The sequence below is a fragment of the Aureimonas sp. N4 genome (assembly GCF_001463925.1).
GTDB classification, from domain to species: Bacteria; Pseudomonadota; Alphaproteobacteria; order Rhizobiales; family Rhizobiaceae; genus Aureimonas; species Aureimonas ureilytica_A.
The window spans coordinates 1-98,702 of record NZ_BBWS01000021.1 but is presented as its reverse complement, the minus strand read 5'-3'; the positions used below and the strand labels follow the sequence as shown (position 1 = coordinate 98,702).

Below are 98,702 nucleotides of genomic sequence, written 5' to 3'. Positions count from 1 at the left end.
GGGCAGCATCGTGCTGGTCCACACGACCGCCGAAGCCACATGGTCGAACCTGCCGATCTCGGGCGCCTTCGTGAATATGCTTCGGCGCATCGTCCTTCTTTCGCGCGGGACGAGCGCGGCGGGCGGCGAAGGCGCGGCGCAGGTTCTGCCGCCCTATCGCATTCTGAATGGCGAAGGTCGGCTGGTGCAGCCGGGGCCGGACGTGCGCCCGCTGACGGTTCGCCCCGGCGAGGAGCCCACGCCCTCCATCGACCATCCGCCCGGTCTCTACGGCACATCGGAGGGCTATCGCGCCTTGAACCTGTTCGCCCCCGGCGCCGAGCTTCGCCCGCTTCCCGAACTCGACCTTGGCACGCCTCTCGTGTCACGCGCCTATGGCACGGAAGATGCCACCGACCTGACGCCGTGGCTCTTTGCCGGCGCGTTGGCTTTGTTCACGCTCGATGCCCTAGCGCTTCTGTGGCTGAACGGCGGCTTCGCGCGGCTTGGCCGCCGCATGGCGGGCCTCAAGCGGCCCTCCTCCGCGCTGCCGCTGCTTTTGGTCAGTGCGCTTCTCCTGGCCAACCCTCCGCACCCGGCACAGGCGCAGGCCCGCGCCACGGATGAGGCGACGCGCGGACTCGACGGCGTCGACGCGCAGAAGGCCATCGCCGCGACCGAGACGACGCATCTCGCCTATGTCGAGACCGGCGATGCCGCGACCGACCAGCTGTCGCGGCAGGGCTTGTCCGGCTTGTCTCAATTCATCGCCTCGAAGACCGCGCTGGAGCCCGGCGAACCCATGGCGGTGGATCTCGAGAAGGACGAGTTGTCCTTCTATCCGATCCTTTACTGGCCTGTGCACGCCGATGCGGCCATGCCCAGCCCGGCCGCGATCAGCCGGGTGGACGCCTATATGAAGCAGGGCGGCACCGTGCTCTTCGATGTCGAAGGCGATGCGGCGGGCGATCTCTCCGGCACCAATGTTTCGCCGGGCCAGCGCCGGCTGCGCGACATCCTGGCCGATCTCGACGTGCCGCCGCTGGAGCCAGTCCCGCGCGACCATGTTTTGACCAAAGCTTTCTATATTCTCGACAATTTTCCGGGCAGGCACACCGGCTCCGATCTCTGGGTCGAGTCGCTGAACCGCAGCGGGGACGCGCAGGCCCGCCCTGCCAGCCCGGGAGACGGCGTATCTTCGATCATGATCACGTCCAATGATTTCGCCAGCGCATGGGCGATCGACGACAACGGTCTCTTCGTGCGCCCGACCGATTCCGCCGACCCGGCCCAGCGCGAATATGCCTACCGGGCGGGGGTGAATATCGTGATGTATGTGCTGACCGGCAACTACAAGGCCGATCAGGTTCACGTGCCCGCGCTTCTCGAACGGCTGGGGCAGTGAGATGAACTGGTCGATCGATTTCGCGCCGTTTTTCTCTTGGACGGTGCTCGCCCTTCTCTGCATCCCCGCGCTGTTTCTGGCGGCGGCTTTGGTCTTTTCCGGCCTGCGCGGCTCGGTCCTGCGCGTTTGCGCTATTGGCGCCTTGCTTCTGGCGCTGCTGAACCCCGTCGTTCTGCGCGAACAGCGCGATCCCTTGAAAAGCGTCGTCGCGCTCGTGGTCGATCGCTCGCAGAGCCAGACGATCGGCGAACGCACGGCGCAGACGGACGAGGCTGTTGCCGAGTTGCGCCAGCGCCTGTCCGCCTTTCCACAATTCGAGGTGCGGGAGGTCGATGCACGTTCGGAAGGCACGAATGATGTCTCGACCGCGCTGTTCGGCGCGCTGCGCTCGGCCTTGAGCGACGTGTCGCCGGGCCGTGTCGGCGGCGCCATCATGGTGACGGACGGTCAGGTCCACGACATTCCGCCCAATGCCGGCGCGCTCGGCTTCGACGCGCCGCTCCATGCGCTCATCACCGGGCGGCCGAACGAGTTCGACCGCCGGCTCGATATCGTCACCGCGCCGCGCTTCGGGCTTGTGTCGCAGCCGCAGACCCTCACCTACCGCGTCGTGGAGGAAGGCCCGCGCGCCTCGCGCAATCCCGTCGAGGTGCAGGTCTTCCTGAACGGCGATCTCGTGCAGCGCCAGAGCGCGGTGCCGGGTGAGCTGACCTCGGTAGAGATCACCCTGCCGCGCGCCGGCAAGAACATCGTGGAACTCTCGGCCGCGCGCGATCCGCAGGAGATCACCCCGGTCAACAATCGCGCTATCGCAATCATCGATGGCATTCGCGAGAACCTGCGCGTGCTGCTCGTGTCGGGCGAGCCGCACGCGGGCGAGCGCACCTGGCGCAATCTTCTGAAATCCGACGCGGCCGTTGATCTCGTTCATTTCACAATTCTGCGCCCGCCGGAAAAGCAGGACGGAACGCCGATCAACGAATTGTCGCTGATCGCCTTCCCGACGCGCGAACTCTTCGTCGAGAAGATCGAGGATTTCGACCTCATCATCTTCGACCGCTACCAGCGGCGCGGCGTGCTGCCGACGCTCTATTACGACTATATCGCGCAATATGTGGAAAAGGGCGGCGCCATGCTGATCGCCTCCGGGCCGGAATATGCCGGGCCGGATTCGGTCGCCAATTCGCCGCTGGCCTCCATCCTGCCGGCCCTCCCGACGGGCGAAGTCGATCTGCGCGCCTTCCGGCCCACGCTTTCCGATCTGGGTCGCAAGCATCCCGTGACGCGGGGCTTGCCGGGCTCGGAGGCCTCGCCTCCCAACTGGAGCCCCTGGTTCCGCACCGTCGATGTCGGCGAGACCAAGGGCGAGGTCGTCATGACCGGCCCGGACAACAAGCCGCTTCTCGTGCTCAACCGGGCCGGCGAAGGTCGCGTCGCATTGCTCCTGTCGGATCAAGGCTGGCTCTGGTCGCGCGGCTACGAGGGCGGCGGGCCCCATGTCGCCCTGTTTCGCCGCCTCGCGCATTGGTTGATGAAGGAGCCGGAGCTGGAGGAAGAGGCGCTGGACGCCGAGGGCACCGGCTCCGACCTCGTAATCACGCGCCACACGATCGGCGGCGACCCCGGCCCGGCGACCGTCGTCACGCCGACCGGCCAAGCCTTGCAGGTGACGCTCGCGGACGGCGGCAACGGAGAGTGGCAGGGTCGCCTTCAGGCCAGCGAACTCGGCCTGTATCAAGTGGCCAGTGGCGACCTGCGCGCGCTCGCCAATATCGGACCGGTGAACCCGCGCGAATATCGCGAGGCGATCTCGACCACGGCCAAGCTGCAACCGATCGCGGCCGAGACGCGCGGCGATGTCAGGCGGCTGGCGGGAGAAACGGGCGGCATCAGCGTACCGCGCATCGTGCCCATGGCCGGGCGGGCCGAAGCCTCGGGACGCGACTGGATCGGCCTTCGCACCACGGACGAGACGGTGCTGCGCGGGGTCGATCGCACGCCGCTGTTTGCCGGCTTCCTGGGACTGGCGGTTCTGCTCCTGGCGCTCTCCGCCACCTGGTATCGTGAGGGACGCTAGAGCCTTTCTCGATTTCGCAATTGCGAAGAGCGCTCGCCGAGATCACATAGGGTGGATCGAAGCGGAGGCTTGCCCCATGACGTCAGTCTGTCTCGCCCTTCAAGGTGGTGGCGCCCATGGTGCCTTCACCTGGGGCGTCCTCGATCGCCTGTTGGAAGACGGTCGATTTCCGACGGCGGCGATCAGCGGCACTAGCGCCGGCGCATTGAACGCCGCCGCGCTCGCCACAGGGCTCGCCGAAGGGCCGGAGGGCGCGCGGCGCAGGCTGGAGGCGCTGTGGCTGGAAGTCTCGCGCCGCTCGCCCTTGGGCGCGGCCGAAAACCGCCTCCCCTTCTTTCCGTTCAGCCGGTCCATGGTGCATGAGACGATCGAACGGATGAAGCTGTTCGGGCAGCTCGTATCGCCCTATTCGCTCGGCCTGCCCTCCGACAATGCGTTGCGCTCGGTGGTGGACGCAGTCATCGACTTCCCGCTTCTGCAAAGCGAGCGTGTCGTGCCGACCTTCGTGTCGGCCACCGATGTCGAAACGGGGAACGTGCGCGTCTTTTCGGGGCGGGAACTGACGGCCGACGCGCTTCTCGCCTCTGCCTGCTTGCCAGATATTTTCCGTGCGGTCGAGATCGACGGCCGGCCCTACTGGGACGGCGGCTATGTCGGTAACCCGATGTTGACGCCCTTCTTCGCGGACGATCACGGCTCGACCGATATTCTGATCGTGCAGGTCACGCCCTTTCACCGCTCGGGGACGCCCGAAACACCGGGCGACATCATGGACCGGGTGCAGGAAATTACGTTCAACACCTCGCTGATCCGGGATCTCCGGATGCTGACCGAGATGCAGAGGCTGGTGAAGGGCGAGGATCTGGAGAATCCCGTTCTGCGCCGTATCGCGGGTCTGCGCCTGCATATGATCGCCGCGGACGACGAGATGTCACGGCGCAGCGGCGCAGGCAAACTGGACACGCGCTGGTCGGAACTCACGACGCTGCGTGACCTCGGCCGAGAGGCAGCCGGGCGGTGGCTCGCCGAGAATGCAGAGCATGTCGGCCAGCGCTCCACGCTCGCTGGCGGGTTCAGCATTCTCTCGTGATCCTCGCTGCCTGCTTCAGCGGCGTGGCAGCACGGCCCCCGATACGCCGTGAAGAGCGCCGGGAATGAGTTCCAGACCGAGGATCCGCGCCTGATCCACCGGACCCGGCATGATCACCGAACCGATCGGAAGCGGTACATAGCCAAGTGGCGTGTAGTAGGCGCGATCGCCCACGAGGAAAATCGCTGTCTCACCCGCCTCGCGCGCCGCGTCGGCGCTGAGCGACAGAAGCATCCGGCCGATGCCCCGCTTCTTGAAGGCGGGACGGACGGCCAAGGGTCCGAGCATCAGGACGGGAGCGTCTCCGATCCGCACCGGCGTCAGACGCACGGAGCCGACCACCTCGCCCCGGATCATGGCGACCCGCGACAGAGTGCGATCGTGCGCGCTCGCCTCGCGCACCCGCTCCGCCGCGCGCGTGAACCGGCCGGGGCCGAAGGCTTCGGCATTGATGGCTTCGATCGTGTCCGCATGCGCGAACTGTTCCGCCTCGAAAACGAGGTCGAGATCTTGAAGAATGGACAGCATGGAAAGGTCCTGATCGGCGTGGGAAACCAAGCCGCCCGAAACCGGACCTTCGAAGGGGTCAGGTGGCGGCGTCGATCATCGCGGCTTTGGCCGCTTCATCTCGTCGTCGTCGCAGCAAGGCATGGACCTTTCGGGTGTTCCCGGTCGCCAGACCGGCCGCGCCTCATAGCACCTTGGTTCGGCAAAATCCATGCTTGCCGCAAGGCTGCGATTAAATGCCGGGAGTGACGGAGTGTTCCCAAGCTTTCGCGGAACAGGCGTCGTCCGCTTCGCGTATCATCGCGAGGATGAGAATGGCGGAGGAGACGCGCGATGGGACTTCTGGTCGATGGCCAATGGCAAGACAAATGGTACGATACGAAGTCGACCGGCGGTCGCTTTCAACGCACGGTCACGAGCTTTCGCCGTTGGGTGACGCCGGACGGCGCGCCGGGTCCGGACGGGCAGGACGCCGTCCCCGCGGAGGCGGGGCGCTATCACCTCTACGTTTCCCTCGCCTGCCCGTGGGCCCATCGCACGCTGATCCTGCGCAAGCTGAAGAAGCTGGAGGACGTCATCTCCCTCTCCGTCGTGGACTGGCACATGGCCGAGGAAGGTTGGGTCTTTTCCGAGCGGCAGGGCGCCATCCCCGATAGCGTCAACGGCGCGAAGCGGCTCTACGAGGTCTATCTGAAGGCCGACCCGACCTATACGGGTCGTGTCACCGTGCCGGTCCTCTGGGACAAGAAGGAGGGTACGATCGTCAACAACGAATCGGCCGAAATCCTCCGCATGTTCAATTCGAGTTTCGACGCGTTCGGTGACGCCAGTGTCGATGTCTGTCCGGTCGATCTGAAGGCGGAGATCGATGCGGTGAACGGCTTCGTCTATGACAAGGTGAACAACGGCGTCTACAAATGCGGTTTCGCCACCACGCAGGACGCCTATGAAGACGCATTTCATGAGCTCTTCGGCGCATTGGACGAGCTGGAAGAGAGGCTCGGCCGGCAGCGCTACCTGACCGGCGCTCGTATCACCGAGGCGGACTGGCGCTTGTTTACGACGCTGATCCGCTTCGACCCGGTCTATGTCGGGCATTTCAAATGCAACCGGAAACGGATCGCGGATTATCCGAACCTGTTCCATTACATGCTGGAACTCTACCAGTGGCCGGGCGTCGCCGAGACGGTGGATTTCCACCACATCAAGCATCACTATTACGAGAGCCACGGCACCATCAATCCGACAGGCATCGTGCCGCTCGGCCCCAAGCAAGACCTCACTCAGCCACATGACCGGGAGCGCTTGCCGGCAGGCTGAGGGCTACCAGTCTTCGGGGCGCGGCATGCCCGTGCGATCTTCATCGATGCGCCGGTGCGTGGCCGGCGTCGTACCCTCCGGCAAGGCGTCCGGCGCGAAGAAGCCGGTTTCGGCGATCTCGCGATCCGGCCGACGCGGCCTCGCCTGCCGGACGCGATCGCAGCGATACAGGAGGACATGGTCCCGCCCCTCCCGCCTGTTGTAGAACACGGCGACGAGGCGGGGCTCGGTCTCGCAGAGGAGATGACCCTCCTCCTCGGCTTCACGGCGCGCGGCGGCAACCGCCGTTTCGCCGGGGTCCACCGCACCGCCGGGCAGATACCAGCCATCGCGATAGGCGTGTCGCACCAGAAAGACGCGCCCCATTTCGTCATAGGCGAGAAGCCGCACGCCCAGCGTCATGGGGCGTGACAGGAGCGCCCAGCGACGCAGCGCCCATCCGAGCCAGCGTTGCGCGCGTTGCCTCACGGGCCGCCCCTTCCCATTCCGGTGCGATCGGCTACTTGCTGCCCCATGTTCCGACTCGCCCATCTCTCCGACATTCACCTCGGCCCGCTGCCGGAGCTTTCCTATCGGGAACTCGCCTCGAAGCGGATCACAGGCTACATCAACTGGCAGCGCAATCGAAAGCGGGCGATGTTCGGCGACACGCTGCTGCGCCTCGTCAACGACATGAAGGCGCAGCATCCCGACCACGTGGCCGTCACCGGCGATCTGGTGAATCTTGCTTCCAAGCAGGAGATCATCGGCGCGCGCCTCTGGCTGGAAGACATGGGAAAGCCGGACTGGGTGTCCGTCATCCCCGGCAATCATGACGCCTATGTACCGGGCGCGTTGAAGCGCGCCTACCGGGAATGGCATCCCTATATGATGGGCGATCATCGTCCAGGGGCCGAGGCCAAGCACTTCCCTTATCTGCGCGTTCGCGGCCCGGTCGCGATCATCGGTACGTCCAGCGCGGAGGCGACCGCCCCCTTTTTCGCAACCGGTTCCTTCAAGCGCGGGCAGGCGCTGCGCACGGCCAAGCTCTTGGCGGAAGCGAAGGAGCGCGGCCTGTTCCGCGTCGTGATGATCCACCATCCGCCGATCTCCGGCGCGGCGGCCTGGTCGAAGCGCCTCATCGGCAAGCAGTTCTTCTCCAAGGTCATTCACGATGTGGGCGCGGAACTCGTCCTGCACGGGCACACCCATCTCGACACGATCTATTGGCTGACGGGTCCAAGCGGCGAGAAAGTGCCTGTGGTCGGCGTACCCTCCGCCAGCCAGAATGCGGGAAGCTCCAAACCGCCCTCGCGCTACAATCTGTTCGAGATCGAAGGCGGGCCGGGCCAGTGGTCGTTGACGCAGCGCGAGCGGGGCTTGCGGATCGACGGCTCGGGCATCGACTGGATTCGCGAGCGACAACTCCTGTCCGACGGCACGGCGGTCGATCCGCGCCCGCGCGCGGACGCGAGAGCGCCGGTGCCGGTGCCGGAAATGAATTCGGAAACAGCTCTTTAGGCACTTGTTGCTGAGGTCGTCGGGAAGCAGAAGCTGGTTCGACTTACCCTGGACATCACTTGAGTGTCGAAGCCGAAGGGGACCAGCCTTCGGTTGAATTCCGCTTGCGGCGGCTTTCGGATCGGTCGTAAGGCGACAGGCCCTCCGCGACGATCCGCCGAAAGCTTCGCCATGCGCCTTCCGCCCCTGCCCGCCATCTCGGCAGGCCTCCTCGCCGCCTTTGTCGGCTTTGCCAGTTCGTTTTCGGTGGTGCTGCAGGGCCTTGTCGGCGTGGGAGCCACGCAGGAACAGGCCGCGTCCGGCATCCTGGCGTTATCGGTGGCGATGGGGGTGTGCGGCATCCTCGTCACCCTGCGCACGAAAATGCCGATTTCCATTGCCTGGTCCACGCCGGGCGCGGCGCTTCTGGCCGGAGCGGGCGTGCCGCATGGCGGTTTTGCGGCGGCAATCGGCGCCTTCATCCTGGCCGCAGCGCTCGTCACCCTGTCCGGTCTGGTGAAGCCGATCGGACGAGCGATGTCCGCGATCCCCGTCTCGCTTGCCAATGCCATGCTGGCCGGGATTCTGCTTCCCTTGTGTCTGGCGCCTGTCAAAGCCGTCGCGGCCATGCCGCTGGCAGGTCTTGCCATCGTGGCGGTCTGGTTTCTGGTGGGGCGTTGGAGCCGGATTCTGGCGGTGCCCGCTGCAGCCGTCGCGACCGTTCTCTTGATCCTCGCAACGCATCCCGCGCCGATGGACCAAGCCTCGGCCATGCCCGCACCGGTCTTTGTCGCGCCGGACTGGTCTCTGGCGACGATGATGGGCATCGGCCTGCCGCTCTTCCTGATCACTATGGCCTCGCAGAACATCCCGGGCCTTGCGGTCCTGAAGGTGAATGGTTTCTCGCCCGATCCCGGCCCCTTGTTCACCGTCACGGGTCTTTTCAGTTTGGCTTGCGCGCCCTTCGGGGGCCATGCGGTCAATCTGGCGGCCATCACGGCCGCCATCTGCGCTGGCGACGAAGCGGGTCCGGATCGCGCGCGCCGCTGGTGGGCGGGTGTGGTATCGGGGCTCGCCTATATCGCCTTCGGTTTGGCAGCGGGCTGGGTGACGGTTTTCGCAGGTCAGGCGCCGGTTCTGGTGCAGGCCATGGCCGGGCTAGCTTTGATCGGCGCCTTTACCAACGCCCTCAGCGGCACGATCGCGCAGGCACAGGACCGAGAAGCGGCGATCCTGTGTTTCGTGACAACCGCATCCGGCACGGCATTCTTGGGCATCAGCGCGCCCTTCTGGGGCTTGGCGGTCGGCGGCATCGCCCTTTTTGCAGCCCGCATCCGGAAATGAAAACGGCCCCAAGCGGATGGGGGCGGCTCTCGAAGCATGACATGGGAAGAGAAAGCAGGCCGCACGAAGCGGCCGCTTGGGGCGGGCGGTGCTTCAGAACAAATGGGTTCCGCGCGCCGCGATGATCGCCAGGAGAACGCCGATGCCGACCACGATGCCGATCATCATCCACGACAGGGCGATCACGAAATCGGTGGAGCGGGGGCGCTGCGGTAAGCGCAATGGAGCATCGTGGGCGGGGGTGATCGGCGCGGTCAGCGTCTGCACCGGGCGCTCCGGCGCGGACAATCGCGACCCCAGCCCGTCGAACACGGCCAAGGCCTTGTCCCGCTCCACGATTCGCTCGGCGATATAGTCGGTCACGCGGTCCACCACGAAGCGAAGCTCGGGCGATTCGACCAGTGTCACACGGCCCAGGCGGGTTTCGCGAACGAAGCGATAGGTCCGACGATCCCGGCCCATCACCACATGAGCCGTCGCGTCGATCCAGAAGCGCGGATGGGTGCCGTTGGACAAGGTGAAATCGAAGAGATCGTCATCCAGCGGAACCGCATCCATGATCGGCTGCAGTTCATCGGCAAACATTTCCAGTCGAGCGCGGTCGGCCTCGCGAATGTCCACCACGATGTCGGTGCGCTGAGCGGCGGCGATCTTGGCGGCACGCACAGCGTCCGCCAATCTCTTCGTCCCGTTCGTCGCCGCCACAGCGGACTTGGCCTCGGCCATCTTGCCCCCTCGACTGGTCGCGTGGGCGGATCGTCATGATTCGCCACCGCCCACCTCATGTGCTTAATCGAGCAGGCTTTCGCGAAGCCTGACCGCGAGCGGAAGCCGAATGCCGATGCGCGTTCGCGCCCTCAGCCTTCCAAAGCTCGGTTGGCCGCCGAGACGATCGCCTTCAGCGATGCGGTCGTCGCATTCTGATCGATGCCCGCGCCGAACACGCGCCCGTTTCCGTGCTCGACCTCCATATAGGCGATCGCGCTGGCATTCGAGCCTCGCTGGAGCGAATGTTCGGAATAATCGGCGACGCTCAGCGACAAGCCCAAATGCCGGTTCAGTGCGTTGATGAACCCGTCGATGGCGCCCGTGCCACGCCCCGTGATCGTCGTCTCCTGCCCGTTGTCGATGATCGTCGCCTCCACGAGACGGCTGTTGCGATCGCCTTCCACCTTGGTGAAATGCTCGACATAGCGCAGGCGCGCGCCCGGCTGCTCGACATAGCGCTCGATGAAGCGGTCATAGATGCGCTTGACCGGCAGTTCCTTGCCTTCTTCGTCGGTGATCCGCTGAATATCCTCGCGGAACTCGATCTGAAGATTGCGCGGCAGGTTCAAGCCGTAATCGGCCTGCAGGACATAGGCGATGCCGCCCTTGCCGGATTGCGAGTTGATGCGGATGATCGCCTCATAGGAGCGGCCCACATCCTGCGGGTCGATCGGCAGATACGGCACTTCCCAAACCGGCGTGTTGGCGACCTTATGCGCCTTCATGCCCTTGTTGATCGCGTCCTGATGCGAGCCCGAGAAGGCGGTATAGACCAGCTCGCCCACATAGGGATGGCGCTCGGGGATCGCGAGCTGGTTGCAATATTCGTAGACGTCCTTGATCCGGTTGATGTCGGACACATCCAGCTCGGGATCGACGCCTTGCGTGAACATGTTCAACGCCAAGGTCACCAGATCCACATTGCCCGTGCGCTCGCCATTGCCGAACAGGGTTCCCTCGACGCGGTCCGCCCCTGCCAGGAGGCCGAGTTCGGTCGCGGCGATCGCCGTGCCCCGGTCGTTATGAGGATGCAGCGACAGGAGGATGCAGTCGCGATTGTCCAGATTGCGGCTCATCCATTCGATCTGGTCGGCATGGATGTTGGGCGTGGACATTTCGACCGTCGCCGGCAGGTTCAGGATCAGCCGGTTCTCGGGTGTCGGCTGCACCACTTCGGCGACGGCGTTGCAGATTTCCAGCGCGAAATCGAGTTCGGTGCCGGTGAAGCTTTCCGGCGAATATTCGAAGCGGAAGCCTCCGCCGGCGTTGGCCGCCATGTCGGTGATCATCTTCGCCGCGTCCACCGCGATCTGGCGAATGCCGGCGCGGTCCTTGCCGAACACGACGCGGCGCTGCAATTCACTGGTGGAATTATAGAAATGGACGATCGGCTGGCGCGCGCCCTCCAGACTTTCGAAGGTGCGGGTGATCAACTCGGGCCGGCACTGGACGAGAACCTGCAAGGACACGTCGTCGGCAACGCCCCCCTCTTCCACGCACCAGCGCACGAAGTCGAAATCGGTCTGCGAGGCCGAAGGGAAACCGATCTCGATTTCCTTGAAGTTCATCGCCTTCAACAGCGCGAACATGCGGGACTTGCGGTCGTGACCCATCGGGTCGACCAGGGCCTGATTGCCGTCGCGCAAATCCACCGAGCACCAGATCGGCGCCTTCTCGATGCGACGCGAAGGCCATTGGCGATCGGTCAGATCGACGGCCGGATAGGGCTGGTACTTGGTGAAGGCCTTGGCCATGACGGGAGAGGATGCGGACATCGAAGAACCTTGCTCGTTCGGCGAAGACGGTCGGCCAAGGGGCGCGTAAAGCCGTCTTTCAAAGTTTCGGGTGGATGTAAAGCCGAAGAGACTGGAGGCGCAAAGCGCCGGCTCGATCGCCGGGCGCCTCTTCTTAACGGGCCCGACGATCGCCAGTAAGCGCGAGAAGGGCCGAAAGAAGTCGAGCGAATCCCGTGGCGGCTTTTGCCGCGACGACGCCATGAGAGGCGAAAGGGGATTCGATCCGGTTCATGGCGCCCAGTCTCGCGCGGCTCGCCTCGAAACACAAGGCCCCTGCCCGTTCGCGATCGAGCTTTCCGAGAAAACAAAAAAGCCCGGCTCGAAAGCCGGGCTGGGCATCAGCGATCAACGCCGGACCGAATTAGAAGTCGGTGTCGGAGCCCGGAACCAGAAGCTGCGAGACGCTCGCGGCCGGGGTCACACCGTGGTTGTAGACACCCTTGGCAACAGCGTTGATGTCGCGAGCCTCGGCGGCATGGGTCTCGCCGCGAGAGCCGGGGACAATGCCCTCATTGGCGCTGACGCCAGCCGGATAGCCGAACGAACGGGTTTCGAAGGTTGCGATCGGCGCACCCTTGGCCGCGGCCGAACCCACGATCACCGTGTTGGCTGCATGATCAGCTTGGACCTCTTCGTAGAAATCGGATCCGGGGACCAGTCCTGCGGCAGACGAAACACTGGTGAGCGCAACAAGAGAGAGCACGGCAGCGGACGCAAACGTGAAAGTCTTCATAATTTTATTCCTCATCAAAGTCGTAGCGACTGGCGGGGATCGATCGGCTAACGCCCCGATCTGAAATTTTACTGTCCCGCGTCGTTCGATGAGTGAGAGATAGGCGATCCCGTGCGCGCCTACGAGTAGCAAATAGCGAACAGTCCGTTCGTGACGTAAGTCACACTTCCTATTGATCGCCCTCTTGCATTGCAGCAAGGAATGCCCAATGCCTTCGCAGTCGCAAAATAAAAGGGCAGCGAAATTCGCCGCCCTCTCAACCGCTTAGCCTGAGAATGCGCAAACCTGCCTAGAGGACAGGCACGCCGACCTGTTTGGCCTCGGCCTCCGGCTCGACATGAATGAGCACGCGGGCGTTCAGGAATTCGCCCTGCACGGCGTCCTCGATCCGGTCGCAGATGACATGCGCGTCGCCGACGCTCATGGCGCTCGGCACCACCATGTGGAACTCGATGAAGATGGCACGCCCCGCGATACGCGTGCGCACGTCGTGAACTTCCAGCGCGCCCTCGGCCATGGTGGAAATGATCTCGCGTACGCGCGTATCATCCGGGCCGTCCAAAGCCTGATCCATCAGGCCGGAGAGCGAGGCGGCGACGACCTTCCAGCCTTCGCGCAGGATGTTGAGCGCGACGAGTGCGGCCAGCAGCGGATCGAGGATCACCCAACCCGTCGCCTCAGCCACACCGAGACCAGCCAGGACACCGACCGAGGTCACCACATCGGCCATGATATGGCGTCCGTCCGCATCGAGCGCCGGCGAGCGGTGCTCGCGCCCCTTGCGGATCAGAACCGAAGCCCAGAACGCGTTGATGGCGGTGGCGACGCCATTGATGGCCATGCCGAGAAGCGGCGCGTCCATGGCACGCGGCTCGAGATAGGCGTACCACGCTTCCCGCAGAATGAGCAGCGACGCCAGAACGATGAGGACGCCTTCCACGACGGCGGAGAAATACTCCGCCTTCGTATGCCCGAACGGGTGATCGGCATCGGCGGGCTTGTAGGAGACCGTCACCGCCCAAAGGGCGATGAGGCCGGCCACGACGTTGACGATCGATTCGAGCGCGTCCGAAAAGAGCGCGACGGAGCCCGTGACGAGATAGGCGAGATATTTGATCCCCAAGACCAGGCAGGCGATCGCGACGGTATAGACTGCGGTTCGCTTGACGAGACGGCCGCCCTCGTCGTCGCTCATAGTGATCGTTGCTGCATTCATCGCTCAGTCCACCTTCGTCCGTGTTCGCCGGGGCAGCTTGGCCACGACGTTCTCGATCATTCTCATGCCGGCGTCGCCGCCCAGACTCATGATGCTTTCCGGGTGGAACTGCACCGCCGCGACCGGCTCGTGCTTGTGCTCGAAGGCCATGACAACGCCGTCCTCCGTCTCGGCCGTCACCTCGAACTCGCGCGGCAGGCGCACGGGATCGGCGAAAATCGAGTGATAGCGCCCGACCGTCACTTCCGACGGCAGGCCGGCGAAGATCGTTCCGGGTGTGGAGACGCGAATGCGCGAGGGCTTGCCATGAACCGGCACGTGCAGCGTGCGCAGCGTGCCGCCATAGCTCTCGGCCAGTGCCTGAAGCCCGAGGCAGACGCCGAAGATCGGCGCCTGACGCTGACGCGCCATGGCGATCGTGTTGCGGCAGTCGAAATCATCCGGCTTGCCGGGTCCGGGCGACAGCACCACGAGATCGGGCGACACGCGGTCGAAGATCTCCTCCGGAACGGGCGTGCGCACGGTGGTGACGTCGGCGCCGGTCTGGCGGAAATAGTTGGCGAGCGTGTGGACGAAACTGTCCTCGTGATCGACCAGAAGGATGCGCACGCCCTCCCCGACCTTGGGGCGCTCTCCCGTCTGCGTGGCGGCCTGCGGTGCGCGGGCCTCGCGGATCGCCGCCAGAAGCGCGGAGGCTTTCAGCTCGGTCTCGGCCTCTTCCTCTTCCGGGTTGGAATCGTAAAGAAGCGTCGCGCCGGCGCGCACTTCGGCGATCCCGCCATTCAGCCGGATGGTGCGCAGCGTCAGGCCGGTGTTCATGTCGCCGTTGAAATGCATCATGCCGACCGCGCCGCCATACCAGGCGCGCGCGCTCTTTTCGTTCTCTTCAATGAAGCGCATGGCCCAGAGCTTGGGCGCACCCGTCACCGTAACGGCCCAGGCGTGGCTCATGAAGGCGTCCATCGCGTCCATGCCTTCGCGCAGACGGCCCTCGATATGGTCCACCGTATGGATGAGGCGCGAATACATCTCGATCTGACGACGGCCGATGACGCGCACCGAGCCAGGCTCGCAGACACGGCTCTTGTCGTTGCGATCGACGTCGGAACACATGGTCAGTTCCGACTCGTCCTTCTTGGAGTTCAGGAGCTTCAGGATCTGTTCCGAATCCGAGATCGCATCTTCGCCGCGCCGGATCGTGCCAGAGATCGGGCAGGTTTCGACGCGGCGGCCCGAAACGCGCACGAACATTTCAGGGCTCGCCCCGATCAGGAATTCGTTGGCACCGAGATTGATGAAGAAGGAATAGGGCGAGGGATTGATCGCCTTGAGGCGGCGCGAGATGGCCGAAGGCCGACTCTCGACGCGCTCGTAGAAGGTCTGCCCCGGCACGACCTCGAACAGATCGCCGCGCATGAACTTGTCCTTGGCGCGCCGCACCAGCGAGGCGTATTCGCCCGGCTTGTGGTCGCCGCGCTCCGGGTTCTGGTTGGACGGCACGAAGGGCGCATCCTCGCCCCCGCCTTCCAGCCCTTCGGTGGAATGGCCGTTCTTCTCGAACTCGTAGGACTCGACATAGGCGCGGGCGGAATAGTGATCCACCATTAGAATCTCGTCCGGCAGATAAAGGACGAGATCGCGTCTGGTGTCGCTGCGCGCCAGCGTTTCCTTCACCGGATCGAACTGGAAGGCCAGATCGTAGCCGAAGGCGCCGTAGAGGCCGAGATCGCTGTCGGCATCCGACTTGAACAGAGCGACGATGGCGCGCAGCACGGAAAAGACCGTGGGCATACGTGAGCGCTCTTCCTCGGTGAAGGCGCGCGAAGGCATGGCGACCGTCAGGTCGAGCCGCGCTTCACTCGCCTGTCGCTCGGCGATATCCTCATGCCCCTCCAGCGCCGCCGCCACGAAGCCGAGCAGCACGCGGCCGCGCGGGTTCAGCGCCTCGATGCGCACCTGCCGGCCCGACGAGGTGACGGCCAGCGGCGGATCGACGATCGCCGTGTCCCAGCGGGTGTAGCGGCCGGGATATTCGTAGTTGGAGGAAAAAACCGCGCCTCGTCTCGTATCGAGGCGGTCCACATAGGGCTCGATGGCGCCGGCATAGTCCACATCGCGCCGACGGCGCGTCACGGTGACGCCGCCTTCGGTCTCGTATCTGAACGCGCCGTCGCTGGCGGTTTCGAGGGTCATCGCATCCAATCCTTCCAGAAGCACCGGCCCTCGCGGCCCTTGAACAAGCAAAAAGGCCGCCGGGGTTCCGGGGCGGCCTTTGTTGTTCGAACAGACGCACGTGTTCGCAGCCGCCTATGTGCGGGTCTGCCACCACTGCTTGTTGTCGTGCGCGTTCGTCATGACCGAGACCTAGCCCAGAGACCGATCCGCCGCAACGAAAATTCGCCCCAAACCCTTATTTGCCAGTGCTTCGCAAGTGCGCGGCCGGGACGAGGACGGAGTGCTCTCACCCCTTGGTGGACGCCAGAAGCGCGTCATCGATCTCAGTGGCACGGTGAAGCGCGGGGCGTGCCTTGACGCGCTCGACATACGCCTCGAAAGCTTCGCGCCGCTCGATCGATCCGAACTGGAGTCCCCAGGAGAGATGGCTGCCGACATAGACGTCGGCGGCGGTAAATCGGTCACCCGCTATGAAGCTCGATGCTGAGACGGCGCCTTCCAGCGCGTCCAGCACGGACTGATAGGACCCGTAGCCGACGAAGCCGCGCTTCTCGTCGGGCACCACGACACCGAGCACGCGGTTCGTCACGGCCGCCTCCAGAGGACCGGCGGCGAAGAACATCCAGCGGTAATAAGACGCGCGCTCTTTGGCCGAGCGCGCCTCAAGGCCCGCATCGGGAAAGGTCTCGGCCAGATAGGCGCAGATCGCAGCGACTTCCGTGACCACTGCGCCGCCATGGACAATGGCGGGCACCTTGCCCATCGGATTGACGGTGAGAAACTCCGCCGACTTCATGTCGGCACCGTAGGAAAGAATTCTCGTCTCGTAAGGCGCGCCCACTTCCTCCAGCATCCACCGGACCATACGGCCGCGCGACATCGGGTTGGTGTAGAAGATCAGATCATCGGCCATGAAGCCTCCTTGAGATGCGCGAAAGCCGACCTGTGAGGCCGGCTTTCGAAACATAACCCGATCCTACGGCGGTATCCCGGCCCTCTGGGCCACCAGCATCAGAAATTCGGCAGGCCGTGCGTATGCGGGTTGTTGGTCGCGGGGTCGTAAAACACGCCGTCGGACGCCCCGAAAACCTGAAGCAGCGTCGGATGGTCGATGGGCTTTTCTGTCATCACCTGGGGCTGGGTCGCGACCTTCTGCACGACAGGGCCATCAGCCTTCTGCCTGATGTGATGTGCATCGGTGGCGGCCATAGCGCCCGAAGCGGCGCCGATGGCACCGACGAAGGCAAGCGTGGCGAACAAAGACTTCTGCATGGGACTTCGCTCCTTGATCTCGATCGGCGCTCACGAGATGTCCAAGCGGCACGAAGGTCGGGTCTGATCAAATTGGCCCGGCGGTCGGAGGCTGGCTGGGTGGCGTGCGCCTGCTCAGAAGATTGCGCCTGCGTCATTCTGTCCGCCAGTTACAAAAGCGTCATGAACTCGAATTCATTCGGCGGTGGAAACGGACTCAAAAGAGCCCTTCCACCCGCCCTTCCGCGTCCAAGAAGATGCGCTCGGCCGCCGGCTGTCGCGGCAGGCCCGGCATGGTGAGAATGTCGCCGCAGATGGCGACGACGAAGCCGGCGCCCGCTGCCAGACGCACCTCGCGCACATGCACGATATGGTCGCTCGGCGCGCCGAGCAGCGCGGGATCGGTCGAGAAGGAATATTGCGTCTTGGCCATGCAGACCGGGACATGGCCGTAGCCATCGGCTTCGAAGCTTTCGAGCGCCTTGAGCACGGCCGGCTCGGCCGTCACCGCCGCGCCGTGATAGATGTCCTTCACCACGGTCTCGATCTTGCCGAGAAGGCTCATCGCGTCGGAATAGATCGGCTTGAAGCGCGCGCGGCCGGAATCGGCGAGCGCCGCCACCTTCTCGGCCAGCTCCGCCGTGCCGGCGGACCCTTGGGCCCAATGCTTGCAAAGAACCGCCTCGACGCCCGCTTCCGCCGCCGCCTCACGCACCGCCTCGATCTCTGCGTCGGTGTCCGTACCGAAATGGTTGATTGCGACGATCGCCGGGACGCCGAAGGAAATGCAGTTGCCGACATGGCGCTTGAGATTGGCAGAGCCGCGCCGGACGGCCTCGACATTCTCCGTGCCGAGGTCCGATTTCGCCACGCCACCATTCATCTTCAGCGCACGCACGGTCGCGACGATCACCGTGACGTCCGGCTTCAATCCCGCCTGCCGGCACTTGATGTCGAAGAACTTCTCGGCCCCGAGATCGGCCCCGAAGCCCGCTTCCGTCACCACGTAATCGGCCAGTTTCAGCGCCGCGCGCGTCGCCACCACGGAATTGCAGCCATGGGCGATATTGGCGAAGGGGCCGCCATGGACGAAGGCCGGATTGTTCTCGATCGTCTGCACGAGGTTCGGCAGCATCGCATCCTTCAGAAGCGTCGCCATCGCTCCGTCAGCTTTTAGATCGCGCGCGGTGACGCGCGACTTGTCGGGGCGATAGCCGACGACGATGCGCCCGAGCCGCACCTGCAGATCATCGAGATCGGCCGCCAGGCAGACGATGGCCATGATTTCGGAGGCAACGGTGATGTCGAAGCCCGACTCGCGCGGCAGGCCGTTGGCTGGTCCGCCCAGCGACTGGACCATATCGCGCAGGGCGCGGTCGTTCATGTCCATCACGCGGCGCCAGACGATGCGGCGCGGATCGAGCCCCAGCGCATTGCCCCAGTGGAGGTGATTGTCCACCATGGCCGCCAGAAGATTATGCGCGGTGGTGATGGCGTGGAAGTCGCCGGTGAAATGGAGGTTGATGTCCTCCATCGGAACGACCTGCGCATAGCCTCCGCCGGCCGCCCCGCCCTTCTGGCCGAAGCACGGACCCAGCGAGGGCTCGCGCAGGCAGATCGCCGCGCGCTTGCCGATGCGGTTAAGCCCGTCGCCCAGCCCCACCGTTGTCGTCGTCTTGCCTTCGCCGGCCGGCGTCGGGTTGATGGCGGTGACGAGGATCAGCTTGCCGTCAGGCCTGTCTCCCAGACCCTTCAGGAAGTCCGCATCGAGCTTGGCCTTGTCGCGGCCGTAGGGGATCAGTGCCTCATCGGGGATATCCAGCCGCGCGGCGATCTCGGCGATCGGCTTCTTGCGGGCGGCGCGGGCGATGGCGATGTCGGACAGGGGCTCGGCCACGGATCAGGGCTCCAATCGGGAACAGAAGGCCCCATCGGGCCCGGCGCCACCATACGAAGGGCGGCGTCGGGCGCAAGCGTTAGAGCGCTTAATCCCCGCCCGATGCGATCAGGCTGGCATTGCCGCCGGCTGCCGCCGTGTTGGTGGAGATCACCTGCTCGCGCACGAAACGGGCGAGATAGTTCGGTCCGCCGGCCTTCGGCCCGGTGCCCGACAGACCCGAGCCGCCGAAGGGCTGCGAGCCGACGATGGCGCCGATCATGTTGCGGTTCACATAGACATTGCCGACCGTCAGCCGTTCCTTGACGAAGCGGATCGTCTCGTCGATGCGCGAGTGAACGCCGAGCGTCAGACCGAAGCCCGTCGCGTCCACCGCGTCGCAGACCTTCTCCAGCTCGCCCGCCTTCCAGCGGACGACATGAAGCACCGGCCCGAAGATCTCGCGCGTCAGCGCCTCGGCGCGGTCAAGCTCGATGATGGTCGGCGCTATGTAGTGGCCGGCCGCCGGCAGGCTGGCGGGAAGCTGGCCTTCGAAGCGGACATTCTGCTTGGAACGCATCTCGGCGACATGCCCGGTCAGCATCTCGGCCTGCGCCGCGTCGATGACCGGGCCAACATCGGTTTCGAGATGGGCGGGGTCGCCGACATGAAGCTCGGCCGCCGCGCCCTCGATTATGGCGAGCATCCGATCCGCGACATCGGCTTGCACGAAAAGAAGCCGCAGCGCCGAGCAGCGCTGGCCGGCCGAGCGGAAGGCCGAGCGCACGACATCGTCCGCCACCTGTTCCGGCAGGGCGGTCGCATCCACGATCATGGCGTTCAGGCCGCCCGTTTCAGCGATCAGCGGCGCGATCGGAGCGTTGCGCGCGGCAAGCGAACGATTGATCGCAAAGGCCGTGTCGGTGGAGCCGGTGAAGGCGACGAGCGCCGTGGCGGGATGGGCGACGAGCGCCGCCCCGGCTTCGCCATCGCCCGGCGCGAGGTGGACGACATCCGCACCGAACCCGGCCTCGTGCAAGAGATCGACCGCGCGCTTGGCGATGAGCGGTGTCTGCTCGGCCGGCTTGGCGATCACGACATTGCCGCCGGCCAGCGCCGCCGCGACCTGGCCCAGGAAGATCGCGAGCGGGAAGTTCCAGGGTGAGATGCAGACGGCGACGCCGCGCGAGCGGTAGATCAGCCGGTTCTCCTCGCCCGTCGGCCCCGGCAGGGCGACGGGTTGCACCAGCATCCGCTCGGCTTCCGCCGCATAGAAGCGGCAAAAATCGACCGCTTCGCGGATTTCGGCAATCCCGTCATCCAGCGTCTTGCCGGCCTCGCGGGTCAGAAGCTGCAGGAACTCCCCTTCCCGCTCTTCCAGAAGATCGGCCATGCGGCGAAGCTGCGCCGCGCGCTGGGTCGCCGGTACGGCTTCCGCCGCGCTCACGCTCGCCTTGGCGCGCTCCATCAGCGCGCTCGCGCCTTCCTTGGTGAGGAAGCGGCTGGTGCCGACCACCCGCCCATCCACAGGCGAGCGGATGTCGAGCGGCTCGCGCGTCGCCAACCCCTTGGCCGGATCGGCGGCAAGGCCGGCAATCTTCGCGCCGTCGCGCGCCTTCACCAGCGCGGCCAGCGCCCACCGGTCGCCGAACTCCGTGCCCTTGGAGTTCTTGCGCTGGCCGAAGAGTTCGGTCGGATTGACGACCCCGCCATGCGTCGTCCGACCGGCCTGAAGCATGTCGCGCGGATGGGTCAGGAGTTCGTCCACCGGCACCTTGGTATCGCCGACCTTGGCGACGAAGGACGAGTTGGCGCCGTTTTCCAGAAGACGGCGCACGAGATAGGCGAGAAGGTCGCTATAGCCGCCGACCGGCGCGTAGATGCGGCAGGAGACCTTGCCCTTGGTGTCGTCGCGTAGCGCCTCGTGGAGCGACTCGCCCATGCCATGCAGGCGCTGGAACTCGAAGCCATCCAGGTCCGGCCCGGCCATCTCCAGAATATTGGCGACGGTCAGCGCGTTGTGGGTGGCGAACTGCGGGTAGAGGCGCGCGCGGCGTTGGAGCAACTCGCTCGCCGCCTGAAGGTAGGACAGGTCCGTCGCGGGCTTCACCGTATAGACCGGGAAGCCGGCCAAGCCCTTTTCCTGCGCCTGCTTGATCTCGGTGTCCCAATAGGCACCCTTCACGAGGCGCACCATCATGCGGATGCCAGCCTTCTCGGCCAGGGCGTCGAGATGGCGGATCAGCGGCACCACGCGCTTGCCATAGGCCTGGATCGCCAGACCAAAGCCGATCCAGCCGTCGAACTTCACCTGCGCGATCACGGCCTCGATCACATCGACCGAAAGCTCCAGACGCTCCGCTTCCTCGGCGTCGATCGTGAAGTTCAGATCATAGGAACGCGCGCGGTTGGCGAGATCCACCACCAGCGGAACCAGTTCCCGCAGCACCGTCTCGCGATGGGTCGGATGGTAGCGCGGATGCAGCGCCGAAAGCTTGACGGAGATGCCCGGTCGCTCCGGCAGCGCCTTGTTGCCGGCCTTGCGACCGATCGCCTCGATCGCATCCGCGTAGGATCTGAAATAGCGCTCGGCGTCGCGCTTCGTGCGCGCGCCCTCGCCCAGCATGTCGTAGGAGTAGCGATAGCCCTTCTTCTCGAGGCCGCGCGCGCGCTCCAGCGCGTCTTCGATCGTCTCGCCAAGCACGAACTGCCGGCCGAGAAAGCGCATGGCCTGACGGGTGGCGGTGCGCACGGCCGGCGCGCCGACGCGCTTCACCAAAGACTGCACGATGCCCGAGGGCGTTTCGTGCGGGCGGATGATACGGGCCGACAGGCCGAGCGCCCAGGCGGAGGCCGCCATCATCTTCTGATCGACGATGGGCTCGCGATTGGCCCAGTCGCCAGCGCCGATCTTGTCCTCGATCAGCCGGTCCTGCGTTTCCGTATCGGGCACGCGCAAGAGCGCTTCGGCCAGAACCATCAGTGCCAGACCCTCGCGCGTGGACAGGCCGAACTCGCGCATGAAGTCTTCCACCGCACCGATGCCGCCGGAGCGCGAGCGGATGCTTTCGATGAAGCTGCGCGCGCGCGCCTTGACCTTCTCGTCATCGGCGCCGAGCGCCTCGGCGGCTTTCAACAGCGCGGCGACCGCCTCGCGATCGCTCGGGGCATAGGGGGCGGAAAAGGGGGCGAGGCTCATCGAAAGCGCGGGCTCCAGGGGCGGGACAGGATCGAGCGGGAACATACCAGAATCGCAACTTTCGTTCCCGGCGTTTATATGCTTTCGAACGATGGAAACGGATGCGCGAGAGGTTCAGGGCATTGGAAAACGCGGAGCTGGACGAAAAGGACCGGAAGATTCTTCGTGAGCTGCAGGCCGATGCGCGGCTTTCCACGGTGGACCTGGCCACACGGGTTCATCTGTCGCCGACCGCCGCCGCCGCGCGCGTCAAGCGGCTGACGGAAGATGGGTTCATCCTCGGCCATCACGCCCGTCTCTCGCCCGAGAAGCTCGATCGGGGGTTGATCGTCTTCGTGGAAGTGAAGCTCGATCGAACGAGCGAGGACGTGTTCACCGAGTTCGGCCGCGCCGCGAAGGCCAATTCGGACATCATGGAATGCCACATGGTGGCCGGCGGCTTCGACTATCTCCTGAAGGCGCGCGTCAAGGACATGGCGGCCTATCGCGCCTTTCTGGCGCAGGCGCTGCTGGAGCTTCCCGGCATCCGCGAGACGCACACCTATGCGGTGATGGAAGAGATCAAGAGCACGACGGCCCTGCCCGTCTGAAAGCCGCCGCCCAAGGGCGGCGGCCTATGCTCACGCGGCCGAGGCGTTGCGTGCGGCCATGCGGGCGCGAATGCTTTCGACATCGGCGCGCGGCGTCGAGGCGAAGAGCTTGCGCGTGTAATCGTGGCTCGGCGCGGCGAAGACCTCGTCACGCGAGCCGTATTCCACCACCTCGCCGTAATACATCACCATCACCTTGTCGGCGATGTAGCGCACGACCGAGAGATCGTGGCTGATGAAGACGTAGGTAAGACCCAGCTCGTCCTGCAGATCGGCCAGAAGGTTCAGGATCTGCGCCTGCACCGACAGGTCGAGCGCCGAGACCGGCTCGTCCAGAACGAGAAGGCTCGGGTTCAGCATCAGCGCCCGCGCGATGGCAACGCGCTGGCGCTGGCCGCCGGAGAACATGTGCGGATAGCGATTGAAGTGCTCGGGGCCGAGGCCGACCTTGACCAGCATCGCCATGGCTTTCTCGCGCCGCTCGGCCGCCGAAAGCGGGGTGTTGAGAGCCAGGGGCTCGGTCAGCACGTCGCCGATCTTCTGGCGCGGATTGAGCGAGCCATAGGGATTCTGGAAGACGATCTGCACCTTGCGGCGCATGTCGGCCGTCACGCCCTTCGTCACGTCCATCTTCTGGCCGTCGATGAAGAGCTCGCCCGCCGTCGGCGCGTCGATCAGCGTGAGGATGCGCGCCAACGTGGACTTGCCGCAGCCCGATTCGCCAACGATCGCCAGCGTCTTGCCGCGCTCCACCTGAAAGCTGACGCCCTTGACGGCCTGTACCGTCTTGGCCGGGGCGAAAAGGCCGCGCGCGACGTGATAGTCGCGCTTGAGGCCGCGCGCTTCAAGAACCGCGCTCATCGCATTCCCTCCAGCGCCATGGCATCGGCGACGGTCGGCAGACGATCGCCCGTCGCATTCTCCGGCAGGGCCGAAAGAAGCGCGCGCGTATAGGGGTGCTTGGGCGCCTCGAACAGCGATAAGACGTCCGCCTCTTCCATCTTGCGGCCCTTGTACTGCACCACGACGCGGTGCGCTGTTTCGGCAACGACGCCCATGTCGTGGGTGATCATGATGAGTCCCATCGCGTGCTCTCGCTGAAGACCGACCAGAAGGTCCAGGATCTGCTTCTGAATGGTCACGTCGAGCGCGGTGGTCGGCTCGTCCGCGATCAGGAGCTTCGGATTGCAGGCAATCGCCATGGCGATCATCACGCGTTGGCACTGCCCGCCCGACATCTGATGCGGGAATACCGAAAGGCGCGAGGCGGGGTCGGGAATGCCGACCGCCTCCAGAAGCTCGATCGCCCGCCGCTTGCGCTCCGCCCGGCCGAGGCCGAGGTGGAAGCGCAGGGTCTCGGTGAGCTGGAAGCCGACCGTGAAGCACGGGTTCAGGCTCGCCATCGGCTCCTGAAAGATCATCGAGATGTCGCGCCCGATGAGCTGGCGACGTTCGCGGCCCGAGATGGCGCGCATGTCGCGCCCATCGAAGAGCATTCGATCGGCCGTGACGGTCGCGGTCTTGGGCAGAAGGCCCATGGTCGCCAACATGCCGACCGACTTGCCCGAGCCCGACTCGCCGACAATGGCGAGCACCTCGCCCTTGTCGACATGAAGGTCGATCCCGTCCACGGCCTTGAAGGGGCCGGAGGCGGTGTCGAAGCTGACGGTGAGATTGCGGATTTCGAGAAGCGACATGGAATCAGCTCCGGCGCATCTTCGGGTCGAGCGCATCGCGCAGACCATCGCCCACGAGATTGATCGCCAGAACCGTGATCAGGATGGCAAGCCCCGGCAGGGTCACGACCCACCAGGCGCGCAGCACGAACTCGCGCGCTTCGGCCAGCATCGTGCCCCATTCAGGCGTTGGAGGCTGCGCGCCGAGACCGAGAAAGCCGAGCGCCGCCGCGTCCAGAATGGCACTGGAGAAGGAGAGCGTCGCCTGCACAATGAGAGGGCCGAGGCAGTTCGGCAGGATCGTCTTGAACATGAGGCGCATCGGCCCTGCGCCCACGACCCGCGCCGCCACCACATATTCCCGCTCCTTCTCGGCCATGACCGAAGCTCGTGTCAGACGCACGAAATGCGGCTGCAGCACCAGCGCGATGGCGATCATCGCATTGGTGAGGCCGGGGCCGAGAATGGCGACCAGCACGAGGGCGAGAAGCAGCGAGGGAAAGGCCAGGATCACGTCCATCACGCGCATGATGACCGTGTCCACCCAGCCGCGGAAGTAGCCGGCGACGAGGCCGACCACGACGCCCGTCGAGACGGCGAGAACCACGACCACGACGCCGATGAAGAGCGAATATTGCGCGCCGAACAGAAGACGGGACAGGACGTCACGGCCGACCGCGTCGGTGCCCAGCAGGTAGGCCGCCTGCCCGCCCTGCTGCCAGACGGGCGGCACGAGCAGCGCCGCGCGGTTCTGCGCTGTCGGGTCATGCGGCGCGAGAACCGGCGCGAGGATGGCAAGGAGCACGATCACGGTGAAGACGACGAGGCCTGCCACCGCGCCGCGATTGACCGAGAAATAGTACCAGAATTCGCGCAGCATCTGCCCCCGGCCGCTGGCCGGCGGAATGCGATCTGGCATGTTGGAGCCGATGCCGGCTTCCGCTTCCTGAGCTTCGATATGGGACATCAGAGCCTCTCCTTATCGCGCGCGGACGCGGGGGTTGATGAGGCCGTAGAGAAGATCGACCACGAGATTGACGACCATCACCACGAGCGCGATCAGGAGGAGGCCTCCCTGCACCACCGGATAGTCGCGACGGAACACGCTATCGACCATCCATTTTCCGATGCCGGGCCAGGAGAAGATCGATTCGGTCAGGATCGCGCCTGCCATCATGACGCCGATCTGCAGGCCGATCGTCGTGATCACCGGAATCAGCGCATTGCGCAGGGCATGAATGCCGATGACGCGATTGGGCTTCAGACCCTTGGCGCGAGCGGTGCGCACATAATCTTCGCTGAGAACTTCCAGCATGGCCGACCGCGTCTGACGCGCAATCACGGCGAGCGGAATGGTGGCGAGCACGATGCTCGGCAGGATGAGATGGCTGAGCGCTGAACTGAAAGCACCCTTCTGGCCGGACAGGAGACTGTCCACCAGCATGAAGCCCGTCACCTGCGGGAAGAAATACATCAGCGAGATGCGGCCCGAAACGGGCGTCCAGCCGAGCGTGCCGGAAAAGAAGATGATGAGGAGAAGGCCCCACCAGAAGATCGGCATGGAATAGCCGACCAGCGCCGTGCCCATGATCGTCTGATCGAGCCAGGAGCCGCGTTTGACGGCGGCAAACACACCAGCCGGAACGCCGATCAGCACCGCCAGGAAGATCGCGACGAGCGACAATTCCACCGTGGCCGGAAAGAGCGTCAGAAACTCGGTCAAAACCGGTCGGCGCGTCACGATGGATGTGCCGAAATCGCCATGAAACAGCTGCGTGATATAGTGCATGAACTGGATCGGCAGAGGCTGATCGTAGCCGAGTGCAGCCGTCAGCTGCGCGTGGCGTTCCGGGCTGACGCCCCGCTCACCCGCCATCAATGTGACAGGGTCGCCGGGCAGAAGCCGGATAAAGGAAAAGGCGACGAGAGCGACGCCCAGAAAGGTCGGCACGAGAATGCCGAGACGAGCCAGAAGAAAGCGAAACATGGGGCGCTCTACACGGTTCAGCGGGCGCGCGTCACCGCATCGGTTTGAATTGGCTGCATAAAGCAGATTTTTGACCAAAAGGAAAAGGGGCGGCTGCGCGCCGCCCCCATGGGTTCCGCACGTCGGGTCGTGCTTAGTCCTTCAGATCGACGCCGTCGAACGTGTAGTCGCCGAGCGGGCTCTGAACGAAGCCGACCACGTTCGAGCGCATCGGCACATAGACCACCGAGTTGGCGATTGTGGCCCAAGGCGCCTGCTCCTTGAAGACGACCTGCGCCTGCTCGTAAAGCTTGGCACGGTCTTCCTGCTTGGAGACGGTCTTGGCTTCCTGGATCAGCTTCTCGAAGTCCTGATTGCAGAACTGCGCGCGATTGGCGCCGCCCACGGCGTCACAGCCCAGCAGCACCGCCAGGAAGTTGTCCGGGTCGCCATTGTCGCCCGTCCACCCGAGAAGCACGGCGCCATCACGATCCTTGGCCTTGGAGCGCTCGAGATACTCGCCCCACTCGTAGGTGACGATCTCGGCCTTGACGCCAACCTTGGCAAAATCCGACTGGATCAGCTCGGCCATGCGGGAAGCGTTCGGGTTGTAAGGGCGAGACACCGGCATGGCCCAGATCTTCATCGAGAGATCTTTGACGCCTGCGGCTTCCAGCGCCTTCTTTGCCGCCTCCGGATCGTAGACGTCGTCCTTCAGGGCGTTATTGTAGCTCCACATCGTCGGCGGGATCGGAGCCTTGGCCTTCTGACCAGCGCCCTGATAAACGGCCTGAATGATGGCGTCCTTGTCGATCGCCATGTTCAGGGCACGACGCACTTCCGGCTTGTCGAAAGGAGCCTGCTGCGTGTTGTAGGCCAGAAAGCCGATATTCAGGCCTTCCTGCTCCGACACTTTTAGATCGGGATTCGACTGGAGCGTGGGCACGTCGGCCGGATTCGGATAGGCCATCAGTTGGCATTCGTTCGCCAAGAGGCGCTGCTGCCGGACCGAGGCATCCTTGGTGATGGCGAAGACGAGATCGTCGATGGGCTGCTTGCCGCCCCAATAGTCGGCAAAGGCCTGGAAACGAACGACGGCGTCCGGCTGGTAGGCAACGAAACGGAACGGACCCGTCCCGATCGGCTGCTGGTTGAACTGAGCCTGATTGCCGGCGGCGGCCAGCTTGTCGGCATATTCCTTCGACACGATCGAAGCGAACGGCATGGCGACATTCGCGATGAACGGCGCATAGGGCTTGTTCAGCGTGAAGCGGACCGTGAGATCATCGACCTTCTCGATCGACTTCACGATGTCGGGCATCGACATCGAAGCGTAGTATTCCCAAGCGGCGCCGGGGACATACTGGTGCCAGGGATTCTTCGGATTGCCCTGCCGATCGAACGAGAAAACGACATCGTCCGCATTCATGTCACGTGTCGGCGTAAACGTGTCGCTCGAATGGAATTTCACGCCCGGGCGCAACTTGAACGTATACTGGAGTCCATCCTCGGAGACGGTCCAGCTTTCCGCAAGGCCCGGCTCGGTCTCGGTCGTACCCTTCTTAAACTCGGCCAAACGGTTGTAGACCGGATGGGCAGAAGCGTCGAACGTCTGGCCGCCGGTATAGAGGCCGGGGTCGAATCCTTCCGGCGAGCCTTCCGAACAGAAGACGAAGGTCTTGGCCGAGGCGGCCGATCCGAGAGCCAGAACGATCGCCGTTGCGGCCAACAGCTTCTTCGCCAATGTCATCAATGCGTTCTCCATGAACGTCGAGGCGGCGCCATTGCCACCGGGAGCCCGCATGGAGACCACAAATCCAGCTTCGCGCAAGTCTATAGTCTGACCATTCACTCAAAAACGATCGTGGGTGCCTTCAAAGTGGTGCCCGAAACGCCCTCGATCGAGGCCAGAACCCGCGCCGCGATGTCGCGATAGACCTGTGCATGGGGGCCGGTCGGGTCGCCGGCGACCACGGGACGACCGGCATCCGAGCTTTCGCGAATCACCATTTCCAAAGGCACTTCACCCAAAAACGGCACGCCCAACCGCTCGGCTTCGGCTCTCGCACCGCCATGGCCGAAAATATCGTATCGCTTCCCCGTATCCGGCGCGACGAAATAACTCATATTCTCAACGATTCCGAGAACGGGTACCTCGACTTTCCGAAACATCGCGAGACCCTTCCGCGCGTCTATCAGCGCCAGATCCTGCGGCGTGGACACGATCACCGCGCCGGCCAGCGGCACGGACTGCGCCATGGTGAGCTGGGCGTCGCCCGTGCCGGGCGGCATGTCCACCACCAGCATATCGAGATCGCCCCACTCGACTTCGCGCAGCATCTGCGTCAGCGCCGACATGACCATCGGCCCGCGCCAGATCATCGGCGTTTCCTCTTCCACGAGAAAACCCATCGACATGGCCTTCAGCCCGTAGGCCTCCAGAGGCACCATGGTGCGGCCGTTGCGTGTTTCGGGCTTGCCGGACAAATGCAGGAGACGGGGCACGGACGGCCCGTAGATATCGGCGTCCAGCAGACCGACCTTCATGCCGAGCGCCAAGAAGGCCAGCGCCAGATTGACAGCTGTCGTGGACTTACCGACACCGCCCTTGCCGCTCGCGACCGCCACGATGCGGCGAATGCCTGGAATATCGGGGCGCACAGGGCGAGGAGCGGCAGGGGGCGCCGGCATGGCTGCCCCACCCTGGCGAGGGCGGGGATGATGATGGGGATGCGACGCGGCAGGCTGAGGCGGGCGCGCCGGAGCCGGGCGCGCGGCCATACCACCGCCCTTTCGCTCGGCGGTCAGCGCGACCATCGCGGTGTCGATACCCTCGACCTCCGCAACGCGCCGCTCGGCCTCCTGGCGAAAGCCTTCGAACCGTTCCGCATCGCTCGCCGCGACGCTCAGCGAAAAGAACGCCTTTCGATCCGCGACGAAGATATCCGACACCATGTCCCGCGACACGACATCCGCCCCCCCGTCCGGAGCGGGAAGGGAACGCAGGACATCGAGGATTCGGGTTTTGAGGGCGTCGGACATACAGGCTCCGTCATCAGCAGGCGCAGCGGCCGGAACGGACGGTCGCGCTTCCCATGTTGGTGAGATAGTTCATCTGGCGAGAAATGGGGAGGCCGGCTCCCGCACGGAGGCGAAAATGAGCGAAGACCCGGAGCCGACATTGTCCGAACGCGCGCCCTATCTGAAACCGGATGACGCGGCCCGGGCGTTGGCGCGTCGTCTTCTGGGCGAGAGCCGCCATGCCGCGCTGGCCACAGTGACTATGCCCGACGGACAGCCGCTCGCCACGCGCGTCGCTCTCTCGACGTTACCCTCGGGAGATGTGGTGCTTCTTCTTTCGGACCTGTCGGAACACAGCCGCGCGCTCGCCAGCCATCCGCGAGCCTCCCTTCTCGTCGGCCACACCGCACCCGGCGATGGGCTGCGGCAGCCACGCTTGACGCTGCGAGGCCATGTCGTCCGGCTGGTTCCGGGCGCCGACGAAGCAAGGGCACGCGCACGCTATCTGGCGCGGCTGCCTGAAGCGGCGCTCTATGCCGATTTCGCGGATTTCGCCTTCTACAGTCTGACGATCGTAGACGGGCTGTTGAATGCCGGCTTCGCTCGCGCCCATCAGCTGGACCGCGCGGATCTCTGTCGCGATCCGTCGCCCGAGATGGAAGCTCGGGAGGGCGCTGTCATCCGCCATATGAACGAGGATCACGCCGACAGCCTGTCGCGGATCATCGCATCTCAGCGAACGACGGATCAAACGAACTGGCGGATCGCGACACTCGATCCGCTCGGATTCGAAGCGCTCTCGGACACAGGCGATCTGGTGCGGATCGACTTTGCGCAGGGGGTCGTCAAACCGGAAGGGTATCGCCATGCCTTCGTTCGATTGGCGCAGGAGGCACAGACAAAGCAAGGAAAAGCATAACCTTGACTGTCAGGGCTTGTATCCCGGCGGGCAGTCCGCGCGAAACCGATTTCCGACATCGTTTTGATAGATACAGCGCCCGGTCTCGCTCGCCGATTGTCCGATCAGCTTGTCGCCTGCATGCGCCGTGATGGTCGGCAGCGTACCCGGTGCATAGGCCGATATTCCGCCCTCCCCTAATCCGAACACAGCGGGCAGGATATCGGATCTGCATCCCGCCACGGTCATGGCCGCCCCCAACCCAAGGGCTAACAAGGAAACGCGACGTAAAGCCTCGATTTGACGGTTTCGGGTCGGCATTCGCATTCGTCACCCCCAACGAAATAAGGCCGCCGTAAGAAACGGCGGCCTCGTCTTCAGATCAGTCGGGCTTTCAGTAGCCGGCCGGGCAGTCGGCGTAGTAACGCTGGCCGCGACCGTCGCGGTACACGCACTGGCCGGGGCGGTTGGTGGCGGCGCCGACAAGAGCGCCGCCCGCGCCGCCGACGGCCGCACCGATCAGCGCGCCGCGCGCATTGCCGGTGATACCCGCACCGATCGCCGCACCACCGAGGGCACCGATACCCGCCGGGATCGCCACATTGCGATCGACCGACTGGCAACCGCTCAAGGCAAGGGTGCTTGCCGCAACGGCGGCGAGAATCATGGACTTCATCGGAAAGCCTTCTCCATTCAGGTGTCCCTATTTGCGTTATAGCACCCAGCCAACATTCGACTAGGGCGGGGTTCAGCGAGCCGCGACGAGATTTTTGGGCTCACCCAGTTCCACCGCCAGATCACCGCCGCGCGTCAGAGCCCATGCGATTGAGACAGAACGCGGGTTCTGGCCAGACGAGACGGGCACGCAGGTGGAGAAAACCTTGGGCTCGCCCGTTCCCGCCATTCGCATGGCCAGCGGGCGGGCCATTTCGCATTCGGACAGACTAGCCTGAATCGGCTCCGGCAGCGGAACCTCCCTGCAGCTCGACATCTCGGCGTTGCAGCCCACGATGAGCAGGATGGCAGCGATCTGTTCCATGGCGAAATCCTTTCGCCATTTTAACGATTCGGGCAGGTCCGGGGTTCCTGCGTTTTCAGGCGGACCTTCATCACCCTCGCGTCTCCAGCGACCGACGAAACCGGAACATACCTAAGAGGTCAGGAGCCGGCGATGATCTCGAACTGGTTGGAGGGTATACGCAATCTGTATTGCAAACCATCCGGCCGATAGTCGAGCTCCGCATCGCCGCCAACGGAGTTGGGTACGATCCTCTCCAAGGTCGAGGTCCCGAAGCGCGGATCGTGATCGACCCTAACCCGAGGACCTTTCGATTCCTCCCATTCCAGCAAAAGCTGCGTCAACCCATTTCTGATGTCGAGGCGGGAACGGATCGCAACTCGGCCACCGGGGACCGAAAGGCTTCCGTAGGAGGCCGCATTGACGGCAAGTTCATGCAGCGCGAGACCCACATGCAGGGCGGCCGTGGGGGACAGATACACATCGACCCCGTCGAACTGGATCTGGTCCATCCCATCGGGCGCGTAGCGCTCTACCTGAAGCGTGATCAAGCCGAACAGGTCCGCCCCTCGCCAATCCGTATCGGTCACGATGTCCTGAGAGGAGGACAGCGACTGGATGCGGCCGCGAAAACGAATCAGAAATTCCGGCACCGTCAGCGAATGACGCGCCGTCTGGCTGGCGAGGCTCTGAATGATCGCCAATAAATTCTTGGAGCGATGAGAGACTTCACGCAGCAAGGTTTTCAGCGTGTCTTCCCGGCGCTTCTGCTCGGTGATTTCCAGGGACGTTCCGATGATACCGATGATTTCGCCCGAATCGTCCCGGTCCACATCGACACGAATGTCGAACCAGCGCATCGACTCGCCGCTCAGGATCGGCAGTTCGAACCGCGCGGGCTTCTGGGTGCGCAGAATGTCCTGCTTGATCGAGACGGACTTCTCGGCCGCGGCGCCCGGCATGAAATCGTAATCGGTGTCGCCATTATGGGCTGACGAGAGCCAGGAGCCTTCCGCGTTGAAAAGCCAGAGATAGCGAAGTTCTCGATCCTGAGCGAACAGGGTCATATCCGTGTTCGCCAAAGCTCTCAGCGCCTTGTAGGCTACCATGTCGCGTTGCTCTTGTCCGAGGGCAAGGGCGTCCACGCCCGCGCTGAGTCTAGGATATGTTCTTTGCCGGAGTCCTCATGTGCCCGGCGCCCTCTGCTTCCGCCGCGCAGACCACATTCCCTGGATCGCTCTACCTTGCCAAACCATTGGCGGAAGAACCTGTCCGCCGTCTGTTCGGTTCCCTGCTCGGATGGAAAGGTTGAGCAAGCATCATCAGAAAGCTCGCCCACCGTTCGCATCGGCTGCGCTCGCATGTCACAAGAGCCCATGATTCACACTACGAGTTGAATGCTCTTCGGGTTCTCAGCGCGCAATGGCGGCTAGGCCACGCCGTTGAGGCAGCGCGACCGGCCAACCATTCGAATCGCTCAAAGCGGATTAAGCTGCCTCGCGTTCCGTTTCGAAGAACAGGGCCTGACTGATCAGGGCCTTGACCATATCGGGGTTGAACGGCTTGGTGACGAGGAAGGTCGGCTCAGGCCGCTCGCCCGTCAGCAGCCGCTCGGGGAAGGCTGTGATGAAGATCACCGGCACCGAGACCTTCGACAGGATTTCGTTGACCGCATCGATGCCCGAGGAGCCGTCGGCCAGCTGGATGTCGGCCAAAACCATTCCCGGCTTCTGCTGTTCGAACAGAGCGATGGCTTCCTTGTGCGTGCGGGCGATGCCGGTCACGCCATGGCCGAGGCTCTCGACCATCTGCTCGATATCCATCGCTATCAGAGGCTCGTCCTCGATGATCATGATGTTGGTCGAGACCTGACGCCCGATATCGGAACTTGCCTGATCGATCAGCTCTGAGAAATCGCCATCGCCGACGCCGAGAATCGTGGCGGCCTCTTCCGTTGTGAAGCCTTCGACAGCCACCAGAAGGAAAGCCTGACGCGGCAAGGGCGAGATGCCACGGAGATTGCGGGAGGCCTTCTCTTCCCAGGCCGAAACGGGCGCATCCTCCCGAACGTTCACTTCCAGCGACTGCCAGAGCGAGGAGAAGAGCTTGTAGAGAGAAATGCGGGGGCTTTCCTGCGTGTCGAACAGGCTGGGTTCGGCGATCAACGCCTCCAGAACGGCGGCCACATAGGCATCGCCAGACGTCTGCGAACCGCTGAGCGCGCGAGCGTACCGCCGAAGATAAGGAATGTGCGGCGCTATGCGCGAGGACATCGACATGGAATTCCCCTCGTGACTCACTAAAGGCCGGCGAAAGGCCGGAGTGGAACAGGTTCAATCTCGCGCAAGCGAGGACTTGAGCGCCGCATTGGAAGCCGAGTCCTGACGAACCGCTTCGATGCAAGCCTACCGCTAGTTAGTTCATGGTTCACGAAACGCCAGTGCGCCTCGGGAATATTTGAGACCGGGCCATAAGGTTCGGGCTTGAGAAGTTGGAACGCTCCCACATGTAGCTTCCATGACGATGCGGCTAGCGACGACGCCGACCAGCATGACAAGGGCACGAAGACGAATGGAAGATCGCGACAACAGAGAGGATGCCGAGCTTCGATCGGACGACGCGCCCGCGCCCGGCGGTTCGGCCGATCTGGGTTCGAGTTCGGCCATCGCGAAGCGGCTGAAGGCTTATTACGACGATGTTGCCAGCGAGCCTGTTCCCGATCGCTTTCTCTCCCTTCTGGATGCGCTCGACGCCGCGGAATCCGCATCCAAGACACCCAAGCAGGGTTGATCCGATATGGGCCAGGAACCGGACTTTCGCCGTGAACTGATTGCTATCATCCCCAACTTGCGCGCGTTCGCCGCGTCTCTGGCCGGTTCGTTCGACCGTGCCGACGATCTCGTCCAGGAAACGCTCGTCAAGGCGTGGGACAAGCAGCATACGTTTCAGCCGGGCACGAACCTCAAGGCGTGGCTGTTCACGATCCTGCGCAACGAGTTCTACACGCAGATGCGCAAGAAGGGCCGCGAAGTGCAGGATGTGGATGGTATCCACGCGATGCAATTGGCAGGCCACCCTGAGCAGCAAGGCCATCTCGACCTTCAGGATTTCCGTAAGGCGCTGGACCAGCTTCCGGACGATCAGCGTGAAGCCCTGATCCTGATCGGCGCGTCCGGATTTTCCTACGAGGAAGCGGCCGAAATCTGCAAATGCGCGGTGGGAACGATCAAAAGCCGCGTGTCTCGCGCTCGCACTCGCATGGCCGATCTTCTCGGCATCGAGGGCGATGGCGAGTTCGGGCCGGACTCCATCTCGTCGCAGATCATCGGCATCGCGCCGGCGGCCTGAACGACTGAATTTTCGGGCCGCCGCGATCCGTTTTTCGTACCCGGCCAAGGAACCGTTTGGGCGCGAAGTGGATTTCCAGCACGGCCCAAGCGCTGCAACGGCTCAGCGAGTTTTGTTGGTTTTTCGTCCACAAGAGGAATGCATCATGTCCGATAGTACGCCTTCCGATTTTTCTCAGTCCGGCAACGCGGAAGCGCGCAAGGCGGAGGGCGATCTGGAGTCGCAGGTAGCCCAGCTTCGCGAAGACGTCGCGCAGGTTGTCGAGACGCTGAAGACCATCGCCAACGGCCGCGCCGACGATGCGCGCTCGCAGGCCTTCGCCATTCGCGACGAGGTTCGCGATCGCGGCGAGCGTTATCTGCGCCAAGCGCAGGAAACGGCTGGCGAGTTCGAAGAACAGATCACCGAGCGCGTGCGTGCCGAGCCGATCAAGAGCGTTCTGATCGCGGCTGCCGTGGGCTACGTCTACGCTCGCCTCTTTAGATGATCGGGCCGCTTATCGCCAAACTCTTCACCGGCGAGGCGTCGATCTACCTGGCGCGCCTTCGAACGGCGATGACCATCTATATCGTGATGGCCATTCTGGCGCTCGGGGCGATCGGTTTTTTGCTGAACGCCTTGTTTACTTGGCTCGCGTTCCGCTTCGGTCATGTTCAGACATCCATCGGCTTCGGTGTCGTCTGCTTGATCGGCATCGCGATCATGTATGTCGTGCTTCTGATGGCCCGACGCGTCCCGCAGCAGCGGGCGCGCGATCGTGTCCAGCGGGACGTGGCTTCGATCGCCAGCGTGGCGGCCATCTCGAACTTGCCGACGATCTTCGGCTTGGTGCGCCGTCGCAAATCGGTGCTTCTCGTGCCGATCGGCTTGGCTTCCATCTGGGGGCTTTTCATGGCCCTTCGGGGCTATCGCGATCGGTATTGATCGGTTTGAGGGCGGGGCGCGAAAGCGCTTCGCTCTTTTTCATCAGAGATGACGGATCGTTCTTCCCATCCGCGAATTCCTTCATCAGGAATCAAATCCATGGGAGAAGAACATGGCCGAACTGAATACCAACAAGGCGCGGCAGGGGCGAACCGGACGCCCGGTTCTTTATGTGCTGCTCGGCGGTCTAGCGCTGGCTCTGGTCGTTTTCGCGGGCCTCGGCATCTATGGCAGCGTACTGCCGGATCAGAACATCAACGGCGTTCAGAATTCGGACGTGAGCGCGGCGCCCGCGACATCGACCGAGACGACCAGTTCCACGGTTTCGCCTTCGCAGGCCAATAACAGCGTGGCAACGCCGAGCGGCTCCAGCCAGTAGTAAGCTGACCGGCCACCGCTGCACAGGCAGAGATACACGACATCGAGCCCGGCACCGTGCCGGGCTTTTTTCATTTCCAACTCAAGCTCGCGTGCCGCCGCAGGCAACTCTCCCTGCCTTTCAGACGTTCTCCGAGGACAACGGGAGTATGACCATGAGTGACATCAGGCGTTTCGACCGCAGCGTTACGGGTTTCAACACAGAGGTCGGGGCCGACGATGATCGGCCGGGCATCTCCCAACCCGTGACGCAGGACGACATCGACGATATCTTGAACAATCCTGCCATGACATTGGAGGAAAAGCAGGCTCATCTCGCGGCCCTAGCTGGGGAAATCGACACGCGGTCAGACATCGATCGCGGCAGTGAATTCGAGCCGCTGGAAATGCAGATCCGTGACGCCATTGCCATGTTGGCCGATGGCGGTCACGCCTATGGCGAACCGGAATCCGTCGGCATGGACCCCGAGAGCCGCAGCGATGCGCGCGCGCCGGATGATTTTTCGACCGAGCTTCGCTGAGAGAGGCATCAAGCGGCAGGGCAGTGAGGCCCTGCCGCTTCAAGTTATGGCAGCTTGCTATCCTCAGGCACGAGGACTTTTAGCCCCCGGCGGTGCATCGTCACGTCGGACACGCGCGCCAAATCTTTCAACTCGCCATCCATCACGGCGCGCTTCACGGTTTTGCGGCCGCCATAGACGATGCGGATGGAATCCGCTTCCGTCACGGTCAAATCCTTGTTGGCCTTCCAGGCTCCCCGCATCATGTCCATCGTCATCTTCAGCATGGCCACCCGATCGGTGGAGCGCATGAGATAGACGCCGAGCTTGCCGGCCCGTGGGTCGTCCGCGAAGGGCAGATGCCCTTCCCCGTAGATGTTGTTCGAGATGGCGACGGCCGGCGTTCGGATCGACTCCCGCTTGCCGTCTATGACGATTTCCAGGTCCACCAGTGGCAGGCTCTGCGTAGCGGAGACGATTGCCTTGACGCTCGCCCACATCTTTCCGACCTTCGAGCCGTAGTCGAGCTTGTCGCGCGTGCGCACCATGCGGGCATGGAGACCGACGGCGAACTGGTGGATGAAGTGTTCGCCATTCACGGCCGCAATGTCGACCTCGACGATCCGCCCGTTCGCGAGCGCGCGAACGGCCTGTTCGAGTTCCATGGGAATATCCAGCGACCGGGCGAACAGGTTCATCGTGCCGGCCGGCAGAACGCCGAGTGACACGGGCGTTCCCGCGACGGCTGCGGCAGCGGCCGATACCGTGCCGTCTCCGCCGCCCACCATGAGAACGTCAAGGTCGTTGCGCCGGGCGTTGGCGCGGATACGATCGATCAGTTCGTCTCCGGTCAGAATATCGATGTCGATCTCATGCCCGTGCAGCTTGAACTCATCGACGATCAACGCGGACAGGACGTCGAGGTCCATTGTTCGCAGCGTCCCTCCCCCGCGATTCAGGATGGCGTGAACCTTCATAGGGTCGACAAGCTCCGGTTTTGAATGATGATCCCGGCAGCATATGGAGCGCGGTCAAAAAAGCGCGAGAGCACGCCATCCAAGATCGAGGCGAGCCGGAACTCGCTGTTGCGCGAACCGTTCTGCGACACACGGCCGCGATCGGCGCAGCCCATCTCAGTGAAGGCGTTCCGCATGCTTGAATGGATTGTCATTCTTCTCGTCGTCGCTGCAATTGCCAGCCTTCTCGGGTTTCGCGGCGTGGCTGGCGCGTCCGCCGGCATCGCCAAGATCCTGATTCTGATCGTGCTCGTGGGCTTTTTGCTTCTGCTTTTCTTCGGTGTGATCGCCTTCGCTTGAGGTTCACGATCACGAAGGCGTTTTCGAATTCGGTCGGAACCGAGTTTTGCTCCGGCGGTTAAACAATTCGAAAGGTGGCGCAAGAGGCGCCACTCGAGCTTCCCAATCGGGAATTCCAGGGAGAACACGAATGGTTCGCAAGCTCCTCGCGACAACCGCTATCGCCAGCGTTCTTGCCACGGGCGCCTTCGCCCAGTCGGCCGCTCCGACCACGACCACCGAACCGGCCATGAGCAACCAGGGGATGACCTCGGGTGCCATGCAGGGCCAGAACTCTACGGCCGCCGCTCCCGCTGCTGGTGAGACCGCAGCCGTGGCCGACATCGCCTATATCCAGAGCCTTGGCGAGAACCAGTATCTCTCCGACGATCTGATGGACATGGACGTCTATGCTTCCGCCGACGCCAATGCTCAGGAAGCCGGCGAGATCGAAAACCTGATCGTGGCCGCTGACGGCACGGTGAAGGCCGTCGTCATCGACACCGGCTCCTATCTGGGCGACCAGTCCAAGACGATCGCCGTGCCCTTCAACCAGATCAACTGGACGATGGGTCAGAACAACGAGCCCCGCGCCGTGCTGACCGCCTCGCGCGACCAGCTGATGGGCGCGCCGACCTTCACCACGCCGAGCGAGACCGCTGCGGCGATGGGTACGGGCACCGGCACCGCGGGCACGACTGCCATGGCACCGGGCGCGACGGCATCGGGCAATATGGCGGCGGGCGGCATGGCGCCGCAGAGCGACATGGCCGCAAGCACCACGCAGCCTGCCACGACCACCGCAGCGGCCACGTCGGCTGAGGGCGGCTATCTCGCCAGCGTCGGATCGGAAGAGTTCCTGGCATCCAACCTCGTGGGCGACAGCGTCTATAGCGGCGCCAACACCAGCTCCGATCGCATCGGCGACATCAACAATCTCATCGTTTCGTCCAATGGTCGGGTCGAGGGCATCGTGATCGGCGTCGGCGGCTTCCTCGGCATCGGCGAGAAGGATGTCGGCGTTCCATTCGACAACGTTTCGATGACACGTGGCGAGAACGGCCAGCCTCATGCGATGCTCGCGGCGAGCCGCGATCAGCTGAAGAACGCCCCGTCTTTCGAGGATGACAAGGCGGACCAGATGGCCGCGAACACCAACACGACCGCCACCGGCACGACCGGCATGGCCGCCGGAACGGCCGCAGGTACGGCTGGCATGGCGGCCGGAACGGCCTCGACCGGCATGGCGACCGACACGACGGACGCAACCTCGACCGCTTCCACCGGCGGCACGCGGGCGATGAACACCGGTACGCCGGTGACGGGAGCAGAGCTGTCGGCTGACAACCTGATGGGCACGAGTGTCTACGGCCCGGACAATCAGACGATCGGCTCGATCGGTGACATCGCTCTGACGCCGCAGGGTCAGGTCGATGCGGTGATCGTGGACGTCGGCGGCTTCCTCGGCATCGGCGCCAAGCCGGTCGCCGTCGCTATGGACAATCTGAACTTCATGCGCGACTCCGGCGGCAAGATTACGCTGACCACGCAGTTTACGCAGGACCAGCTGCGCAACGCCCCGGAATATAACCGGGACACCTATGCGCAGAATCGCGACAACATGCGCGTGAGCAACCCGAGCGACATTCCGGCCACCACGCAGGCTCAGTAACCAAACCGTGTTCGTCTCGTGAGAGGCTAGCACAAAGACCGAAAGGCCCGCGTGTATGCGGGCCTTTCTCCGTTTGATCGCCGTGTTCAGGTCTCGTTAAGCCAGACTTACCATAATTTAAAGAGTGGTCCTTCGCGCCATCGCCTAGTTTGCATCGCAAAAGCGGATGCAACCGCCGATCCCACCCATAAGGCACCCATGGCTTTTCTCCGGCAGATCGTCGTTACCCTTGTTGTCCTCGTCGCCGCGCTCGGTGTGTGGATGATGTTGTCGCCGATTCCCGGCCGTTTGATCCTGTCCAGCGGCATGCCGCTGCCAGAGCAGGCGAAAGCGCTGATCGCCCGTATCTCCCCTGAGGAAACCGAGAAGGCCGGCGCGACGCGCGCACCGCAAGGCGGTTCGGCGGCCCAACTCGTCGTGGTCGATCCCGCCAGTCCGGCGGTGGCGCGGGATCGCGTGCGTGCGCTCGGAACAGGCGAGGCTATCCGTTCCGTCGCTATTCGCCCGGATGCCGGCGGCATCGTCGCCGGCATTGGCTTTGGCTCGGGCGACGAAGTCCGCGAGGGAACGACTCTGGCGGTGCTTCAGAACGACGCCGAGCGGGTCGCCGTAGACCGCGCCAAGCTCGCCCTGGCCGCTGCCGAAGAACAGCTCAAACGCTACCAGTCGTTGGCGGCGGGCTCCGCCGTCACCTCCGTTCAGCTGGATGACGTCGCCCGAGCGCGCGATGCCGCCGCTTTAGACCTTCAGACTGCCGAGATCGCGCTGCGCAAGCGGGACGTGGTCGCTCCCATCTCTGGCCGCGTCGGGCTCCTCGATCTCGACATCGGCGATCTCGTGGATAGCACGACCCAGATTGCCGTGGTGGACGACCGCACCAAGCTGAAAATCCTCTTCAACGTGCCGGAAGCCTATGCTTCGCAACTCGCCTTGGGTCAGCCGGTGGCGGTCGAACCGACGACGCGCACGGGCCGCAGTTTCGAAGGCCGTCTTTCGGCGCTCGACAGCCGCATCAATGAGGCGAGCCGCACGCTGCGCGCCGAGGCCGTCGTGGACAATGGCGAGGACCTTCTGCGACCCGGCATGTCCTTCAGCGTGTCGATGGAATTTCCCGGCCAGAACTACGTCTCCGTCGATCCGCTCTCCATCCAGTGGGAGCGCGCTGGCCCTTATGTCTGGACAGTTGCGAGCGACAAGGCGTTGAAGAAGCCCGTGCGCATTATCGAGCGCAATGTGGACCGGGTTCTGGTCGCCTCCGACATGTTGAAGGTTGGTGACTCCGTGGTGCGCGAAGGCTTGCAACAGCTCCGCGACGGGTTGCCCGTGCGGGTACGCGAGCCGGTTCAAGCACCCGTACCCGCCGATGCGACAGACGCGCCGGCCCCCATTCCCTCGGCCGCCGCCGACCCGGCCAACGGCCGCCGCGCGGAACTGACCCGATGAGCGGCGGAGCCGAGCCTGGCGCGCCGCCCCCCGGCGAGGGGCGCATGGACGGGCTGACCGCCCTTACCTCGCTCTTCATTCGCCGCCCTGTGTTCACGATCGTCATCAATCTCCTTTTGATCGTGGCGGGGCTGGCGGCTTTCAACGCGGTGGAAATCCGCGAGTTGCCCAATGTCGATCGGCCGGTCATCACGGTGACGACCCGTTTCGAGGGCGCGTCTCCCGAAGTGGTGGATCGTCAGCTGACGGACGAGATCGAAAGCGCAGTCGCCCGTGTGCCCGGCATCGCCTCGATCTCCTCCTCGTCCCGTTTCGGGCAAAGCCGGGTGACGATCGAATTCACCGATACGACCGATCTCAACGTCGCGGCGAGCGACGTGCGGGACGCCGTGGCCGGCATCGCCAACTCGCTGCCCGAGGATGCGGACGAAGCGCGCATCGTCAAGGCGGATGCCGACGCCGACGCCATCATGCGCTTGGCGATCCTTTCCTCGACAATGAAGATCGAGGATTTGACGACCCTGGTGAACGACCGGATCGCCGATCGTGTGGCAGCGGTGGAAGGGGTCGCCAATGTCGAACTCTCGGGTGACCGCGAAAAGCTCGTCTATATCGACATCCGCCCGGATGAACTGGCGACGCGCGGCCTGACTCTGGCCGATGTTTCGACGGCGCTGACCAACGCGTCTTTCGACCAGCCGGCGGGCTCGCTGGAATCGCCGACGCAGAACCTCGTCGTGCGCGCGAGCGCCAGCCTCGTGACGCCCGAGGATTTCGGCGCGGTCCTCCTCAACGACAACACGCGGCTTCGCGACGTCGCGAATATTCGCTTCGGCCCGGACGAGGCAGCCTCGCTTCTGCGCGTCAACGGCCAGACCGGCATTGGCCTCGATGTCGTTAGGCAGGCGGGCTCCTCTACCATCGCCATTTCGGAGGGCGTGCGCGCCGCCGTGGCGGAGCTGAACGCGAGCTTGGCCGAGGGCACACGCATCGTCGTCACCTCCGACGAGGCGACCTTCATCAACGGTTCGCTGCACGAGGTGGAGCTGACGCTGATCCTCGCCATCGTGATCGTCGTCGCCGTCATCTACGCCTTCCTGATGAACGCGCGCGCGACGCTGATCCCGACGCTGACCATCCCGATCGCGCTGATCGGCGTCGTCGCGGGCATCTATCTCGTCGGCTTTTCCGTCAACATCATCACGCTTTTGGCGCTGGTTCTGGCGACCGGCATGGTGGTGGACGATGCGATCATCGTTCTGGAAAACATCATCCGCCAGCGCGACCGGGGCATGAGCGTGAAGGCCGCTGCCGTGATCGGCACGCGCGAGGTCTTTTTCGCGGTGGTCTCCACCACGGCGACGCTCGCCGCCGTCTTCATCCCCATTTCCTTTCTGCCGGGCGTGGCGGGCGGTTTGTTTCGTGAGTTCGGCTTCGTTCTCGCCATTTCGGTGACGCTGTCGGCTTTCATTGCGCTGACCCTCTGCCCCATGCTGGCGGCCGCGATGCTGCCCGACCAAGAGCGGAAGGCGGGGCCGCTCAAGCGCGGTCTCAGCGGGGTGGGCAACCGCTTCGCGGCCATTTACGCCGCGCTCTTGCGCCTCTGCCTGCGCTATCCCCTCCCCGTTCTCGCCGCGTCCATCGTCTTTGCCGTTGGCGCGCTGGGTGTCTTCGCGGGCCTGCCGCAGCAGCTCACGCCGGCGGAGGATCGGGGCACTGTGCTCATGAGCATTTCCGCGCCTCAGAGCGCCAGCCTCGACTATACGAACGAGCAGATGCGACAGGTGGAAGAGATCGTCCTGCCCTATGTCGAAAGCGGCGAGGCGACCAGCGTCTATGCCCGCATTGGCACGGGCACCGGCAATGGCGCCTTCATGGTGATGACGCTGACGGACTGGGGGGCGCGCGTGCGCACGCAGCAGGAGATCGCCACAGAACTCAACCGCGCCTTCCGCGACATTCCGGGCGTGCAGGCCCGCGCCATCCAGCCGAACTCGCTCGGCATTCGCGGCGGCGGGCGCGGACTTCAGTTCGCGCTGGCCGGCCCGAGCTATCAGGCGCTGTCGGATACGGCCGAGGCGCTGGAAGCGGCGATGAACGAAGACGGGCGCTGGGGCCGCGTGCAGCTCGCCTTCGACACGACGCAGCCGCAGCTTTCGGTTTCGATCGACCGGCAGAAGGCTTCCGATCTCGGCATCGACATCAACGGCCTGTCGGCCGCCATACAGTCGCTTCTCGATGGCCGCGAGATCGGCACGACCTATGTCGAGGATCGCTCGGTGCCGATCCACATCGTCTCGACCTCGCACCCGATCAACGACCCGAGCGACCTCTCCAATATCTTCGTGAAGACGACGGACGGGCGTTTCATCTCCATGTCATCCATCGCAAGCGTGACGGAGGAGGCCATCGCACCCTCACTGGCGCGCGAGAACCAGTCGCGTTCCGTCGCGCTGTCGGCCGACCTTCGGCCGGGCTATTCGATCGGCGAAGGTTGGGCGGATCTCCAGAGCTTCGCGGCCGGCAAGATCGGCGACTCCATGCGCCTCGTGCCACTGGCGGAAGCGGCGACGCTTCAGGAAACCTCGAGCGGCCTCGCGCTCGTCTTCGGCTTCGCCATCATCGTGGTGTTTCTGGTGCTGGCGGCGCAGTTCGAAAGCTTCGTCTCGGCCCTCATCATCATCGCCACCGTGCCCTTCGGCGTCGCCTGCGCGATCTATTCCATGGGCTTTTTCGGCGAAAGCCTGAACCTCTACTCGCAGATCGGCTTGGTGCTGCTGGTCGGCATCATGGCGAAGAACGGCATTCTGATCGTGGAATTCGCCAATCAGCTGCGCGAGGACGGTTTGTCCGTGCGCGAGGCCGTGGAGCAAGCGTCCATCATCCGCCTGCGCCCGGTGCTGATGACGATGATCGCGACGATCGTCGGCGGCGTGCCGCTGATCTTCTCGACCGGGGCCGGGGCCGAAGCGCGCGTGACGCTCGGCTATGTCATCGTCGGCGGGCTCGGCCTTGCGACGCTGGCGACCCTATTCCTGACGCCCGTCGCCTATCTCCTGCTCGCGCGCTTTTCCAAGCCCGCCGGCGAGCGCGCTGCCGACATCCGCCGCGATGTTCTGGCGGCCGAGCGGCTGGGCTCGGCCCGTGAGGGCGCGCATGGCTGAGCTATCGACGCAGGCCCAGGGCTCGGCTTCCATCACCGCGTCGAAATGGCAGGCTTGGTCTGGGTAGGCCCAAGCCCTTTCCCTCCTGGCAAAGCTCTGGTCGCGTATGTCCCACGCGATCCCCGACAGCCCCGCGCTCCACCGAGCGCTTTTGGGGTCTGTCGGCTTGTGCTGTGGCGCGTGGCATTGACGGACCCGATCCGAAGGAGTCCGTCGTGACACTGCCCGCCTCCCCCGCCCCGTTCTCATCACCCTCGCCAATGGCGTTCAGGGATCCGCCACCGTCCGCGCCGCGCTCCGCCACGGCTTTCCGGTTCGCGCCCTCGTGCGTCCTCCCGCTATGGCTGAGCCCCTGCGGCGGTTGAAGGCCGAGTTTCCACCAATCCAACCCGCATTGAGGATTGGGCGCGGCGGCACCGCGCCCGGTTCGAGCCGAGCGCTATTTCAGCGTCTTCATCTTGTCCGTGACGGCGCTGGTCCAGGCACCCTCTGGCTTCTTCGTGATGACAGGATCGGAGCCGCCGCCCATCAGGACGGCGACCGTGTTCTCGGCGGCCTTCACGTCGAGCGTGCCGTCCGATCCGCCGACGAGCTTGTTGACCTCGGAGACCATGCGCTTTTGATGGCTTTCGGTCTGGGCTCCGGTCGAGTCGTTGTCGAGCACGATCTCGGCCGCCTCGTCCGGATGCTCGGCCGCATAGGCCCAGCCCTTCATCGAGGCCTTCACGAAACGGGCAAGCTTGTCGACCATGGCGGGGTCGGCGAGCTTGGCCTCCGTCGTGTAGAGACCGTCCTCCAGCGTCGCGACGCCCTGGTCCTCGTATTTGAAGACGGTGAGCTGGTCGGCGGGAATGCCGGCGTCGATGACCTGCCAATATTCGTTATAGGTCATGGTCGAGATGCAGTCGGCCTGCTTCTGGATCAGCGGATCGACGTTGAAGCCCTGCTTGACCACGGTGACACCATCCGGCCCGCCCTGCGTCGAGAGCTTGAGCTTCGACATCCAGGACAGGAACGGATATTCGTTGCCCGAGAACCAGACGCCGAGCGTCTTGCCCTTGAAGTCGGCCGGCGCGGCGATGCCTGTGTCCTTGCGGCAAGTCAGTTCCATGCCCGACGCCTTGAAGGGCTGCGCGATGTTGACGAGCGGCAGGCCCTTTTCGCGCGCGGCCAGCGCGGCTGGCATCCAGTCCACGATCACATCCGCGCCGCCGCCGGCGATCACCTGCTCGGGCGCAACATCCGGGCCGCCCGGCTTGATCGTCACATCGAGGCCGGCTTCGTCATAAAAGCCCTTTTCCTTGGCGACATAATAGCCGGCGAACTGGCCTTGCGTGACCCATTTGAGCTGAAGCGTCAGCGGATCGGCCGCATGGGCGGCGCTGCTGGCGAGAAGGGCGAAAAGGCCGGCAGACATCAAACGTCGCATTCGCTTCACTCCTTGAAGGGTGGGGTTCAACGGCTCCGCATGGACGGATGCCAGAAGGTGACGAGCCGCTCGGCAACGGCGACGAGCGCATAGAAGCCGGAGCCGGCGAGAGCCGCCACGGCGATTTCGGCCCAGACCATGTCGGTGTTCAGCCGGCCGATTTCGGCGGAGATGCGAAAGCCCATTCCGACGATGGGCGTGCCGAAGAATTCGGCCACGATCGCGCCGATCAGTGCCAGCGTTGAATTGATTTTCAGCGCGTTGAAGATGAAAGGCATGGCGGCAGGAAGCCGAAGTCTCATAAGCGACTGCCCCGGTGAGGCCGCATAGGTGCGCATCAGGTCGCGCTCCATGGCGCCCGCCGCCGAGAGGCCCGCCACCGTGTTCACCAGCATGGGAAAGAAGGTCATAATGACGACCACGGCCGCCTTGGACGGCCAGTCGAAGCCGAACCACATGACCATGATCGGAGCGACGCCGATGATTGGCAGGGCCGACATGAGATTGCCGATCGGCAGAAGGCCACGCCGCAGACAGGGCGAGCGATCCACTAGCAGAGCAGTGAGAAAGCCGAGCCCGCAGCCAAGGATGTAGCCCGCCAGAACCGCCTTCAGGAAGGTCTGTCGGAAATCCGCCCAGAGGAGCGGCAGGGAATTGCCGAGGCGCGCACCGATGGCCGAAGGCGCGGGCAGAAGGACCACCGGCACGACGAGCCCGCGCACCACGAGTTCCCAGAGGCACAGAAGTGTCAGGCCGAAGACGACCGGCACCAGCGCACCGCCCGCGCGCAGGCCCAGGAAGCGGCCATGCGCCAAAGCCGCCGCAACGCGCCAGGACGCCAGCCAAAAGACAAGCGTCGAGAGCCAGAAGAGAGAGCCGACCGCTCCCAGCGCAAGCAGCTGAAAGGCCAGAACCAGTGCAGCAAGGCCAAGAGCGAGAGCCGCCCAATCGGCCGTATCTGCTTGCGGCGGGCGATGGGACAGGGCAAGGCTCATCGGCGCGCTCCCCCGCTCGCGCGCAAGGTCAGACGTTCGACCAGGCCGATCAGCGCCACCAGAAGCCCGGCCAGAACCGAGGCCGCGACCAGCGCCGACCAGATCTGGATCGTCTGCCCGTAATAGGAGCCGGCCAGAAGCCGCGCGCCGAGCCCGGCCACCGCGCCGGTCGGCAGTTCTCCGACGATAGCGCCGACCAGAGCGGCCGCAACCGCGATCTTCATCGAGGCGAAGAGAAACGGCAGCGAGGCGGGAAGGCGCAGTTTCCAAAGCGTCTGGCCGCGCGAGGCCGCATAGGAGCGCATGAGATCGAGCTGCATCGCATCGGGCGACCGCAGGCCCTTCACCATGCCAACGGTAACCGGGAAGAAGGACAGATAGGTCGAAATGATCGCCTTCGGCAGCAGGCCGGAAATGCCCACAGAATTCAGCACGACGATGATCATGGGCGCGATGGCGAGGATGGGGATCGTCTGCGAAGCGATGATCCAGGGCATCAGGCTGCGGTCGAGCGTGCGCGAATGCAGGATGCCAATGGCCAAGGCGATGCCGAGCACCGAGCCCATGACGAAGCCGATCAGCGTGGAGGACAGCGTGACGCCGGCGTGGAACAGAAGCGAGCGCGGCGAGGACACGCGCGTTTCCACCACGGTCTTCCAGAGATCCATGGCGATCTGGTGAGGCGCGGGCAGGATCGGCCGCTCCGCCGACCATGTGGCGAGGACATGGTTGAGAAAATCCGGGGCGGCCCCGGCCCGGGCGAGCTTATCGCCTTCCGTCTGCCAGTTCATCGGCACGGCCGCTGCGTACCAGATCAGAAGCAACACGGCGACGATCGCGAGAATGGGACCGAATCGCCCTGCCCCGCTCGGCCAGCGACGGCGCGGGTGGGTACTCAGCCCGATGGCAGCGCCGGGTTCGGCAAGGGGTGGTGCGGCGCTCAAGATCGGCGCTCAATCATAGGAGTGCCCCGCCTTCAGCCCCTCGCGGACGCGATGCGCGATTTCCAGAAAGCGCGGCGTTTCGCGGATTTCGAGCGGGCGATCGGGGCCGAGATCGCAATCCACGATGTCGATGATCCGGCCGGGGCGCGGGCTCATCACGACGATGCGCGTCGACAGGAACACCGCTTCGGGAATGGAATGCGTCACGAAGATCACGGTCTTGCGGGTCTTCGCCCAGAGCTTCAGAAGCTCCTCGTTCAGCCGATCGCGCACGATCTCGTCCAGCGCGCCGAAGGGCTCATCCATCAAAAGAAGGTCGGGGTCGAAGGACAGAGCGCGGGCGATGGACGCGCGTTGCTGCATACCGCCGGAAAGCTGCCAGGGATATTTCCGCCCGAAGCCCGAAAGCCCGACGAGATCGAGATTGCGGCTGACGCGGTCGGAGCGCTCCGCCTTCGGCAGGCCCATGATCTCCAGCGGGAGCGCGACGTTGCGTTCGATATTGCGCCAGGGATACAGCGCCGCCGCCTGAAACACGTAGCCATAGGCGCGCGCAAGGCGAGCCTTTTCCGGCGACAGGCCGTTGACACGGATTGCACCTGATGTCGGCTGTTCGAGATCGGCGATCACGCGCAGCAGCGTGGTTTTGCCGCAGCCGGACGGGCCGATGAAGGAAACGAACTCGCCCCGGTTCACGCTGAGGCCGACATCCTTCAACGCATGGACGGGACCGTCCGCCGTCTCGAAAGTGAGCGTCAGGCCCTCGGCCTCGATCACCTTCGAGCCGTTCGCGGCCGATGCGCCCGGTGCTGCCCGCAAGGATGCCTTGCTCGGATCGAGCCCCATCCGCATGGTTCAGACGCCCGCCGGAATGCCGGAGCGCTCGACCTTGCGCGGCGCGGTCAGTTCCTTCCAGGTCGAGAGCGCCTTACCCACCGGCGCATTGGCCGGGCGCTCGACGAAGCGCCCTTCGCCCGTGCCGGCCCGAACCTCGCCCTTGGCATAGGCGATCTTGCCGCGAGACAGGGTGACTGCGGGCAGACCCTTCAATTCGAACCCTTCGAAGACATTGTAGTCGATGGCCGATTTCTGCGTCGCGGCGGAAACGGTCTTGGTGGCCGCCGGGTCCCAGACCACGAGATCGGCATCCGCGCCCGGCAGGATCGCGCCTTTGCGCGGATAGATGTTCAGGATTTTGGCGATGTTGGTGGAAGTCGCGGCGACGAATTCGTTCATCGTCAGTCGGCCGGTGTTGACGCCCCTGGTCCAGAGCACGGCCAGCCGATCTTCCAAGCCGCCCGTGCCGTTCGGAATCTTCGTGAAATCTCCCACGCCGAAGCGCTTCTGCTCGCTGGTGAAGGCGCAGTGATCGGTCGCCACGACCTGAAGCGAGCCGGATTGAAGGCCGGCCCAGAGCGAATCCTGATGCTTTCGATTGCGAAAGGGAGGGCTCATGACGCGGCGGGCGGCGTAGTCCCAGTCGGGGTTCTGATATTCGCTCTCGTCCAACGTCAGGTGCTGGATCAAGGGCTCGCCGAAGACGCGCATCCCTTTGGCCCGCGCCCGGCGGATGGCCTCGTGTGCTTCCTCGCAGGAGACGTGGACGACATAAAGCGGTACCCCCGCCTGATCGGCGATCATGATGGCGCGGTTGGTGGCTTCCCCTTCCACCTCGGGCGGGCGGGAATAGCCATGCGCTTCCGGGCCATTGTTGCCCTCGCCCAGAAGCTTCTGCTGGAGAAAGGCCACGACATCGCCGTTCTCGGCGTGAACGAGCGGCATGGCTCCGATCTCGGCGCAGCGCGAGAAGGAGGCGAACATCTCGTCATCGTTCACCATCAAGGCCCCTTTATAGGCCATGAAATGCTTGAACGTGTTGATGCCCTCGGAAACGACCTTCGGCATCTCGGCAAAGACGCGCTCGCCCCACCAGGTGATCGCCATATGAAAGGAATAGTCGGACCGCGCCTTGCCGGCTTTCTGATGCCATTCCTGCAAGGCGTCGATCAGTCCCTGCTCCGGCGCGGGCAGGCAGAAATCCACCACCATGGTCGTGCCGCCGGCCAGCCCCGCCGCCGTGCCCGTATCGAAATCGTCTGAGGAGTGCGTGCCCATGAAGGGCATTTCGAGATGGGTGTGCGGGTCGATGCCGCCCGGCATGACGTAAGCACCCGACGCGTCGATCACCTCGTCGCCGGAGAGATCCGGACCGATCGCGGCGATCTGGCCGCCTTCCACCAGAATATCGGCCCGATAGGTCAGATCCGCGGTGACGATCGTGCCGCCCTTGATCGCAATGCTCATGCTGAACTCCCCGTCCTGTCCCGCACCGTCAGCCGTCAGGCGGCGATGCCAGCCGTTTCCACCACCGCGCCCAGCAGCACGTCCGCGCCGCGCTTGGCCCATTCCGGCGTGATGGCTTCGGCTTCGTTGTGACTGAGCCCCCCCTCGCAGGGGCAGAAGATCATGGAGGTCGGCGCCACGCGGTTGATCCAGCAGGCGTCATGACCCGCACCCGACACGATGTCGCGATGGCTGTATCCCAGCCGCTCGGCCGCCGCGCGCACGGCGGCGACGCAGGCGGGATCGAAGGTGACGGGATCGAAATGCCCGACCTCTTCGACGGACGCCTCCAGCGAGAGGTCGGAGGCGATCTCAGTGATGCCGGCTTCAATCTCGGCGCGCATGGCATCCAGGACGGCCTTGTCGGGCGAGCGAATGTCGATCGTGAGGGTGACACGGCCGGCAATGATGTTACGCGAGTTCGGGTAGACATCGATATGGCCGATCGCGCCGACCGCGCCCGGTTGGCGCGCCATGGCCACGCGGTGAACCAGTTCCGTCACGCGGGCGAGCCCGAGGCCGGCGTTCCGGCGCTTGGGCATGGGCGTCGAGCCCGTATGGCTTTCGCGCCCGGTGAGCGTCACCTCCAGCCAGTAAAGCCCCTGCCCGTGCGTGACGACACCGATCTCGATGCCTTCGTCCTCCAGGATCGGCCCTTGCTCGATATGGAGTTCGAACAGCGCATGGATCGGGCGCTGGCCGACCGGCTCCGCGCCCTCCCAGCCGATCCGCTTCAGCTCGTCGCCGAACCGCAGGCCCTTGGCATCCACGCGGCTCTTCGCCCAGGTCTCGTCATGCAAGCCCGCAAAGACACCGGAGGAGAGCATGGCGGGGGCGAAGCGCGTCCCTTCCTCGTTGGTCCAGTTGACGATGACGATGGGCCGTCGCGTGCGGATGCCGAGATCGTCCAGGCTGCGCACGACTTCGAGCGCGCCGAGCACACCCAGAACGCCGTCATATTTCCCGCCAGTCGGCTGCGTGTCGAGATGAGAGCCCATATAGACCGGATCGAGGTCGGGCTCCGCGCCCTCGCGCCGAAAGAACATATTGCCCATCGTATCGACGGCCATGCTGAGGCCTGCGGCCTCCGCCCAGCGACGAAAGAGATGGCGGCCCTCGCTGTCGGCATCCGTCAGGGTTTGGCGGTTGTTGCCGCCCGCGATCCCCGGCCCGATCCTCGCCATGTCCTCCAACGCCTCCCAGAGACGGTCGCCATTGGTTTGGAGATTGGAAAGAAGGCTCATTCGGATCACGTCCATGCAGGCTGAAGACTAGTATCCAGAGGCCAGGGCGCTGCGCGCGCCACACCTCGTTCGCCGCCCGACCAAGAGGCGACGGTCGACCCCGACAAGCGGGTGAAGAAGGGATCGGGTGCGGTGCGCTCGTGGTTTCGGCCCCCGTTCGGTGAACGGTTTTACCGCTTGCGCCCCCTCGCCCTGTTCATTGACTCTATGGTCAAAACAGAGGCTAGAAGCTCCGCAGAAGACGGTCAAGGTCGATTTGCATGAATCCGATGCAGGTGATTGCAGCGCAAAAACTTGAGGCAGCTGCAGCATGAAAACCGAAGCGGCATCCAGTGGCGAGACCGGAGCGCGAGCGCAGACGCGCATCCAGGCGGCCAACCGCGAAACCATACTTCAGGCAGCGCTGCCGATCTTTGCGGCCTATGGCTTTCGCGGCTCCACGATCGATCAGATCGCGCAGCGTGCGGGCATGTCGAAGCCGAACCTTCTCTATTACTTCCGACGGAAGGAGGATATCTACGAGGCCGTGCTTCAGCGCACGCTGACGCAGTGGCTTTCTCCGTTGCGCACGCTGGAGCGCGACGGTGACCCGGAAACGGAGCTTCGAGCCTATATCGAGGACAAGCTGCGCATGTCGTTCGAGCAGCCGGAAGCCTCGCGTCTCTTCGCCAATGAAATCCTCAACGGCGCGCCGGTTCTTCGCGCCTTTCTCCAGACCGAGCTACGGGTGTTGGTGGAGGCAAAGGCGGCCGTGATTCGCCATTGGATCGATACCGGTCGGCTTGCGCCTGTCGATCCCGTCCATCTCATTTTCGTCATATGGGCGACGACGCAGCACTATGCGGATTTCGCGGTGCAGATCGACGCGGTGCTGGGCGATCGGTCGAAATCGCCGGACTTTCTCGCTGAGACGACACAGGCGGTCCTCGGCATCATCCTGGGCGGCGTCAGACATTCTGCGGACGCTGCGAGCGAGCGAGCCATCGCCGACGCACCGGAGGGCTGATCAGACGCTGCGAAGCATGGGTATGACGTTCACTTCTCTGCCGAAACGGCCCTGCTGGAAGCCTTCCTTGATGTCGACCAGCATCTTGGGCAGATCGCCCGCGGGTCGGGGGCGCGAGAAGAGATAGCCCTGCATCTCGTCGCAGCCCTCCTCCTGCAGCACCCGCATCTGCTCCGCCGTTTCCACGCCTTCGGCGATGACGGCGAGCTTCATCGAGGCTCCAAGGCCCAGCACCGCGCGCACGATGGCCATGTTTTCCTTGCGGTCGAGATCGCGCACGAAGGACTGGTCGATCTTGATCTTGTCGAAGGGGAACCGGCTGAGATAGCCGAGCGAGGAATAGCCAGTCCCGAAATCGTCCATCGACATGGCAACGCCCAGCCCACGCAGGGCGTTCAGCACCGTGAGAACCCGGTCGCCGTCCGAGAGGAACAGCGATTCGGTGACTTCGAGCTGAAGGCGCTTGGGGTCGAGCCGGGTCTCGGCCAGCGCTTGGCGCACGTCGGCCACGATGTCCCCGCCCTCGAACTGACGCGGCGACAGGTTGATGGACAGGGTCAACCCTTCCGGCCAGTGAGCCGCCTGCCGGCAGGCATCGCGCAGGACGAAAAGTCCGAGCGGCACGATCAGGCCGGTTTCTTCCATGATCGGAATGAACACGCCGGGCGACACGCGGCCGCGTGTCGGGGAGTTCCAGCGCACCAGCGCCTCGAAGCCCGAGACGCAACCGCGCTTCACGTCGACAAAGGGCTGGAAGTGCAGTTCGAACTCGCCGCGCGCCAGCGCTTCGCGCAGATCGCGTTCGATGTCCTGGCGGTTCTGATGCTCTTTCTGAATTTCGGGCGCGTAGACGCAGAAGGGGTCAGACGCGCTCTTCTTGGCGGTCGCAAGGGCGATTTCGCAGTCGCGCATGACGGTCTGGACATCGAGCCCGCTGCCGGGCTGGAGGTCCGGCACCACGCCGACTGCGATCCGCACCGCCAGAGGACGGCCGACGATCGTGACAGGGCGACGCGCGAAGTCCTGCACGATGACCCGGCCGAACCGTTCGGGCGCCCGCACGGCATTCTCGCCTCGCACGATCAGACCGAATTCGTCGCCAGCCAAGCGCGCCACGCGCCCGCCCGGGCCTGCTATCGCGCTCAGCCGCTCGCCGACCGCGCGTAGAAGCTCGTCGCCCGCCGTCAGACCCAGCGTCGTGTTGACGGTCTTGAACGCCACCACGTCCACCACCACGACGAAGAACGGGGTCTCGCCTACTCTCAAGGCGTTTTCCAGATCATGATGAAAAGCGTCCCGGTTCAACAGGCCCGTCAGGGAATCCTGCGACGAGATGCGCTCCAACTCGCGCTGCGCGGTGTCCTGGTTCGTGAGTTCGTTGAAGACTGCGATGACGCCGTTGTCGATCGGGTTGGGATGGCACCGCACACGGCATGTCCACCCGTCCGGGAACGTCACCACCTCATCCTGCGTCCGCGCCGCAAGAAGCTGAGTCAGTTGGGTATGGTCGGTCCAGGACGAGATGTGACTGCCGACCGTAAGGCCCGGAAACATCTGAAGGAAGGCCGCGTTCGCGTCGGTCATGCAACCGCCCTCGTCCACGAGGCAGAGCGGTTTCTGCAAGGCGTCGAGCGCCAGTCTCAGACGGTTCTGCTGACGTTCCACCGCGGCCTGTATGTGAGCCGCCGAGGTGGACTTCAGAAGCTTCGACGAGCGGTCCTTGGTCTCGATCACGGTTTCCACGAAGCGGATCGCCGCTTCGAGATCGGCCATCATATCGTTCGTCTGGTGATGGCTGCCGGCGTTGGGCGCTCCCGCGACCTGACGAAGGATCGTCGCGGCGCTGCGGATCGGGCGCGAGATGCTGCGCGAAAGGTAGAGGATGAGCAGGAGGCCGATCATCAGGCCACCCGCGCCACCGGCCATGACGGCGAGATCGATGGTGCGGCGCTCGGACTGCGTGCGCTCATGCATACGAATGAGATCGTCGCGGATCAGATCGATCGCGGCGTCCACCTCGTTCAGAATATTGGCCAGTTCGCGGCGGACCAGCCGATGCGTCACGTCGCCTTCGGAGGTGCGCAGACGGTTGATCGAATAGAAGAGCTGATCGAGCTTGTGGCCTTGACCGCCGTTGGGAAGTGCGACCATGGCACCGCGCACCTTGCGCACGATCTCGGTCAGGCTCGTCAGGAGCTCGGCGGCTTCCTCGGTCCTCAACATCGGCAATTCGCTCAGCGAATCGGGCACGGCATTGAACCGCCGCTCCAGATCACCCAGCGATCGAGCGGCCCCCTCCAGTTGATCGAGGGGATCGATGCCCTGGTGGATCATCGCCGTCGCGATCTCGGCGGCGGATCGATTGCTTTGAATGACCACAAGCCCGGCGAAGCCGGACAGAAGCGCCAGTAGCAAACCGCTGATCAGAAGTTTGGCGTTTATGGACTTCACGAGGCCAACTCATGCTCTTGCGAGCGCTAGCCCCTTTCGAGGTTCGCGCTCTGACATCACACTCGACACTCGCATCCGCATCTTATTCTTCCGTTACGAACCGGCGGCGAAGAAACATACTTTCAATGCTATCTTCGCCGCAGGTTCGGGCGGGTCGTTGGGAACAGCCCAGCCCAAACACTCGAGCCCGCTCCCCAAGGTTGCAAAGATTTCGGTCAATCATTCAGCAGCATTGGGCAGAACCACGGGCTCCGGCGCGAACTGCAACGTCTCCTTGCGCATCGGGTTGTTGGGATGCACGGTCCAGTTGGAATAGGATTCGGGTATGGATTTGCCCGTGCGCGGGTCGATGCCCTGGATCGGCTCCATCGTGATACAGGACTCGACAGGGCAGACATTGACGCACAGGTTGCAACCCACGCATTCCTCGTCGATCACCTCGAACCGGCGACGACCATTCACCATGTTGGTGATCGCCTGATGCGATGTGTCCTCGCAGGCGATATGGCAGCGCCCGCAACTGATGCAGAGGTCCTGATTGATTCGGGCCTTGGTGACGTAATTGAGGTTGAGATACTGCCAGTCGGTGACGTTGGGCGCGGCGCGGCCGCGGAAGTCCTCGATCGTGCGGTAGCCTTTTTCGTCCATCCAATCCGAGAGACCCGACGTCATCTCCTTCACGACCTTGAATCCGTAGGTCATGGCCGCCGTGCAGACCTGCACCGTGCCGCAGCCGAGCGCGATGAATTCGGCCGCGTCCCGCCAGGTTGTGATGCCGCCGATCCCCGACATGGGCAGGCCGCGCGTCTCGCCATCGCGGGCGATCTCGGCCACCATGTTGAGCGCGATCGGTTTCACCGCCGGCCCGCAATAGCCGCCATGGCTGCCCTTGCCGTCGATGGTCGGCGTCGGCGCGAAATTGTCGAGGTCGATCGAGACGATGGAGGAGATCGTGTTGATCAGCGACACCGCGTCGGCACCGCCGCGCCGGGCGGCGCGCGCGGGATAGCGGATGTCGGTGATATTGGGCGTCAGCTTGACGATCACCGGCAGGCGCGAATGCGTCTTGCACCATGCCGCCACCATTTCGATATATTCGGGCACCTGACCGACGGCCGAGCCCATGCCGCGCTCCGACATCCCGTGCGGGCAGCCGAAGTTCAACTCCACACCGTCGCAGCCCGTTTCCTCCACCCGTGCCAGAATGGACTGCCAGCTCTTCTCCTCGCATGGCACCATGAGCGAAACGATCATGGCCCGATCCGGCCAGTTGCGCTTGACCCGCGCGATCTCCTCCAGATTGAGATCCAGCGAGCGGTCGGTGATCAGCTCGATATTGTTGAGGCCGAGAAGCCGCCGATCCGGCCCGTGGATCGCGCCATAACGAGGGCCGTTGACATTGACGACCGGATCGCCCTCTCCCAGCGTCTTCCAGACGACGCCGCCCCAGCCCGCCTCGAACGCGCGCTGGACATTGTATTCCTTATCGGTCGGCGGGGCCGAGGCCAGCCAAAACGGATTGGGCGAGGAAATCCCGATGAAGCTCGTCGACAGGTCTGCCATGATCGTGTCTCCAAATCGTCCGGTCTTCGGGATCAGCGCGCGGCGAGCGCCAAGTCGGCTGTAGTATCGTCGCGAACCGACGCGGCAGCCGACAGCATCCTATGAATCGACAACGCAGCCTGTTTGCCGTCCTCCACCGCCACGACCGTCAGATCGCTCCCGTCGGACACGCAGTCACCGCCAGCCCAGACGCCGGGCAGGCTTGTGCGTCGCTCGGCATCGACCCGGATGCGGCCTCGCTCCATCGACAAGCCGGCGCCCTCACCCGTCCCGCTGGGCAGAAACTGCTGTCCGATCGCCTTGAACACCTGATCGGCTTCGATCGTCACGATCTCGCCGGTCAGCTCCAGTTGGCCCTCCACGCTGCGCGTGCGCTCCAACTCGATGCCGCGCACATGACCGTTCTCGGCCAGAATCCGCCGGGGCGTCAGATGACAGCGAATATGGACGCCGCGCGTCTGCGCGATCTCCTGCTCGTAGCGCGACGCGTTCATCTCCTCGCGTCCGCGTCGATAAGCCAGCGTCACCTCTTCCGCGCCCAGCGCCTTGGCCTGCACGGCCGCGTCGATCGCCGTCATGCCGCCGCCGATCACCACCACCCGCCGCCCGACCGGGAGCTCGGACAGATTCGTGGTCTGACGTAGCTCCGCGATCCAAGCCACCGCGTCATGAGAGCCGGAACTCGATTCCCCTTCCGCGCCCAGCGCGTTGACGCCGGCAAGGCCGAGACCCAGAAACACCGCATCGAACTGCGCGCGCAGATCGGCCAGATGCAGGTCGCGCCCGAGCGCCTGATCGTTGACGAGCGTGATGCCGCCGATCTCCAAGATGAACTCCACCTCGGCCTGCGCGAAACCATTCGTCGCCTTGTAGGCCGCGATGCCATATTCATTGAGGCCGCCGGGCTTGGGCCGCGCGTCATAGAGCGTGACGCTGTGGCCGAGCATCGCGAGTCGATGGGCACAGGACAGGCCCGCCGGTCCGGCCCCGACCACGGCGACGCTGTGGCCCGTCGGTGCCGCGCGCTGGAAGGGATGGCGACTGGCCTCGATCAGATGGTCCGTGGCGAAGCGCTGAAGCAGGCCGATCTTGACCGGCTTGCCCTCGGCCGCCTCGCGCACGCAGGCTTCCTCGCAAAGCGTCTCGGTCGGGCAGACGCGGGCGCACATGCCGCCCAGAATATTGGCTTCGAAGATCGTCTTGGCCGCGCCGACCGGGTTGCCCGCCTGAATTTCGCGAATGAAGAGCGGCACGTCGATCGAGGTCGGGCAGGCTCGCATACAGGGCGCGTCATAGCAGAAGTAGCAGCGGTCGGCCTCGACAATCGCCTCATGCGCCTCCAGCGGCGGATGGATGTCGGAAAAGCCTCGGGCGAGATTCTCAGTCGCCAGTCGGCCGGCGGCGATGTCGGGTGGGCTCATGCGGATTTCGGACATGGGAAACCCTTCGGGCAAGGGCTTCGGCGCGTCGCGACCATGGCCTGCGAGGCGCGCCTCAGCGGTTTGCTGGCATCACGGCCGAGCCCCGCGAAAGTTTGGGAACACCGAGTTTCGAACCGTTCCAAATCAGAATGCTTCGAAGATTCGTGCCCGTCAAAAGTTTTTATCGTTTGGTCAAAAGAAAGATGAATTTGCCTTTTGCAGCGGCAAACCAGCGCCAATTCATGGGCAGGGGATAGGAGTTTGTCCTCATTTTTGCGCAATCTCGTCCCATGGGCTTGCTCCCATCGTGAGGCGGGGTAAATCCCCTTCGCTCCGGCGCTGCCGGAGATGCGAGACCATCGGGATTCGACTGATGACCATCGAGGCCAAGGCCGACCGCATTTCCTCTCGCGCATGGCGCAAATATGTGCCCGCCCTTCTGGGCCTCGCCATCACGATCGCCGCCTTCGCGGCTCTCGGCAGCATGGTCCACACGCTGACGCTGGGCGAAGTCCGGCGCGCCATCCAGGCCGTCTCGGGCTTCGATCTGGTTCTCGCCCTCCTGTTCACGGTCGTCTCCTTTGCCGCCGTGTCGCTCTATGACGTGGTGGCGGTGGAGACGATCGCGCCCGGCAAGGTCTCCAAGCCGGTGGCCGCGACGGTGGGCGCGGCGGGCTATGCCATTTCGAACGCGCTCGGCTTTCCGCTGCTGACGGGCGGCGCGCTGCGCTACCACGTCTACAAGTCCGGCGGCATCGAGCTGGCCGATATCGGCCGGATCGTCGGCACGTCCTGGTTCGCCCTCTGGTTCGCGCTCGCCATCATGCTGGGCGTGGCCTTGATCGTGGACCCGTCCGGCGTCCCCGTGTTCCGAGAAGCCGGCCCGGTGGTGGACATGGCGATCGGGGTCGTGCTCGTCGCGCTGGTCGCCGGCTTCGTGGTCTGGCTGGCGGGCGGGGAGCGCACGGCGCGCTTGGGCAAGTTCTCCCTCCCTCTGCCCTCGCACAAGGGCGCGATCGTCCAGCTCATCGCCGGCATCGTGGATGTAGGCGCGGCAGCGGCCGTTCTCTATGTGCTGATGCCGCCGGGCACGGTGGACTCCTTCATTCTCTTCGCGCTCGTGTTTTCCGTCGCGGTCGTGGTCGGCGTCGCATCCAGCGCGCCAGGCGGCCTCGGCGCCTTCGAGGCGACGATCATCGTCAGCCTCGGCCTGTCGCAGCGCGCCGATGTGGTGGCCGCGCTCCTTGTCTATCGCCTCATCTACACTGTTCTGCCGCTTCTCGTCACGGTGGTGGGTCTGCTCGTGGTCGAGGGTGTGCGCCGCCGTCGCAAGCTGCATGGCCCGATGAAGGAGCTGGCTCGCGCACTGGAGCCGATGGTTCCGCCGGCGACGGCCGTTCTGGCCTTCAGCGGTGGTCTGGTCCTGCTTCTCTCCGGGGCGACGCCCGGCAAGGCCTATCGCCTCGATCTTCTCAACGACTACCTGCCCTTGTCCTTCATCGAGATGTCGCATCTGGCAGCGAGCTTCGTCGGCGTCGCGCTTTTGATCGTCTCGCGCGGACTCGCCAAGCGGCTCTGGCGGGCTTGGGTCGTCGCTTTCGCGCTTCTGATCGCCGGTGCTCTCTTCTCGATCTCGAAGGGCTTGGACTGGGAAGAGGCCATCGTCCTCTCGCTGCTTGCCGGGCTTCTGATCGGCTTCCGCCACGCCTTCTATCGGCGTTCGATGCGCGGGCTTTTCGCCATCACCTGGAGCTGGCTGGCAGCTGTTTCGGCCACCGTCATCGCCTCGGTCTGGCTCGGCTTCTTCGCCTATCGCCATGTCGAATACGCCAACACGATGTGGTGGGACTTCGCCTTGTCGGCCAATGCGCCGCGCTTCCTGCGCGCGACGGTCGTCGCCTTCGCGGTGATCGCCTTTGTCGGGCTCGATGTCGCCATCCATCGCCGGACCGACCGGGTCCAGCGACGCAGCCGCATTCCCGACGAGGTGTTTCCCATCGTCGAGGCCTCGCCCGAGACCAATGCGGCGCTGGCGCTTCTGGGTGACAAGCGGTTCCTGTTCTCGCCCGATAAGCGCGGCTTCGTCATGTATGCGCGCTCGGGCGGAAGCCTCGTCGCCTTGGGCGAACCGGTCGGTCCGCCCGATGTCGTGCATGATCTCGCCTGGGCCTTCCGCGACTTTGCGGATTCCCACGCCGAGCGCACGGTCTTTTACGAAGTGCCGCCGCAAAGCCTGCCCATGTATCTCGACATGGGGCTGGTGGCGCTCAAGCTCGGCGAGGTCGCGCGCGTGGATCTCGGCACCTTCACCATCGAAGGCCCCAAGAAACAGGATCTTCGCACCGCCATCCGGCGCGCCGAGCGCGAGGGCCTCGTCTTCTCCGTGATTTCGCGCGATGAGGTCGTGGCCAATATGGACGAGCTCCGAGCGGTGTCGGACGCTTGGCTCGCGATGAAGTCGGGAACCGAGAAAGGCTTCTCCCTCGGCTATTTCGACCGTGCCTATCTTGCGCATTTCGACATGGCGGTTCTGAAGAAGGACGGGGCGATCGTCGCTTTCGCCAATATCTGGCGTGGGGCGAACAAGGAGGAAATCTCGATCGACCTCATGCGATTCCTGCCGAATGTCTCCAAGGTCATCATGGACGCGCTGTTCGGGCGGCTGATGCTTCATGCCAGGGACGAAGGCTACAAGTGGTTCAATCTCGGAGCCGCGCCCTTGTCCGGCCTGGTGGACCGGCGTGGCGCCTCGCGCTGGAACCGCTTCGGCTCTTTCCTGTACCGGCGGGGCGGATCGTTCTATCGATTTGACGGGCTGAAATCCTTCAAGCAGAAATTCGGTCCCGTCTGGACCCCCCACTATCTCGTCTGCCCCGGCGGCTTCGACACAGCGAAGGTGCTGGTGGACGTGACAACCCTGATCTCCGGCCGACCCAAGCAGGACCCATGAAGCGAGCCCCCCTTCTTCTTGCCGCTTTCCTCGCGCCCGTCCTCATCGGCGGCGTGGCGGCATCGATCCTCATTCCCCGTGTGAAGAGCACCAACGCGGCGGCCCTTCCCGCCGCGATCGTCTCCTACGGGAATATGGACAATGTCGATGTCTTCCAGCCCGAAGGCGAGCCTGTGGGCCTTTCCATCCTCCTGTCGGACGAAGGCGGGCTGACGCGCGAGGACCGGGACCTCACCGCGCGGCTGGTGAACAAAGGCGAGATCGTGCTGCCTGTCGACATCACGCGCTGGCGCGCGGGGCTCGAAGCGCAGATCGACAAAGGCGATGACTGCATCTATCTCGGCTCGGACATCGAGGGCATCGCGAAGGAAGCCCTGCGCGCGCTCGATCTCCAGACCTACTTCCACCCTGTCGTGATCGGACGCGGCGTCGGCGGCACGCTCGCCTATGCGGCCGTCGCCGACACACCGCCGGCGACCATGGCAGGCGGCGTCGCGCTGGACGCAGCCCCCTCCGCGCGCTCCAAACTGCCGATCTGCAAGGGCGCGATCCCCACTTCGGTCGGCAAGGGCGGCTACGCCTATGATCGTGACGCCGATCTCATCCAACCCTTCGTGTTCATTTCGCCGGACGGCCACTCCTCGGACCTTTCACCCAGTGCCCCTTACCGGGCGGCGAACATCGTCGCCAAGGACCCGGCCTTGGCCATGGACGCCGTGGCGCAGGCCGCGGTGAACATTTCCCAAGCCGACAATTCCGCCCTCCCCATCATCATCTCCAAGCCGGAGGGCGAGCCCAAAGCCATCGCGCTCTTCGTGTCGGGCGATGGCGGCTGGCGTGACCTCGACAAGACGATCGGCGATTGGCTGACCGAGCACGGCGTCGAAGTGATCGGCGTCGATGCGCTGCGCTATTTCTGGTCGGAGAAGACACCGGAGCAGATGGCGACCGATATCGAGACCATTCTCGGCAAGGCCAATCCTAAGGCCGGCGTGCCGGTCGCGCTTCTGGGCTATTCCTTCGGGGCGGACACCCTTCCCTTCGCCTATCCGAAATTGCCGCAGATCTGGGCCGACCGGATCGACCTTCTCGGCTTGCTCGCCCCGTCGCAGCACACCGGCTTCCAGATTTCGGTCGGCGGCTGGCTCGGCATGGCGACGGGTGACCAGGACGTGGTGAAGGCTCTGGAAGCGGTTCCGATCTCCAAGATCCTCTGCATCTACGGCACCGAGGACGAAGCCGATACGGCCTGCCTCGCGCCGCCCCTAGCGGGTGCCGCCAAGGTGGCGATCGAGGGTGGCCATCATTTCGACGGGGATTACGAGATGATGGCGGAGCGCCTGCTCCAGGCGATCCAGCATGGGCCGCAGGCGGCAATCCCGACGCCGCAGCCGGAGCCCGAAACGGACGCGGCGCCCAAGCCCTGATCTCTCAAGACCCCGCCCGCAGCGGGGTCTTTTCACATGGCGGGCCTGTTCGTCAGGTCGGAGAGCGCGTTCCACGCAGCGACAGCACGCTGACCAGCAGCCAAGAAAGGATCAAGATCGAACCTCCCGTCGGGGCCGCGTTGAAAAACAGGCGGTCTCCGGTCGCAACACGCATGGCGAGATCGCCCGAAAACAAGACGACGCCGATGATCATACCGAAGATCGGCCAAGCGGCCCCGCGCAGCCTCTCGCCACCGAGGCCGAGCGCGAGCAGCGCCGGCGCATGAACGAACGCGATAGCCGCCGCGATGACGGCAAGACTGGCATCCCCGCCGCCATGCGCGGCATAGGCCGCGCCCCCTGTTCCCGCTGCGCCGAACAGGCCGGCGAAGACAACAGCGATACGAAGGGTCAGACGGGTCATGCTGCGACTTTCAGGAGAGGACATGCGCCGTCAGCCATAGCACGCGCCCGGCCCTCGAAATCTTGGAGCCACTGCGCAAAAATATCGGGCACCCTATGACCGATGGTTTCCGCGTTCGGGCTCGTCGGTCCAGGTCGCGCCTTCCTGATCGCGCGCATGGGCGGTGGGCGGGCTGGCCAAATCCTCTTCCATCTCGTCCAGCACCGACCCGGACCACATGCGATAGCCCGCCGAATAGGCGGCCTTCCCCAGAAGATGCGCCGAGATCGGCGCCGTCAGAAAGAAGAAGACGATAGCCGCGATGGCGCGCAGAACCTCGGCCGTCTGCACGGACACGATGGCGAGCGCCACCAAAGCCAGCACGGAGCCGACCGTTCCCGCCTTCGAGGCGGCATGGATACGGGTGTAGAAGTCGGGCAGGCGCAGAATGCCGATGGACGCGACCAACGCGAACATCGCACCCATGACCACGAAAATCCCGGCCAGAATGTTTCCGATGGACGCCATCATGACACGCTGTCCCCCTCGCCCAGGATTTTGCTGTCGGCTTCGGGCTCCGTGACCGAGGCGACGGGCGAGCGTTCGGTGTCGCCGCGCGCCATGATGAAGCGTGCAAAGGATATGGTCGCGAGGAATCCGACGAGACCGAGCGCGATGGCGATATCGACATAGAGCGTAAAGCCCGTGTCGATGCCGATGACCGCGATGAAGCCGATGGACGAGCTGGTGAGAACGTCGAGCCCCAGCACCCGGTCCGGTAGGGTCGGCCCCTTCCAGATGCGAATCACCGTGCAGAGAAACGAGATGCACAGGAAAACCAGCGAGAGGGTGAGCGCAATGTCCAGAAACCGCTCGGAGAATTGGGCGAAACTCATCGGAACGCCTCCAGAATCCGGCGCTCGAATCCTTCCTCGATCTCGCGCCGGCGCGCATCGGGATCGGAGCAATCCAGCGCATGGACGAAGAGCGTCGTTTCATCCTCCGACAGATCGAAGATCAGCGTGCCGGGTGTCAGGCCCACGAGATTGGCGAGCAGTGCGATCTCGAAATCCGTCTCCACTTTGTGCCGATAGAGGAACACGCCGGGCCGCACGTCGAGCTTGGGCGACAGGACGACATTGGCCACGCGCCACGCCGACACCGCGAGATCGTAGATCAGGAACAGAACCAGCGCGAGGACCTTGCGGCCCCGCCGGAAATAACCCTGTGCCCCGATCTGCTCGCGGATCAGGAAGAGCGACCCCGCCCCCAGCAGGAAGCCGAACAGGAGATTGCCCAAGCTGAAACCGCCGGTGATCACCAGCCAGACCAGTGCCAGGAGAAGATTGGCGACGAAGGGGTTCATCATGGCGTCCCCCCCAGAACGGCGGCGAGATAGGCGCTCGGCCTCAGGATTTCATGCGCGGCCTGAAAGGTCAGCTCGGCCAGCGGCTCCGGCCAGACGCCCACGAAGACCACAAACAGGCAGAGCGCCACGAGAGGGATCAGCGCCATGGGGCGGCCCGGCTGCGGCGCGCGGAACATATCTTCGGCCGGATGGCTCTCGCCCACATCCGCACCCGCCGGCAAGGGACGCCAGAAGGCCAGGAGGAACACACGGATACAAGCGATGGTCAGAAGAAGGCCCGAAACGAGAACGGCCGCCGCCAGCCAAGGCAGCTCCGCCGCGATCGACGCGCGCACTAGGAGCATTTTCGGCCAGAAGCCCGAGAAGGGCGGAAGACCGGAGACACCGAGAAGCAGCATCAGGAACAGCGCCGAAAACAGCGGATGGCGCTTCCACAACCCGCCCATTTCGTAAAGCGAAGACGAGCCATTGCGGAAGGCGGCGACGCCCGCCGCGAGATAAAGCGCCGTCATCACCACGACCGAATGGAGCGCATAGAAGATCGCGCCCGACAGACCCGTCGCGAGCGGCCCATCAATGGAAATGCCATTGTTGAAGCCCGCTCCCTCGGCGGCTTCGCGCAGCACCCCGGCCGCGCCGGTGGTGATCGCAGTGGTGCGCGCTTCCAGAACGGGCGGAATGGCGAGGCCGGCGAGGATCGTCCCGATGCCGACGATCACGGCATAGTTCAGCATCCGCCTGAGATCGGTCTGCGACAGCGCGCCGAGCGCGCCGACCAGCATGGTGAGCGCCGCCATCCAGGCCATGACGAGGCCGAGCCCGCCGCGCTCGGGCGGAAAGAGCATGAGCACGACGCGGATCAGCGCATAAATGCCGACCTTGGTCAGAAGCCCGGCGAAGAGCGCCGACACGACGAAGCGCGGCGTATGATAGGAGGCGGGCAGCCAGAAGTTCAGCGGAAAGGCCGCAGCCTTCATGGAGAAGGCGACGAGGAAGAGCGAGGCGATGGTGAGGAGAACGCCATTGCCTTCCAGCGCGGCGGATTTCACCGCGATGTCGGCCATGTTGAGCGTGCCGAAGACGCCGTAGAGATAGCCGATGGTGAGCAGGAAGAGCGTCGCGCCGATCAGGTTGAGGAAGCAATATTTGGTCGCGCCGTCGAGCTGCTCACGCTCGGAGCCCAAGATGAGCAGGCCGAAGGAGCCGATCAGCATCACCTCGAACCAGACATAGAGATTGAAGATGTCCCCGGTCAGAAACGCACCGGAGACGCCGGCCATCACCATGAAGAGGAAGGGATAGAAGCCGTAGCGCCGCCCTTCGGAGTCGATCGAGGCTCCGGCATAGATGCCGCAGGCGAGCCCGGCGAACCCCGACACCGACAGGAATAGGGCGCTGAGAAGATCGGCCGTGAAGGAGATGCCGAACGGCGGCTTCCATCCGCCCATGGCCATGGACATGGGTCCGCCCTCCGCGATGCGCAGGAGCAGCGCGAGGTCGCAGACGAGAAGCAACACGAGGCCGACAATGGCGACCAGCGGATGGCGGTCCATCCGCCGACGCATCATCAAAAGCCCCGCTCCGAAAACGAAGCAGATGAGGACAGGCAGGATAAGAAGATACTGGTCGGGCCGGAAAGCGTCCACGACCATCGCCTCGGCGATATAGTTCGGTGTCTCGTTCATCGGCGCGCCTCAATAGCCAAGGGGCGGTAGCCCCTCGTTTTCGGGTTCGGCAACGCGCATTTCGTTGGTGTCGTCGGTCTCGAGGTCCTGATAGGCGCGATAGGTCAAAACGAGCAAAAACACGAAGAAGGAAAAGGAAATGACGATCGCCGTCAGGATCAGCGCCTGCGGCAGCGGGTTGGCGATGGCCTGGGGCGGCACGTCCAGATGGTTCGGGATCAGCGGTGGCGCGATCGGCCCGATACGCCCGACCACGAAAACGGACAGGTTGACCGAGGTTCCGAGCAGCACCACGCCGAGCAACATACGGATGATGTAGGTCGACAGCAGCATGTAGATCGAGATCGAGAAGAGGACGCCGACAAGGGCGGACAGAGCGACTTCCAAACGTGCCTCCTCAGCCCGAATAGCGTTCTTCGAGAGACAGCGCGATCGAGCTGATCGCGCCGACGATCACCAGAAACACCCCGACATCGAAGAGAAGCGTGGTGGATAGAGCGACCTCGCTTCCCGCGATATCGACGAAGGCCCAAAGCCCGGTCATGAACTGCCCACGCCCAAAGGCCGGCAGGAAGCCCGCCAGCACGGCCGTGATCAGCCCGAAAGCGGCATAGGCGATGGGATGAAAATGCAGCGCGCGGCGCACTGCGTCCACGCCGCATGCCATGCCGTAGACCGCAATGGCGGACGAGGCGATGAGCCCGCCGATGAAGCCTCCGCCCGGTTCGTTGTGCCCGCGCAGGAGCACGAAAAGCGAGAAGAGCAGCATGAGCGCTGTCAGATATGGCGCGGTGACGCGGAAGATCAGGGTTCTCATGGCTGCAACTCCCCTGCCTTGCGGCGGCGGCGGCGCGAATAGCGCGGGTCACTCTTCACCACGCGAATGCGCACCAGCGCCAGGATGGCGGCGCCTGTGGTCAGCACCACGGCGATTTCGCCCATCGTGTCGACACCACGGAAATCCACGAGAATGACGTTCACGATGTTTCGGCCATGGGCGATCACGTAGCTGTAGCGCGTGAAGAACTCGCTGACCGACGCGTCGAAGGGGCGCTGCGTGATGTGCAGCAGGAAGAGCGCGAAGCCGACGCCGCCCGCGATCGACAGGATCAGTTCGGGAACGACATCACGCCACGGCCGACGATCCGCCGGCATGAGACGTAGCCGCGTCATCACCAGCGCGAGGATGGCGACCGACAGAATTTCCACCATAAACTGCGTGAAGGACAGATCGGGCGCGCCGAGCAGCATGAACAAAAGCGCGACGGCCAAGCCCTGAATGCCGAGCGAGACGATGGCGGTGAGGCGGTTGTTGGCGAGCACGACGACCACGGCGCCGAGCACCACCAGCGCGATCACGCCCCATTCGTAGAAGTAAAGATCCGGCATTGCCGGCCAAGCGGGCAGCGACGAGGTGGCAAGCATCGTCGCCCACAGGGTCGCGACGATCACCGCGAAGGTGACCTTCATATAGACATCGAGCCGACCGGGCTGGAGCTTGGTGGTGACATGGAACGCGCCGATGACGAGGGCGCGCATGAGCTGGTCGAAGCCCTTGTCCGGCCCCCAGCCGATGCGGCTGAGAAGATCGGCGACGAGCGAGCGCATCCGCGTGGCGCGCCAGAACAGGGCGATGCCGACGACCACCGTGATGATCGACAGGATCAGTGCCGGCCCCCAATGGAAGCCGAGCGCGATGTCGACCGCGACCGCGCCGTCGAGGGCGGGCGGCGACATCGGGTTGGAAATGAACTGGTGTGTGGTCTGCGAGAAGATTGCGGCCAGCAGGCCGACAATGCCGAGGACGACCGGCCCGAACCAGATGAGGGGCGTGGATTCATGCGCCTTGCGAAGCCCGCTCGGCATGGTTCCGGCGAAGGGCTTGATCGCGACGATGAGCGCCACGGCAAACATCAGCGCGTTGCCGGCAACGGCCGCGGCGGTCGTCAACACGCCCGTGAGATCGGCCGTCGCGGTGGCTGCATAGACTTCTTCCTTGGCGAGGAAGCCGAAAAGCGGCGGCAGGCCGCCCATGGCGGCAGCACCCAGAATGGCGGCGGCAAAGGTCATCGGCATCTTGCGCGCGAGCCCGCCCAGAGCGCGGATGTCGCGCGTGCCGGCGCTATGGTCGATCGACCCCGCGACCATGAAGAGGCAGGCTTTGGCCAGCGAGTGCGCGAAGAGATAAAGGACGGCCGCTTCGATCGCGAGTTCCGAGCCGATGCCGATGAGCATGACGAGAAGGCCGAGCGAGGCCACCGTCGTATAGGCGAGCATGAGCTTGATGTCGCTCTGCCGGATGGCCAGCAGCGCGGCGATGACCAGCGTCACCCCGCCGAAGATCGGCAGGATCGTTTCCCAAGCGGGCGTGCCGCCCATGACCGGAAACAAGCGCATCAGGAGATAGATGCCGGCCTTCACCATGGTCGCGGAATGGAGATAGGACGAGACCGGCGTCGGCGCCTCCATGGCGTTGGGCAGCCAGACGTGGAAGGGCATCTGCGCCGACTTGGTGAAGGCGCCCAGCAGAATCAGCACGAGCGCGGGCCCGTAAATGGACAGCGCCTTCACGGCGTCCGGCTGCTCCAGAAGCGCGGTCAGGCTGGTCAGCCCGGTCGATTCACGGATCAGCAGCAGGCCGGCCAGGAGCGCCAACCCGCCGCCGCCGGTGATCACCAGCGCCTGCATGGCACCGCGCCGCGCCGCTTCCTTTTCGAAGTTGAACCCAATCAGCAGGAAGGAGGTGATCGAGGTCAGCTCCCAGAAGACAAAGAGCGTGATGAGATCATCCGACAGGACGAGGCCCAGCATCGCGCCCATGAACATCAGAATATAGGCGAAGAACCGGCCGCGCTTGGAGCCCTTGGGCATGTAGCCGCCGGAATAGAGCACCACGAGCGCCCCGATCGCCAGGATCAGGAAGGCGAAGCCGAAGGACAGGCCGTCCAGCCGAAAGGCGAAGCGCACGCCGAAGCTCGGAATCCAGTCGAAACCGAACAGGATCGGCACGCGCTCCTGAACCTGCGCGCTCTGCTGGAACAGGATGGCGAGCGCGGCGACGGGAAAGCAGGCGAGGATGAGCGAGCCCAACCGTCCGAGGGCGATCAGGGAAAGAGGAGCTATGGCTGCGCCGAGGAACGGCAAGGCGAGGACGAGATATAGAAGTCCACTCGACAGGCTGGTCATACCGGCTCAGCGTTTCCTCGATTCAGCACCCGCGATCGCGTTACGAAACAGACGCAAGCCCGCGTCGAGCCAACGAAGAACAGGCGTCCGATCCGCCATCCCAAGACATTACGCCCAGAGAACGGATTCCGACGCTCGCACTGTCCTTCGTTCGCCTGACCCTGTGCACCAACCGCCCCACCAAGGAAAACGCAGCGAGCGGCACCGGACTTGACGACGATTCACAACAGCCTCCAGGCTGTTTCCAACGACCGCAACAATAGGTCGCGTCCCGACTCGATCAAGCCGAAATCGGCGCGGGATATGGGCGAGACCCGTTTTAAAGGGCGATCTGACCCGGTTGTGATCGGGTCGGCGCGACCCTACCTTTCGCCGCAGGAATTGGATGGAGTGATGCCGATGGCCAGCGCGAGCGAAACCCCGCTGAAGGTTCAGAAGAGCGATGCCGAATGGCAGGAGATCCTGACGCCCGAGCAATATAAGGTCGCACGCGGCCATGGCACCGAGCGCCCTTTCACCGGCCCGAACTGGGACCAGAAGGAAGCCGGCCTTTATCGCTGCGTGTGCTGCCAGAAGCCCCTCTTCCGCTCCGAAACGAAGTTCGATTCCGGCACGGGCTGGCCGAGCTTCTACGAGCCGGTGGAGCGCGAGTCGGTGAGCGAGCATGTGGATCGCTCCTTCATGATGACGCGCGTCGAAGTCCGCTGCGCCGATTGCGACGCCCATCTCGGGCATGTCTTTGAGGACGGGCCACGCCCGACGGGCTTGCGCTACTGCATGAATGGCTACGCCCTCGAATTCGACCGCGACTGACCGGGCCGACCTTGCTGCCCCTTGCCTTTGCCGCCCGCCGGGCGAAAGCTCCGGCGGGCCGATTCTTGCCCGCATCTGACGGTGATCCATGTCCTCAGCCTTCCGCGCCGACCTTCCCGCCCCGCCCCGCGCCCCGCAGCGCCCGGTCGAACTTTCGGCGCATGGGCGCACGCGCACCGACGAATACGGCTGGATGCGCGTCGACAACTGGCAGGAGATGTTCAAGGACACCTCGCTGCTCGACCCCGTGATCCGCGCCCATCTGGAAGCGGAAAACCGCTATGCGGACGCCGCGCTCGAAGATGTCGAGCCGCTGAAGGCCAAGCTGATCGCCGAGATGCGCGGGCGCATCAAGGAGGACGACAGCTCCGTTCCCGCGCCAGATGGCCCCTATTCCTATGGCGTCGCCTATGAGGCCGGCGCGGAATACCCGCGCTTCTTCCGCGTGCCGCGCGAAGGCGGCCGCGAAGACGTCTATCTCGACGCGAACAAACAGGCCGAGGGGATCGACTATTTCTCGATCGGCGGCGTCGAGCACTCGCCCGATCACAAGCGCCTCGCCTGGAGCTTCGACGACAAGGGCTCCGAATTCTACGAGATTGCCCTGCGCGATCTCGAAACCGGCGCGGACCTGCCCGACCGCATCGCGGACACGAGCGGCGACGCCACCTGGGACGCACGCTCGCACGGTTTCTTCTACACCAAACTCGATGCAAACCACCGCCCCAGCCGCGTCTTCTATCATACCCTCGGCGCCGATCCGGCCTCCGATCCTCTGGTCTATGAGGAAACCGACACGGGCTTCTTCATGGGCGTCGGCCAGACGCAATCCGGCGATTACGTCGTCATCGACATTCACGATCACGAAACGTCGGAAGCCTGGCTGATCCCCGCCGCCAACCCGGCCGCCGAACCGCGCCTCGTCGCCAAGCGCGAGAAGGGCCTGGAATATGACGTGGACGAGGGCGACGGAACGCTCTTCATTCTGACCAATGCCGATGGCGCGCGCGACTTCAAAATCGTGACCGCGCCGGCCGATCAGCCGGGCCGCGAGGCCTGGACCGATCTCGTGCCGTATGAGGACGGCCGCCTGATCCTGTCGCATCTCGTGCTCAAGCGCCATCTGATCTGGCTGGAGCGGCGCGACGGCCTGCCGCGCATCGTGGTACGGCGTCTGGCGGATGGCGCGGAACATAGCATCGCCTTCGAGGAAGAGGCTTATTCGCTCGGCCTCGGCGGCACCTACGAATATGACACGACCACGATCCGCTTCTCCTATTCCTCGCCGACGACCCCGAACCAGACCTTCGACTATGACGTGGAGACACGCGAGCGCCGTCTCCTGAAGACGCAGGAAGTGCCGTCCGGCCATGATCCCTCGCTCTACGTCGCGCGCCGCATCTTCGCACCCGCGCCGGACGGCGAAACCGTTCCGATCTCGCTCGTCTATCGCCGCGATACGGCGCTCGACGGCTCGGCTCCGCTGATGCTCTATGGATATGGCTCCTATGGCCATTCCATCCCGGCCTCGTTCAGCACCAATGTGCTCAGCCTCGTTGATCGCGGCTTCGTCTATGCCATCGCGCATATTCGCGGCGGCAAGGACAAGGGCTTCCGCTGGTACGAAGCCGGCCGGCGGGAGCACAAGCGCAACACGTTCACCGACTTCATCGCGGCGGCGGACCATCTCGTGAGTGAGCGCTTCAGCAGCTATGAGCGCATCGTCGCGCATGGCGGCTCGGCCGGCGGCCTATTGATGGGCGCGGTCGCCAACATGGCGCCGGAAAAGTTCGGCGGCATCATCGCCGTCGTGCCCTTCGTGGACGTGCTCAACACGATCCTCGACGACACGCTGCCCCTCACCCCGCCCGAGTGGCCGGAATGGGGCAATCCGATCCTGTCGGAAGCCGATTACGAGGTGATCGCGAGCTACAGCCCTTACGACAATGTCGAGGCCAAGGCCTATCCACCGATCCTGGCGCTCGCCGGTCTGACAGACCCGCGCGTGACCTACTGGGAACCGGCCAAATGGGTGGCGCGCCTGCGCGCGAAGAAAACGGACAGCAATCCCGTGATACTTCGCACCAATATGGGCGCGGGCCATGGCGGCGCATCCGGGCGCTTCGCGAAGCTGGACGAGATCGCGATGATCTACAGTTTCGCGCTGAAGCTCATGGGCAAGGCAGCTCTTTAAATATTCTGGGAAAAGGCGGCTTCGGTCGCCTTTTCCCCTTCCGATCTACTTCGCTGAAGCGACCGGCGGAATGGCCTTGAGATAGGCGGCGATGGCGGCGAGATCGTCTTTGGGCAGACGCGCCAGATTGTGCTGCACCTCCACCATGGAGCCGCCGACACTATCGAAGTCCGGGGTGAAGCCCGTCTCGAAATAATTGACGAGATCGTCCTCGGTCCAATCCGAGGTTTCGCCCGCCGGCGTGATGTTGGGGATCTGCCCCTCCCCTTCCGGCGCCGGCCCGCCGGCCAGCCAGCGATCGTGATCCAGCCCGCCCGCGCCGCCGAGGCTGCGTGGCGTGTGGCACTCGCCGCAATGGCCCGGCCCTTCCACGAGATATTGCCCGCGCCGGACAAGATCGGGCGCGCCATTCGGCCAGGAGATAACGGGGCTGGGCCTCAGGAAGAGCGCCTTCCAAGGCCCCAGCGCCATGCGCAGATTGTAGGGGAACGGCAACTCGTTCGCCGGCGCGTCATCCGTCGATGGCGGCAGCGTCTTCAGATAGGCGAAGAGATCGGCGACGTCTCCCGGCGTCATCCTCGCATAGGATGTGTAGGGAAAGGCCGGATAGAGATTGTGCCCCTCGGGATCGACGCCGCGTTGCAGGGCATTGGCGAAATCGGCCAGCGTCCAGCGGCCGATGCCATGATCGGGGTCCGGCGAGATGTTGGGGCCGTGGAACGTCCCGAAGGGCGTGACGAGCGACGGCCCGCCGCCCAGAACCGGCTGGTCTACCGCTTCGCGCGCATGACAGGACACGCAGCCGCCGGCCCAGAAAAGCCGCTCGCCGCGCGCGGCGTCGCCGCTTCCCTCCTGCGCGATCTCCGTCGCGCTCAGGCGAACCGGGCGCGTTGCGCTATAGGCGCCCGCCGCCAGCACGGCGACGACGGCTGCCGCCAGAAGAGCGAGAACCGGCCGCCGCCGCAAAAGCGTTCAGCCTCAGCGCTGCCGGAACTGCTGGTGGCAGCTCTGGCAATTGGCGGCGACCTTGGTGAAGGCGGTCTTGAAACTGTCGAGATCGGCGGGCTTGGCGTCGAGCGCGGCCTGCGTGTCGGCGATGAACTTGTCGTTCGCCGCCTTGAACTCGGCCGGCTTTTCCCAGATCGCGGGCGCGGCTTCGGTCTTGCCGCCCGTCTTGGAATCCTCGGGGAAGAGCGTCGCGAACTTCTTCGCGTCCTCGTTCAAGGTCGTGAAGAGGCTGGCGGCCGTCGCGGCGTCGAAGGGCTGACTGCCCTTGATGATTTCGGAGGCGGTACGCGCCGCCTTGGCATTGTTCTTCATGAGCTGCTGGCGCTCTTTGATGACGGTCTCGTTCTGCGCCAGCGCCGGCAGCGCGGCGGAGGCGGCAACGCAAAGTCCCACGATCAAGGCGGACAGGCGCATGAGAATCACTCCGGGCTTTCGGCTGAGTGGAATTGTTCCAAACGAGATGAAAACCCGTTTTCCATGATCCGTCCATCCTTAAGGATCGGCGGAAGAGGATTCAGAGCATTTCCAGCGAAAGCCGGGTCGGCTTTCGCGCCCGGACAATGCGAGAAACAAGGGACTGGAGCACCTCCGGCGAACCTATGTTCGGTGGATGTGCTCTAGTGTCGCAGAGCCCGCACAACGAAAAACCCTGCCTTCCCGAGGGAAGGCAGGGCTCGCATCTCACCGATGGCCCAGCGTTCAGGCGCTGGCGGCCTCGTAGCGCTCCAGCACGTAGTCCCAGTTCACGAGGCTGTCGACGAAGGCCTCGAGATACTTCGGACGCGCGTTGCGGTAGTCGATGTAATAGGAGTGTTCCCACACGTCGACGCCGAGGATCGGCTCGGCACCGTGCACCAGCGGATTCTCGCCGTTCGGCGTCTTCATGATCTGAAGCTTGCCGTCCTTGACCGCGACCCAAGCCCAGCCCGAACCGAACTGGCCCTTGCCCGCGTCGATGAAGTCGTTGCGGAACTTGTCATAGCCGCCGAGATCGGAATCGAAGGCCGTCTGCAGCTTGCCCGGCAGGGACTTGCCGCCGCCATTGGGCTTCATCCACTTCCAGAAATGGATGTGGTTGTAGTGCTGGCCGGCATTGTTGAAGAGAGGCTGGTTCTTGCCGAAGGACTGCTTGACGATCTCTTCGAGCGACGCATCGGCGAGGCCCGCGTCGGCGGCCAGCTTGTTGCCCATGTCGACATAGGCCTGATGGTGCTTGTCGTGATGATATTCCAGCGTCTCCTTCGACATGAAGGGCTGGAGCGCATCATAGGCGTAAGGCAGTTCGGGAAGCGTAAAGGCCATATCCGTCTCCTTCGGTTTGGGCCCGCCGTGAGCGCAAGCGAATCGCCGGCCGGCGGGCTTTCGAGCCGGGTCCTTAGCTAGGGCCTCCCGGCTCGGATGTCAGCCGCCTTCTGAACCAAAAGGCCGCATTCAAGCCGACTTTTCACGCGCGCGCGCAAAGCGCCAGTAGAGTTCGCGGGCTCGGCCGTAGACGGGACCGACGGGCATGGCGCGCTCTTCCAGCCTCGTCACGGGCACGACCTTGGAATGATTGCCAGTGGAGAAGATTTCGCTGGCCGACAGAAAGTCCTCCACCGTCAGGCTGGCCTCGACCACCTCCATCCCGTCCTCGCGCAGCAGCTGGATGACGCGCTGGCGCGTGATGCCATTCAGAAAGGAACCATTGGGAACCGGCGTGAAGACCGCGCCGTCGCGCACCATGAAGAGGTTGGACGTGCCGGTCTCGGCCACATTGCCGATCATGTCGCGAACCAGCGCATTGTCGAACCCGCGCCGCTTGGCCTCCATGATCGCGCGCGCATTGTTGGGATAAAGACACCCGGCCTTGGCCAGCGTCGGCATGGTTTCGGGGGTCGGCCGACGGAAGGGCGAGACGCCCAGCGAAAACCCGGCCGATGGAATCATCGGCGACTCATAAAGACACAAGCAAAAGCGTGTCGTCTCTGGGTCGGCCGGCACGCCCATATAGCCACCATCCTCGGCCCAATACATCGGACGGATATAGGCGGCCGTTTCGCCATCGAAATGCCGGAGCCCTTCATAAGTCAGCCGCACGATCTCGTCCGGCGTCATGGTCGGCCGAAGCCCCAGCGCCTCGGCCGATCGGTTGACGCGCGCGGCGTGCCGGTCGAGGTCCGGCGTCAGGCCTTCGAACCAGCGTGCCCCGTCGAAGACCGATGAGCCCAGCCAGAGAACATGCGAGCGCGGCCCGACCAGCCCGGGATTTCCCTCGAGCCATTCGCCGTCGAAGAAGGTGAAGGTGCGTGAGAAGCCTGCTGCCATGGGTTCCTGCCTTGCGCTCGGAGGCAGGGGACGCTGCCAAGCCGCCCTGCCCTTATGATACCGCCCCGGTCTACAAGGCGCGGCTCGACCTGTCACATGGAAGCCTCTACGGATGAATTGTTAACCCTGCTTCTCTGAAATGCCGCTCCATCGCCGCAATGCGCCCGTGAGGTCTCGCTTCCGGGCGTGGAGAACGGAACGAACCGTCCGGTTCGACGTTTTCAGCCCAAGAACAAGAACCCGAGCGAGGGTTCCAAGGCTTCGCAGAAGGCCTATTCCCGCGCTCGCCGCACTGGCTGGATAATGACAAACGATCCCTTTTCCCGACGCCTGCCGCGCCGTGCCGTCCTGTCCGGCCTCGGGCTCGGCGCCCTCGCCACGCTGACCGGGTGCGTCAGTTCCCCGCGTGCGCAGAATGCCGATCTCTCCGTTTTCGGCGGCCTGCCGGGCAATGTGCCGCCCGAATACGCCACCGCCTATGGCCCGATCGATGATGGCGGTTTCCTGATCCCTGCCATCGACCTGCGCCGCATGGACGTGCGCTATCTCCGCCGGCAGGTCGCTTATAACGGCCCCGAAGCCCCCGGCACGATCATCATCGACACGCCCACGCGCTATGCCTATCTCATTCAGCCCGGCGGCACCGCCATGCGCTACGGCGTGGGCATCGGCCGCGACGGGTTCGCTTGGGAAGGCCGCGCCCGCGTGCAGTTCAAGCGCGAATGGCCGCGCTGGACGCCCCCCAACGAGATGATCGACCGCCAGCCCGAGCTGGAAATCTATCGCGGAGTCGGCATGGACCCGGGTCTCAAGAACCCCCTGGGGGCCCGCGCGCTTTATCTTTTTAAGGATGGCAAGGACACGCTCTACCGCCTGCACGGAACGCCGGAATGGTGGACCATCGGAAAGGCCGTGTCGTCGGGCTGCGTCCGGTTCATGAACCATGACATCATCGACCTGTATAATCGCGCGGAGCCGGGCGCGACGGTCATCGTCAACCAGCCGGGCGGCCTGACGGTCTAAGGTTCGGGGCCGACGCTCTGCGAAGCGCGACCATGCCAGCAATCGGCTGGAACAGCCGATTGCACTCCGGCGCGCCCCCTGCCACTGTGGCACGCCGACCGGCCCTTCCCCGTGATTCTCAGGCCCTGCCATGTCCGAACTGATCGACCGCGTCTCCGCAGCCGCTTCCCTGACGCCCGAGACAGCGCGCGAGGCGGTCGGCAACATTCTGGCCTTCCTGCGCTCGGAAAGCTCGGATCCCGCCGTGGAGACGATGATCTCGGGCACGCCGGGCGCGGCGGACGCTCTCCAAGCGGCTGGCGATGCCGAGTTCGGAGGCGGCATCATGGCGCTCGGCGGCAAGCTGATGGGCCTCGGTCTCGACATGGGCCAGATCCGCACCGTGGGCGAGGAGTTGATCGCCTTCTCGAAGTCTCATGTGGACGAGGCGACCGTCTCCACCGCCATCGCGTCCGTTCCCGCGCTTGCGCCATTCGTTTGATACATTCGCGCCGTAAAGGCTTCTGACGCGCGCCGCCCGGCGCCGCGATAGGGGGAAGTTGGAACGCTCGGGCCGGTGGCTTATCGGGCCGGCCTGCCTTATATCGCCGTCGCGTGCTGCATTGCCCAAGTGAGCATCCGCTTCGCTGGGGCGATGATGCGCGTTCGCCGAGGGCGCGCCATCCAGCGTGCGATGCCAAGGAATAGCCTATGATCGATGCCTACACGGTTTTCGGTTCTCACGTTCGCCGCCATGCCGGCGTGCGTCCCGACGAGGTTCCGCCTGAAGCCGTTTGGATCGATCTGCGCAACCCCACACATGACGAAGAACGAGCCATCGAGGCGCTTTGCGGGATCGAGGTGCCGACGCGCGAAGAGATGCGCGAGATCGAAGTGTCGAGCCGGCTCTATTCGGAAGATGGCGGCGACTTCATGACCGCTTCGATCGTCTATGGGCTGGACGAGGGCAAGCCGGATTTCGGCCCCGTCACTTTCATTCTGGTCGGCCAGCGCCTCGTGACGCTGCGCTATACCGACCCGCGCTCGTTCCAAATCTTCTCGACCAAGCTCTGCCGGGAGGGCAATGGCGAGACAACGAAACCGGGCTATCTCCCGAGCTTCGACCATTACGGCCCGCCGCCGGCTCCCCCTAAGCCCTCTCGTACCAAAGGGCCGACGGCCGATTCCATCGCGGTCGGCCTTCTGGAAACGATCATCGACCGCATGGCCGATCTCCTGGAGCAGATCGCCAGCGATCTCGACCGGATCGGCACCGACATCTTCCGCTCGTCCGACACGAACACGCCGACGGCGACCGCCGATTTCAAGCAGCTTCTGAAGCGCCTCGGCGCGGCCGGCGACATTTCCTCGCGCACGCGGGAAAGTCTGGCGACCGTGGACCGGCTCCTGCCCTTCCTCTCCTTTGTGATGGATCGGCGCAAGCCGCAGAAGGAGTTGAAGCTGCGGGTCAAGGCGATGGCGCGGGACGTCGCCTCGCTGAACGATTTCGTGTCCTTTCTGTCGAACAAGACGACCTTCCTGCTCGACACCACGGTCGGCATGATCTCGATCGAGCAGAACGCCATCATCAAGATTTTCTCGGTGGCGGCTGTCGGCTTCATGCCGCCGACGCTCGTCGCCTCGATCTACGGGATGAATTTCGAGCATATGCCCGAACTGAAATGGGCGCTCGGCTATCCCATGGCCTTGACGATCATGGTGCTCTCGGCGCTGCTGCCGCTTCTGTATTTCCGACACAAGAAGTGGCTGTGAGGCGGCTCGAAAGCCGCCTCTTCCTCCGGTGCTGCGCCTGAACGGTCAAGCCTTGCCCAGCGCGTCCCGCATGAGCGTGGCCGTGCCGGCATAGATGGCGTAAGCGCCATCCTCGTGCCTGATGATCTCGACCTCCAGGCCCAGCTCACGGCAGATCGCGGCCCCACCCGCGATGTCCCACATGGTGGTGACCGGCTGGATATGGCCGTCGAAGCGGCCGAGCGCAGCAAAGAGCATGGAAACCGAGGTGCAGTGGAAGGATTCCACGATCCATTCACGCTCACGCAAGCGGCGCTGGAGCGCGATCGCGGCCTCCAGATCCTCGCCCGGACTGTCGCCCAAGGACACGAGACCGAGGCCGGGTACGGCCACCTCCCGCTCGAAGGGAACGCCGTTGCGCACCACGCCGACATCTCGCGCGCCGGCCATGAGTTCGCCGAGGCAAGGCGCGGCGATGGCACCCGCCACCGGCACGCCATTCTCCACATAGCCGAGCGAGATGCCCCAGAGCGGCGAGCCGGCCAGAAAGTTCGATGTGCCGTCGATCGGATCGACGATCCAGTAGCGATCGGCCGTCTCCCCGCCCTCTTCCTCGCCCACGACGGCCTCGCCCGGATAGCGTTCGGCCAGAAGCGCGCGAACACGTGCCTCGATGCCCCGATCGGCCTGCGAGACGAAATCGCGCGGCCCGGCTTTGGTCTCCGTCAGGAGTTGCCTACGATCCGCGAAATGACCGAGCGCCTCGGCGGCGGCGGTCTTGACGATCTCGGCGGCCGTGTCGCGGCGCTGAAGCAAAGCCAGATTCATAGGCGAGCGCTCCGTAGTCCCCGCGCCGCGAGGTAAGCGACGAGGCGCTCGGACTCGTCGGTCTGGATCGCACCAACGCCGAGGTCGAGAAGCCGCCCCCAAATCGCGTCGGCGTCCTGCCGGGCGGCCGTGTCGTTGAAATCGGTCATATGGGAGACGTCCAAGGTATTGAGCCAAAGCCGCACGCCGAGGGCGCGCGCCGCCTCCATGCCCGCTTCCAGATCCTCCACGCAAGCAGGCATAGCCTCGATCATGAAGGGATTGAGGTGGGCGAAATGCGCGAGGTCTTCGGCAAAGCGACCTTTTTGCGACTTCAGCACCGGCATGAAGGGCAAGGGTCCGAAGGCCGTATGGTCGGCGGGCAGGCGCGCCAGATCGGCCGGCGTCAGTTCCGCCTTCACCACGACATCCCCAGCGAAGCCGCCCCGCAGGATTTCGCGCGTCACGGCAGGAAGCTCGGCAGCCGACTTGGTGTCGACATTGACGAGAAGACCGTGGCCTCGCGCTTCTTCCAGCGCTTCCAGAAGCGTGGGCACGCGCTCGTCGGTCAGCGGCGCATCGTCGCCTCCGCCGCTTTCGCGCAGGCGAAGGGCACGAATCGTCGCACTGTCCTGCTCGGCAACCGCGCCCCGGCTTTGGGTGGTGCGATCGAGCGTATCGTCATGAATGACGAGAATCGCGCCGTCTGCGGTTTGACGCGCGTCGATCTCCACCATGCCGACGCCCAGAGCCCCCGCCTCGCGAATGGCGAGAAGCGAATTTTCCGGGGCGCGGACCCAGGAGCCGCGATGGGCGATCACGAGACAATCGGCCGGAGCAAAGTCCAGAACGGGAGAACGAAAAGAAGCGGCGTCGAGGACGGCCGCGGCAGAAACTTGGGTCATGACAAACTCGGGAAAAGGTCCTTGAGCGCAAGAGGCGGCGGCGTCCCTGAAGGCGGACGGGGCTGGCTCGGCTTCGCGCTACCATAGGCATCATGTCACAACGGTGACAAATCGATGATGAATTCCCGACAAAACCCAAACAAGCGGAAGTTGTGAATCCGCGGTATCGTCATACAAACTTCATTTTACTCTCACCCCGACGCTCATTATTGGACCGCCGCGACGAACGGCAAGATTTCGTCCTCCTTTTATTTCGATCGATAGGGCTCACAATGCTCACGAAAATCTTCGGCGCCGCCAGCGCGCTGGCGCTCTTGGCTGGTTTGACGGGCGCAGCTCATGCCGAGCCCGTGAAATTCGAATTCTGGCACGGTCTGTCGGGCGATCTCGGCGACAGGGTGCAGGAGGCCTGCACCAAGTTCAACGCCTCGCAGAAGGACTACGAGATTTCCTGCGTCAGCCAGGGTGGCTACGAGACCAATCTGCAGAACACGATCGCGGCCTACCGCGCCAAGAAGCAGCCCGCGATCACCCAGGTCTATGACGCCGGCACGCTCGACCTCATGCTGTCCAGAGCGTTCGTCCCGGCCAAGCAGCTGATGGCCGACAACGGCTACAAGATCGACTGGAATAACTACTTCCCCGGTATCGGGCAGTATTACGCCACGGCGAAGGGCGACCTCGAGTCCTTCCCGTTCAACTCCTCGACCGCCGTCCTCTATTATAACGGCGACGCCTTCAAGAAGGCCGGCATCACGGAAGCGCCGAAGACCTGGGAGCAGGTATCGGCCGACGCCAAGAAGCTGAAGGACGCGGGCTACGAATGCCCGATGGCCATCAATTTCGACCCCTGGTTCTCGCTGGACCAGTTCTCGGCCATCCACAATCAGCCCGTCGCCACCAAGGCCAACGGCTATCAGGGTCTCGACGCCGAAGTCGTCTTCAACAAGACGAAGGTGGTCGACGAGATCAAGTTCTGGAAGAAGCAGGTCGACGACAAGCTCTTCGTCGTGAAGACCAAGCAGCTCGGCATGGACGCTTTCCCGTCCTTCACCTCGCAGACCTGCCAGATGGCGATGAGCTCGATCGCCGACCATGGCACGGCCGGCAAGACGCTGCCGCAGGGTGTCGAGTGGCATGTCACGATGCTGCCGGCCTTCGAGGGCACCCAGCGCCAGAAGACGCTGGTCGGCGGCGCTTCGCTCTGGGTCATGAAGGACCGCCCCGCAGCCGAGTACAAGGGCGCGGCCGCCTTCCTGAACTTCCTCGCCCAGCCCGACATGGTTGAGTGGTGGTCCACCGTGACCGGCTACATCCCGGTGACCAAGACCGGCTTCGAGGCGATGAAGGCCAGCGGCTTCTACGACAAGCCGCAGTTCAAGGGCCGCGAAATCGCGATCGAAAGCCTGACGCTGACCCCGCCCTCCGAAAACACGCGCGGCATCCGCCTCGGCAACTACACGCAGATCCGCAAGGAATTCTCGACCGCGCTTGAGGCGATCTTCATGCAGAACGCCGACATCCAGAAGAGCCTGGACGAGGCCGCCGACCGCTCGAACACGCTGCTGCGTCGCTTCGAGAAGACCTATGCCGGCCAGACGCTGAACTAAGCCGAACCGCACTTTCCCGCGCCGCCGAAGCCCTCCCCGGCCTCGGCGGCGTTCCTCATCGTGGATATCCGTCATGAAGCGTGTCGTCTTCAAAAGCCGCTGGGTTCCGGTTCTTGCCGCCCTTCCCCAGTTGTTTCTGATCTTCCTGTTCTTCTACTGGCCCGCCGTTTCGGTGCTGAACTGGGCCTTCACGCTGGAGCCGGCCTTCGGCGGCGCGGGCGCGCGTCTTTTCGTCGGCTGGGAGAATTTCCAGGCCGTCTTTTCGGACAGCCAATATTGGAATTCGGTGCGCGTCAGCGTGACGTTCGCGGTTCTAGCGACGGTCATCACGATGGGACTGGCGCTGGTTCTGGCGCTCGCAGTCGACCGCCAGCTCAAGGGCTCCAAGATTTTCCGCTTCTTCTACATCTGGCCCTACGCGCTGGCCGGGCCGGCGGTCGGGACGGCCTTCCTGTTCATCCTGTCGCCCGAGCGCGGGCTGATGGCCATGGTCAATGCCGCCCATCCCGACTTCTGGAATCCGGCCAAATACAATAGCCACGCGATGATCCTGATCGTCACCTGCTTCGTGTGGAAGTGGATCGGCTATTGCTTCATCTTCATGCTGGCGGGCCTTCAGTCGATCCCGCGCAGCCTGACGGAAGCAGCCGCCATGGACGGCTCCGGCCCCTTGCGCCGGGCGCTCGACATCCAAATCCCGCTTCTTTCGCCGACCCTGTTCCTGCTCCTCATCCTGATCGCGACGGAAAGCTTCGTCGGCAAGGATACCTACGGCATCGTGGATCGCACGACCTATGGCGGGCCGAACAACGCCACCAATCTCATGGTCTTCAACATCGTCTCCAAGGCCTTCGAAGGGCTCGATTACTCCGGCGCGGCGGCGCAGAGCCTCATCGTCATCAGCCTGATCATGGTCTTCACCTTCATCCAGTTCCGCTTCATCGAGCGGCGCGTGCATTACCGCTGAGGGCTCGGGACATGATCGAAAAGACGCCCGTCTCCAATCTCATCACCTACGCCATCCTCGTCATGGCGCTGGTCACCGTGCTCCTGCCCTTCTGGATCGTCCTTTGCGCATCGACGCAGACGCTTCAGGAGGTGAACGCCGTTCCTTTCAGCTTCCTGCCCGGGCCGGATGCGCTGAAGAACTATGCCGCCGCCTGGGCCCGCGCCGATCTCGGCAATGCCCTGTTCAACAGCTTCGTCATGGCTGGTGCGGTCACGGCCGGCAAGATCGCGGTTTCGGCGCTCAGCGCCTTCGCCATCGTGTATTTCCGATCGCGCTGGGGCCTCGTCTTCTTCTGGCTGGTGTTCCTGACGCTGATGCTGCCGCTCGAAGTGCGCGTCGTGCCGACCTACAATATCGCCGCCGACGCGTTCCAGCCCTTCCGCCTCCTGATCCAGACGCTGACCGGCATCGAGGTCAGCATCGACTGGAACCTCCTCAACACCTATTCCGGCCTGTCCCTGCCTCTGGTCGCGACGGCCACCGGCACGTTCCTGTTTCGCCAGTTCTTCATGACCGTCCCCGACGAGCTGGCGGAAGCGGCGCGCATGGACGGCTCCGGCCCTTGGCGCTTCTTCGTGGACGTGCTCCTGCCGCTGTCGCGCACCAACATGCTGGCGCTCGCCACGATCCTCTTCGCCGATACGTGGAACCAGTATCTCTGGCCGCGCCTCATGGTGACGGACCCCGCCTACACCACCGCGATGACGGCGCTGCGGGCGCTCCGCCCGGCCGAGAATGGCCTGCCGGAGTGGAACGTCACCAATGCGGGCGCCCTCATCATCGTGCTGCCGCCGCTCATCGTCGTCGCCGTCTTGCAGCGCTGGTTCGTGCGCGGCCTCATCGCAACCGAGAAATAAGGAAGAGTCCGATGGCACGGATCGATATCCGCAATCTTCAGAAGTCCTACAACGCGACAACGCGGACCCTGCACGGCATCGACCTCACCTTCGAGTCCGGCGAGTTCGTCGTGATCCTCGGGCCGTCGGGCTGCGGCAAGTCCACGCTTCTGCGCATGATCGCGGGGCTGGAGGACATCAGCGGCGGCGAGATCGCCATCGACGGGCGCGTGGTGAACAAGCTGGAGCCGCGCGAGCGCGGCTGCGCCATGGTGTTCCAGAACTACGCGCTCTATCCGCATATGAGCGTCGCCGACAATATCGGCTATGCCTTGAAGGTCGCAGGCGTTCCCAAGGAGGAGCGCCAGCGGCGTATCCGCGAGACGGCGGCGATCGTGGGCCTTGCCGACTATCTCGACCGCAAGCCGGCGGCGCTCTCGGGCGGCCAGCGCCAGCGCGTCGCCATGGGCCGCGCGATCATCCGCGAGCCGCGCGTCTTCCTGTTCGACGAGCCCTTGTCCAATCTCGATGCCAAGCTGCGCGTCACCATGCGCGCCGAAATCCGCAAGCTGCACAAGCGCCTGTCCGCGACCTCGGTCTTCGTCACGCATGATCAGGTCGAGGCGATGACGCTGGCGGACCGGCTCGTCGTCATGAATGGCGGCCATGTCGAGCAGGTCGGAACGCCCGCCGAAATCTACGAGCGGCCGGCCTCGCGTTTCGTCGCGAGCTTCATCGGCTCGCCGCCCATGACGCTGCTGCCGGGCGAGCTTGAGGCCGACGACGCCTTTCGCCTGACCAACGGCTACCGCCTGCCCCTGCCCGTGGGCTCGCGCGTCGGCTTGGGGGCCAAGCGCGTCGAGATCGGCATTCGGCCCGAACATGCGATCCTGACGCGGCGCGGCGCGCCGGGCAGCGCAGACGCGGTGGTCGATTTCATCGAGGAACTCGGCGCTTCGCGTGTCGTCTATGCCGAGCTCGGCGGCGTGCTCTTCGCCGTGACGGCGACCGAGGCGCTGTCGGTGGCGCCGGGTGACGCGATCGGCCTCCTGCTGCCGGCCGACCGGCTCCATGCGTTCGACGCCGAGACGGGCGCGCGCATCGAGTTGCAGCGCGAGCGGGCGCTTCAGCCGGCCTGACCACCCGTCTCTCGCCCGCGCGCGCCTTCGATCAGCGGTCGCGCGCGGGCGATCTCTTCGGCGAGATGATCCATCAGGGCGCGCACGCGCGGCACTTGGCGCAAGTCAGCATGGGTCAGGAGCCAGAGATCGGTCGCAAAGCGTTCGTCCGGCCCGTCCAGCCGGCGCAGCGCGGGGCGCGGGTCCGCGACAAAACAGGGGAGATAGCCGACCCCCAGCCCGGCCTCCAAAGCCTCGGCCATACCGAGAACGGAGTTGACGCGGTATCCGACGCCCTCCGGCCCGGCTTCGTTCAGGACATGACGCACCACTTTCATCGGGCTCATGGCCTCGCCCAGCGTCACCCATCGACGTGGGCCTGGCGCATCTTCGGCGGGGCCATAGAGCGCCCAGGCGATGCGCGCCGCCTTGCGCCCGACGAGATTGGGCGGCGGATTGTCGGTGGCGCGGATCGCGACATCGGCATCGCGCTTCGACAGATTGAGCGCCGGATTGCCGAGCACGATGTCGAGCCGCACCGAGGGGCAGGCCGCGAGAAAGCTTGCGAAGATCGGCGTCAGAAGATGGACCAGAAGCGAGTCGTTGGTGGTGACGCGCACCTCGCCCGAGGGCAGCGGCTCGCGGCCGGCGAGGCGCAGCGCGACGGCATCCACCTCCTCGCCCATACGCGCGGCAAGAGCGGCGATCTCCGCCCCGGCCTGGGTCGGCTCCAGCCGCGCCTTGTTGCGCTCGAACAGCGCGCAGCCGAGCGCGGCTTCGATCCCCTTCAGCCGGCGGAAAACGGTGGAATGCGCCGTGCCCAGTCGCTCGGCCGCGGCCGGCAGCGTGCCGGCTTCGGCCACGGCCCGGATCAGGCGGAAATCGTCCCAGCTCAGGCTTTCGAAACCGCTCATATATCCCTTCCGCAATCCAAGCATTGCATCGACGCAATCCATAGACCCCTTATGGCTTTGCGTCATTGCGATTATGTTGGCTTCAGAAATTGAACGAGGGCAACGATCATGAGCGAGCACGGCATTCATCACGTCACGGCCATCGCCGGTCCGGCCAGCCGCAATGTCGGCTTCTACACGAAGACGCTCGGGCTGCGCCTCGTGAAGAAGACGGTGAACTTCGACGATCCCGGCACGTGGCATCTCTATTACGGCGACGAGGCGGGATCACCCGGCACGATCCTGACCTTCTTTCCGTGGGAGCATGTCGCGCCTGGACGGCTCGGCGTCGGCGAGACGCAGGAGACCGTCTTCCGCGTGCCGGAGGGCTCGATCGGCTATTGGACGCATCGCTTCATCGAAAGGGGCGTCGCCTTCGAGCCGATCGAGAAGCGCTTCGGCGAGACGGTCCTGTCCTTCCGCGACCCGGACGGAATGCGCCTCGCCCTCGTCGCCGTTCCCGGTGCCGAGAAAGAGCCGGCCTGGAGCGCGGGCGACATCGCGCCCGACCACGCCATTCGCGGCTTCCATTCCGTGAGCCTGCTTCTGGAGGAAGCCGCGCCCACGGGCGCGGTGCTGACGGATGTTCTGGGCTTCCGGCAGGGCGCGAGCGAGGGTTCGATCACGCGCTTCGAAGTACCGGGGGCGAGTGTCGGCGGCATCGTGGACATTCGCGCCGTCGGCGGCTTTCTCAAGCCGCGCGCTGGCGGCGGGTCGGTGCATCACGTCGCCTTCCGGGCGGCCGACGACGCCGAGGAGATGGCCATGGCGCAAAAGCTCCATGACAACCACGGCATCCAGACGACCGAGCAGCGGGACCGCAACTACTTCCGCTCGATCTACTTCCGTGAGCCGGGCCATGTCCTGTTCGAGATCGCGACCGACCAGCCCGGCTTTGCCGTGGACGAGCCGGTGAACGATCTGGGCGGCACGCTCAAGCTGCCGGACTTCCTGGAAGCGCAGCGCGGCCGGATCGAGCAGGTTTTGCCCTCGCTGGCCGAGCCGGCCTGACCGCCCGAAGGCGGGACGCGTTGCGCCCCGCCTCTCCCAACCCCACCGGAGACAGAGCCATGGACCTTCCGCGCAACGATCTCTCGATGATCCACCGCTTCATTCCCGCGACCGTGGAGGGCGCGACGCCGCTTCTCCTGCTGCATGGCACGGGCGGCGACGAAAGCGACCTCTTAGGGCTTGGCGGTCTCCTGTCGCCGGGGGCGGCGCTTCTGTCGCCGCGCGGGCAGGTTCTGGAAAACGGGATGCCGCGCTTCTTTCGCCGGCTTGCGGAGGGCGTGTTCGACGAGGCGGACCTGCGCCAGCGCGCGCTGGAACTCGGCGCTTTCGTGGAAGAAGCGCGGGAGCGCCATGGCATGGCCCGTCCTGTCGCGGTGGGCTTCTCCAATGGCGCGAATGTGGCGTCCGCGCTGATGATGCTCGACCCCACGAGGCTGGCCGGCGCGATCCTGATCCGCGCCATGGTGCCCTTTGCCGAGCCGCCTGCCTTCGATCTCGGTGGTGCCCCGGTGCTTCTTCTGTCGGGGGGCATGGACCCGATCGTGCCGGCCGACAATGCCGCCCGTCTGGCGCGCCAGCTTCAGGAGGGCGGGTCGAGGCTTACTCATGAGGTGCTGCCGACCGGTCACGGCCTCGGCCAGATGGACCTCGTCATCGCGCGCGAATGGCTCGCCGCCTCGTTCGCTTGACGATCAGCGGCTGGCCTTGAAGGCGATCACGGATCGCCGATGGGCCGGCCCTTGGCACGATAGGTCTCGACATCGACCTCCACCCGGCGCAGTGCGACGTCCTCCGGGTGCGGGCTCTGGCGAAAGCCGAGTTCCTCCGCCATGGCGAGCATGGCCCGGTTTTCACCCAGCACCTCGCCATAGACGCGCGACAGGCCGCGCCGCCGCGCATAGTCGAGGATCGTTTCCATCAGAAGCCAGCCGAGACCGCGCCCTTTCTGGTCGGAGCGGACCATGATGCCGAACTCGGCCTTCTTCTCGTCGGGGTCCGACACGAGACGCGCGACGCCCAGGATATCGCCCTCCGCCTCTCCCGCGCGGGTGGCGACGAAGGCCATCTCGCGGCGATAATCGATCTGGGTCAGGCGCGCGGCGAAGGCATGGCCGATCCGCTTCATGGGCGCGAAGAAGCGCAGCCGCACATCTTCGGCGTCGGAGCGCGCGATCATCTCCACGATCCCCGGCTCGTCCTCCGGCCGGATCGGGCGCAGGAAGAAGCTCGACCCCGAGCGGGAATGCGCCACATGCTCCAGCTCGTTGGGATAGGGCCGAATGGCGAAGCGCGAGTGCGGCGCGCCGGTCGAGGTGCGCAAGACGACCCGCGCGTCGAGCGCGATGACCCCGGCCTCGTCCACCAGAAGCGGGTTGATGTCGAGTTCGGCGATTTCGTCGAAATCGGCGATGAGCTGGGACAGCTTGACGAGCGTCGCCGCCACGGCATCGCTGTCGGCCGCGGGCCAGTCGCGATAGCCCTTCATCAGACGCGAGACCTTCGTGCGTCCGATCATGTCATGGGCAAGCGGCAGGTTCAGCGGCGGCAGGCCGATGGCGCGATCGGCGATGACCTCGGCCGCCGTGCCACCCTGCCCCACGAGAAGCACCGGGCCGAACAGCGCATTCGTGCCGACGCCGAGGATCAGTTCGTGCGCACGCGGGCGCTGGATCATCGCCTGCACGGTAAAGCCTTCGATCCGCGCGCCCGGATGACGCTCGGCCACGAGCTTCAGCATATGTTCGCCGGCTTCGCGCACCATCTCGGGCGTGTCGAGTTCGAGCCGAACGCCGCCCACATCGGACTTGTGGGCGATGTCCTGAGACAGGATCTTCAGCGCGACCGGAAAGCCGATAGCGCCCGCCAGCGCCGCCGCCTCGTCCGGGCTGTGGGCGATCTGGGTTTGCACGACGGGAATGCCATAGGCGGAGAGCAGCGTCTTGGCCTCGGGCTCGGTCAGGACGCTGCGCCCCTCCCCGGCCGCCCGGGACAGCACCGCCCGCGCCTTCGCACCATCGGCCGCGCCCGGCTGGATGGCCGGCGGCGTCTGCATCAGAAGGTCCTGATTGCGGCGATAATTGACGAGCTGCATGAAGGCGCGCACGGACTCGTCCGGCGTCTGATAGGTTGGGATGCCGCGCGCCGCGAAGAGGCGGCGGGACTCACGCGCCGCGCGCTCGCCGAGCCAGCAGGTCAGAACCGGCGCGCCGCGCCGTGCCTTGGCGCTCGCCACCGTCGCCTCTGCCGCGCCCCGCCCGTCCGCCAGCGCCTGCGGCGTGTTCATGACGAGAACCGCATCCTGCCCGGGATCGTCGAGCAACGTTTCGAGCGCTTGGCCGTAAAGGCTGCCAGATGCGTCGCGCGGGATATTGACGAAGCGCGGATCGCTCTCGTCCGGCCGCGTGAAACGCACGAGCTTCGCCATCGTCTCGGGCGAGAGATCGGCCAGCTGGCCCCCGAGATCGCTCAAGGCATCGGCCGCCAGAAGGCCCGCACCGCCGCCATTGGTCAAAATCGCCAGCCGGTTCCCCTTGGGACGGATGGCGGAGGCGAGCGTTCCGACCGCTTCGAACAGTTCGCGCAGCGAATCGACGCGCAACATGCCGGCGCGCCGCAAGGCGGCATCATAGACCGCATCCTCATCGGCCAGCGCCCGCGAATGGGAATGCGACGCAGACGGGCCCGCGACCGCCGCCGAGCGGCCGGCCTTGATGACCACCACCGGCTTGGCACGGGCGGCGATGCGCGCCGCCGTCATGAATTTCGGCGCGTCGGTGATGTCCTCGATATGGAGAAGGATGGCGCGCGTCTTCGTATCCAGCGCGAGATAATCGAGGAGATCGCCGATATCGACGTCGCACATGTCGCCGGTGGAGACGACATGCGAAAAGCCGATCTCGCGCACATCGGCCCAATCCAGCACCGCCGTCGCGATGGAGTCGGACTGGCTGACAAAGGCGATGTCGCCGGCGCGCGGCGTCAGATGCGCGAAGCTGGCATTGACGCCGATGCCGGGCGACATCACGCCTATACAGTTCGGCCCGACGATGCGCAGCCGATGCGGCTTGGCAGCATTGAGCAGCCCTTGCCGGAGGACAGGATCGGCAAAGCCGGTGGAGATGACCACAGCCGCGCGGCAACCGCGCCGACCGAGTTCGTCGATGATATTAGCCACGCTCGGGGCCGGGGTCGCGATCACCGCGAGATCGGGTGTGATCGGCAGGTCGGCGACCGAGCGGAAGTTGACCGAGGATCGGATCGCCTGCTCGTGCGGATTGACCGGCATGACCGGGCCGACAAAGCCCGATCCGAAGAGATTGCGCGCCAGAACCGCCCCGACCGAGCCCTCACGATTGCTCGCGCCGATCAGCGCGATGGCCTTGGGTTCGAACACGGCATCGAGATTGCTGATGGTCATGACGGCCTCTGGAGCCCGGCGTGATGCCGGCGGAACGGAGCGCCCGTCAGCGTGTGGCGAGGGCGAAGATGAGGCCGCCGATCAGAACGAAGGCGGCGAGAAAGCCCATGAGGCGAATCATGCCCGTCGCTTCATTGCCGCCGACGATGATGCGCCAGACGCGCAGCAGCGGATCGTTCTGGGCCTTGAGACTGTCCATGATGCTGAAACTCCTGATGGCGGGCGTTGAGCCCTTGAAGACATGCTGGCCCGAGCGGCCGGTTCCTGCAACCGATGCGGCCCGAACCAGCGCCGCGAAAGCATGGACATGCCCGAAAGGCCAGCGCTGCGAAAGCGCGATCACGCAGCGCCAGACCTGCGGGTCAGGGCTCCAACCGCCCTTGGAGGCGATAGACGATCCCGTCCGGCTGGAAGTCGGTCTCGGCGCGGCCGTTGAAATAGCCGGGAACGACGCGCTCAGTAAGCCGTGTGCCGAAACCCTTGCGGCTTAGCGGCTTGACCTCGGGCCCGTTTTCCTCGCGCCATTCGAAATGGAACTCGCCCTCGGGCGAGACATGCCACCCAACTTTGACACAGCCTTCGTCCACTGACAGCGCGCCGTATTTCACGGCATTGGTCGCCAGTTCGTGCAGCGCCAGCGCCACGCCCATGGCCTGCTGGGCCGACAGGTCGAGCGTGTCGCCGGAGACGATGAAACGGCCGCTGCGATCGACATGGGGTTCGATCGCCGCATCGACGGCGGCGCGAAGGTCCGCGATCGTCCAGTCCGTCGCCGTCAGCATGTCCTGCGCCCGGCCGAGGGCCTGGATGCGGGCGGAGGCGACCTGCGTCGCCTCCTCGATCGAGGTGGAATGCCTTAGGCTCTGCGTCACCACGGCCTGAACCATGGCGAGCGTGTTCTTCATCCGGTGTGAGAGTTCGCGTTGCAAGACGCGGCGCTGGCGCTCGCCCTCTTCCTGCCGGGCGAGACTGTCCGACAGGTTGCGGTTCAGCTCTTCCAGCTCCTGGCGCTCGCGCATGAGTCGCGTCGTCTCGGTCACGATATTCAGCGCGCCGGCGATCTGCCCATGGTCGTTGAAGAGCGGGCTATAGGAGAAGGACCAATAGGTTTCTTCGGGATAGCCGTTCCGCGTCACGGTCAGCGGCAGGTCTTCCGCCCATGTGCCCTGGCCGGCCAGCGCCTGCTTGAGATAGGGCATGACGTCCTCGGAAACGTCGGCCCAAAGTACGCTGAAAGGCTTGCCGATCGCACCATCCGCCCGCGCGCCGAGCATCGGCAGATAGGCCTCGTTGTGAAACTGGAGAAGATCCGGCCCCCACCAGAGGCACATGGGCTGTTTCGACGCCAGAACGGTGCGCAGCACGGCGCGAAGCGTGAAAGGCCAGCCCTCGATCGGGCCGAGCGATGATCCGGCCCAATCGACGGAGCGAATGGCGTCCCACATCACGCCCTGTTCCTGCAAAGGGTCCGTCCCTTTCCGATCCGCCGTGATCGGCTCGCTCCACGTCATATCCGCTTCTGTCCCCCCTGGCCCGAAGCCTGCACCGGCGCGCGGGATGCCACGACACTGTCATAGCAGCGCATATGAAGCACAACCGCACAAGTTTCCACGAAGCCCACGAACTTCACGTTCACCGGCTAAAGATACAAACTCAGGTTGCGATTCACAATCTGTCAGACCACACCGATCCTCAGGAGATCGTGCAAATGCAGGATACCGACCGGCAGGTCGGCTTCCACCACCATCAACGCGGTAATGTTGGAGGAATTGAGAATATCGAGCGCCTTCACGGCCAAAGTATCCGGCCGGATCGTCTTGGGCGAGCGCGTCATCACCTCGTCCACCGTGCGCAGGAGAAGGTCGGGCGCCAGATGACGGCGCAGGTCGCCGTCCGTGATGATGCCGAGCAAACGCCCTTCATCATTCACCACCGCGACGCAGCCGAAGCCTTTGCGCGAGATCGCCAGGATCGCTTCCGACATGAGCGCGCCCGAAGCGATCAGCGGCATGGCCTCGCCGCGATGCATGATGTCTCCGACATGGGTCAGGATCGCGCCGAGCTTGCCACCGGGATGGAAGACGCGGAAATCGCTCGGCGAAAAGCCACGCGCTTCCAGAAGCGCGATCGCCAACGCATCGCCCAGCGCCAGTTGCGTCAGCGCCGAGGTGGTGGGCGCAAGCCCATGTGGACAGGCTTCCTCGGCGGGGGGCAGCAGGAGAACCACGTCGGCCTCACGCCCCAGCGAAGATTCGGGGGCGGCGGTCATGGCGATCAGCGGGATGGAAAAGCGCCTCGTATAGGCGATGACGCTTTTCATTTCCGGGCTTTCGCCGCCCTTGGACAGGGCGAGCACCACGTCGCCCGAGGCGATCATGCCAAGATCGCCGTGATTGGCCTCGGCCGCGTGCACGAAGGAGGCCGGGGTGCCGGTGGAGGCGAAGGTCGCGGCGATCTTCGCTCCGATATGGCCGCTCTTGCCGATCCCGGTCACGATCACGCGCCCGGACACGGCGGCGATGCGCGCCAAGGCGTCCTCGAAGGCGGGGCCGAGCGGCCCTTGCAGCGCGGCCGCCAGGGCATGAAGCCCCTCCGCCTCGGTTCCCACCGTGCGAAGGGCGGAGGCGATGCCGGGAGACGCGGACAGGTCGAGCATGAAGAGAGCCATTTCGGATTGCTTGTCCCCTCTCCTACCCTTCGGAACGAGGGAACGCCACCTCGGCGGGGTAAGCGCCCTGTTGGGCTCGGCGCAAGGCCGGCGCGCCATAAGAGGCCGACAACCAATTCTTAACCATGCCGATTTACCGTTCGGTCATCTTTCGCGCCGCCGGATCGTCCGGCCTTTTCGGGCAGGGAACCGCTCTTTCGATGGCAGTCAGGCTTCGACACCTCGCCGCGGCCTGCGGTCTTCTGGCCGCCTGCGCGCTCTCCGCGTACCCAACCCGAGCCATGGCGCAGGAGCCTTCCGGGCCGGAAGAGCAGACGGACCTCGCTGACACGCCAGCGCCCACCGCTCCCCTGAGTGCTGGCGCACGGCTATCATCCGGCCAGCGCCTGACGGCGCCTCCCCTATCAGGTAGCGAACGGCTCGCACCGCCTCTCTCTTCGAGCGACATTGGCCAGTCGGGTCGGATCGACGATGGGCTCCGCCTGGATGTGGACGCGCTCCGCCGCAGCGCGCCGACACCTTCCCTCCCCGACGACACCACCAATCCGGGCCTGTCGCGCCGCGAAAACTTTCGCGACACGCCGGCCCTTCGTACGGGTGATGCCGGGTCCGATACCGCGCAGCCCCGCGCGCCCCGCCGGGCGGCCGAACCCGACGCACCGTCCAGCAATCTGTTTCAATCCATCGGCCCGGTGCGCAGCCCGACGCTGGATGAGATCGGCAATCGCCGCCTGAGCGACGCCTATGCCAGCCTTCGGCGGCTGGCGCCGGGCATCAGGTCGAACGACCCGTTCGCGCCGGTCGGCACGCGGATCGGCTCGTTCATGGGCTATCTCACGCTCGACCAAAGTCTCGGTGCCTCCGATAATCTCACCGCGTCTCGCGACGGGGTGAGCGGCTTCTTCAGCCAGAGCACGCTGACCGGGCGGCTTGTCTCCGACTGGTCGCGCCACGAGGCGGAGTTGAACGTGGCGGCCACCTATCGACGCAACATGGCGGGGCCGGTCAAGGACGAGCCGCAGGTCGATGCCGATGGCCGGGTGCGCATCGACATCTCGCGCGACATGACCGCCGTTCTGCGGGGGGCCGTGTCCTTCAGCCGCGAAGACGATTTGACCGTCGGCGCCGTACAGGACGCTGCGGCGCGCGCCGATCGACTCCGCTATTCCATGAGCGCGGAGCTTCAGAACCGCTTTGGGCGCTTCGATACGGTGACGACGCTTCAAGCGGTGCGGGACGATCTGTCCGACCGGGCACAGCGCACCAATTCGCTGGACGACAGTTTCACGACCTATACGGCCGGCCTGAAGGCGACGCTGGACGAGCGCGCGCCGCTCCATCCCTTTGTCGCGGCCAGCATCGGGCGGCGTGTCTTCGACAAGACGAGCTTTGGCGGGGTCAGCCGCGACAGCGCGATCCCGGCGCTCCGCGGCGGCGTCGGCTTCAGCCGGGGTGAGAAAGTCTCCGGCGAGATCGCACTGGGCTATGCGTGGAACATTCCAGACGACAACAGCCTGCCCACGATCGGCAGCCCGACGCTGGACGCCCTGCTCGCCTGGTCGCCGCGCCGGGGCACCGACGTCACGCTGCGCGGTACGACCTCGTTCGAGCCGGAGACGACGAGCCTCGACACCGCGACGCTTTACCAGCTCAGCCTCGGCCTGACGCACCGCGCCACCGCGCGGCTGGAATTCAACACCACGCTGATCGCGGGCCTGCGCGAACGACGCACGGTCGCCAACGAATATGTCTATAGCGGCGAGGCCGGCTTCACCTATTGGCTGAACCAGCATCTCGCCCTGACGGGCCTCTATCGCTACGACCGCTTCGAAGCCGCCCTGCCCTTCAACAATTACAGCGCCAACACGGTGCGCGTCGGCGTCCGCCTTCAGAATTGAGCGAGCGACGGAACGCGCGTCCAGATACGAAAAAGGGCGCCTCGGCGCCCTTCTCGATTCAGAGGATGGAAAATCCGGCGCTCACTCGGCGGCGCGGCGATCCGTCGCGCGGCGCTCCTGAGGCTCCACCGTCGCCATCAACTCATGGAGATTGTCGAAGACCTTGCCGCGAATGTCGTGACGCCACAGCGCGAAGGCGACATTGGCCTGAATGAAGCCTTCCTTCGAGCCGCAGTCGAACGTGCGGCCGGTGAAGGGATGAGCGAAGAAGTCCTGGCTCTTGGCCAGCTTCAACATGCCGTCGGTCAGCTGGATCTCGTTGCCCGCGCCCTTTTCCTGGGTCGAGAGAATGTCGAAGATCTCGGGCTGAAGAATGTAGCGGCCGGAAATGAAGAAGTTCGAAGGCGCTTCCTCGTTCTTCGGCTTCTCGACCATGCCATCGACCTTGAAGCCGGTGCCGACATCGGCGCCCTTGCCGACGATGCCGTATTTATGGGCTTCGGACGGGTCGCACTGTTCGACGGAGATGACGTTGCCGCCGGTCTGCTCGTAGAGCTCGACCATCTTCTTCAGGCAGCCCTCTTCGGACTGCATGATCATGTCGGGCAGAAGCAGGGCGAAAGGCTCGGGACCGACCAGATCGCGCGCGCACCAGACCGCATGGCCGAGGCCGAGCGGCGCCTGCTGGCGCGTGAAGCTCGCGGTGCCGGCTTTGGGCTGAAGGCTGTCGAGCAGCTGAAGCTCGGTCTTCTTATTGCGCTCGGTCAGCGTATTCTGCAGTTCGACCTGAATGTCGAAATAGTCTTCGATGACGCCCTTGTTGCGTCCGGTCACGAAGATCAGATGCTCGATCCCCGCCTGACGGGCCTCATCGACGACATACTGGATAACCGGTCGGTCGACGACCGTCAGCATCTCCTTCGGGATGGCCTTCGTAGCGGGAAGAAACCGCGTTCCCAAGCCGGCGACCGGGAATACGGCCTTTCTGACCTTGCGCATGCACTAATCCTTCCAACCGCTGGATTCGGGTTAACCCATAAATCACGAAAGCATGACCTGTCGACAAGCAACATGCGACGCCGCGTTTTAGCCCCAGAAACATGGGAAATTCTGGTGGCGCTACGATCTCTTCAGCATTTCGTGTTCCGTCGTGGTAAACGTAACGTTTACATCCTGAACCTAAGCTGAAGGCCATAGCACACGACCAGTCCGACGAAGGATCATGCCTATGCCTGGACCGATCACCGCCCGCATCGCGCGCCTCGGCGCGGCCACGCTCGTTCTGGCGGGCCTTTTGGCCACGCCTGCCGCCGCCGATCAGGGCTTCCGTAACTGGATCGTCGGTTTCGAGAAGACCGCCGTCGCCAACGGGATCAGCCGCCGCGTCTATGAGCGCGTGTTCGACGGCGTGACCGAACCCGACCCGGACGTGATCCGCAAGGCGCGCTTCCAGCCCGAGTTCCAGGACAAGATCTGGGACTATCTCGACAACCGCGTGAACGAGGAGTCCGTGGCCGAAGGCCGGCGGATGCTCGTTCAGTACAAGTCGTGGCTGGACCGGATCGAGCAGCGCTTCGGCGTCGATCGCCATATCCTTCTGGCGATCTGGTCGATGGAATCCAACTATGGCCGCATCCTGCAAAGGCAGGACGTGATGAAGAGCGTGCCGCAGGCGCTCGCCACCCTCGCCTACATGGATCCCAAGCGGGCCAAGTTCGCCCGCACGCAGCTTCTGGCCGCGCTCAAGATCGTGCAGGACGGGCATGTCAGCCCCAAGGGCCTGACCGGCTCCTGGGCGGGCGCGATGGGCCACACGCAGTTCATCCCGACCAGCTATCAGGCCTATGCCGTGGACATGGACGGCAACGGACATCCCGACATCTGGGGTTCGGTGCCGGACGCGCTGGCGACGGCGGCCAATCTCCTGCGCAAGAACGGCTGGCAGAGCGGCAAGAGCTGGGGCTATGAAGTCGTCGCGCCCACGGGCTCCACCAAGCTGGAGCGCGCCGGCAAGAGCATGGCTCAATGGCAGCAGCTCGGCTTCAAGCGCGTCAGCGGCCGCCCCTTCCCCGCGCCGTCCGACCGGGCCAATCTTCTGATGCCGGCGGGGGCCAACGGCCCGGCCTTCCTGATGACCAAGAATTTCTTCGTCATCAAGCGCTACAACAATGCCGACAAATACGCGCTCGCCGTCGGCCATCTCGCCGATCGCATTGCCGGCTATGGGGCCTTCGCGCATCCTTGGCCGCGCGGCTACGTTCCCTTGTCGATGGAAGAGCGTTACGAAGTGCAGCAGCGCCTCACGCAGCATGGCCTTTATGACGGCAAGATCGACGGCAAGATTGGCGACAGTTCCAAATCCGCCATCACCGCCTATCAGCGCCGCGCGGGCATGAACGAGGATGGAAACGCCTCCAAGGCGCTTCTAGAGCTTTTGCGGAGACCATGATCCGATGACGGACGAGCGCAACACGAAGCATCGGGGACGAGCGCGGCTCGCGACCCTCATGGCGCTTATCGTAGCGGGCTCGTCCGTTCTCCCCGAAATCGCGGCGGCGCAGGAGCGGCGCCGGGGCATTCTCGAAATGCTGTTTGGCGGCCCGCCCCGCTCGCAGCCGTCCTACCGCGTCTATGAGGCGCCGCCGCAGCAGCGTATCATCCGCAAGGCCCCGCGCAAAAAGGCGCGCACCGATGCCGCTGCGCCGAAGCGTAACTCTTCGCCCCGCTCGGCCGCGGCAACCGCTGCGGCCGGGGGCGCGGCGGCGGTGGCCGCAAGCGCCAGCGCGCCCGTCGCCAAAAGCGAGGCAGCCCGCAACGTCCTTGTGATCGGGGATTTCATGGCGGGGTCGCTCGCCAAGGGGCTGGACGCGGCCTTCGCCACCAACCGCGACATTCGCGTCACGAACCGCGCGGACGGCTCTTCCGGCCTCGTGCGCGAAGACCACCATGATTGGCCCGCCAGCGTGGGCGCCCTGATCGACGAGACGAAAGCCGACCTCGTCGTGGTCATGCTGGGGGCGAACGACCGGCAGGGTTTTCGCGCCACGGAGGGGACGATCGCGCTGCGCAGTCCGGAATGGGCCGACACCTACGAGCAGCGCGCCAAGGCTCTGGCCGAGGCGATCCAAACCAAGAAGAAGCCCTTTCTCTGGGTCGGAATGCCGGCCTTCCAGTCCGACCGCGCGACGGAAGACATGGTCTATCTGAACGATCTGTTCCGCAATGTCGCGCAAGCCCATGGCGGCGATTACGTCGATATCTGGAACGGGTTCACCGATGCCAATGGCAGCTTCGTGACCTCCGGCCCCGACATGGCCGGGCAGACCGTGCGCCTGCGCAATTCCGACGGCATCACGCTGACGGGCGCGGGCCAGGAAAAGCTCGCCTATTTCGTGGAGAAGCCCGTTACCAAAGTGCTCGGCCTGAATGTCGAGGATTTCGTGGCGAGCCTGGGGCCGCAGCAATTGTCCGCCAAGGACCTGCCGGCCGTGGTGGACGCGGCGCTGGCCACGACGACCGCGCCCATCTCCTTTGCCGATCCGCGCTTCGATGGCGGCGACCAGTTGCTCGGCAGCGCCCAGCCGGGCACCGGCGGCCAGGGCTCGCCGCGCGAGAAGCTGGTGCGCGAAGGCGTCGTCTCGGCCGCCGTCGAAGGCCGGGCCGATCAGTTCAACTGGACAGGTCGCGGCACCGCCGTCTCCCCTGTGACGCGAGATAATGCGATCGTATTTCGCGGCACGACGAGCCTGGAAGAGCTTCGCCTGCATGGCCCGGAAGCAGGGCCGCCTACCAAGCCCGAGGCCCCGGCCGCCGCCCCGAAGGCCGGTACACCGGACATGTCTTCAGTCAATTAAGGGCTGCAGACAAGAGTTCCCAGCCGAGCCAGCCGAAGGATCGCCATGCGATCGCGAGGGGCGAAGCGCCGTCCGTTTGATCGGCAAAATTCGACCCTCTCGGCGTCCTCACTGTGCAAGAGAGCCGTTTAGCTCGCACAGACTCAAGCAGCGAAAACCCAGCAAGCGTCCCCCCCCCGTCGCCTCCCGTTCTCTCCAACAAAAAAGGCCCGCCTCCGTTCGGAAGCGGACCTTTTTTGTTGGATCGTGATGTGCCTTCAGCGCGGCAGCGTGGTCGAGCCCATAAGGTCGAGATCGACGGCGCGGGCCGCCTGCCGGCCTTCGCGGATCGCCCAGACCACGAGCGACTGGCCGCGACGCACGTCGCCGGCGGCATAGAGCTTCTCGACCGAGGTCTTGTAGCCAAGGTCGTCCGCCAGCACGGCCACATTGCCGCGCGAATCCGTCTTGGTCTTCAGCGCGTCGCCCGCGTCGGCCATGAACCCGTCCATGAACGGGCCGGCAAAGCCGATGGCGATGAAGGCGAGATCGGCCTTGATGACGAACTCGGTGCCGGGGATCGGCTTACGTTTCTCGTCCACCTGCGCGCACTTCACGCCGGTCAGCTGGCCGTCTTCGCCGACGAATTCGAGCGTCGCGACCTGGAACTCGCGCACCGCGCCTTCGGCCTGGGACGAGGAGACGCGCATCTTCGTCGCCCAGTAGGGCCAGACTTCGAGCTTGTTCTCGGTCTTGGGCGGCTGCGGGCGAATGTCGAGCTGCGTGACCTTCACCGCGCCCTGACGAAACGCCGTGCCGACGCAGTCCGACGCCGTGTCGCCGCCGCCGACAACGACGACATGCTTGGCACCGGCCCAGATTTCGCCTGCGTTCCAGCCGGCGCTCTCGACCTTCTCGCCGCCGACGCGGCGGTTCTGCTGCACGAGATAGGGCATCGCATCATAGATGCCTTCCAGCCCGTTGGTCGGAATGCCCGCCTCGCGCGGGCGCTCCGCGCCGCCGCAATACAGGACCGCGT

The 98,702-nt window shown here is 64.6% G+C and carries 87 protein-coding genes; 35 read left to right on the top strand and 52 right to left on the bottom strand.

What is annotated here, in order from left to right; genetic code table 11:
• From AUL28_RS06905 to AUL28_RS06895, 3 genes are all read left to right on the top strand, one after another.
• On the top strand, positions 1 to 1,384 hold a 1,384-nt coding region (locus tag AUL28_RS06905), incomplete at its 5' end, for a DUF4159 domain-containing protein (protein WP_156419914.1).
• Position 1,385: 1 nt separating this feature from the next.
• On the top strand, positions 1,386 to 3,461 hold the full coding sequence (locus AUL28_RS06900; RefSeq protein ID WP_062231180.1) for a hypothetical protein: 2,076 nt from the start codon (positions 1,386 to 1,388) through the stop codon (positions 3,459 to 3,461).
• A gap of 76 nt (positions 3,462 to 3,537) precedes the next feature.
• Positions 3,538 to 4,551 (top strand): patatin-like phospholipase family protein, encoded by a 1,014-nt coding sequence (locus AUL28_RS06895; RefSeq protein WP_062231178.1) that lies wholly within the window; start codon positions 3,538 to 3,540, stop codon positions 4,549 to 4,551.
• Positions 4,552 to 4,566: 15 nt separating this feature from the next.
• Here the strand turns inward: AUL28_RS06895 and AUL28_RS06890 are convergent, their stop codons facing one another.
• Positions 4,567 to 5,079, bottom strand: a complete 513-nt coding sequence (locus AUL28_RS06890) for a GNAT family N-acetyltransferase (RefSeq protein WP_062231195.1) — start codon at positions 5,077 to 5,079, stop codon at positions 4,567 to 4,569.
• Between the two features lie 312 nt (positions 5,080 to 5,391).
• Between AUL28_RS06890 and AUL28_RS06885 the strand changes: the two genes are divergently transcribed.
• Entirely contained in the window at positions 5,392 to 6,378 is a 987-nt protein-coding gene (locus tag AUL28_RS06885; RefSeq protein ID WP_062231174.1) for a glutathione S-transferase family protein, read from the top strand.
• Positions 6,379 to 6,381: 3 nt separating this feature from the next.
• On the opposite strand, the gene AUL28_RS06880 is transcribed toward AUL28_RS06885, so the two are convergent.
• Entirely contained in the window at positions 6,382 to 6,846 is a 465-nt protein-coding gene (locus tag AUL28_RS06880) for an NUDIX domain-containing protein (RefSeq protein ID WP_062231172.1), read from the bottom strand.
• Between the two features lie 45 nt (positions 6,847 to 6,891).
• On the opposite strand from AUL28_RS06880, the gene AUL28_RS06875 reads away from it, so the two are divergent.
• The gene (locus tag AUL28_RS06875) at positions 6,892 to 7,878 is read left to right on the top strand and encodes a metallophosphoesterase family protein (RefSeq protein WP_062231170.1); all 987 of its coding nucleotides are present in this window, start codon (positions 6,892 to 6,894) and stop codon (positions 7,876 to 7,878) included.
• A 171-nt stretch (positions 7,879 to 8,049) separates the two neighbouring features.
• On the top strand, positions 8,050 to 9,201 hold the full coding sequence (locus AUL28_RS06870; protein WP_062231168.1) for a benzoate/H(+) symporter BenE family transporter: 1,152 nt from the start codon (positions 8,050 to 8,052) through the stop codon (positions 9,199 to 9,201).
• A 93-nt stretch (positions 9,202 to 9,294) separates the two neighbouring features.
• On the opposite strand, the gene AUL28_RS06865 is transcribed toward AUL28_RS06870, so the two are convergent.
• The 9 genes from AUL28_RS06865 to putA all read right to left on the bottom strand — a co-directional run bounded on the left by AUL28_RS06865 (position 9,295) and on the right by putA (position 22,215).
• Positions 9,295 to 9,879 (bottom strand): hypothetical protein, encoded by a 585-nt coding sequence (locus AUL28_RS06865; RefSeq protein ID WP_244493432.1) that lies wholly within the window; start codon positions 9,877 to 9,879, stop codon positions 9,295 to 9,297.
• A gap of 179 nt (positions 9,880 to 10,058) precedes the next feature.
• Positions 10,059 to 11,744: a 2-isopropylmalate synthase gene (gene leuA / locus AUL28_RS06860; RefSeq protein WP_062231167.1), complete on the bottom strand. Its 1,686-nt coding sequence runs from the start codon at positions 11,742 to 11,744 to the stop codon at positions 10,059 to 10,061.
• A gap of 382 nt (positions 11,745 to 12,126) precedes the next feature.
• Entirely contained in the window at positions 12,127 to 12,498 is a 372-nt protein-coding gene (locus tag AUL28_RS06855; RefSeq protein WP_058601818.1) for a hypothetical protein, read from the bottom strand.
• Between the two features lie 289 nt (positions 12,499 to 12,787).
• Entirely contained in the window at positions 12,788 to 13,714 is a 927-nt protein-coding gene (locus tag AUL28_RS06850) for a cation diffusion facilitator family transporter (protein ID WP_062219331.1), read from the bottom strand.
• 3 nt (positions 13,715 to 13,717) lie between these two features.
• The gene (locus AUL28_RS06845) at positions 13,718 to 15,907 is read right to left on the bottom strand and encodes an anthranilate synthase (protein ID WP_062231165.1); all 2,190 of its coding nucleotides are present in this window, start codon (positions 15,905 to 15,907) and stop codon (positions 13,718 to 13,720) included.
• A 268-nt stretch (positions 15,908 to 16,175) separates the two neighbouring features.
• Complete coding sequence (locus tag AUL28_RS06840) at positions 16,176 to 16,802, bottom strand: glutathione S-transferase family protein (RefSeq protein WP_062219335.1); 627 nt, start codon at positions 16,800 to 16,802, stop codon at positions 16,176 to 16,178.
• A gap of 98 nt (positions 16,803 to 16,900) precedes the next feature.
• Positions 16,901 to 17,161: a hypothetical protein gene (locus AUL28_RS06835; protein WP_062231163.1), complete on the bottom strand. Its 261-nt coding sequence runs from the start codon at positions 17,159 to 17,161 to the stop codon at positions 16,901 to 16,903.
• Between the two features lie 196 nt (positions 17,162 to 17,357).
• Positions 17,358 to 19,037: a formate--tetrahydrofolate ligase gene (locus tag AUL28_RS06830; protein WP_062231161.1), complete on the bottom strand. Its 1,680-nt coding sequence runs from the start codon at positions 19,035 to 19,037 to the stop codon at positions 17,358 to 17,360.
• A gap of 88 nt (positions 19,038 to 19,125) precedes the next feature.
• The gene (putA, locus tag AUL28_RS06825; RefSeq protein WP_062231193.1) at positions 19,126 to 22,215 is read right to left on the bottom strand and encodes a bifunctional proline dehydrogenase/L-glutamate gamma-semialdehyde dehydrogenase PutA; all 3,090 of its coding nucleotides are present in this window, start codon (positions 22,213 to 22,215) and stop codon (positions 19,126 to 19,128) included.
• A 101-nt stretch (positions 22,216 to 22,316) separates the two neighbouring features.
• On the opposite strand from putA, the gene AUL28_RS06820 reads away from it, so the two are divergent.
• Positions 22,317 to 22,805 carry an Lrp/AsnC ligand binding domain-containing protein gene (locus AUL28_RS06820; RefSeq protein WP_062219347.1) on the top strand — a complete coding sequence of 163 codons (489 nt, stop codon included), beginning with the start codon at positions 22,317 to 22,319 and terminating at the stop codon, positions 22,803 to 22,805.
• A gap of 30 nt (positions 22,806 to 22,835) precedes the next feature.
• On the opposite strand, the gene AUL28_RS06815 is transcribed toward AUL28_RS06820, so the two are convergent.
• The 6 genes from AUL28_RS06815 to AUL28_RS06790 form a co-directional block, all read right to left on the bottom strand.
• Positions 22,836 to 23,666, bottom strand: a complete 831-nt coding sequence (locus AUL28_RS06815; RefSeq protein ID WP_062219349.1) for a dipeptide ABC transporter ATP-binding protein — start codon at positions 23,664 to 23,666, stop codon at positions 22,836 to 22,838.
• Entirely contained in the window at positions 23,663 to 24,502 is an 840-nt protein-coding gene (locus AUL28_RS06810) for an ABC transporter ATP-binding protein (protein ID WP_082640305.1), read from the bottom strand. Before AUL28_RS06810 ends, AUL28_RS06815 begins: the two co-directional genes overlap by 4 nt.
• 4 nt (positions 24,503 to 24,506) lie before the next feature.
• The gene (locus tag AUL28_RS06805; RefSeq protein ID WP_062219386.1) at positions 24,507 to 25,400 is read right to left on the bottom strand and encodes an ABC transporter permease subunit; all 894 of its coding nucleotides are present in this window, start codon (positions 25,398 to 25,400) and stop codon (positions 24,507 to 24,509) included.
• 60 nt (positions 25,401 to 25,460) lie between these two features.
• Complete coding sequence (locus AUL28_RS06800; RefSeq protein ID WP_062219351.1) at positions 25,461 to 26,468, bottom strand: ABC transporter permease subunit; 1,008 nt, start codon at positions 26,466 to 26,468, stop codon at positions 25,461 to 25,463.
• 133 nt (positions 26,469 to 26,601) lie between these two features.
• On the bottom strand, positions 26,602 to 28,197 hold the full coding sequence (locus AUL28_RS06795; RefSeq protein ID WP_062231191.1) for an ABC transporter substrate-binding protein: 1,596 nt from the start codon (positions 28,195 to 28,197) through the stop codon (positions 26,602 to 26,604).
• Between the two features lie 98 nt (positions 28,198 to 28,295).
• Positions 28,296 to 29,489: an Mrp/NBP35 family ATP-binding protein gene (locus AUL28_RS06790; protein ID WP_062231159.1), complete on the bottom strand. Its 1,194-nt coding sequence runs from the start codon at positions 29,487 to 29,489 to the stop codon at positions 28,296 to 28,298.
• Between the two features lie 115 nt (positions 29,490 to 29,604).
• On the opposite strand from AUL28_RS06790, the gene AUL28_RS06785 reads away from it, so the two are divergent.
• A complete protein-coding gene (locus AUL28_RS06785) occupies positions 29,605 to 30,387 on the top strand; it encodes a HugZ family pyridoxamine 5'-phosphate oxidase (protein ID WP_062231157.1) in 783 nt (260 codons plus the stop codon).
• A 373-nt stretch (positions 30,388 to 30,760) separates the two neighbouring features.
• Here AUL28_RS06785 and AUL28_RS06780 read toward each other — a convergent pair whose 3' ends face one another.
• The 4 genes from AUL28_RS06780 to AUL28_RS06765 all read right to left on the bottom strand — a co-directional run bounded on the left by AUL28_RS06780 (position 30,761) and on the right by AUL28_RS06765 (position 33,663).
• Positions 30,761 to 31,042, bottom strand: coding sequence for a glycine zipper domain-containing protein (locus AUL28_RS06780; RefSeq protein ID WP_058601805.1), 282 nt, complete (start codon positions 31,040 to 31,042; stop codon positions 30,761 to 30,763).
• 72 nt (positions 31,043 to 31,114) lie between these two features.
• The gene (locus AUL28_RS06775) at positions 31,115 to 31,405 is read right to left on the bottom strand and encodes a hypothetical protein (RefSeq protein ID WP_062231155.1); all 291 of its coding nucleotides are present in this window, start codon (positions 31,403 to 31,405) and stop codon (positions 31,115 to 31,117) included.
• A gap of 119 nt (positions 31,406 to 31,524) precedes the next feature.
• Complete coding sequence (locus AUL28_RS06770; protein WP_062231152.1) at positions 31,525 to 32,493, bottom strand: sensor histidine kinase; 969 nt, start codon at positions 32,491 to 32,493, stop codon at positions 31,525 to 31,527.
• Positions 32,494 to 32,871: 378 nt separating this feature from the next.
• Positions 32,872 to 33,663, bottom strand: a complete 792-nt coding sequence (locus tag AUL28_RS06765; protein WP_058636923.1) for a response regulator — start codon at positions 33,661 to 33,663, stop codon at positions 32,872 to 32,874.
• 292 nt (positions 33,664 to 33,955) lie between these two features.
• Between AUL28_RS06765 and AUL28_RS06760 the strand changes: the two genes are divergently transcribed.
• From AUL28_RS06760 to AUL28_RS06735, 6 genes are all read left to right on the top strand, one after another.
• On the top strand, positions 33,956 to 34,174 hold the full coding sequence (locus AUL28_RS06760) for a NepR family anti-sigma factor (RefSeq protein ID WP_058636924.1): 219 nt from the start codon (positions 33,956 to 33,958) through the stop codon (positions 34,172 to 34,174).
• Positions 34,175 to 34,180: 6 nt separating this feature from the next.
• Positions 34,181 to 34,732 carry a sigma-70 family RNA polymerase sigma factor gene (locus AUL28_RS06755; RefSeq protein WP_058636925.1) on the top strand — a complete coding sequence of 184 codons (552 nt, stop codon included), beginning with the start codon at positions 34,181 to 34,183 and terminating at the stop codon, positions 34,730 to 34,732.
• A 145-nt stretch (positions 34,733 to 34,877) separates the two neighbouring features.
• A complete protein-coding gene (locus AUL28_RS06750) occupies positions 34,878 to 35,219 on the top strand; it encodes a DUF883 family protein (protein WP_058602588.1) in 342 nt (113 codons plus the stop codon).
• Positions 35,216 to 35,656, top strand: coding sequence for a hypothetical protein (locus AUL28_RS06745; RefSeq protein ID WP_058602587.1), 441 nt, complete (start codon positions 35,216 to 35,218; stop codon positions 35,654 to 35,656). Before AUL28_RS06750 ends, AUL28_RS06745 begins: the two co-directional genes overlap by 4 nt.
• Positions 35,657 to 35,768: 112 nt before the next feature.
• Entirely contained in the window at positions 35,769 to 36,035 is a 267-nt protein-coding gene (locus AUL28_RS06740) for a hypothetical protein (protein ID WP_058602586.1), read from the top strand.
• A 91-nt stretch (positions 36,036 to 36,126) separates the two neighbouring features.
• Entirely contained in the window at positions 36,127 to 36,555 is a 429-nt protein-coding gene (locus tag AUL28_RS06735) for a hypothetical protein (RefSeq protein ID WP_244493431.1), read from the top strand.
• Positions 36,556 to 36,599: 44 nt separating this feature from the next.
• On the opposite strand, the gene AUL28_RS06730 is transcribed toward AUL28_RS06735, so the two are convergent.
• Positions 36,600 to 37,511, bottom strand: a complete 912-nt coding sequence (locus AUL28_RS06730; RefSeq protein ID WP_062231151.1) for a diacylglycerol/lipid kinase family protein — start codon at positions 37,509 to 37,511, stop codon at positions 36,600 to 36,602.
• Between the two features lie 174 nt (positions 37,512 to 37,685).
• On the opposite strand from AUL28_RS06730, the gene AUL28_RS22020 reads away from it, so the two are divergent.
• From AUL28_RS22020 to AUL28_RS06710, 4 genes are all read left to right on the top strand, one after another.
• Positions 37,686 to 37,850, top strand: coding sequence for a DUF1328 domain-containing protein (locus AUL28_RS22020; protein ID WP_082640304.1), 165 nt, complete (start codon positions 37,686 to 37,688; stop codon positions 37,848 to 37,850).
• Between the two features lie 130 nt (positions 37,851 to 37,980).
• The gene (locus AUL28_RS06720) at positions 37,981 to 39,501 is read left to right on the top strand and encodes a PRC-barrel domain-containing protein (protein WP_062231148.1); all 1,521 of its coding nucleotides are present in this window, start codon (positions 37,981 to 37,983) and stop codon (positions 39,499 to 39,501) included.
• A gap of 198 nt (positions 39,502 to 39,699) precedes the next feature.
• A complete protein-coding gene (locus tag AUL28_RS06715; protein ID WP_062231146.1) occupies positions 39,700 to 40,944 on the top strand; it encodes an efflux RND transporter periplasmic adaptor subunit in 1,245 nt (414 codons plus the stop codon).
• On the top strand, positions 40,941 to 44,108 hold the full coding sequence (locus AUL28_RS06710) for an efflux RND transporter permease subunit (protein ID WP_374701410.1): 3,168 nt from the start codon (positions 40,941 to 40,943) through the stop codon (positions 44,106 to 44,108). Before AUL28_RS06715 ends, AUL28_RS06710 begins: the two co-directional genes overlap by 4 nt.
• Positions 44,109 to 44,547: 439 nt before the next feature.
• Here AUL28_RS06710 and AUL28_RS06705 read toward each other — a convergent pair whose 3' ends face one another.
• The 6 genes from AUL28_RS06705 to AUL28_RS06680 are packed head-to-tail and all read right to left on the bottom strand — an operon-like array spanning position 44,548 to position 51,063.
• The gene (locus tag AUL28_RS06705; protein WP_058600275.1) at positions 44,548 to 45,537 is read right to left on the bottom strand and encodes an ABC transporter substrate-binding protein; all 990 of its coding nucleotides are present in this window, start codon (positions 45,535 to 45,537) and stop codon (positions 44,548 to 44,550) included.
• A gap of 26 nt (positions 45,538 to 45,563) precedes the next feature.
• Complete coding sequence (locus AUL28_RS06700; protein ID WP_082640303.1) at positions 45,564 to 46,532, bottom strand: ABC transporter permease; 969 nt, start codon at positions 46,530 to 46,532, stop codon at positions 45,564 to 45,566.
• Positions 46,529 to 47,431: an ABC transporter permease gene (locus AUL28_RS06695; protein WP_062219668.1), complete on the bottom strand. Its 903-nt coding sequence runs from the start codon at positions 47,429 to 47,431 to the stop codon at positions 46,529 to 46,531. Before AUL28_RS06695 ends, AUL28_RS06700 begins: the two co-directional genes overlap by 4 nt.
• 54 nt (positions 47,432 to 47,485) lie before the next feature.
• A complete protein-coding gene (locus AUL28_RS06690) occupies positions 47,486 to 48,322 on the bottom strand; it encodes an ABC transporter ATP-binding protein (RefSeq protein ID WP_062231143.1) in 837 nt (278 codons plus the stop codon).
• A 9-nt stretch (positions 48,323 to 48,331) separates the two neighbouring features.
• Complete coding sequence (gene hydA / locus AUL28_RS06685) at positions 48,332 to 49,780, bottom strand: dihydropyrimidinase (RefSeq protein WP_062231141.1); 1,449 nt, start codon at positions 49,778 to 49,780, stop codon at positions 48,332 to 48,334.
• Between the two features lie 35 nt (positions 49,781 to 49,815).
• On the bottom strand, positions 49,816 to 51,063 hold the full coding sequence (locus tag AUL28_RS06680) for a Zn-dependent hydrolase (RefSeq protein WP_062231186.1): 1,248 nt from the start codon (positions 51,061 to 51,063) through the stop codon (positions 49,816 to 49,818).
• Between the two features lie 310 nt (positions 51,064 to 51,373).
• Between AUL28_RS06680 and AUL28_RS06675 the strand changes: the two genes are divergently transcribed.
• Positions 51,374 to 52,069 carry a TetR family transcriptional regulator C-terminal domain-containing protein gene (locus AUL28_RS06675; RefSeq protein WP_062231139.1) on the top strand — a complete coding sequence of 232 codons (696 nt, stop codon included), beginning with the start codon at positions 51,374 to 51,376 and terminating at the stop codon, positions 52,067 to 52,069.
• Here AUL28_RS06675 and AUL28_RS06670 read toward each other — a convergent pair whose 3' ends face one another.
• The 3 genes from AUL28_RS06670 to AUL28_RS06660 form a co-directional block, all read right to left on the bottom strand.
• Entirely contained in the window at positions 52,070 to 54,520 is a 2,451-nt protein-coding gene (locus AUL28_RS06670) for a putative bifunctional diguanylate cyclase/phosphodiesterase (protein ID WP_062231137.1), read from the bottom strand. It lies immediately after the preceding gene.
• 219 nt (positions 54,521 to 54,739) lie between these two features.
• Positions 54,740 to 56,083, bottom strand: a complete 1,344-nt coding sequence (gene preA, locus AUL28_RS06665; RefSeq protein ID WP_062231135.1) for an NAD-dependent dihydropyrimidine dehydrogenase subunit PreA — start codon at positions 56,081 to 56,083, stop codon at positions 54,740 to 54,742.
• A 32-nt stretch (positions 56,084 to 56,115) separates the two neighbouring features.
• Positions 56,116 to 57,519, bottom strand: coding sequence for an NAD(P)-dependent oxidoreductase (locus tag AUL28_RS06660; RefSeq protein ID WP_082640302.1), 1,404 nt, complete (start codon positions 57,517 to 57,519; stop codon positions 56,116 to 56,118).
• 358 nt (positions 57,520 to 57,877) lie between these two features.
• Here AUL28_RS06660 and mprF point away from each other — a divergent pair, with 358 nt between their 5' ends.
• Together mprF and AUL28_RS06650 are read left to right on the top strand one after the other, a co-directional pair.
• A complete protein-coding gene (gene mprF / locus AUL28_RS06655; protein ID WP_062231133.1) occupies positions 57,878 to 60,454 on the top strand; it encodes a bifunctional lysylphosphatidylglycerol flippase/synthetase MprF in 2,577 nt (858 codons plus the stop codon).
• Positions 60,451 to 61,881: a virulence factor family protein gene (locus AUL28_RS06650; RefSeq protein ID WP_062231131.1), complete on the top strand. Its 1,431-nt coding sequence runs from the start codon at positions 60,451 to 60,453 to the stop codon at positions 61,879 to 61,881. Before mprF ends, AUL28_RS06650 begins: the two co-directional genes overlap by 4 nt.
• 52 nt (positions 61,882 to 61,933) lie before the next feature.
• On the opposite strand, the gene AUL28_RS06645 is transcribed toward AUL28_RS06650, so the two are convergent.
• The 8 genes from AUL28_RS06645 to AUL28_RS06610 all read right to left on the bottom strand — a co-directional run bounded on the left by AUL28_RS06645 (position 61,934) and on the right by AUL28_RS06610 (position 68,524).
• Positions 61,934 to 62,305 (bottom strand): DUF423 domain-containing protein, encoded by a 372-nt coding sequence (locus tag AUL28_RS06645; RefSeq protein ID WP_062231129.1) that lies wholly within the window; start codon positions 62,303 to 62,305, stop codon positions 61,934 to 61,936.
• Between the two features lie 93 nt (positions 62,306 to 62,398).
• Positions 62,399 to 62,815 carry a monovalent cation/H(+) antiporter subunit G gene (gene mnhG / locus AUL28_RS06640; protein ID WP_058633398.1) on the bottom strand — a complete coding sequence of 139 codons (417 nt, stop codon included), beginning with the start codon at positions 62,813 to 62,815 and terminating at the stop codon, positions 62,399 to 62,401.
• A complete protein-coding gene (locus AUL28_RS06635) occupies positions 62,812 to 63,180 on the bottom strand; it encodes a cation:proton antiporter (protein WP_062231127.1) in 369 nt (122 codons plus the stop codon). Before AUL28_RS06635 ends, mnhG begins: the two co-directional genes overlap by 4 nt.
• Entirely contained in the window at positions 63,177 to 63,653 is a 477-nt protein-coding gene (locus tag AUL28_RS06630; protein WP_374700745.1) for a Na+/H+ antiporter subunit E, read from the bottom strand. The genes AUL28_RS06635 and AUL28_RS06630 overlap by 4 nt, the downstream gene beginning before the upstream one ends.
• Positions 63,650 to 65,338 carry a proton-conducting transporter transmembrane domain-containing protein gene (locus AUL28_RS06625; RefSeq protein WP_062231125.1) on the bottom strand — a complete coding sequence of 563 codons (1,689 nt, stop codon included), beginning with the start codon at positions 65,336 to 65,338 and terminating at the stop codon, positions 63,650 to 63,652. Before AUL28_RS06625 ends, AUL28_RS06630 begins: the two co-directional genes overlap by 4 nt.
• 9 nt (positions 65,339 to 65,347) lie before the next feature.
• The gene (locus AUL28_RS06620; RefSeq protein ID WP_058600262.1) at positions 65,348 to 65,725 is read right to left on the bottom strand and encodes a Na+/H+ antiporter subunit C; all 378 of its coding nucleotides are present in this window, start codon (positions 65,723 to 65,725) and stop codon (positions 65,348 to 65,350) included.
• Positions 65,726 to 65,735: 10 nt separating this feature from the next.
• Positions 65,736 to 66,155, bottom strand: a complete 420-nt coding sequence (locus AUL28_RS06615; RefSeq protein ID WP_058600261.1) for an MnhB domain-containing protein — start codon at positions 66,153 to 66,155, stop codon at positions 65,736 to 65,738.
• A complete protein-coding gene (locus AUL28_RS06610) occupies positions 66,152 to 68,524 on the bottom strand; it encodes a putative monovalent cation/H+ antiporter subunit A (RefSeq protein ID WP_062231124.1) in 2,373 nt (790 codons plus the stop codon). Before AUL28_RS06610 ends, AUL28_RS06615 begins: the two co-directional genes overlap by 4 nt.
• A 393-nt stretch (positions 68,525 to 68,917) precedes the next feature.
• On the opposite strand from AUL28_RS06610, the gene msrB reads away from it, so the two are divergent.
• A complete protein-coding gene (gene msrB, locus AUL28_RS06605; RefSeq protein ID WP_374701409.1) occupies positions 68,918 to 69,337 on the top strand; it encodes a peptide-methionine (R)-S-oxide reductase MsrB in 420 nt (139 codons plus the stop codon).
• Positions 69,338 to 69,425: 88 nt separating this feature from the next.
• On the top strand, positions 69,426 to 71,531 hold the full coding sequence (locus AUL28_RS06600; RefSeq protein ID WP_062231122.1) for a S9 family peptidase: 2,106 nt from the start codon (positions 69,426 to 69,428) through the stop codon (positions 71,529 to 71,531).
• Positions 71,532 to 71,576: 45 nt separating this feature from the next.
• Here AUL28_RS06600 and AUL28_RS06595 read toward each other — a convergent pair whose 3' ends face one another.
• The 4 genes from AUL28_RS06595 to AUL28_RS06580 all read right to left on the bottom strand — a co-directional run bounded on the left by AUL28_RS06595 (position 71,577) and on the right by AUL28_RS06580 (position 74,843).
• Positions 71,577 to 72,497 carry a cytochrome c gene (locus tag AUL28_RS06595; protein ID WP_062231120.1) on the bottom strand — a complete coding sequence of 307 codons (921 nt, stop codon included), beginning with the start codon at positions 72,495 to 72,497 and terminating at the stop codon, positions 71,577 to 71,579.
• Between the two features lie 12 nt (positions 72,498 to 72,509).
• Complete coding sequence (locus tag AUL28_RS06590) at positions 72,510 to 72,953, bottom strand: c-type cytochrome (protein ID WP_062231182.1); 444 nt, start codon at positions 72,951 to 72,953, stop codon at positions 72,510 to 72,512.
• Between the two features lie 285 nt (positions 72,954 to 73,238).
• Entirely contained in the window at positions 73,239 to 73,841 is a 603-nt protein-coding gene (locus AUL28_RS06585; protein ID WP_062219421.1) for a superoxide dismutase, read from the bottom strand.
• A gap of 129 nt (positions 73,842 to 73,970) precedes the next feature.
• On the bottom strand, positions 73,971 to 74,843 hold the full coding sequence (locus AUL28_RS06580) for a branched-chain amino acid aminotransferase (protein WP_062231118.1): 873 nt from the start codon (positions 74,841 to 74,843) through the stop codon (positions 73,971 to 73,973).
• Positions 74,844 to 75,146: 303 nt separating this feature from the next.
• Here AUL28_RS06580 and AUL28_RS06575 point away from each other — a divergent pair, with 303 nt between their 5' ends.
• The 3 genes from AUL28_RS06575 to AUL28_RS06565 all read left to right on the top strand — a co-directional run bounded on the left by AUL28_RS06575 (position 75,147) and on the right by AUL28_RS06565 (position 77,618).
• Positions 75,147 to 75,866, top strand: a complete 720-nt coding sequence (locus AUL28_RS06575; RefSeq protein ID WP_058600255.1) for a L,D-transpeptidase — start codon at positions 75,147 to 75,149, stop codon at positions 75,864 to 75,866.
• A 130-nt stretch (positions 75,867 to 75,996) separates the two neighbouring features.
• Positions 75,997 to 76,347, top strand: coding sequence for a hypothetical protein (locus AUL28_RS06570; RefSeq protein WP_058600254.1), 351 nt, complete (start codon positions 75,997 to 75,999; stop codon positions 76,345 to 76,347).
• 209 nt (positions 76,348 to 76,556) lie between these two features.
• Complete coding sequence (locus AUL28_RS06565) at positions 76,557 to 77,618, top strand: magnesium transporter CorA family protein (RefSeq protein ID WP_062219425.1); 1,062 nt, start codon at positions 76,557 to 76,559, stop codon at positions 77,616 to 77,618.
• Positions 77,619 to 77,663: 45 nt separating this feature from the next.
• Here the strand turns inward: AUL28_RS06565 and AUL28_RS06560 are convergent, their stop codons facing one another.
• Positions 77,664 to 78,425: an inositol monophosphatase family protein gene (locus tag AUL28_RS06560; protein WP_062231115.1), complete on the bottom strand. Its 762-nt coding sequence runs from the start codon at positions 78,423 to 78,425 to the stop codon at positions 77,664 to 77,666.
• Entirely contained in the window at positions 78,422 to 79,309 is an 888-nt protein-coding gene (locus AUL28_RS06555) for a glycerophosphodiester phosphodiesterase family protein (RefSeq protein WP_062231113.1), read from the bottom strand. The genes AUL28_RS06560 and AUL28_RS06555 overlap by 4 nt, the downstream gene beginning before the upstream one ends.
• Before the next feature lie 272 nt (positions 79,310 to 79,581).
• Here AUL28_RS06555 and AUL28_RS06550 point away from each other — a divergent pair, with 272 nt between their 5' ends.
• The 4 genes from AUL28_RS06550 to AUL28_RS06535 all read left to right on the top strand — a co-directional run bounded on the left by AUL28_RS06550 (position 79,582) and on the right by AUL28_RS06535 (position 83,903).
• The gene (locus AUL28_RS06550) at positions 79,582 to 80,919 is read left to right on the top strand and encodes an extracellular solute-binding protein (protein WP_062231111.1); all 1,338 of its coding nucleotides are present in this window, start codon (positions 79,582 to 79,584) and stop codon (positions 80,917 to 80,919) included.
• 73 nt (positions 80,920 to 80,992) lie between these two features.
• Positions 80,993 to 81,886: a carbohydrate ABC transporter permease gene (locus AUL28_RS06545; protein WP_058633386.1), complete on the top strand. Its 894-nt coding sequence runs from the start codon at positions 80,993 to 80,995 to the stop codon at positions 81,884 to 81,886.
• 11 nt (positions 81,887 to 81,897) lie between these two features.
• A complete protein-coding gene (locus AUL28_RS06540; RefSeq protein WP_058600248.1) occupies positions 81,898 to 82,785 on the top strand; it encodes an ABC transporter permease subunit in 888 nt (295 codons plus the stop codon).
• A gap of 11 nt (positions 82,786 to 82,796) precedes the next feature.
• Positions 82,797 to 83,903 carry a sn-glycerol-3-phosphate import ATP-binding protein UgpC gene (locus AUL28_RS06535; RefSeq protein ID WP_062231109.1) on the top strand — a complete coding sequence of 369 codons (1,107 nt, stop codon included), beginning with the start codon at positions 82,797 to 82,799 and terminating at the stop codon, positions 83,901 to 83,903.
• Here AUL28_RS06535 and AUL28_RS06530 read toward each other — a convergent pair.
• Entirely contained in the window at positions 83,891 to 84,796 is a 906-nt protein-coding gene (locus tag AUL28_RS06530; protein WP_062231107.1) for a LysR family transcriptional regulator, read from the bottom strand. The two genes, AUL28_RS06535 and AUL28_RS06530, sit on opposite strands and share 13 nt — an antisense overlap.
• Positions 84,797 to 84,904: 108 nt before the next feature.
• On the opposite strand from AUL28_RS06530, the gene AUL28_RS06525 reads away from it, so the two are divergent.
• Positions 84,905 to 85,846 (top strand): ring-cleaving dioxygenase, encoded by a 942-nt coding sequence (locus AUL28_RS06525; RefSeq protein ID WP_062219437.1) that lies wholly within the window; start codon positions 84,905 to 84,907, stop codon positions 85,844 to 85,846.
• A 59-nt stretch (positions 85,847 to 85,905) separates the two neighbouring features.
• The gene (locus AUL28_RS06520; RefSeq protein WP_062231106.1) at positions 85,906 to 86,535 is read left to right on the top strand and encodes an alpha/beta hydrolase; all 630 of its coding nucleotides are present in this window, start codon (positions 85,906 to 85,908) and stop codon (positions 86,533 to 86,535) included.
• A gap of 26 nt (positions 86,536 to 86,561) precedes the next feature.
• Here AUL28_RS06520 and AUL28_RS06515 read toward each other — a convergent pair whose 3' ends face one another.
• From AUL28_RS06515 to AUL28_RS06500, 4 genes are all read right to left on the bottom strand, one after another.
• Complete coding sequence (locus AUL28_RS06515; RefSeq protein ID WP_062231103.1) at positions 86,562 to 89,264, bottom strand: bifunctional acetate--CoA ligase family protein/GNAT family N-acetyltransferase; 2,703 nt, start codon at positions 89,262 to 89,264, stop codon at positions 86,562 to 86,564.
• A gap of 46 nt (positions 89,265 to 89,310) precedes the next feature.
• A complete protein-coding gene (locus AUL28_RS06510; protein WP_062219444.1) occupies positions 89,311 to 89,607 on the bottom strand; it encodes a hypothetical protein in 297 nt (98 codons plus the stop codon).
• 19 nt (positions 89,608 to 89,626) lie between these two features.
• Positions 89,627 to 90,775, bottom strand: a complete 1,149-nt coding sequence (locus tag AUL28_RS06505) for a sensor histidine kinase (protein WP_062219446.1) — start codon at positions 90,773 to 90,775, stop codon at positions 89,627 to 89,629.
• 164 nt (positions 90,776 to 90,939) lie between these two features.
• Complete coding sequence (locus tag AUL28_RS06500) at positions 90,940 to 91,920, bottom strand: KpsF/GutQ family sugar-phosphate isomerase (protein WP_082640307.1); 981 nt, start codon at positions 91,918 to 91,920, stop codon at positions 90,940 to 90,942.
• A gap of 500 nt (positions 91,921 to 92,420) precedes the next feature.
• Here AUL28_RS06500 and AUL28_RS06495 point away from each other — a divergent pair, with 500 nt between their 5' ends.
• Positions 92,421 to 93,830 carry an outer membrane beta-barrel protein gene (locus AUL28_RS06495; RefSeq protein WP_062231102.1) on the top strand — a complete coding sequence of 470 codons (1,410 nt, stop codon included), beginning with the start codon at positions 92,421 to 92,423 and terminating at the stop codon, positions 93,828 to 93,830.
• Positions 93,831 to 93,911: 81 nt separating this feature from the next.
• Here AUL28_RS06495 and galU read toward each other — a convergent pair whose 3' ends face one another.
• Complete coding sequence (gene galU / locus AUL28_RS06490; RefSeq protein ID WP_058600238.1) at positions 93,912 to 94,829, bottom strand: UTP--glucose-1-phosphate uridylyltransferase GalU; 918 nt, start codon at positions 94,827 to 94,829, stop codon at positions 93,912 to 93,914.
• Positions 94,830 to 95,058: 229 nt separating this feature from the next.
• Here galU and AUL28_RS06485 point away from each other — a divergent pair, with 229 nt between their 5' ends.
• Positions 95,059 to 96,279 carry a lytic murein transglycosylase gene (locus AUL28_RS06485; RefSeq protein ID WP_082640299.1) on the top strand — a complete coding sequence of 407 codons (1,221 nt, stop codon included), beginning with the start codon at positions 95,059 to 95,061 and terminating at the stop codon, positions 96,277 to 96,279.
• Positions 96,280 to 96,337: 58 nt separating this feature from the next.
• Entirely contained in the window at positions 96,338 to 97,684 is a 1,347-nt protein-coding gene (locus tag AUL28_RS06480; protein ID WP_192843411.1) for an SGNH/GDSL hydrolase family protein, read from the top strand.
• 257 nt (positions 97,685 to 97,941) lie between these two features.
• On the opposite strand, the gene AUL28_RS06475 is transcribed toward AUL28_RS06480, so the two are convergent.
• On the bottom strand, positions 97,942 to 98,702 hold a 761-nt coding region (locus AUL28_RS06475), incomplete at its 5' end, for an FAD-dependent oxidoreductase (protein WP_192843410.1).

Coding starts and splice junctions, on each gene's coding strand:
- AUL28_RS06900 (WP_062231180.1), top strand. CDS start 1,386: ATGAACTGGTCGATCGATTTCGCGCCGTTTTTCTCTTGGACGGTGCTC.
- AUL28_RS06895 (WP_062231178.1), top strand. CDS start 3,538: ATGACGTCAGTCTGTCTCGCCCTTCAAGGTGGTGGCGCCCATGGTGCC.
- AUL28_RS06890 (WP_062231195.1), bottom strand. CDS start 5,079: ATGCTGTCCATTCTTCAAGATCTCGACCTCGTTTTCGAGGCGGAACAG.
- AUL28_RS06885 (WP_062231174.1), top strand. CDS start 5,392: ATGGGACTTCTGGTCGATGGCCAATGGCAAGACAAATGGTACGATACG.
- AUL28_RS06875 (WP_062231170.1), top strand. CDS start 6,892: ATGTTCCGACTCGCCCATCTCTCCGACATTCACCTCGGCCCGCTGCCG.
- AUL28_RS06870 (WP_062231168.1), top strand. CDS start 8,050: ATGCGCCTTCCGCCCCTGCCCGCCATCTCGGCAGGCCTCCTCGCCGCC.
- leuA (WP_062231167.1), bottom strand. CDS start 11,744: ATGTCCGCATCCTCTCCCGTCATGGCCAAGGCCTTCACCAAGTACCAG.
- AUL28_RS06855 (WP_058601818.1), bottom strand. CDS start 12,498: ATGAAGACTTTCACGTTTGCGTCCGCTGCCGTGCTCTCTCTTGTTGCG.
- AUL28_RS06850 (WP_062219331.1), bottom strand. CDS start 13,714: ATGAATGCAGCAACGATCACTATGAGCGACGACGAGGGCGGCCGTCTC.
- AUL28_RS06845 (WP_062231165.1), bottom strand. CDS start 15,907: ATGACCCTCGAAACCGCCAGCGACGGCGCGTTCAGATACGAGACCGAA.
- AUL28_RS06840 (WP_062219335.1), bottom strand. CDS start 16,802: ATGGCCGATGATCTGATCTTCTACACCAACCCGATGTCGCGCGGCCGT.
- AUL28_RS06835 (WP_062231163.1), bottom strand. CDS start 17,161: ATGCAGAAGTCTTTGTTCGCCACGCTTGCCTTCGTCGGTGCCATCGGC.
- putA (WP_062231193.1), bottom strand. CDS start 22,215: ATGAGCCTCGCCCCCTTTTCCGCCCCCTATGCCCCGAGCGATCGCGAG.
- AUL28_RS06820 (WP_062219347.1), top strand. CDS start 22,317: ATGCGCGAGAGGTTCAGGGCATTGGAAAACGCGGAGCTGGACGAAAAG.
- AUL28_RS06815 (WP_062219349.1), bottom strand. CDS start 23,666: ATGAGCGCGGTTCTTGAAGCGCGCGGCCTCAAGCGCGACTATCACGTC.
- AUL28_RS06810 (WP_082640305.1), bottom strand. CDS start 24,502: ATGTCGCTTCTCGAAATCCGCAATCTCACCGTCAGCTTCGACACCGCC.
- AUL28_RS06805 (WP_062219386.1), bottom strand. CDS start 25,400: ATGCCAGATCGCATTCCGCCGGCCAGCGGCCGGGGGCAGATGCTGCGC.
- AUL28_RS06800 (WP_062219351.1), bottom strand. CDS start 26,468: ATGTTTCGCTTTCTTCTGGCTCGTCTCGGCATTCTCGTGCCGACCTTT.
- AUL28_RS06795 (WP_062231191.1), bottom strand. CDS start 28,197: ATGACATTGGCGAAGAAGCTGTTGGCCGCAACGGCGATCGTTCTGGCT.
- AUL28_RS06790 (WP_062231159.1), bottom strand. CDS start 29,489: ATGTCCGACGCCCTCAAAACCCGAATCCTCGATGTCCTGCGTTCCCTT.
- AUL28_RS06785 (WP_062231157.1), top strand. CDS start 29,605: ATGAGCGAAGACCCGGAGCCGACATTGTCCGAACGCGCGCCCTATCTG.
- AUL28_RS06780 (WP_058601805.1), bottom strand. CDS start 31,042: ATGAAGTCCATGATTCTCGCCGCCGTTGCGGCAAGCACCCTTGCCTTG.
- AUL28_RS06775 (WP_062231155.1), bottom strand. CDS start 31,405: ATGGAACAGATCGCTGCCATCCTGCTCATCGTGGGCTGCAACGCCGAG.
- AUL28_RS06770 (WP_062231152.1), bottom strand. CDS start 32,493: ATGGTAGCCTACAAGGCGCTGAGAGCTTTGGCGAACACGGATATGACC.
- AUL28_RS06765 (WP_058636923.1), bottom strand. CDS start 33,663: ATGTCGATGTCCTCGCGCATAGCGCCGCACATTCCTTATCTTCGGCGG.
- AUL28_RS06760 (WP_058636924.1), top strand. CDS start 33,956: ATGGAAGATCGCGACAACAGAGAGGATGCCGAGCTTCGATCGGACGAC.
- AUL28_RS06755 (WP_058636925.1), top strand. CDS start 34,181: ATGGGCCAGGAACCGGACTTTCGCCGTGAACTGATTGCTATCATCCCC.
- AUL28_RS06750 (WP_058602588.1), top strand. CDS start 34,878: ATGTCCGATAGTACGCCTTCCGATTTTTCTCAGTCCGGCAACGCGGAA.
- AUL28_RS06745 (WP_058602587.1), top strand. CDS start 35,216: ATGATCGGGCCGCTTATCGCCAAACTCTTCACCGGCGAGGCGTCGATC.
- AUL28_RS06740 (WP_058602586.1), top strand. CDS start 35,769: ATGGCCGAACTGAATACCAACAAGGCGCGGCAGGGGCGAACCGGACGC.
- AUL28_RS06730 (WP_062231151.1), bottom strand. CDS start 37,511: ATGAAGGTTCACGCCATCCTGAATCGCGGGGGAGGGACGCTGCGAACA.
- AUL28_RS22020 (WP_082640304.1), top strand. CDS start 37,686: ATGCTTGAATGGATTGTCATTCTTCTCGTCGTCGCTGCAATTGCCAGC.
- AUL28_RS06720 (WP_062231148.1), top strand. CDS start 37,981: ATGGTTCGCAAGCTCCTCGCGACAACCGCTATCGCCAGCGTTCTTGCC.
- AUL28_RS06715 (WP_062231146.1), top strand. CDS start 39,700: ATGGCTTTTCTCCGGCAGATCGTCGTTACCCTTGTTGTCCTCGTCGCC.
- AUL28_RS06710 (WP_374701410.1), top strand. CDS start 40,941: ATGAGCGGCGGAGCCGAGCCTGGCGCGCCGCCCCCCGGCGAGGGGCGC.
- AUL28_RS06705 (WP_058600275.1), bottom strand. CDS start 45,537: ATGCGACGTTTGATGTCTGCCGGCCTTTTCGCCCTTCTCGCCAGCAGC.
- AUL28_RS06700 (WP_082640303.1), bottom strand. CDS start 46,532: ATGAGCCTTGCCCTGTCCCATCGCCCGCCGCAAGCAGATACGGCCGAT.
- AUL28_RS06690 (WP_062231143.1), bottom strand. CDS start 48,322: ATGGGGCTCGATCCGAGCAAGGCATCCTTGCGGGCAGCACCGGGCGCA.
- hydA (WP_062231141.1), bottom strand. CDS start 49,780: ATGAGCATTGCGATCAAGGGCGGCACGATCGTCACCGCGGATCTGACC.
- AUL28_RS06680 (WP_062231186.1), bottom strand. CDS start 51,063: ATGAGCCTTCTTTCCAATCTCCAAACCAATGGCGACCGTCTCTGGGAG.
- AUL28_RS06675 (WP_062231139.1), top strand. CDS start 51,374: ATGAAAACCGAAGCGGCATCCAGTGGCGAGACCGGAGCGCGAGCGCAG.
- preA (WP_062231135.1), bottom strand. CDS start 56,083: ATGGCAGACCTGTCGACGAGCTTCATCGGGATTTCCTCGCCCAATCCG.
- AUL28_RS06660 (WP_082640302.1), bottom strand. CDS start 57,519: ATGTCCGAAATCCGCATGAGCCCACCCGACATCGCCGCCGGCCGACTG.
- mprF (WP_062231133.1), top strand. CDS start 57,878: ATGACCATCGAGGCCAAGGCCGACCGCATTTCCTCTCGCGCATGGCGC.
- AUL28_RS06650 (WP_062231131.1), top strand. CDS start 60,451: ATGAAGCGAGCCCCCCTTCTTCTTGCCGCTTTCCTCGCGCCCGTCCTC.
- AUL28_RS06645 (WP_062231129.1), bottom strand. CDS start 62,305: ATGACCCGTCTGACCCTTCGTATCGCTGTTGTCTTCGCCGGCCTGTTC.
- mnhG (WP_058633398.1), bottom strand. CDS start 62,815: ATGATGGCGTCCATCGGAAACATTCTGGCCGGGATTTTCGTGGTCATG.
- AUL28_RS06635 (WP_062231127.1), bottom strand. CDS start 63,180: ATGAGTTTCGCCCAATTCTCCGAGCGGTTTCTGGACATTGCGCTCACC.
- AUL28_RS06630 (WP_374700745.1), bottom strand. CDS start 63,653: ATGATGAACCCCTTCGTCGCCAATCTTCTCCTGGCACTGGTCTGGCTG.
- AUL28_RS06625 (WP_062231125.1), bottom strand. CDS start 65,338: ATGAACGAGACACCGAACTATATCGCCGAGGCGATGGTCGTGGACGCT.
- AUL28_RS06615 (WP_058600261.1), bottom strand. CDS start 66,155: ATGAGAACCCTGATCTTCCGCGTCACCGCGCCATATCTGACAGCGCTC.
- AUL28_RS06610 (WP_062231124.1), bottom strand. CDS start 68,524: ATGACCAGCCTGTCGAGTGGACTTCTATATCTCGTCCTCGCCTTGCCG.
- msrB (WP_374701409.1), top strand. CDS start 68,918: ATGCCGATGGCCAGCGCGAGCGAAACCCCGCTGAAGGTTCAGAAGAGC.
- AUL28_RS06600 (WP_062231122.1), top strand. CDS start 69,426: ATGTCCTCAGCCTTCCGCGCCGACCTTCCCGCCCCGCCCCGCGCCCCG.
- AUL28_RS06590 (WP_062231182.1), bottom strand. CDS start 72,953: ATGCGCCTGTCCGCCTTGATCGTGGGACTTTGCGTTGCCGCCTCCGCC.
- AUL28_RS06585 (WP_062219421.1), bottom strand. CDS start 73,841: ATGGCCTTTACGCTTCCCGAACTGCCTTACGCCTATGATGCGCTCCAG.
- AUL28_RS06580 (WP_062231118.1), bottom strand. CDS start 74,843: ATGGCAGCAGGCTTCTCACGCACCTTCACCTTCTTCGACGGCGAATGG.
- AUL28_RS06575 (WP_058600255.1), top strand. CDS start 75,147: ATGACAAACGATCCCTTTTCCCGACGCCTGCCGCGCCGTGCCGTCCTG.
- AUL28_RS06570 (WP_058600254.1), top strand. CDS start 75,997: ATGTCCGAACTGATCGACCGCGTCTCCGCAGCCGCTTCCCTGACGCCC.
- AUL28_RS06565 (WP_062219425.1), top strand. CDS start 76,557: ATGATCGATGCCTACACGGTTTTCGGTTCTCACGTTCGCCGCCATGCC.
- AUL28_RS06560 (WP_062231115.1), bottom strand. CDS start 78,425: ATGAATCTGGCTTTGCTTCAGCGCCGCGACACGGCCGCCGAGATCGTC.
- AUL28_RS06555 (WP_062231113.1), bottom strand. CDS start 79,309: ATGACCCAAGTTTCTGCCGCGGCCGTCCTCGACGCCGCTTCTTTTCGT.
- AUL28_RS06550 (WP_062231111.1), top strand. CDS start 79,582: ATGCTCACGAAAATCTTCGGCGCCGCCAGCGCGCTGGCGCTCTTGGCT.
- AUL28_RS06545 (WP_058633386.1), top strand. CDS start 80,993: ATGAAGCGTGTCGTCTTCAAAAGCCGCTGGGTTCCGGTTCTTGCCGCC.
- AUL28_RS06540 (WP_058600248.1), top strand. CDS start 81,898: ATGATCGAAAAGACGCCCGTCTCCAATCTCATCACCTACGCCATCCTC.
- AUL28_RS06535 (WP_062231109.1), top strand. CDS start 82,797: ATGGCACGGATCGATATCCGCAATCTTCAGAAGTCCTACAACGCGACA.
- AUL28_RS06530 (WP_062231107.1), bottom strand. CDS start 84,796: ATGAGCGGTTTCGAAAGCCTGAGCTGGGACGATTTCCGCCTGATCCGG.
- AUL28_RS06525 (WP_062219437.1), top strand. CDS start 84,905: ATGAGCGAGCACGGCATTCATCACGTCACGGCCATCGCCGGTCCGGCC.
- AUL28_RS06520 (WP_062231106.1), top strand. CDS start 85,906: ATGGACCTTCCGCGCAACGATCTCTCGATGATCCACCGCTTCATTCCC.
- AUL28_RS06515 (WP_062231103.1), bottom strand. CDS start 89,264: ATGACCATCAGCAATCTCGATGCCGTGTTCGAACCCAAGGCCATCGCG.
- AUL28_RS06505 (WP_062219446.1), bottom strand. CDS start 90,775: ATGACGTGGAGCGAGCCGATCACGGCGGATCGGAAAGGGACGGACCCT.
- AUL28_RS06500 (WP_082640307.1), bottom strand. CDS start 91,920: ATGCTCGACCTGTCCGCGTCTCCCGGCATCGCCTCCGCCCTTCGCACG.
- galU (WP_058600238.1), bottom strand. CDS start 94,829: ATGCGCAAGGTCAGAAAGGCCGTATTCCCGGTCGCCGGCTTGGGAACG.
- AUL28_RS06485 (WP_082640299.1), top strand. CDS start 95,059: ATGCCTGGACCGATCACCGCCCGCATCGCGCGCCTCGGCGCGGCCACG.
- AUL28_RS06480 (WP_192843411.1), top strand. CDS start 96,338: ATGGCGCTTATCGTAGCGGGCTCGTCCGTTCTCCCCGAAATCGCGGCG.